82 protein-coding genes and 1 tRNA gene (1 of these 83 cut by a window edge) are annotated in these 83,048 nt (G+C 73.2%); 45 read left to right on the top strand and 38 right to left on the bottom strand.

Features of this window, described 5'->3' with window-relative positions:
- The first annotated feature begins 168 nt into the window (after window positions 1–168).
- Window positions 169–241: transfer RNA gene (locus tag O2W16_RS03835), tRNA-Ala, on the top strand.
- 160 nt (window positions 242–401) lie between these two features.
- Here the strand turns inward: O2W16_RS03835 and O2W16_RS03830 are convergent.
- Window positions 402–1,181 carry a hypothetical protein gene (locus tag O2W16_RS03830; protein WP_269157463.1) on the bottom strand — a complete coding sequence of 260 codons (780 nt, stop codon included), beginning with the start codon at window positions 1,179–1,181 and terminating at the stop codon, window positions 402–404.
- A 536-nt stretch (window positions 1,182–1,717) separates the two neighbouring features.
- Here O2W16_RS03830 and O2W16_RS03825 point away from each other — a divergent pair.
- Window positions 1,718–2,569 (top strand): hypothetical protein, encoded by an 852-nt coding sequence (locus O2W16_RS03825; RefSeq protein WP_269157462.1) that lies wholly within the window; start codon window positions 1,718–1,720, stop codon window positions 2,567–2,569.
- Between the two features lie 2,303 nt (window positions 2,570–4,872).
- Here O2W16_RS03825 and O2W16_RS03820 read toward each other — a convergent pair.
- A complete protein-coding gene (locus tag O2W16_RS03820; protein ID WP_269157461.1) occupies window positions 4,873–5,298 on the bottom strand; it encodes a PIN domain-containing protein in 426 nt (141 codons plus the stop codon).
- 8 nt (window positions 5,299–5,306) lie between these two features.
- Complete coding sequence (locus O2W16_RS03815) at window positions 5,307–6,203, bottom strand: hypothetical protein (RefSeq protein ID WP_269157460.1); 897 nt, start codon at window positions 6,201–6,203, stop codon at window positions 5,307–5,309.
- Between the two features lie 582 nt (window positions 6,204–6,785).
- Here O2W16_RS03815 and O2W16_RS03810 point away from each other — a divergent pair.
- Genes O2W16_RS03810 through O2W16_RS03800 form a run of 3 tightly spaced genes read left to right on the top strand, consistent with a single transcriptional unit; the run spans window position 6,786 to window position 10,794 of the window.
- A complete protein-coding gene (locus O2W16_RS03810; RefSeq protein WP_269157459.1) occupies window positions 6,786–8,975 on the top strand; it encodes an MMPL family transporter in 2,190 nt (729 codons plus the stop codon).
- Entirely contained in the window at window positions 8,972–10,135 is a 1,164-nt protein-coding gene (locus tag O2W16_RS03805; protein ID WP_269157458.1) for a sensor histidine kinase, read from the top strand. The genes O2W16_RS03810 and O2W16_RS03805 overlap by 4 nt, the downstream gene beginning before the upstream one ends.
- Window positions 10,132–10,794 carry a response regulator gene (locus O2W16_RS03800; protein WP_269157457.1) on the top strand — a complete coding sequence of 221 codons (663 nt, stop codon included), beginning with the start codon at window positions 10,132–10,134 and terminating at the stop codon, window positions 10,792–10,794. The genes O2W16_RS03805 and O2W16_RS03800 overlap by 4 nt, the downstream gene beginning before the upstream one ends.
- Here O2W16_RS03800 and O2W16_RS03795 read toward each other — a convergent pair.
- Complete coding sequence (locus O2W16_RS03795) at window positions 10,764–11,657, bottom strand: helix-turn-helix domain-containing protein (protein ID WP_269157456.1); 894 nt, start codon at window positions 11,655–11,657, stop codon at window positions 10,764–10,766. The two genes, O2W16_RS03800 and O2W16_RS03795, sit on opposite strands and share 31 nt — an antisense overlap.
- Before the next feature lie 101 nt (window positions 11,658–11,758).
- Here O2W16_RS03795 and O2W16_RS03790 point away from each other — a divergent pair, with 101 nt between their 5' ends.
- On the top strand, window positions 11,759–13,165 hold the full coding sequence (locus O2W16_RS03790; protein WP_269157455.1) for an MFS transporter: 1,407 nt from the start codon (window positions 11,759–11,761) through the stop codon (window positions 13,163–13,165).
- Between the two features lie 9 nt (window positions 13,166–13,174).
- A complete protein-coding gene (locus O2W16_RS03785; protein ID WP_269157454.1) occupies window positions 13,175–13,957 on the top strand; it encodes an alpha/beta fold hydrolase in 783 nt (260 codons plus the stop codon).
- Here the strand turns inward: O2W16_RS03785 and O2W16_RS03780 are convergent.
- The 3 genes from O2W16_RS03780 to O2W16_RS03770 all read right to left on the bottom strand — a co-directional run bounded on the left by O2W16_RS03780 (window position 13,947) and on the right by O2W16_RS03770 (window position 15,934).
- Window positions 13,947–14,315 (bottom strand): VOC family protein, encoded by a 369-nt coding sequence (locus O2W16_RS03780; protein ID WP_269157453.1) that lies wholly within the window; start codon window positions 14,313–14,315, stop codon window positions 13,947–13,949. The genes O2W16_RS03785 and O2W16_RS03780 overlap by 11 nt on opposite strands.
- Before the next feature lie 66 nt (window positions 14,316–14,381).
- Window positions 14,382–15,530, bottom strand: a complete 1,149-nt coding sequence (locus O2W16_RS03775; RefSeq protein WP_269157452.1) for an RNA polymerase sigma factor — start codon at window positions 15,528–15,530, stop codon at window positions 14,382–14,384.
- Entirely contained in the window at window positions 15,527–15,934 is a 408-nt protein-coding gene (locus tag O2W16_RS03770) for a YciI family protein (RefSeq protein ID WP_269157451.1), read from the bottom strand. The genes O2W16_RS03775 and O2W16_RS03770 overlap by 4 nt, the downstream gene beginning before the upstream one ends.
- A gap of 269 nt (window positions 15,935–16,203) precedes the next feature.
- Here O2W16_RS03770 and O2W16_RS03765 point away from each other — a divergent pair, with 269 nt between their 5' ends.
- The 3 genes from O2W16_RS03765 to ku all read left to right on the top strand — a co-directional run bounded on the left by O2W16_RS03765 (window position 16,204) and on the right by ku (window position 19,789).
- Entirely contained in the window at window positions 16,204–17,406 is a 1,203-nt protein-coding gene (locus tag O2W16_RS03765; protein WP_269157450.1) for an HNH endonuclease signature motif containing protein, read from the top strand.
- Between the two features lie 363 nt (window positions 17,407–17,769).
- Window positions 17,770–18,684 (top strand): hypothetical protein, encoded by a 915-nt coding sequence (locus O2W16_RS03760; RefSeq protein ID WP_269157449.1) that lies wholly within the window; start codon window positions 17,770–17,772, stop codon window positions 18,682–18,684.
- Window positions 18,685–18,769: 85 nt separating this feature from the next.
- Window positions 18,770–19,789 (top strand): non-homologous end joining protein Ku, encoded by a 1,020-nt coding sequence (ku, locus tag O2W16_RS03755; RefSeq protein WP_269157448.1) that lies wholly within the window; start codon window positions 18,770–18,772, stop codon window positions 19,787–19,789.
- A gap of 10 nt (window positions 19,790–19,799) precedes the next feature.
- On the opposite strand, the gene O2W16_RS03750 is transcribed toward ku, so the two are convergent.
- Both O2W16_RS03750 and O2W16_RS03745 read right to left on the bottom strand, forming a co-directional pair.
- Window positions 19,800–20,402 (bottom strand): Rho termination factor N-terminal domain-containing protein, encoded by a 603-nt coding sequence (locus tag O2W16_RS03750; RefSeq protein ID WP_269157447.1) that lies wholly within the window; start codon window positions 20,400–20,402, stop codon window positions 19,800–19,802.
- 127 nt (window positions 20,403–20,529) lie between these two features.
- Window positions 20,530–21,225, bottom strand: a complete 696-nt coding sequence (locus tag O2W16_RS03745) for an SDR family NAD(P)-dependent oxidoreductase (protein WP_269157446.1) — start codon at window positions 21,223–21,225, stop codon at window positions 20,530–20,532.
- Window positions 21,226–21,326: 101 nt separating this feature from the next.
- Between O2W16_RS03745 and O2W16_RS03740 the strand changes: the two genes are divergently transcribed.
- Window positions 21,327–22,163, top strand: a complete 837-nt coding sequence (locus O2W16_RS03740; RefSeq protein ID WP_269157445.1) for a helix-turn-helix transcriptional regulator — start codon at window positions 21,327–21,329, stop codon at window positions 22,161–22,163.
- On the opposite strand, the gene O2W16_RS03735 is transcribed toward O2W16_RS03740, so the two are convergent.
- Window positions 22,141–22,590 carry an ATP-binding protein gene (locus O2W16_RS03735; RefSeq protein WP_269157444.1) on the bottom strand — a complete coding sequence of 150 codons (450 nt, stop codon included), beginning with the start codon at window positions 22,588–22,590 and terminating at the stop codon, window positions 22,141–22,143. The two genes, O2W16_RS03740 and O2W16_RS03735, sit on opposite strands and share 23 nt — an antisense overlap.
- Entirely contained in the window at window positions 22,587–24,770 is a 2,184-nt protein-coding gene (locus O2W16_RS03730) for a SpoIIE family protein phosphatase (protein ID WP_269157443.1), read from the bottom strand. The genes O2W16_RS03735 and O2W16_RS03730 overlap by 4 nt, the downstream gene beginning before the upstream one ends.
- A gap of 113 nt (window positions 24,771–24,883) precedes the next feature.
- On the opposite strand from O2W16_RS03730, the gene O2W16_RS03725 reads away from it, so the two are divergent.
- Window positions 24,884–25,987 carry an NAD(P)/FAD-dependent oxidoreductase gene (locus tag O2W16_RS03725; protein WP_269157442.1) on the top strand — a complete coding sequence of 368 codons (1,104 nt, stop codon included), beginning with the start codon at window positions 24,884–24,886 and terminating at the stop codon, window positions 25,985–25,987.
- Window positions 25,988–25,999: 12 nt separating this feature from the next.
- Here O2W16_RS03725 and O2W16_RS03720 read toward each other — a convergent pair whose 3' ends face one another.
- From O2W16_RS03720 to O2W16_RS03710, 3 genes are all read right to left on the bottom strand, one after another.
- Window positions 26,000–26,749, bottom strand: a complete 750-nt coding sequence (locus O2W16_RS03720) for an aspartate/glutamate racemase family protein (protein ID WP_269157441.1) — start codon at window positions 26,747–26,749, stop codon at window positions 26,000–26,002.
- 87 nt (window positions 26,750–26,836) lie between these two features.
- Window positions 26,837–28,384 carry an NCS1 family nucleobase:cation symporter-1 gene (locus O2W16_RS03715; RefSeq protein ID WP_269157440.1) on the bottom strand — a complete coding sequence of 516 codons (1,548 nt, stop codon included), beginning with the start codon at window positions 28,382–28,384 and terminating at the stop codon, window positions 26,837–26,839.
- A gap of 159 nt (window positions 28,385–28,543) precedes the next feature.
- Complete coding sequence (locus O2W16_RS03710; RefSeq protein ID WP_269157439.1) at window positions 28,544–29,236, bottom strand: GntR family transcriptional regulator; 693 nt, start codon at window positions 29,234–29,236, stop codon at window positions 28,544–28,546.
- A 324-nt stretch (window positions 29,237–29,560) separates the two neighbouring features.
- On the opposite strand from O2W16_RS03710, the gene O2W16_RS03705 reads away from it, so the two are divergent.
- The 3 genes from O2W16_RS03705 (at window position 29,561) to O2W16_RS03695 (ending at window position 32,478) form a co-directional block, all read left to right on the top strand.
- On the top strand, window positions 29,561–31,099 hold the full coding sequence (locus O2W16_RS03705) for a lytic transglycosylase domain-containing protein (protein ID WP_269157438.1): 1,539 nt from the start codon (window positions 29,561–29,563) through the stop codon (window positions 31,097–31,099).
- 104 nt (window positions 31,100–31,203) lie between these two features.
- A complete protein-coding gene (locus O2W16_RS03700; protein ID WP_442928897.1) occupies window positions 31,204–31,695 on the top strand; it encodes a class I SAM-dependent methyltransferase in 492 nt (163 codons plus the stop codon).
- A gap of 84 nt (window positions 31,696–31,779) precedes the next feature.
- Window positions 31,780–32,478, top strand: coding sequence for a prepilin peptidase (locus tag O2W16_RS03695; RefSeq protein ID WP_269157437.1), 699 nt, complete (start codon window positions 31,780–31,782; stop codon window positions 32,476–32,478).
- A 146-nt stretch (window positions 32,479–32,624) separates the two neighbouring features.
- On the opposite strand, the gene O2W16_RS03690 is transcribed toward O2W16_RS03695, so the two are convergent.
- The 3 genes from O2W16_RS03690 to O2W16_RS03680 all read right to left on the bottom strand — a co-directional run bounded on the left by O2W16_RS03690 (window position 32,625) and on the right by O2W16_RS03680 (window position 37,370).
- Window positions 32,625–33,968 (bottom strand): Cache 3/Cache 2 fusion domain-containing protein, encoded by a 1,344-nt coding sequence (locus O2W16_RS03690; protein ID WP_269157436.1) that lies wholly within the window; start codon window positions 33,966–33,968, stop codon window positions 32,625–32,627.
- 218 nt (window positions 33,969–34,186) lie between these two features.
- Window positions 34,187–35,149, bottom strand: coding sequence for a sensor histidine kinase (locus tag O2W16_RS03685; protein WP_269157435.1), 963 nt, complete (start codon window positions 35,147–35,149; stop codon window positions 34,187–34,189).
- A gap of 118 nt (window positions 35,150–35,267) precedes the next feature.
- The gene (locus O2W16_RS03680; RefSeq protein WP_269157434.1) at window positions 35,268–37,370 is read right to left on the bottom strand and encodes a SpoIIE family protein phosphatase; all 2,103 of its coding nucleotides are present in this window, start codon (window positions 37,368–37,370) and stop codon (window positions 35,268–35,270) included.
- Between the two features lie 203 nt (window positions 37,371–37,573).
- On the opposite strand from O2W16_RS03680, the gene O2W16_RS03675 reads away from it, so the two are divergent.
- Window positions 37,574–39,115, top strand: a complete 1,542-nt coding sequence (locus O2W16_RS03675; protein WP_269157433.1) for an APC family permease — start codon at window positions 37,574–37,576, stop codon at window positions 39,113–39,115.
- Between the two features lie 125 nt (window positions 39,116–39,240).
- Window positions 39,241–39,384, top strand: coding sequence for a hypothetical protein (locus tag O2W16_RS03670; protein ID WP_269157432.1), 144 nt, complete (start codon window positions 39,241–39,243; stop codon window positions 39,382–39,384).
- On the opposite strand, the gene O2W16_RS03665 is transcribed toward O2W16_RS03670, so the two are convergent.
- Together O2W16_RS03665 and purT are read right to left on the bottom strand one after the other, a co-directional pair.
- Window positions 39,381–40,613, bottom strand: coding sequence for a DUF2786 domain-containing protein (locus O2W16_RS03665; protein WP_269157431.1), 1,233 nt, complete (start codon window positions 40,611–40,613; stop codon window positions 39,381–39,383). The two genes, O2W16_RS03670 and O2W16_RS03665, sit on opposite strands and share 4 nt — an antisense overlap.
- A gap of 129 nt (window positions 40,614–40,742) precedes the next feature.
- Window positions 40,743–41,933, bottom strand: a complete 1,191-nt coding sequence (gene purT, locus O2W16_RS03660; protein ID WP_269157430.1) for a formate-dependent phosphoribosylglycinamide formyltransferase — start codon at window positions 41,931–41,933, stop codon at window positions 40,743–40,745.
- Window positions 41,934–42,047: 114 nt separating this feature from the next.
- On the opposite strand from purT, the gene O2W16_RS03655 reads away from it, so the two are divergent.
- Window positions 42,048–42,830: an isocitrate lyase/PEP mutase family protein gene (locus tag O2W16_RS03655; protein WP_269157429.1), complete on the top strand. Its 783-nt coding sequence runs from the start codon at window positions 42,048–42,050 to the stop codon at window positions 42,828–42,830.
- Window positions 42,831–42,971: 141 nt separating this feature from the next.
- Window positions 42,972–44,150, top strand: coding sequence for an acyl-CoA dehydrogenase family protein (locus tag O2W16_RS03650; protein WP_269157428.1), 1,179 nt, complete (start codon window positions 42,972–42,974; stop codon window positions 44,148–44,150).
- Window positions 44,151–44,358: 208 nt separating this feature from the next.
- Here O2W16_RS03650 and O2W16_RS03645 read toward each other — a convergent pair whose 3' ends face one another.
- Genes O2W16_RS03645 through O2W16_RS03635 form a run of 3 tightly spaced genes read right to left on the bottom strand, consistent with a single transcriptional unit; the run spans window position 44,359 to window position 46,477 of the window.
- Window positions 44,359–45,006 (bottom strand): DUF3618 domain-containing protein, encoded by a 648-nt coding sequence (locus tag O2W16_RS03645; RefSeq protein ID WP_269157427.1) that lies wholly within the window; start codon window positions 45,004–45,006, stop codon window positions 44,359–44,361.
- A 17-nt stretch (window positions 45,007–45,023) separates the two neighbouring features.
- A complete protein-coding gene (locus tag O2W16_RS03640) occupies window positions 45,024–45,710 on the bottom strand; it encodes a phage holin family protein (protein WP_269157426.1) in 687 nt (228 codons plus the stop codon).
- Window positions 45,707–46,477, bottom strand: a complete 771-nt coding sequence (locus O2W16_RS03635; RefSeq protein WP_269157425.1) for a hypothetical protein — start codon at window positions 46,475–46,477, stop codon at window positions 45,707–45,709. Before O2W16_RS03635 ends, O2W16_RS03640 begins: the two co-directional genes overlap by 4 nt.
- 419 nt (window positions 46,478–46,896) lie before the next feature.
- Between O2W16_RS03635 and O2W16_RS03630 the strand changes: the two genes are divergently transcribed.
- From O2W16_RS03630 to O2W16_RS03620, 3 genes are read left to right on the top strand one after another with little or no spacing between them, the layout of a single operon-like run.
- Window positions 46,897–47,754 (top strand): siderophore-interacting protein, encoded by an 858-nt coding sequence (locus O2W16_RS03630; RefSeq protein ID WP_269157424.1) that lies wholly within the window; start codon window positions 46,897–46,899, stop codon window positions 47,752–47,754.
- Between the two features lie 59 nt (window positions 47,755–47,813).
- On the top strand, window positions 47,814–48,260 hold the full coding sequence (locus O2W16_RS03625; protein WP_269157423.1) for a nitroreductase family deazaflavin-dependent oxidoreductase: 447 nt from the start codon (window positions 47,814–47,816) through the stop codon (window positions 48,258–48,260).
- A gap of 17 nt (window positions 48,261–48,277) precedes the next feature.
- Window positions 48,278–49,084, top strand: coding sequence for an SDR family NAD(P)-dependent oxidoreductase (locus O2W16_RS03620; RefSeq protein WP_269157422.1), 807 nt, complete (start codon window positions 48,278–48,280; stop codon window positions 49,082–49,084).
- A gap of 33 nt (window positions 49,085–49,117) precedes the next feature.
- Here O2W16_RS03620 and O2W16_RS03615 read toward each other — a convergent pair whose 3' ends face one another.
- From O2W16_RS03615 to O2W16_RS03605, 3 genes are all read right to left on the bottom strand, one after another.
- Window positions 49,118–50,089, bottom strand: coding sequence for an aldo/keto reductase (locus tag O2W16_RS03615; protein ID WP_269157421.1), 972 nt, complete (start codon window positions 50,087–50,089; stop codon window positions 49,118–49,120).
- 49 nt (window positions 50,090–50,138) lie between these two features.
- Window positions 50,139–51,191, bottom strand: a complete 1,053-nt coding sequence (locus tag O2W16_RS03610) for a winged helix DNA-binding domain-containing protein (RefSeq protein WP_269157420.1) — start codon at window positions 51,189–51,191, stop codon at window positions 50,139–50,141.
- Window positions 51,192–51,258: 67 nt separating this feature from the next.
- Window positions 51,259–51,822: a GNAT family N-acetyltransferase gene (locus O2W16_RS03605; RefSeq protein WP_269157419.1), complete on the bottom strand. Its 564-nt coding sequence runs from the start codon at window positions 51,820–51,822 to the stop codon at window positions 51,259–51,261.
- 65 nt (window positions 51,823–51,887) lie between these two features.
- Between O2W16_RS03605 and O2W16_RS03600 the strand changes: the two genes are divergently transcribed.
- From O2W16_RS03600 to O2W16_RS03585, 4 genes are all read left to right on the top strand, one after another.
- The gene (locus O2W16_RS03600) at window positions 51,888–52,811 is read left to right on the top strand and encodes an isopenicillin N synthase family dioxygenase (protein WP_269157418.1); all 924 of its coding nucleotides are present in this window, start codon (window positions 51,888–51,890) and stop codon (window positions 52,809–52,811) included.
- A gap of 366 nt (window positions 52,812–53,177) precedes the next feature.
- Window positions 53,178–53,411 (top strand): hypothetical protein, encoded by a 234-nt coding sequence (locus O2W16_RS03595; protein ID WP_269157417.1) that lies wholly within the window; start codon window positions 53,178–53,180, stop codon window positions 53,409–53,411.
- Between the two features lie 40 nt (window positions 53,412–53,451).
- The gene (locus tag O2W16_RS03590; protein ID WP_269157416.1) at window positions 53,452–55,071 is read left to right on the top strand and encodes an ABC-F family ATP-binding cassette domain-containing protein; all 1,620 of its coding nucleotides are present in this window, start codon (window positions 53,452–53,454) and stop codon (window positions 55,069–55,071) included.
- A 42-nt stretch (window positions 55,072–55,113) separates the two neighbouring features.
- Window positions 55,114–55,449 carry a PASTA domain-containing protein gene (locus O2W16_RS03585; protein ID WP_269157415.1) on the top strand — a complete coding sequence of 112 codons (336 nt, stop codon included), beginning with the start codon at window positions 55,114–55,116 and terminating at the stop codon, window positions 55,447–55,449.
- 113 nt (window positions 55,450–55,562) lie between these two features.
- On the opposite strand, the gene O2W16_RS03580 is transcribed toward O2W16_RS03585, so the two are convergent.
- The 3 genes from O2W16_RS03580 to O2W16_RS03570 all read right to left on the bottom strand — a co-directional run bounded on the left by O2W16_RS03580 (window position 55,563) and on the right by O2W16_RS03570 (window position 59,063).
- Entirely contained in the window at window positions 55,563–56,453 is an 891-nt protein-coding gene (locus O2W16_RS03580) for an oxidoreductase (RefSeq protein ID WP_269157414.1), read from the bottom strand.
- A gap of 38 nt (window positions 56,454–56,491) precedes the next feature.
- Window positions 56,492–57,709 (bottom strand): MFS transporter, encoded by a 1,218-nt coding sequence (locus tag O2W16_RS03575; RefSeq protein ID WP_269157413.1) that lies wholly within the window; start codon window positions 57,707–57,709, stop codon window positions 56,492–56,494.
- Between the two features lie 172 nt (window positions 57,710–57,881).
- Window positions 57,882–59,063: a zinc-dependent alcohol dehydrogenase gene (locus O2W16_RS03570; protein ID WP_269157412.1), complete on the bottom strand. Its 1,182-nt coding sequence runs from the start codon at window positions 59,061–59,063 to the stop codon at window positions 57,882–57,884.
- A gap of 294 nt (window positions 59,064–59,357) precedes the next feature.
- Here O2W16_RS03570 and O2W16_RS03565 point away from each other — a divergent pair, with 294 nt between their 5' ends.
- The 4 genes from O2W16_RS03565 to O2W16_RS03550 all read left to right on the top strand — a co-directional run bounded on the left by O2W16_RS03565 (window position 59,358) and on the right by O2W16_RS03550 (window position 62,682).
- Window positions 59,358–60,227, top strand: a complete 870-nt coding sequence (locus O2W16_RS03565) for a M23 family metallopeptidase (RefSeq protein WP_269157411.1) — start codon at window positions 59,358–59,360, stop codon at window positions 60,225–60,227.
- A 123-nt stretch (window positions 60,228–60,350) separates the two neighbouring features.
- Entirely contained in the window at window positions 60,351–61,274 is a 924-nt protein-coding gene (locus O2W16_RS03560; RefSeq protein WP_269157410.1) for a cation diffusion facilitator family transporter, read from the top strand.
- Window positions 61,275–61,318: 44 nt separating this feature from the next.
- The gene (locus O2W16_RS03555; protein ID WP_269157409.1) at window positions 61,319–61,837 is read left to right on the top strand and encodes a metallophosphoesterase family protein; all 519 of its coding nucleotides are present in this window, start codon (window positions 61,319–61,321) and stop codon (window positions 61,835–61,837) included.
- Entirely contained in the window at window positions 61,834–62,682 is an 849-nt protein-coding gene (locus O2W16_RS03550) for a putative RNA methyltransferase (RefSeq protein WP_269157408.1), read from the top strand. Before O2W16_RS03555 ends, O2W16_RS03550 begins: the two co-directional genes overlap by 4 nt.
- An 83-nt stretch (window positions 62,683–62,765) precedes the next feature.
- On the opposite strand, the gene O2W16_RS03545 is transcribed toward O2W16_RS03550, so the two are convergent.
- Window positions 62,766–63,041 carry a GlsB/YeaQ/YmgE family stress response membrane protein gene (locus O2W16_RS03545; RefSeq protein WP_269157407.1) on the bottom strand — a complete coding sequence of 92 codons (276 nt, stop codon included), beginning with the start codon at window positions 63,039–63,041 and terminating at the stop codon, window positions 62,766–62,768.
- Window positions 63,042–63,314: 273 nt separating this feature from the next.
- Here O2W16_RS03545 and ctaD point away from each other — a divergent pair, with 273 nt between their 5' ends.
- A complete protein-coding gene (gene ctaD, locus O2W16_RS03540; RefSeq protein ID WP_269157406.1) occupies window positions 63,315–65,075 on the top strand; it encodes an aa3-type cytochrome oxidase subunit I in 1,761 nt (586 codons plus the stop codon).
- 140 nt (window positions 65,076–65,215) lie between these two features.
- Window positions 65,216–66,466, top strand: a complete 1,251-nt coding sequence (gene serB, locus O2W16_RS03535) for a phosphoserine phosphatase SerB (RefSeq protein WP_269157405.1) — start codon at window positions 65,216–65,218, stop codon at window positions 66,464–66,466.
- An 84-nt stretch (window positions 66,467–66,550) separates the two neighbouring features.
- On the opposite strand, the gene O2W16_RS03530 is transcribed toward serB, so the two are convergent.
- Together O2W16_RS03530 and O2W16_RS03525 are read right to left on the bottom strand one after the other, a co-directional pair.
- Window positions 66,551–67,120: an isochorismatase family protein gene (locus O2W16_RS03530; RefSeq protein WP_269157404.1), complete on the bottom strand. Its 570-nt coding sequence runs from the start codon at window positions 67,118–67,120 to the stop codon at window positions 66,551–66,553.
- Window positions 67,121–67,172: 52 nt separating this feature from the next.
- Window positions 67,173–68,468: a nicotinate phosphoribosyltransferase gene (locus tag O2W16_RS03525; protein ID WP_269157403.1), complete on the bottom strand. Its 1,296-nt coding sequence runs from the start codon at window positions 68,466–68,468 to the stop codon at window positions 67,173–67,175.
- A gap of 62 nt (window positions 68,469–68,530) precedes the next feature.
- Here O2W16_RS03525 and clpS point away from each other — a divergent pair, with 62 nt between their 5' ends.
- Together clpS and O2W16_RS03515 are read left to right on the top strand one after the other, a co-directional pair.
- Entirely contained in the window at window positions 68,531–68,824 is a 294-nt protein-coding gene (clpS, locus tag O2W16_RS03520) for an ATP-dependent Clp protease adapter ClpS (RefSeq protein WP_269157402.1), read from the top strand.
- Complete coding sequence (locus tag O2W16_RS03515; protein WP_269157401.1) at window positions 68,821–69,333, top strand: DUF2017 family protein; 513 nt, start codon at window positions 68,821–68,823, stop codon at window positions 69,331–69,333. The genes clpS and O2W16_RS03515 overlap by 4 nt, the downstream gene beginning before the upstream one ends.
- On the opposite strand, the gene O2W16_RS03510 is transcribed toward O2W16_RS03515, so the two are convergent.
- Entirely contained in the window at window positions 69,272–69,625 is a 354-nt protein-coding gene (locus tag O2W16_RS03510; RefSeq protein WP_269157400.1) for a hypothetical protein, read from the bottom strand. The two genes, O2W16_RS03515 and O2W16_RS03510, sit on opposite strands and share 62 nt — an antisense overlap.
- Window positions 69,626–69,748: 123 nt before the next feature.
- Here O2W16_RS03510 and O2W16_RS03505 point away from each other — a divergent pair, with 123 nt between their 5' ends.
- The 7 genes from O2W16_RS03505 (at window position 69,749) to O2W16_RS03475 (ending at window position 75,028) form a co-directional block, all read left to right on the top strand.
- Window positions 69,749–70,222 (top strand): M67 family metallopeptidase, encoded by a 474-nt coding sequence (locus O2W16_RS03505; protein WP_269157399.1) that lies wholly within the window; start codon window positions 69,749–69,751, stop codon window positions 70,220–70,222.
- A gap of 136 nt (window positions 70,223–70,358) precedes the next feature.
- On the top strand, window positions 70,359–70,637 hold the full coding sequence (locus O2W16_RS03500) for a MoaD/ThiS family protein (protein WP_036333445.1): 279 nt from the start codon (window positions 70,359–70,361) through the stop codon (window positions 70,635–70,637).
- Window positions 70,638–70,681: 44 nt separating this feature from the next.
- Window positions 70,682–71,632 carry a PLP-dependent cysteine synthase family protein gene (locus O2W16_RS03495; RefSeq protein ID WP_269157398.1) on the top strand — a complete coding sequence of 317 codons (951 nt, stop codon included), beginning with the start codon at window positions 70,682–70,684 and terminating at the stop codon, window positions 71,630–71,632.
- Complete coding sequence (locus O2W16_RS03490; RefSeq protein WP_269157397.1) at window positions 71,623–72,285, top strand: HAD-IA family hydrolase; 663 nt, start codon at window positions 71,623–71,625, stop codon at window positions 72,283–72,285. The genes O2W16_RS03495 and O2W16_RS03490 overlap by 10 nt, the downstream gene beginning before the upstream one ends.
- Before the next feature lie 72 nt (window positions 72,286–72,357).
- Entirely contained in the window at window positions 72,358–73,185 is an 828-nt protein-coding gene (gene murI, locus O2W16_RS03485) for a glutamate racemase (protein ID WP_269157396.1), read from the top strand.
- Window positions 73,182–73,922, top strand: a complete 741-nt coding sequence (locus O2W16_RS03480) for an MBL fold metallo-hydrolase (protein ID WP_269157395.1) — start codon at window positions 73,182–73,184, stop codon at window positions 73,920–73,922. The genes murI and O2W16_RS03480 overlap by 4 nt, the downstream gene beginning before the upstream one ends.
- A 149-nt stretch (window positions 73,923–74,071) precedes the next feature.
- Window positions 74,072–75,028, top strand: coding sequence for a DNA polymerase domain-containing protein (locus O2W16_RS03475; protein WP_269157394.1), 957 nt, complete (start codon window positions 74,072–74,074; stop codon window positions 75,026–75,028).
- Window positions 75,029–75,093: 65 nt separating this feature from the next.
- On the opposite strand, the gene gndA is transcribed toward O2W16_RS03475, so the two are convergent.
- The 3 genes from gndA to O2W16_RS03460 all read right to left on the bottom strand — a co-directional run bounded on the left by gndA (window position 75,094) and on the right by O2W16_RS03460 (window position 77,568).
- On the bottom strand, window positions 75,094–76,533 hold the full coding sequence (gene gndA / locus O2W16_RS03470) for an NADP-dependent phosphogluconate dehydrogenase (RefSeq protein WP_269157393.1): 1,440 nt from the start codon (window positions 76,531–76,533) through the stop codon (window positions 75,094–75,096).
- Window positions 76,534–76,614: 81 nt separating this feature from the next.
- The gene (bcp, locus tag O2W16_RS03465; protein ID WP_269157392.1) at window positions 76,615–77,115 is read right to left on the bottom strand and encodes a thioredoxin-dependent thiol peroxidase; all 501 of its coding nucleotides are present in this window, start codon (window positions 77,113–77,115) and stop codon (window positions 76,615–76,617) included.
- Window positions 77,116–77,163: 48 nt separating this feature from the next.
- Window positions 77,164–77,568 carry a YjbQ family protein gene (locus tag O2W16_RS03460; RefSeq protein WP_269157391.1) on the bottom strand — a complete coding sequence of 135 codons (405 nt, stop codon included), beginning with the start codon at window positions 77,566–77,568 and terminating at the stop codon, window positions 77,164–77,166.
- A gap of 103 nt (window positions 77,569–77,671) precedes the next feature.
- On the opposite strand from O2W16_RS03460, the gene rph reads away from it, so the two are divergent.
- Window positions 77,672–78,394 (top strand): ribonuclease PH, encoded by a 723-nt coding sequence (gene rph, locus O2W16_RS03455; RefSeq protein ID WP_269157390.1) that lies wholly within the window; start codon window positions 77,672–77,674, stop codon window positions 78,392–78,394.
- Window positions 78,391–78,999: an RdgB/HAM1 family non-canonical purine NTP pyrophosphatase gene (gene rdgB, locus O2W16_RS03450; RefSeq protein ID WP_269157389.1), complete on the top strand. Its 609-nt coding sequence runs from the start codon at window positions 78,391–78,393 to the stop codon at window positions 78,997–78,999. The genes rph and rdgB overlap by 4 nt, the downstream gene beginning before the upstream one ends.
- Here the strand turns inward: rdgB and O2W16_RS03445 are convergent.
- Both O2W16_RS03445 and O2W16_RS03440 read right to left on the bottom strand, forming a co-directional pair.
- Entirely contained in the window at window positions 78,996–79,541 is a 546-nt protein-coding gene (locus tag O2W16_RS03445) for a hypothetical protein (protein WP_269157388.1), read from the bottom strand. The two genes, rdgB and O2W16_RS03445, sit on opposite strands and share 4 nt — an antisense overlap.
- Window positions 79,538–81,622 carry a glycosyltransferase gene (locus O2W16_RS03440; RefSeq protein WP_269157387.1) on the bottom strand — a complete coding sequence of 695 codons (2,085 nt, stop codon included), beginning with the start codon at window positions 81,620–81,622 and terminating at the stop codon, window positions 79,538–79,540. The genes O2W16_RS03445 and O2W16_RS03440 overlap by 4 nt, the downstream gene beginning before the upstream one ends.
- A 148-nt stretch (window positions 81,623–81,770) precedes the next feature.
- Between O2W16_RS03440 and O2W16_RS03435 the strand changes: the two genes are divergently transcribed.
- Both O2W16_RS03435 and O2W16_RS03430 read left to right on the top strand, forming a co-directional pair.
- Window positions 81,771–82,019: a hypothetical protein gene (locus O2W16_RS03435; protein WP_269157386.1), complete on the top strand. Its 249-nt coding sequence runs from the start codon at window positions 81,771–81,773 to the stop codon at window positions 82,017–82,019.
- A 40-nt stretch (window positions 82,020–82,059) separates the two neighbouring features.
- Entirely contained in the window at window positions 82,060–82,980 is a 921-nt protein-coding gene (locus tag O2W16_RS03430) for a DUF6910 family protein (protein WP_269157385.1), read from the top strand.
- 19 nt (window positions 82,981–82,999) lie between these two features.
- Here the strand turns inward: O2W16_RS03430 and O2W16_RS03425 are convergent, their stop codons facing one another.
- Window positions 83,000–83,048 carry the 3' end of a hypothetical protein gene (locus tag O2W16_RS03425; RefSeq protein ID WP_269157384.1) on the bottom strand. The gene runs 638 nt beyond the window's last position, so the window shows 49 of its 687 coding nt (coding positions 639–687); its start codon lies beyond the right edge, outside the window; it ends in the stop codon at window positions 83,000–83,002.

The raw sequence follows: 83,048 nt of genomic DNA, 5'->3' as shown, positions 1-83,048 counted from the left end.
AGCGCTACATCGCCCGCGAGCTCTACCGCCGCCTCGAAGCCGCCCCCTCACCCGCTTGACGATCCATAGGAGCGTCGACACGGTGCCCGGCGGGGACCCCTCCGCCGGGCACCGTTCACCCTGATGTAGTCTTCTCCACGGCTCGGACACACCAGACCGGGTCGGCAAGGGGCTGTGGCGCAGCTGGTAGCGCACCACACTGGCAGTGTGGGGGTCAGGGGTTCGAGTCCCCTCAGCTCCACCGCAAATGCGCAAAGGGCCCGACGGCGACAGCTGTTGGGCCCTTTGTCGTCTGGGCTACGGATGCTGGAGCAGGCCCTCACGCGGGTCATGCTGACCGACGTACGGCAGGGAGATCGAGCTGCGGGTGACCCAGACTGGGGTCACCTGCCGAAACCCGGTCATCGATCTCGGAGCCGACGCAGGCGCTCCCGGCCGGCCTGAGTAATCCAGCGGCCGCCATCCTCCCCGGAGACCAGCAAGGGTGGCTCCATGGAGTAGTAGCCTGCGGTGCCACGCGGGTCCATGCCCGCTCTTCTGGCGATGTCGCGCGCTTCATCCCGCGTAGCGCCCCGGTTCTCACGGTCGTTCACGTGGGCGAACCCGGAGAGCACCACCCCCATGCTTTCGGCGCTGCCGGCAATCGGCCTGTCAGTGACGCGCGGTATATCAAGTCGGGGTGAGCCGTCCTGTCCCCACTCAACCTTCGTGCCCTCGACGCCGAGTCCGGCCCGGCCGCGGGCGGCGCCCCACTCGGCGGCTCGCTGAACGACGTCCTCGAAGGCTTCACGCTGCGATGCGACCAGTCCTGATCGTCCCGTGGCGCTCCCCTCGTACTGCCGGGCACGTTGTCCGTTTCCCTTGCTCGGCGACGGGTGGTCGGGCCGAGGGTCACCGTGCTGCCCATCGATATGCGTGCGGTCGGAGAGAAGTGGCGGAAGTTGATCGTTGCTACCACGGACGATGAGGACGGGTGCGGACTCCTCGACCTCCGCTAGGAGTTCCCTTTCCTTGTCGGCGATCTCGGCTTGATGCCACTCCAGGCCGCCAGGGAGAGTGAGGCGACCTGTTCGTCCCAGCAGTTCCCTGATCTTTGAACGGAACCCCCACGCGATCCCGCCTACTACTGCTGGCCAGGCGAGTCCTGTCACTAGGTTGACCGTCAGCTCGTACCACTCCACGCGCGCGAGGGTGTCACGCCCTCTGGCGCGTCCGCGAGGCAGTCGCCGTCGAGGACTCAGCGACCGGAGACGCAACGGCAAACCTGTGTAGCAGTCCCCACCAACGCCCAGCGTCGTCGTCGAGGCCAAGAGTTGTTGCCCTGGAAGCCCACGCCAGTGCGTTCGGACAAGACCAGCACCGTCATCACGGCAGCCGAGCGTCAGCGACTAACTGATCAGGCCGACCAGGTCGCGTCGGCTGTTCACGCCGTCAATGGCGCGCTTACCAGGCATGGGAAACCCAGTGGGCGGCAGTTGCCGGACCTGGTCATCACAGCCGAGGATCTCGCCAAGGCAGTCGAGCGGGCGCTGCACTCGGCTAGCCGACGACGGCGGTAGGGCAACACTGCGTCTCGCGGTTGTCCCGGCCAAGGTCACCTTGCGTACTGACTGCCCGTGTCGCGAGTGTGGGAGGCGCGCACTAGCGTCGGTGTGCGACTGAGACCACGCTCTTTGGCATCCAACTCTCAGACCAACATAGCGGGGGGTGCGTTCTAATGACTAGCGCCGAGGTCATACACCAGACGCCGGGGCACGCATTGCATGAAATCTTGCTTCGACTGCGCCAATCGACGGCGGGCACGGTTCGCGATGGCTGGATTGACGTGCTCGACATGGAGGCAGGTTCCGTAGGATGGGCGCGACGCCACGCGGAGATTGTCAGCCTTTTCGGGGACATGATGGAGCAAGTGCTCAGTCTGCCACCTGAAGAACCGGCGCGGTCCCGAGCGTTAAGATATAGTGCGACATGGTATAGGGCAATTGTGTGGCAGGGTCATTGGCAAAACCCAGGCGAACCCGCCCGCTCCCTTATTGACGACATGACGCTTGATCAATTAGAGGCGACGGCTGACTTTCTCGCGTATCGGCTTCCGAGCCAGGCGCCAAAGTCCGATCCAGCCTCTCTGGCGCATCTGCAAGGCCAGGTGGAAGCGTGGCTAACGCTTCTAGATGAGACTCCCGAACTGCCCGAAGAACTTCGCATACAGATCGCGCGGCAGATGCAACACATTCTCTGGCTGCTGAAGAATGTGGACGTGTTCGGGGTGGCGCCGGTTATTCGGGAAACGCAGGTCGCCGTTGGCAAGGTGACTCAAGCGATGTTCTCACTACGATCGAATGCTGGCTGGAAGCGTCGATGGATCATGCGATGCGGAGAACTTGTGGTCGCCCTCGGTCTAGTCACGCAGGGGATCGAGGCAACAAATAACGTTCTTGAAGCCGCAAGAGAGACCGTGGCCACAGTAGGAGAAATTGTTCAGAGTGCGGAAACCCTCTTCCACGGGCCTCAGGCGCTGACGACTGGCGAGACTCCGCCGACTGAACCGAGCACGGGGGAAGTCGACTGATCGCTACCCGGTTACGTCCGGGACCGGGTTGCTGTCGCGACCTGGCTGACACGGGGCTTGTTCAAGGGTGATGTGGACTCGCACTCGTTCGTGCTCCCCAGCGATGACCACGAACTCCTACCCATCGCGCGGGATGAGTAGCGGGCGCGTCAGGGCGTCGTTCATCAGTTACAAGGCGCGGGCTGAGTCCACCGGTGCATGAGTTTCGACCGACTCAACAGCGTCGGCGTCGCACCAAGCGATCCGACCATCGTCCTGCTCGACGGCGAACACGTCGTGTGTTCGGCCGTCCTGCTCGACTTGGGCGACGAAGCCGGTGCCCTCCGCGTGCCAGTCCCCCGTCCGTGCGGACGGTGATCCGACTCTGGAGGCTGATCCACGCGGCTGACCGCTCGCCCTCTCCCGCGACGGGTAGTTGCCAGCACGAGCAACGTCGCCTCGACCCCACCATCCAGTCCCCCTCGGTCATGCGGCTCCCGTCGGAGCCAAGTCATCAGCGGCCGGGACAGTAGCGACATGTCGAGCCGGGCCACTCTCAGTCCCCAAGGACTCGGGGCGGTCTAAGGTCCGTTAGGTCCGCCCTAGGAGTGCCTGGACCTGTCGCAGTCGGCCTGAACGAACACGGCCTACCGGGCCTGCGTCGATGGATTCCCCTGGTCGGCCGCGCGCGGTCGACCAGGGAAATCCGGCGTCGGACCAGGCGAGGCGTTGCCCGCAGGCATCTTCGAGGACTACTGGTTGGTGACCCCGCTGCTAGGGGAGTCGCTACAGTTGGTCACATCGAACCGGAATCGATGATCTCCGTTCGCCCGGCAGACTAGGCGGAAATCTCTAATGGCCCGCTCCTTCTGGACCTGCCGCCCCTGGGCATCGTTTGTCGTGTACGTCTTGTGGTCGACTACGACGCGCTTGACCCTAGTTGGCGCGCCGCAGTGCGGAATGGGGCACTTCCCCACGATCCGCGCGCTGGTGAGGCGGCCATTCCTTCGCTCGTAGATGCGCCCGCGACCACTGGACACCCAGCCGCGCTGCCGTAAGCGCAAGTAGAAGCTGACTGGGAGGCCTATCAGCAGGAGGCAGAATAGTAGACGGATGAGTATGAAGGTGTCGTGTCGTGCAAGGGCGGAAAATATGCCGTCTTCTCCGATTGCACGGAAGATCGGCAGCAGTCCGTCGAGCTGAAGTCTTCCAATGTTCAACCCGGTAATGGTTGCGACACTGGACGCCGCGCCGAGAGTCGCGATAAGGCCGAGACCCCACGTGGTTCCTCGTGCGCCCTTCTCGCGTTCGCGCATCGTCGGAGGCAACTGATCGAGATAGTCCCCGATGTGGACGGTTGGGTTCGTGCCCCACTGGTGCACATTGCGAGAATGTGCACCGGCGGCAACCACGGGGGAGTGGTTGCCGCTGGTCTGGGCTAGCTGGGTTACTCCAGAGGTAGGGCCCGACTGCACACGCTCAACGCTGAACGAATCCCGTGGCTGGTTCAAGGTCCTGCGTTGCCTTCGCGGTGCGGAGCTGGACATCGTCGTCTCCTCGCTTCGGTGTCACCTCAGGTGGGTGAGCAGTGTTGCGTGGACTACTGACAGAACTGAGACGCTGCGAGACGGCGCGCGCCCCCGCGAGGAGATGCCTGGTCAGAGGGCCACAGGCTCCGGCAGCTGGTCGGGCTGCGCGATCTCTGCATCGATCCTCATCACGTCCTGGCGCTCGTCTCGCTGTGCAACGGCGCGCATGTGCCGTGCCACAAGGGTCCGCACGGCTGTCGTCTGGGGGTCGTGCCCGAGGTCACGCAGGATGCCTCAGCGGGTACCGCGAGAAGCTGGAAGGACGGGACGACGACGTCCCCCCGCCGGACCTGCTCGACGCCATTGACCAAGGGTGGCATGTCGGCGTCATGGTCGTGACGATCGTCTCGGACGACCTCAGCGAGACACCCGCCGGCGGCTACCTCAGCGACGCGCTGGCGTTCCTCGGGCAGGCGCGGAAGGAGGCTTAGTCCTTACGGTTGGCCATCCTCCGCCAGGCCCGCTGGTTCGTGTCGTGCCGGAGTAGGTCGGCGGCTCCGGACTCCTCCGCGTGGACGGCGGCCCCTCCCCACGGCTCCGCCCCAGGGAGGCCGTCGGGGTGACGGCCAAAGGATGGCCGATGGCGTCGACTGCGGTGCGGACCTTGATTCGTCGCCGGGCGGCCCGGCGAATCTCCACCCGGACCAGCTCGGCGTCCCCGTCGGCTGATCCGTGCCACTGGCCGAGCTGAGCGAGGGCTTCAGGGGCGGCTTCGACCTCGGTCACGTCGGCCTCCTACGGTGTGCCGGACCCGTCGATGAGCTTGAGGTCCAGTCCCTCAAAATGCTTGATGTTTCCGGTGAGGATCGGGGCGTCGTAGTACACGCCGCAAGCCGCGATCCAGCAGTCGTTGGCTTGGGTTTTGGCGGCCAGAGCGAGGCCTAGACGTTGGGCGCGTGCGCGCAACTCGGCCCAGACGGTGCTGAGTTGGTCATCGAACGGCAGCAGAACGCATCGCCGGATGCTCGCCTCCAGGTCGGCCCGCCTCTTTTCTCCCCAGCTGTTGACCAGTGCTCCGAAGCGAAGTTCGGCGACGGACACGAAGGTGAGCGCAGGCACCCGGCCGGTCAAGACAGTGCCGTAGTTGGCGGCCTGCGGACGCTTGGAGAAGAGGAAGGAGAAGGCGTCGGTGTCGAGGATGACGCGAGATGCTGCAACCACTCGCGCCCTCACTCTCCCCGTGCCGACATGGCCGCGTTAAGGAACCGTTCGAAGTCATCGTCCTCGACCGACTCGTTGGGAAAGAAGTCGGATAGGTCGGTGACGGGGGCGATGCCCTGCTCCGATGCCAACTCCGCAAAGCTCTTCCGGCTGCTCTCCGCCACGACGGTCAACTCGACCAGTACCAACACCCGAATAGTCTCACGGTCAATGCCGTACTCGGCGCGGCCAGTGGCGATGACCATGCTGTCCATCGCCGCTAGGACCTCGTCGCGAAGCGACTCGTCGAAGTCGCAAACGATGCTCGCGTCGAGGGTGTCGATGCGGCATCGAAGGGTGGACGGAGCAAAGTCGCCCATCTGGAGTCGGCCGACGATGGTTGCCTCGTCGTAGTGACGGGAGGTGCGCATCGACCTGACGGCGTCGCGGAAGGCCTGGTCGATGTGAAGAAGCGACTGGCCCTTGACGCGGAAGTCCACCGTTGCCACCGAGCTGTCGGCAATCCCGCCGCACATGCGCAAGAGGCCGTCCAGTACTGGCATGGAGAAGGAAGCCGGCAAGGCGTCTGGGTTTCCGTTGATGATTGCGTCGGTGCCTACATGGAGGTCATCGAGGGATTGGGCGAGCAGTTCGTGCCCAAAAAGGGCGTCGTGTGCCGCCCGCTCCACCGTCAAGATGGCCGAGCCGGGTCGGAAGCCGCGAATCTCTAGGCGCACGGCCTCAACGACGGCCTTTCGGCGACGTCCGCTCTGTGGGCTCTCACCGGTGCGGCCGAGCGCGATGCGCTCCAACGTCGACTGGAACTCACCAGCGATTCGCGCCAGCTCCGACAAGGGCAGGCGGCCACCCGTCGTAGCAGGCCCGGCAGCGGTGATCTCCAAGCCGAGGGTGGTGTCTTCGCTCATGAGAATCACCTCCTGGGTGCTCGTGGGTTTGATCTTTCGGCATCGGGGCCTGGCGTGTGAAGCCCAGAGGCCGCCTCATCTTTGCGGCCACTCAAGCTAGCTCGTAGGTCGGATAGTTCCAGAGTCGATCTTCAGGGTGACGCGCGACTGCCGCCGCCGGGGTCCGTGTAAACGCCGCCAGGCCGCGCCTCCAATGAGGAGACGGGGCTGGTGCAGCGAGCTGAGTCCCTCCCGGGTCAGCGGCCTCCGCTCCGGCGAATGCGTCGGAGCTGGAGGATCACCTTGGAGACCTGCTCGTGGACGTCGGCCCCCGGGGCGACCTAGAGGATCAGGTCGTCGGATCGGCAGACCTTGCGCTTAATCACAGCGTGGTCAGCTCGCGTACGGCGTCGAGCGGCCAGGGAAGACCGTCGGCCTCGTCGCTGCCCTCTTGAGCCCGCCGCCACTCGGCCTTGGTGCAGACCCAGAAAGGTGAGTCGGCTACTGAGAACGCCGTAGTCAGAGCCTGGATCTGCACGACGACAGCCCCCCTCCCCGGACGGGACGCTCCCAGGACGACCACGACATCTGGGGTGTTATGACATGGCAGGTCTGCTCGATCGTCTCGGCCGCTTCTCCTTCCGCCGGCGGTGGTCGGTCGCTGTGCTCTGGCTGATTGTCCTCGCCGGGGCGGTGACGGCCGCCGTCACGTCCGAGGGCCCGGTGAACACCCGGGCGACCATCCCGGGCATCGAGTCGCAGGACGCGTTCGACCTCCTCGCCGAGCGCTTCCCGGACACCCCCACGGACAGCGCATCGGCGACCCTCGTCTTCGTCGCCCCTGACGGCGGCTCGCTGGAGGCGCCGGCGAACCAGGCGGCGGTCGAGGCGGCGCTGGCCACCGCCGCCGGCAGCCCGCAGGTGTCCCGGGTGGTGCCCCCGTCGGCGGGCGCGAGCATCAGCGCCGACGGCACGACCGGCTTCGCGTCGGTGAGCTACGACGTGCCGTCGGCGGAGGTGACCGACGAGTCGCGCGCCCTGCTGGAGGAGGCAGTGGAGCAGGCCCGGGACGACGGGCTGACCGCGGAGATGCGCGGCTCGGCGCTCAACAGCCCCACCAGCATGAGCGCCACCGAGCTGGTCGGGGTCGCGATCGCGGCCGTCGTCCTGCTGCTGACCTTCGGGTCGCTGATCGCCGCGGGCCTGCCGCTGCTCACCGCGATCATCGGGGTGGCCATCTCGTTTCTCGGCGTCTGGGCACTCGCCGGCCCGCTGGGCATGGCGATCACCAGCGGGATGCTCGCGCTGATGCTGGGGCTCGCGGTCGGCATCGACTACGCCATGTTCGTCGTCTCGCGCTACCAGGAGGAACGGCTCAGCCAGGACGACGCCGAGACGGCGGCCGGCCGCGCCGTCGGCACCGCCGGTTCCGCGGTCGTCTTCGCCGGGACGACGGTGGTCATCGCGCTCGCCGGGCTGTTCGTGGTCGGCATCCCGTCGCTGACCAAGATGGGGCTGGCCGCCGCCGGCGCCGTCGTCGTGGCGGTCCTGGTCGCGCTGACCCTGGTCCCGGCGCTGCTGGGCATGTTCCCGAACCGGGTCCGGTCGCGGTCGCAGCGGCGTGGGGCCGGCACGAACCCCCGTGTCCCGGTGGCCCGGACGTGGATGCGGCTGGTGCGGCGGCGTCCGCTGCTGGTGACGGTGGCCGGGGTCGCGGTGCTCGCCGCGGTCGCCGTCCCGGCGCTGTCGTTGCAGCTGGGCACCCCCGGCGACGCCTCGCTGCCGACCACGGCCACCGAGCGCCGGGCCTACGACCTGCGTGCCGAGGCGTTCGGGCCCGGCTCCAACGGTCCGCTGACCGTGGTGGTCGACGCCCGCGGGGCCGGCGACCCCGAGACCGCCGCGGCGGCCGTCGCGCGCAGCGTCGCGGCGACCGACGGCGTGGCCTCGGTGTCGACCCCGACCTTCAACGAGCAGGGGGACACCGCCGTCCTCACCGCCGTCCCCACCACCGGGCCGACCGACGAGCGCACCGAGGCGCTGGTCGAGTCGCTGCGCGACGCCCGCCCGGCCGTGGAGCGCGACCAGGGCGTCAGCTACGAGATCACCGGGACGACGGCGCTCGACATCGACATGGCGCAGAAGACCCAGTCGGCCCTGGTGCCCTACGTCGCGCTCGTCGTGGGTCTCGCGGTGCTGCTCCTGCTGGTGGTCTTCCGCTCGATCTGGGTGCCGGTCAAGGCCGCGGTCGGCTTCCTGCTCTCGCTCTTCGCCTCGATCGGGGTGATCGTCGCGGTCTTCCAGTGGGGCTGGGCAGGTGATCTGCTCGGTGTCGAGCAGACTGGCCCGGTCATGAGCCTGATGCCGATCCTGCTGGTGGGGATCGTGTTCGGGCTGGCCATGGACTACGAGGTGTTCCTGGTGTCGCGGATGCGGGAGGCGCACGTGCACGGTGTGCCGGCCCGCGAGGCGGTCGGCACGGGCTTCGCGCAGAGCTCGAAGGTCGTGGTCGCCGCCGCGGTGATCATGATCGCGGTCTTCGGTGGGTTCGCGGCGGCGTCGGAACCGCTGATCAAGATGGTCGGTCTCGGGCTCGCCGCGGCGGTCTTCTTCGACGCCTTCGTCGTCCGCCTGACGCTGGTGCCCGCCGTCCTGCAGCTCCTCGGGGAGCGGGCGTGGTGGCTGCCGCGCTGGCTCGACCGGCTGCTGCCGCGGGTCGACGTGGAGGGTGCGTCGCTGGCGCCCGCACCGGCGGAGGAGCGACCAGAGCTGGCGCTGAGCAACCGCCGATGAGCACCGGCCGGATCGGGGGGCGGGATGCGGCGGCCGCGCTCGTGGCGTTCCTCTTCGCCGCCCTCGGTGCCAGCATCGGCACCCAGGGCATCGTCGGTCCGGCCGTGCTCGTCCCCGGCGTGCTGCTCAGCCTGGTCGCCAGCATCGCCCTGTTCACCGCGGCCCGGTGGCCGCGCGCCGCGACGGCCGTCGCGATCTGCTGCGAGACCGCCGCGTGCGCGCTCGGCTACCTGCCGACGCCGTTGCTGCTGGCCCCGCTGATCGGCTGCTTGTACTGGCTCGCGGTCGTCGGGTCCGTGCGGGCGGTCGCCTGGTGGACCGGGGCTGCGGTGGCCGCGGTGATCCTGGGCAGCTTGATCGACACCCCCACCGGCGGTTCGCTGGTGCTGCGCACCGTCGGCGTCGCGCTGTGGCTGCTGCCGGCGGTGTTCGCCGGCCGGACGACGCAGGCCCACCGGTCCTACCTCGACGTCGTCCGGGCCCGCGCCGAGGACGCCGAGCGCAGCCGGGACGACGAGGTCCGGCACCGGGTGGGCGAGGAACGGCTGCGCATCGCGCGGGAGCTGCACGACGTCGTCGCCCACCACCTCACGGTGGCCCATGCGCAGGCCGGGACCGCGGAGCACCTCCTGGACAGGCGTCCCGAGCAGGCGCGGGAGCTGCTGGCCGGGCTCAGCACCTCCACGTCGGCGGCGCTCCAGGAGCTCAAGGCCACCGTCGCAGTGCTGCGCACCTTCGACGACGGACCGCCGGTGGACACCGTGCCGGCACCGGGGCTCGACCAGCTCGACGAGCTGGTCGAGCCCTGCCGGGCGGCCGGCATCGAGGTCACGGTGCTCCGCGAGGGGGCGCTGGAGTGCCTGCCCCGGCTGGTCGACGTCACCGCGTACCGCGTCGTGCAGGAGGCGCTGACCAACGTCACCAAGCACGCGGTCCGGCCGTCGGTGACCATCACCGTGCGCCGCACCGAGGACAGCTTCTGCGTCAACGTCGAGAACACCGGCGTCCGGCCCGGGCCGGTCGGATCGGGCTACGGGCTGATCGGGATGCGGGAGCGCGCGCTCGCGGTGGGCGGGACGGTGCACGCCGGCCCGGCGGGGGAGGACCGGTACGCCGTCACCCTCGCCGTGCCGCTGACGCACTGGGAGGGACCCCGATGATCCGGGTGCTGCTGGCCGACGACCAGGCGCTGCTGCGCTCGACGTTCCGCATGCTGATCGACTCCGAGGACGACCTGACGGTCGTCGCCGAGGCTGCGAACGGCGCGGAGGCGGTCGAGCTCGCCCGCCAGCACCGTCCGGACCTGGTGCTGATGGACATCCGGATGCCGGTCCTGGACGGGCTCGCCGCCACCCGGCAGATCTGCTCGGACGCCGACCTGGCGGGCACGCGGGTGCTGATCCTGACCACCTTCGAGTCCGACGAGCACGTGGCGCACGCGCTCCGGGCCGGGGCGAGCGGCTTCCTGGGCAAGGACGTCACGCCTGCCGAGCTGCTCGCCGGGATCCGGACGGTCGTGGACGGAGAGGCCCTGCTCTCGCCGGTCGCCACTCGGGTGCTGGTGAACCGCTTCCTCGCCAGTCCGGACGGCATCGGCGACCTGCCGCGCGGACTGCTCCCGAGGCTGACCGACCGGGAGCGCGAGATCACCGGGCTGGCCGCGCACGGCCTGTCCAACCAGGAGATCGCCGAACGGCTGGTCGTGAGCCCGCTGACCGTGCGCACCCACGTGCACCGGGCCATGGCGAAGCTGGGCGCCCGCGACCGGGCCCAGCTGGTCGTCATCGCCTACCAGGAGGGGCTGGTCCGGGCGCCCTGACCGGCTACCGCATCCGGTACCTCCCGCGGTGCCGGCCAGCTGCGGCGGAGGAGGTCCAGGGGTGCGGCGGACGGCGTCCCGGGCGCAGCGGTGTAGAGCAGCACGCGGTGCCCGGCATCGTCGGGTGGGGTGAGCACCTCGAACGCCACCTCCAGCTCGCCGACCTCCGGGTGCCGCAGCTGCTTGGTGCCGGAGACGCAGTTCGCCACCGGGTGCCGGGCCCACAGCCGGGCGAACTCCGCGCTCTGCACGGTCAGCTCGCCCACCAGCCGGGTCAGCTCGTCGTCGTCCGGCGACCGGCCGGCCAGCACCCGCAGCGACGACACCGCCCGCTGCGCCTCGTCGTCCCACCGGCTGTACAGCTCGCGGGTGTGCGCGTCGAGGAACAGCAGGCGGGTCATGTTCGGGCGCGCGGCCGGGCGGTGCGGTGAGTCGAACGGCAGGTGCCCGGCAACCAGGCGGTGGCCGAGCGCGTTCCAGCCGAGGACCTCACTGCGCCGTCCGAGCACCACCGCCGGGGTGTCCGGCATCGACTCGATCAGCCGCAGCATCCCGGGGCGGATCATGTCCGGGCGCGAACGGGGACGGCGGCGGGTGGGGGTGTGGGCCAGGGTGCGCAGGTGCGTCTGCTCGTCGGCGTCCAGCTCCAACGCCCGGGCCAGCGCGTCGAGGACCGCCTCCGACGCGTTCGCGCTGAGCCCCTGCTCCAGCCGCGCGTAGTACGTGGCGCTCACCCCGGCCAGCATCGCCAGCTCCTCACGCCGCAGCCCGGGCACCCGCCGCGCGCCGTAGCCGCGCAGGCCGACGTCCGCCGGCTGCAACGCCGCCCGGCGCACGCGCAGGAACTCCCCGAGCTCGGTCATGGGCTCATCCTGCCGCCGGCGCCAAAACCCAGCCTGTCCCTGCCAGTGACAGGCAGACGGGGGTGTGGTTGCCCGGCGGCAGTCAGCGCAGCGTCGCCGGGGTGACCACTCTCGCCCCACCGACCCGGCAGCGCGCCGCCCTGGCCGTGCTGCTCACCGCGAGCTTCACCCTCGCCGTCGACTTCTCCATCCTCAACGTCGCCCTGCCCACCATCGGTACGGACGTCGGCTTCGGCATCGCCGACCTGCAGTGGATCGCCACCGCCTTCGCGCTCTGCGCCGCCGGGCTCACCCTCCTCATGGGCCGGGTGGCCGACCTCGCCGGACGGCGCCGGATGTTCCTGCTCGGCATGGCCCTGCTCGGCGCCGGTTCGCTGCTCGGCGGGCTGGCGACGACGCCGGCGGTGCTGCTCACCGCCCGGGTCGCCCAGGGCGTCGCGACCGCGATCGTCGTCCCGGCCGCGCTGGCGCTGCTGCTCGCGACGTTCCCCGAGGGCCCGGCCCGCGACCGGGCGCTCGGGCTCAACGGTGCGCTGATGGCCGCCGGGTTCACCACCGGCGCCGTCCTCGGCGGGCTGCTGACCGACCTGCTCAGCTGGCGGTGGGCGTTCTTCCTCAACGTCCCGGTCGCCGTGCTCGTGCTGATCGTCGCGCCGCGGGTGCTCGCCGAGCGCCCGGCCGAGCAGCGCACCCGGCTCGACGTGCCCGGTGCGGCGACCGTGACGCTCGGGTTGCTCGCGCTCGTCTTCGGGCTCACCCGTGCCGCATCGCGGGGCTGGACCGACGGCCTGACGCTGCTGGCCTTCGCCGTCGCGGTGGCGCTGCTGGTCGCCTTCGTCGCCGTCGAGCGGGGGACGGCGTTCCCGCTCGTGCCGCTGTCGGTCCTCCGCCGGCGCAGCGTCGCCGTCGGCAACGTCGCCGGCGCGCTCGCCTTCGTCACCGAGACGTCGCTGGTCTTCCTGCTCACCCTGTACCTGCAGGAGGTGCTCGGCTACAGCCCGCTCGGCGCCGGGCTGTCCTTCGCCGTCCTCGGGCTCGGCACCGTGGCCGGCGGGCTGCTCGGGCCTCGAGTGATCGGCCGGTTCGGCACCCGGACGGCGATCGTCGGCGGCTTCGTCGTCCAGGCCGTCGCGACGCTGTCGCTGGTGTTCGTCTCCGAGGCCGCGGCATCGATCTGGCTGGTGCTGGCGGCCACCTTCGTCGGGGGAGTCGCGAACCTCGTCGTCATCGTCGGGTTCATGGTCACCGCGACGTCCGGGCTGCCCGAGACCGAGCAGGGCCTGGCCACCGGGCTGACCACGATGAGCCAGCAGATCGGCATCACCCTCGGGACGCCGGTGATGAGCGCCGTCGTCACGGCGGTGGTGCTCGGTGGCTCGGGGGTGCTCGACGGGGTGACGACGGCGATCGCGGTCAACGGCGCGCTGTGCCTGCTCGGCGCGGCGGTCGTGGCGATGTGCCTCGGTGGGCGGTCGGAGCCTCTACCCGGGCGGCGGACGGCTCACTAGCGTGCCGGCATGGACAGCCAGGTCGACGGGGTCTCGGTCCACCACGTCGAGCACGGGACCGGCCCGCCGCTCGTCGCGCTGCACGGCGCCGGCGTCGACCACCGGGAGATCGAGGCAGCGGTCGAGGCCGTCGTCCCGGACGTCGGACTGCGCCGCGTCTACCCGGACCTGCCCGGGATGGGCCGCTCGATGGCCGAGGGCCTGGCCAGCAACGACGACGTCGTCACGCTGCTCGCCGGCTTCGTCGAGCAGCTGGCCGACGAACCGGTGCTGCTGCTCGGGCACTCCTACGGCGCCTACCTGGCCCGGGGCCTGGCTGCCCGACGTCCGGACCTCGTGCGCGGCCTCGCGCTGGTGTGCCCGCTCGGCGAGCGGACCGGCAAGGTGCCCGAGCACCAGGTGGTCCGCCAGGACGTCGACGCCCATGACGAGCTGGCACCGGAGCTGCGGGCGGGGTTCGACGAGTACTTCGTGGTCCGGACCCGAGCGACCGCTCGCCGCTACCGCGACCACGTCGTCCCCGGCACGACGCTGGTCGACGAAGCCGCGCTGGAGCGGGTCTTCGCGGGGTGGTCGATCGACCTGCGCGGCTACGACGGGCCCACCCTGATCGTCGCCGGCCGCCGCGACTCCACCGTCGGGTACGCCGATGCGGTCGGGCTCCTCGGCGACCACCCGTACGCCACCCTGGCGGTCGTGGACGACGCCGGCCATGCGCTCGTGCACGAGCGGCCGGAGGTGTTCGGCGCGCTGCTCCGCGAGTGGATCGACCGCGCCTGCCTCAGTCCCTGATGGGGCACTGGAGGTTGATCGGGTTGCCGTCCGGGTCGCTCACGTGGGCCACGCGCATGCCCCACGCCATGTCCGTCGGCCCTCCGGTGACCGAGCCGCCGTGTGAGCGCACGGAGTCCAGGAGCGCGTCGACGTCGTCGACGCTGATCCCCAGCAGGGTCCGGTTGCTGGCGGGCGGCTCCGCCTCCCGGACGAGCCCCAGCACCGAGTCACCGATGCGCAGGCTGAGGAAGAACGGCGGGTCGCCGTCGTCCTCGGGCGGGGTCCGCTCGACCACCTGAGCGCCCAGGGCGCCGACGTAGAAGTCCCTCAGGCTCTCCGGGTCAGCGGTGAGGATCATGGGCAGGATCGTGGGCACGGGATCTCCTTCGGGTCGTCTCGCAGCACCGACTCCGGGACGACGGGGAAGTCATCGGGCCGGCCGTCAGCGGGAGTTGAGTCGGGCCGCCTGGCGCGTCAGGTGGTTGCGCTCTGCTGCGTTGCCCGCCAGGGCGGCCGCCTCGGCGTAGAGCCGCGCCGCCGTCGTCCGGTCGCCGTCCTTCTCGTGCAAATACGCGGCCACGGCACGGTGGCGGGGGAGTGCGTCGTCCACCTCAGCGAGCGCCGCCAGGCCGGCGCGGGGACCGTCGGCCTCACCGACGGCGACCGCGCGGTTGAGCCGCACCACCGGGCTGCCGGTCAGGCGGACCAGCTCGTCGTACCACTCCACGATCTGCACCCAGTCGGTGTCGGCGGCCGACCGTGCGTCGGCGTGCAGCGCCGCGATCGCAGCCTGGACTTGGTACTCACCCAGCCGGTCCCGGGCCAGGGCGGTCTGCAGGACGTCGACACCCTCGCTGACCAGCGCGGTGTCCCACCGGCTGCGGTCCTGCTCGGCGAGGGGCACCAGGCTGCCGTCGGTCGCGGTCCGGGCGGCCCGCCGCGCGTGGTGGAGCAGCATCAGGGCGAGCAGCCCCGCCACCTCCGGGTGGTCGACGGCGGCGGCTAGCTGCCGGGTGAGCCGGATCGCCTCGGCGGCCAGGTCGACGTCCCCGGAATAGCCCTCGTTGAACACCAGGTACAGCACGCGCAGCACGGTGGCGACGTCGCCGGGGGAGTCGAGCCGGACGCCGGAGACGGTCCGCTTCGCCCGGCTGATCCGCTGCGCCATCGTCGCCTCGGGCACCAGGTAGGCCGCGGCGATCTGGCGGGTGGTCAGCCCGCCGACGGCGCGCAGCGTGAGCGCCACCGCCGACGCGGGCGTCAACGACGGGTGGGCGCACAGGAAGTACAGCTGCAGCGTGTCGTCCGCCGAGGGCACCGGCCCGGACGGCGGCTCGTCGGCGACGGTCTCCTCCCGGCGGCGGCGGGTGGCCTCGGCCCGGGTCGCGTCGAGGAACCGGCGCCAGGCCACGGTGACCAGCCAGCCCCTCGGGTCCCGCGGCGGAGCGGCCGGCCAGCTGTGCACCGCCTCGACCAGCGCCTCCTGGACGGCGTCCTCGGCCGCCGCGAAGTCGGCTCCGCGGCGGACGAGGACGCCGAGCACGCCCGGCACCAGGCTCCGCACCAGGACGTCGTCCACCGGCGGGGTCACTCCGTGATGGTGGGGGGCGCACCCAGGAACGGGCGCAGCTCCAGCCACTCGCGGATCGGCTGACCACCCGGGCCGGGGGCCGCCGAGAGCTCCCCGGCCAGCTGGACGGCGCGCTCGTAGCTGTCGGCGTCGATCACCATCCACCCGGCGATCAGGTCCTTGCTCTCGGCGAACGGCCCGTCGGTGACCGGCGGACGGCCTTCGCCGTCGTAGCGGACCCAGGTGCCCTCGGGGGCGAGCGCCTGGCCGTCGACGAACTCGCCGGACTCGGTCAGCTTCGCGGCGAAGTCGTTCATGTACTGGATGTGGGCCGAGACCTCGTCCGGCGTCCACTGGTCCATCGGCGCGCAGTCGAGCGACTTCGACGTGCTCCGGTAGTGCTTGAGCATCAGGTACTTGGCCATCGTGGCTCTCCTCGGTGCTGGTGCGGCCCATCGTGGCCGCGGACACCCCAGGGACGGAACCGGCTGCGAGTTCTCGACATCGGGCGGTCACTCGACGGTCGTGCGGGTCGTTCTCGGGCTCTCCGCAGCGGTCCGATCAGCGCGCCCTGGCGGTCTGTCAAGGTCCTGGAAAGATCTGTGGACAAGCGTCTGACCTGCGGATACGGGTTGTACCAGTGACCTGGTGTCGATATCATTCGTACACACGTTCGAAACGGTCGGGAGGTGTCATGAGCGAGTTGCAGTCGGCTCTGGACGCCCTTGCGGCCGAGGACCTGCATGAGTTGACGGATGGCGCTGTGTTGGACCGGACGACGTTGCTGGTGCAGCTCGGCAATCGGGTCGCGGCGGAGTTGACCCGCACGGTGCGGCACGCGGAGACCACTCAGGCTGCGGAGTACGACGGGTTGAAGTCGATGCGGTCGTGGTTGATCGGTCATCCCCGGTTGTCGCAGACGGAGGCGTCGCGGGTCGTGCGGTCGGGGCGGGTGTTGGAGCACTTCCCGGCCTTGGCGGCCGGCTTCGCCGACGGGCAGATCACCGCGGCGCAGGTGAACGTGGTGGCGGAGAAGATCGGGGCGGGTGAGGTGGCCCGGGCCGAGGAGCAGGGCATCGACCTCGCGGCGTTCGACCAGGTGTGGGCGCGCGTGGCCACAGAGTCCACGCACGAGTCGCTGGCCGCCGCGGTGCAGGCCTTCGACGACGCACTCGATCCCGATGGCCCGGAGCCGGACCCGACGGAAGGTCGCCGGCTGACGATGGTCAAGCACGCCGACGGGACCGTCACCGGCCACTTCGAGCTGGATGCCGCCGGCGGGGAGAAGGCGCAGGCGGCGATCGAGTCGATCGTGCAGGCCGACCGCCCCAAGGGTGATGAGCGCACCCGCGCCCAGCAGAACGGCGATGCCTTCGTGCAGTTGTGTGACAACCAGTTGGCGTCGGGGAACCTGCCGATCCTGCGCACGGTGAAGCCGCACGTGGTCGTGGGCATCGACCTCGATGACCTGGTCGACCCGGCCACCGGCGCCGGTGCTGCGGAGATGGGCTTCGGAGCCACGATCTCCGCCGCCCGGGCCCGTTACCTGGCCTGCGACGGCAGCATCTCCCGGATCGTGATGGGTCCCGACGGCACCCCGCTCGATCTCGGCAGAGATCACCGGGTGGTCACCCCGGGCCTGCGGAAGGCGGTGGAACGGCGGGACAAGAGCTGCGTGTTCGCCGGCTGCGGCGCGCCATCGTGGTGGTGCGACGTGCACCACCTGGTCCACTGGCTGCACGGCGGGGAGACGTCGCTACAGAACTCAGCACTCCTGTGCGAACGGCACCACACCAAGGTCCACCACGGGTTCCGGGTCGAGCGAGATCCCGGCGGGCGATGGCGCACCTACCGGCCCGACGACACCCAGATCCTCATCGGAGCACTGGCGCATTGATCGGCCCGGTCCCGGCAGCCGGCCACGGTCCCACCGTGGCTGGCTACTGGTGCGTGCGTGAAGCCGTCACGTTGCCCGGCTACCGGAGTTGTCCGGCTACCGGAGTTGCCTGGCTACCGGAGTTGGCCGGCAGCCAGAGTTGCCGGCCAACAGAGGTTCCTGGCAGCCAGGGTTGCCGGCCGCCAGGGTTGCCGGCCGCCAGGGTGGCCCGGCCACCGCAGTCGCCTGGTCCGGCGCGCTCCGGGTCTGGGGCCGGTCGCGACGCCGGCCACGGCGAGGAGACCGGGGTGGTTTCCCGACGCCGCCCCGGGGCAGCGGACCGGGGGACCGAGCACGCGCAGTCGCGAGAGACGGGAGGCCGGCGTGGTGGGGCTCTCCGGCGTCGCGGACGAGCTGTACGGGTTGCCGCCGGACGAGTTCATCGCCGCACGCGACGCGCGGCGCAAGGAGGCGCGGGCCCAGGGCGACCGGGAGCTGGCGGAGGCGATCGGCGGGCTGCGGAAACCGACGACCGCGGCCTGGGTGGTCAACACGCTCGTGCGGCGGCAGCCCGACGAACTCCGCCAGCTCGTCGACCTCGGGGCCGACCTCCGCGAGGCGCAGCGCGACCTCGAGGGCGACCAGCTGAAGGAGCTCACCCGGCAGCGCCGTGCCGTGGTGCTGGCGCTGACCCGGCAGGCCCGCTCGCTGGCGAAGGAGCTGGGCCGGCCGGTGAGCGATTCGGTCGCCGGTCAGGTCCAGGACACCCTGCGCGCAGCGGTCGCCGACGAGGACGCCGGACGCGCGACGCTGTCCGGCCGGCTCACGTCGCCGCTGTCCTACTCCGGCGTCGGGACGGCCGACGTGCAGGGCTCGGTTGCCACCCTCCCGCAGGGGGAGGATGACGCCCCGGCCCCGACCACCCGCGGCGACCGCGCGTCGGGGGAGGACCGGCGGCAACGTGCCGCGGGGCGTCAGCTGGCCAGTGCGCGGGAGGAGTTGGCCGACGCCGAGACCGCCGCCGCCGACGCCGAGGCGGACGCGGAGCGGGAGCGGGAACACCTGGCGGGGCTCAGCACGCGGCAGGAGCAGCTGCGCGCGCGGATCGGCGAGCTCGAGGGGGAGCTGCGCGAGGCCGAGCAGGAGGCCGGTGAGGTGACCGCGGACCTGCGGGGCGGCCAGCGGCGGCGGGATGCCGCCGAGCGCCGGGTGCAGCGTGCGAACACGGTGCGGGACCGTGCCCGGGCGCGTGTGCAGCGACTCGAGCAGACCGCGCCCCCCGACGGTGCAGCGCCCTGAGCTCCCCGCCCGCCACGGTCCGGCGCGGCATGAGCCCGCCCCGCTCGGGTAGGGCGCCTGCAGGCGACGCGAGGAGGCGGTGGCAGTGGCTCGAGCCATCTGGACCGGGGCCCTGGGCTTCGGACTGGTCAACGTGCCGGTCGGGTTGTACTCCGCGACCGAGGACAAGTCGGTGCACTTCAACCAGTTCGAGCGGGGGACCTCCTCCCGGATCCGCTACCGGCGGGTCAACGAGGACACCGGCGATGAGGTCGACTACGACGACATCGTCAAGGGTGAGGAGGTCGGTGACGGTCGCTACGTCATCGTGGCGCCCGAGGAGCTGGAGGAGATCGCGCCGGGGCGCTCCCGGGTCATCGACATCTCCGACTTCGTCGACGTGGCCGAGATCGACCCGATCTACTACCAGAAGACCTACTATCTGGCCCCGCAGGACGACCAGGCGCAGCGGGCGTACGCCCTCCTCCTGCAGGCGATGGAACGCGCCGGCCGGGTGGGGATCGCCACGTTCGTCATGCGGTCCAAGCAGTACCTGGCCGCCATCCGGCCGCAGGGGGAGGTCCTGACCCTGGAGACCATGTTCTTCGCCGACGAGGTGCGGGACCCCGTGGACGAGATCGAGCAGCTGCCGGTACGCCAGTCCTTCAAGTCCCGCGACCTCGACATGGCCGTGTCCCTCATCGACTCGATGACCACCGAGTGGGATCCCGGCAACTACCGGGACACCTATCGCGATCGGGTCAACGAGCTGATCGAGGCCAAGCGCCGCGGCGACGAGGTGGTCACCGAAGGCGAGCCGGAGACCGCCGCGAACGTCGTTGACCTGATGGAGGCGCTGAGCGCCAGCGTCGCGAACGCCAAGGGGCACCGACCGGGCAACGCCCAGGACACCGGTGGGCTGACCACGCGCCGGGCAGGGTCGGACGCCGACGGCGGAGACTCCGACCGGCCGGGTGAGGACCTGGGCGACCTGTCGAAGAAGGAGCTGTACGACCACGCCCAGGAGCTCGACGTCGCCGGCCGGTCGAAGATGACCCGGGACGAGCTGGAGGACGCCGTGCGGGCTGCCCGCCAGGGGGACGGGCGCGCGAGCAAGGCGTCCTGACCAGGCAGGCTCAGGCGTCCTCGCGGTCCGGGCTCTCCAGCCGGAAGAAGTTGCTCTGGTTCCCGTCCTTGCGCTCCTCCTGGTAGAGGAAGTTCAGCTTCCGCGCGTCGAAGGTGTCGAACCACTCGTCCCAGCTGACCTGGCGCAGGTTCTCCGAGTCACCGGTGAAGTCGAACCGCAGGACGCCGAGGTGGTCGCCGTGTTCGGTCCCGTCGACGGTGGCCGGCACCCCACCGCGGTCCTCCGCCCACTTCCGGATCACCTCGTGGCTGGAGGTGGCGAGGCTGCGGCCGGCGCGCTCAGGGTCCTCGTCCAGCGAGGTGACCTCCTGGGAGTACTGCAGGGAGCGCGACGTCTCCTCCCCGATGCGCAGGTGGCCGTCGTCCGGACCGCGGTCCCCTGGCTGGCCGGCCTCGCCGTCGTCGGACCCTCCGCCGCCGGCCGCCTTCCCCCTGCGGTGGGCATCGGAGATCGCGCTGACCAGTTCCTCCTTCTTCATCGAGGAGGTCCCCCCGATGCCGGCGGCCCGGGCCTGCTCGCGCAGGTCGTCCAGCTTGGTCGCGCGCAGTTCGGTCTCGCTGAGGTCAGGCGTGTTCGGGGTCTCGTTGGTCACGGTGTCCTCCTCATCCGGATCGCCTGTCACCCGGCGACCCGTCTCGTCGTCCAGTCCGGCCGTGCGACTGCGCCCTACCCGTGGTGGACGAGCCCACGCACGGTCGGCGCCGGGCCGGCGGCCGCCGTCACCAGGCGACCGGACCGTGCCGGTCGGTGAAGGTGCCGGTCGGGCCGTCGGGCCCGATCGACGCCATCGCGACGATCGCGTCCGTGCCCTCGGTGACGGTCTGCGGGCCGGCGTGGCCGTTGAGGTCGGTGGCCGTGTAGCCGGGGTCCACCATGTTGATCCGCAGCTCCGGGAGGAACTGGGCGTAGACCGAGGTGAGCATGTTGACCGCTGCCTTGCTTGCCGAGTACCCGAGCGAGGGGACCGAGTGCTCGATCCGGGACTCGTCGGCGCGCACGGCGAACGAGCCGAGCCCGCTGGTCACGTTCACGATGACCGGCGCCGCCGACTCGCGCAGCAGCGGCAGGAAGGCGTGCGTCGTCCGGACGATCCCCACGGTGTTGGTGTCGAGCACGGCCGCCAGGTCCGCGCCGGTGTAGTCGTCCACCGCGCCGACCGGACCGGAGATGCCGGCGTTGTTGACCAGCACGTCCAGCCCGCCGAAGCGCTCGCGCACCTCGGCCGCCGCGGCCGCCACCGACTCGTCGGAGCTCACGTCGATGCGCACCCACTCCACACCCAGCTCCTCGGCCGCGCGCTGCCCGCGGTCGGCGTCGCGGGCGCCGATGACCACCCGGTGCCCGTGCTCCGTCAGCCGCCGGGCCGCCTCGAAGCCGAGGCTCTTGTTGCCGCCAGTGATCAATGTCGTCGTCATGCCACCGACGGTGCCCCCGGTCGGGCGACGTCCAGTGGTCGCGTTCGTCCGTATGACCGGCAGTACCACCCAGCGCGTCCGCGGTGGACGACGATGGGCGCATGACCGATCGAGGGGACGTCGCGGTCCTGCTCCGCGCCTGGCGGGAACGCCTGCAGCCGGCCGCCGTCGGGTTCCCCACCGGCCAGCGCCGCACCAAGGGCCTGCGCCGGGAGGAGGTCGCCCTGCTGGCCGGGGTCTCGGTCGACTACCTGGTCCGGCTGGAGCAGGGGCGGGCGGAGCGTCCCTCGGCGCAGGTCGTCGCCTCGCTGGCCCGCGTGCTGCAGCTGTCGAACCCCGAACGCGACCAGCTGCACCTCGCCGCCGGCCTGCCGGCGCCGCTGCCCAGCGCCGTCCCCACGCACATCCCGGCCAGCGTGCAGCGGCTGCTCGCCCGGCTCCCGGACGTCGCCATCGGGGTGTGGACGGCGCACTGGACGCTGCTGACCGCCAACGCCGCCTGGCGGTCGCTCCTCGGCGACATGGACCCCGGGCTCAACCTGCTCGTCGCCGAGTTCACCGGCACCGCACCGCAGGTCGTGTGGAGCGAGGGCGACCACGAACGCCACGAGCGCGCGCTCGTCTCCGACCTGCGCAGCGCCCTGATCCGCTACCCGGACGACCCGTCCGCGCGGGCCGTGCTCGCCGAGCTGCGGGCCAACGAGCGCTTCGCCCGGCTGTGGGCCGAGGGCACCATCGCCGAGCACCGCTTCCAGTCGAAGACCTTCCTGCACCCGCTCGTCGGTGAGGTGACGCTGGACTGCGACGTGTTGACCGTGATCGGCACCGACCTGCGCATCGTCACCTACACCGCCGAGCCCGGTACCGAGGACGCCTCCCGGTTCGACCTGGCCCGCACGCTGGGCGTGGCCGAGGTCAGCCCGGGTCGGCCAGGCTGACGAAGCCCCACACGTGCTTGCGGCCCTCCTCGGGTGCCCACCCGTGGGAGGCGCAGAGCCGGGCGATGAGGTGCAGACCCAGCCCGCCGTGGGCGGGGTCGCGGTCCACCGCCGGCACCGGCTGGTCCTGCGGGTCGGCGTCGGTGACGTCGATCAGCCAGCCGGTCCGCGCGCCGGTGACGGTGGTCCACACCGGCGGGAGGCCGTGCCGGACGCCGTTGGAGGTCAGCTCCTCGAAGGCGAGCAGCAACCGCTCGAGCGCCGACTCGTCCGCATCGTCGTCCCCCCGGCCGGCCGGGAGCGCCTCGTCCCGCAGCCGCCGGCGGTAGCGGGTGAGGTCCGCCGGGCTGCGGAGCTCCCAGTTCCACGACGCCCATACCTGCGTCGGGCGCGGTGGTGCGAGCAACGGCCAGCCGGGGCGGCTCACTGGGCCTCCTTAAGAGATGCGGGCACGACGTTGGGACCCGCCTCGGCCGGGCGGGGACGGTCCTGGCGGTGCAGCCGGACGGCGACCAGGGCGACGTCGTCGTCGGGGCGACCGTGCACCATCTGCTCCAGCACCCCGTCGCAGAGCTCGTCGAGCGTGCCACCGGACAGGCCGGCGACGGCGTCGACGAGGCGTTCCAACCCGTCGTCGAGCGTCGCGTCCCGGCGCTCGATCAGCCCGTCGGTGTAGAGCAGCACGCTGGAGCCCCGCTCCAGGGTGAGCACCCGTTCCCGCCGCCGCGCTGCGGGGTCGACGCCCAGCAGCAGGTCGGCGCGGCCGTCGTCCAGGACCGTGATCGAGCCGTCCGGGGCGAGGACCAGCGGCGGCGGGTGCCCGGCGTTCGCCCACACCAGCCGGGTCACGCCCTGCGCCACCTCCTCCGGGGTCTGCTCGAACCGGGCGACCGCCGCGGTGGCGATGGTGCGCACCATCAGGGTCTCCATCGACTCGTCGAGGCCGCGCAGCACCTCGACCGGCCCGGCGGCGCTGTACGCGGCGATCCCGCGCAGCAGTCCGCGCAGCTGGCCCATGGCGGCCGCGGCAGCCGTGTCGTGCCCGGCGACGTCCCCGATGACCAGCATGGTCGTGCCCCCGGGCTGCAGGAACGCGTCGTACCAGTCGCCGCCCACCTGCGCTGCCTCGGCGGCGGGCAGGTACCGCACCACGATCTGCGCGTGGTCGGGCTCGGGTGGGTCGGTGAGCAGGCTGCGCTGCAGGCTCTCGGCGATCGTGGCCTGCGCGTTGGCCAGCCGGGCGTTGTCCAGCGCCAGGCCGATCCGGTCGGCGACGTCCTGGGCGGTCGAGCGCCAGTCCCGGGCGAGCGGACGGGACGCCGAGCAGAGCAAGGTCAGCGCACCGAACACCTTGCCGCGACCGCGCAGCGGCAGCTTCACCACCCGGGCATCGCCCAGGAGGTCCAGCTGGCGGCGCGCCTCCCCGGCGGGCAGCAGGTCCGCCAGCTCGGCGGTCGACAGCGTCTCCCGCCGGCCGGTCTCCAGCACCCGGGTCAGCGGTGAGTGCGGCAGCATCTCGGCCCGGGCCGAGACGTAGCGGTCGAGCACCGGGCGCAGCGCCGGGTCGGCGTGCGCCCAGCCGACGTCCCGGGGGCGGCCGTTGGCCTCGACCACGGTGACGATGCAGGCGTCCGCCAGCCCCGGCACCAGCGCGCTCGGCAGCCCGGCGACGGCGGCGGGCACGTCGACGGCCTCGGCCAGGTCGGCGTTGACCCGGGCCAGCAGGGCGAGCCGGGCCGCGGAGCTCTCCGCCTCGGCCTCCGAGCGCTTCCGGTCGGTGACGTCGGAGAAGTAGAGCGACACCCCGTCGGCGGTGGGCCAGCAGAGCACGTCGTACCAGCCGGCCAGCGGAGCCGGGTACCAGGCGGTGAGCGACTGCGGTTCTCGCGTCTCGACGGCCGTGCGGTAGGCGGCCTCGTAGTCGGTGCCCACCGTGGCGGGGAAGACCTCCCAGATCGTGCGGCCCAGCAGTTCGTCCCGGGAGTGGCCGATCAGGGCCTCGGCGGCCGGGTTGAGCAGGGTGAACCGCCACTCGGTGTCCAGGGAGACGAAGCCCGACGGCATCGCCTCGACCGTGCGCGAGGTGCGCCGCTCGACCTCCCGTGCGGCCTCGACCTCCCTGGTGCGTGCGGTCAGCTCCGCCTGCAGCCGCTGGACCTGGGCCAGCAGGTTCTCCTGCTGGTCGGCGTCGGACTGCGCGGACTCCTGCTCGCGCACGTAGTCGGTCAGGTCGTCGACCCGCTGCAGGAACATCGCCAGCTCGCCGTCCTCGTCGAGGACGGGGATCGCGATGAGCGCCCACCAGCGGTCCTCGACCAGCCCGGTGTCCGGGTTGACCACCGGGTAGCGCTCGATCGGCAGGGCGTCCGCCCGGCCGGTGGCGCGGGCGCGCTCGAACGACCGGGCGATGTAGGGGACCCCCTCGGGGTCCAGTGCGTCGGGTCCCGGTGGGAACGCGTCGAACAACCTGCGGCCGATGATCTGCTCCGGCACGACGCCGACCGCCCGCAGGTAGGCCGGGTTCGCGTAGCGCATCACCAGGTCGGGGGAGAGCACCAGATGAGCTGAGGGCAGCGCGGCGAACAGCTGCGCGAAGTCAGGAACCAAGACCTTCTCTCTCGTCCGCCCCGGTGCCCGTGGAGCCCGAGACCGTCGAGTCTCCCAGAGTCCGCCGTCACGGCTCGGTGAACCGGGTGGAGGAGGAGTGGCAACCTGGCGGCATGACGCAGCCCGGTCGGCAGGTCGCCGTCGTCGGCGGGGGCGTGCTCGGCATCTCGACCGCCGCGCAGCTGGCCGCCCGGGGCGCTGGGGTCACGCTCCTGGCCGACGGCGAGCTGGCCGGCGGGGCGTCGGGACGGTCACTGTCCTGGCTGAACTCAGCCGGCGACTTCCCCGCCGAGTACCACGCGCTCCGCGTGCTCGGCCTCCAGCGGTACCGGGCCTTCGCCGCACGCCCCGACTCGACCGCGCGCATCGTCTTCGACGGCGGCCTCCGCTGGGGCGACGGCGTCCGCGCCTCGTTCGAGCACCAGCGCGACATCGGCTACCCGGCCGAGTGGCTGGGGCCCGCCGACGTGGCCGCCCGCCTGCCCGGGGTGGCCGTCGACGCGGTCCCGGACGACGGGGCGCTGTTCAACCCCGACGAGGGCTGGGTCGACCTGCCGTCGCTGATCGGTCAGCTGGTGCGGGACCTGGAGACCGCTGGGGGAGCGGTGCGCACCGCGGTCGGCCGGTGCGAGGTCGTCGTGGCGGGCGGCCGGGTGACCGGCGTCCGGACCGGGACCGGCGACGTCCTCGCCGCCGACGCCGTGGTGCTGGCCACGGGAGCCGACGTCCCGCGCGCCCTCGCCGGTCTCGGCGTGCACGTCCCCGACGCCACCTCCAACGCGCTGCTCCTCCGCACCCCGCCGTTCGCGCACCGGCTGCGCGCCGTGCTGAACACCCCGCGGGTGGCCCTGCGCCCCGCGCCCGGCGGCGGGATCGTCCTGGACGCCGGCTGGTCGGAGGAGCAGGTCGTCCGCCGGGACGACGGGACCTTCGACGTCCGGGACGCCACGGTGCAGGGCCTGCTGCACGAGGCCTCGCAGGTGCTGGCCGGTCACCCGGTGCTGACCTGTGAGTCCCGCGGCGTCGGGCGCAAGCCGATCCCCGGCGACGGGCACCCGGTGCTCGGCGCCGTCCCGGGCGTCGCCGGCCTCACCGTCGCCTTCACCCACAGCGGCGCGACGCTCGGCCTCATCGCCGGGGAACTGCTGGCCGGGGAGGTCCTGGACGGAGCGCCGAGCCCCCTGCTGGCTGCCTTCCGACCCGCCCGGTTCGGCTGATCGCCCCGGGCGTCAGTGGACGACGACGGGATCCGGGACCCCGAACTCCGCCAGCGCGCCGGTGTACCGCTTCGGCAGGGGAGCGGCGTACTCACCGCGCTTGCCGGTGCGCAGCCCCAGTCGCGCCAGCCCCTCCACCGTCGCGACGGCCGCCGCCACCCCGTCGATCACCGGCACCCCCACCCGCCGGGTCAGCTCCGCGGCGAGGTCGGCCATCCCCGCGCAGCCCAGCACGATCGCGTCGACGCCCTCGGTCGCCACGACGTCCGCGCACTCGGCGGCGATCCGCGAGCGCGCCGCCGGGTCGGTCTCCAGCGCCAGGACGGCGATCTCCACCGCCCGGATCGTGCGGCACTGCTCGCGCACCCCGTACCGGCCGGCGAGCTCCCAGGCCCGGCCGGTCGTCCGCTGCAGGGTCGTCACGACGCCGAAGGTCCGCCCCAGGTACGTCGCCGTCCGCATGCCGGCCTCGGCGATGCCCACCACCGGCCCGGTCGCGACCTCCCGCGCGGCGTCCAGCCCCGGGTCACCGAAGCAGGCGATCACGTGCCCGGCGGCGCCGGCCTCCTCGCCGACCGCGACCTGGGCGAGCAGCCCCGGCACGGCGAGCGCCTCGTCGTAGTGGCTCTCGATCGAGGCCGGCCCCATCTCCGGGTGCACGGCGACCACCACGGTGCCCGGGCCGGCGGCGGCCCGGGCGCTGAGCCCGATGAGATCGGTCATCGAGGCGGTGGTGTTCGGGTTGACGACCTGGATCAGCACGATCTTCTCCCGTTCAGCTGGTCGGTCGGCCCCCTCTCAGGGGCCCGCCCCGAGCTTGCGAGGGGTGGGGGGAGAGGGGGTCCTTGGTCAGACCCGGGTGCCGTCGGAGACGCCGGGCTCGGCCGGGTCGATCAGCACGATCATCGGCCGCACCCGCTCCAGCCCGGCGAAGAGCGCGAAGCCGAGGCCGCAGCCGATGAACCAGCCGTAGTCGCCCACCGAGGTGAACAGCGTCAGCAGGATCGTCGGCACGCCGGCCCCCAGCACGGCCAGGACGGCGTTGGGGTTGTAACCGCCGCGGAACCAGTACCGGCCGGTCGGGGACATCGAGTACATGTCGTCGACGGCGACCCGCTGCTTGCTGGCCAGGTAGTAGCCGGCGATCAGGATGCCGAACAGCGGGCCGATCAGGCTGCCCAGGATGCCGAGGCTGAACCGGATGCCCTCGGCGCTGTCGTACCAGTTCCAGGGGGTGAGGAGCACCGAGCCGACGGCGGCGATCATCCCGCCGGCCCGCCAGCTGATCTTCTGCGGAGCCACGTTGGAGAAGTCGAACGCCGGGGCGATGAAGTTGGCGACGATGTTGATGCCGACCGTCGCGATGACGAAGGTCAGCCCGCCCAGCAGGATCGCGAACGTGGAGTCGATCGCCTCCACGGTGGCGATCGGGTCGGTGATCAGCTCACCGAACACCGGCACGGTCGCCGAGGCGCAGACCACGGTCAGCAGGGAGAAGAAGAGGAAGTTCAGCGGCAGGCCGAGCAGGTTGCCGCGCTTCACCGCATCGAAGCTCTTGCCGTACCGGGCGAAGTCGCCGAAGTTGAGCATCGGGCCGGAGAAGTAGGAGACCACCAGCGCGATCGCGCCGAGCATCGTGGAGACCGTCGCCCAGCCGCTCAGCGTCGGGCCGGTGTTCAGGGTCAGGTCGATGTTGGACCAGCCGGCCTCCGAGACCAGGTAGACCGCCAGCGCGATCATGACGACGTAGACGGCCGGGCCGGCGAAGTCGATGAACTTCCGGATCGTCTCCATGCCCCGCCAGAAGAGCGCCGCCTGCGCCACCCAGAGCACCGCGAAGGAGATCCAGCCCAGCGCCTCCAGGCCCAGGAAGGACGGCGTCAGCAGCGCCTCGGCGCCCGGGACGAACTTCAGCCAGATGATGTTCAGGCTGCTCGCGGCCAGGAAGGTCTGCACGCCGTACCAGGCGACCGCGATCAGGCCGCGGATGATCGCCGGGATGTTCGCGCCCTTGACGCCGAACACGGCGCGGTTGATCACCGGGTAGGGCACGCCGGTCTTCTGGCTGGGCTTGGCCACCAGGTTCACGAACACCTGCACGATCACGATCCCGACGACCAGCGCGATGAGCACCTGCCAGGCGGCGATGCCCAGGGCGAAGAGGCTGCCCGCGGTCACGTACCCGCCGACGCTGTGCACGTCGGACATCCAGAACGCGAAGATGTTGTAGGAGCCCCAGCGCTGCTGGCGCAGCGGTGCGAGGTCCTCGTTGGTGAGCCGGGGGTCGTAGTCGGCGCCGATCAGCGCGCCGCCGGGCGCGGCGGCCGAGGGCGCCGTCCCGAGGGTCGTGGGGACGTCGGTCGCGAGCGCCACCGGCTCGGGGGACGTGGTGGTCATGGCGGGCTCCTGCGGATCGTCGGCTGGTGCGGGCAGCGGCGGGTCACGAGCTCGTCGGTGTCCCGGGAGCGGCGGGGGAGCGGCCGTCCGGGAGCGACGCCGCGAACGCTAGGGAGCCGGTGTTGCCCCCGGATGTCCGCGCGGGTATATCCGTCCGGCTCAGTCGTCGGCGGGGATGCCGGCGACGATCTCCTGCAGTCGCGCGTAGTGGGCGCCGGTCACCTGGGTCAGGGCCGCGGCGTCACCGGCGGCGAACGCGTCGAGCATCGCGACGTGGTCGGCGGCCAGCGCCGCGGTCGCGGCAGCGGAGGCGTGCGACATGGGCCGCCCGGGCTCGGTGACGTTCCAGGCCCGCTCGAACATCTGCAGCAGGCGGTGCATCTGGCACGGGGCGATCAGCGCCAGGTGGAAGCGCCGGCTCCAGCGATGGTGGTCGGCGGCGCCACCGGCGGCGGTCGCCGCCTCCAGTTCCCGCAGCGCCGCCGCGGCGACGGCGACGTCCTGCGGCGTCGCGCGCGGCACCGCGGCGGTCTGGGCGGCCGCCTCCAGCGAGGCCCGGACGACGTACAGCTCGGCGAGCTCGGCCCGGCTCAGCCGCGCGACGACGTAGGCGCCCCGCACCTCGTGCTCGACCAGCCCCTCGGCCACCAGGGTCTTGAGCGCCTCGCGCACCGGGATCCGGCTGAGGGAGAACCGGGCGGCGACGTCGTCCACCGGGATCGGCACCCCGGGGCGGACCAGGCCGGCCAGGATGGCCGTGCGCAGCTCCTCCAGCACGAGCGCCTGCGAGGGGGTGTCGCGGGCGCTGGCCAGCGCAGCGACCCACGGGGCGGGCGGGCGCTGTCGCGACATCCCACCGCCTCCCTCCCGCCGACCGGCGGCCGGGACGCTAGCGGAGGCGTGTTTCCGGCACGTTGACCCGCCGTCACCTCGCGGCCGCGTGCCGACCACTGTCGGGTCCCAGGAGTTCACCCAACGGGCATGGCGCCAGCCAGGGGCCCGGTTTACGGTCGTCCTCGTCCGGAGCCGGGCGTCGCTCGATGCCCGACCCGGCGGAGCACGTGGACGGCCACAGGGGGAACTGGTGCCTGACCTCATGCCATGCGAGCACGTCCAGGGCCTCGGCTGATGAGCCGCGCGCGTCCCGGACGGCACACGAGGACCCGGTCGAGCCGGGTGCGCGCCCCGGGCGTCGTCGCCAGCGCGGGCATCACCACGGCCCTGGTCGCCTTCCTCCCGGCGGCCAGTGCCGCACCCGGCGGCGCGCCGGCGCTACCGCAGTTCGCGCGGCTGGTCGCGGTCGAGGCCGATGCGCTCGTGCCCCGGCCCCCGTCCGCGCCGGGGGGCGACGTCGCGCCACCGACCGCACCGCCGGCCGAGCCGCTGCTCGAGACCGTCGCGGTCGGGACGGACGTCGCGACCAGCAGCGCCCCTGCCACCGCCACCCCGACCGGCGGGGCCTCGCCGCTGGCGGCGGGGGGCATCCCGTCCACCGCCCTGACCGCCTACCAGCGCGCCGCCGGGCTCGCTCCCGCCGACTGCGGCATCAGCTGGACCCTGATCGCCGCCATCGGCCGGGTTGAGTCCAACCACGGCCGCTTCGCCGGCGCCGTCCTGCACACCGACGGGCTGTCGAGCCCGCCGATCATCGGCATCCCGCTCGACGGCAGCAACAACACCGCCCGGATCCTCGACTCCGACGGCGGGCGGCTCGACGGCGACACCGTCTACGACCGTGCCGTCGGCCCGATGCAGTTCATCCCGACCACCTGGGCGATGTACGTCAGCGACGGCAACGGCGACGGGCGCAGCGACCCCTTCAACATCAACGACGCAGCCGTCGCCACCGGGGCGTACCTCTGCGCCGCGGGCGGTGACCTGTCGACGCCGGCCGGGCAGTCGCGGGCCGTCTTCGCCTACAACCACTCCGACAGCTACGTCGCCTCGGTGCTCGGGTTGGCCGCCACCTACGCCGGGACGACGCCGGACCCGGTGCCCACCCCGGCCGGACCGGCGCCGACCGTGCCACCGGCCGCCCCGGCCCCGCCGCCGGCCATCGAGCCGCCGCCCGCCGCGCCCCCCGTGGTGGTGCCGGCTCCCGCGCCGGTCGAGCCGCCGCTGCTGGCCGCGCAACCCCCGGTGCTGCCCGAGCCCCCGGCGGAGCCTGAGCCGATCCCCGCCCCGATCCCGGCGCCGGAGCCCGCGCCGACTCCGGAGCCGACCCCGACGCCCGAGCCGACCCCGGAGCCGGAGCCGGAGCCGACGCCCGCACCGGCGCCCGAGCCGGAGCCGACGCCCGAGCCGACGGCCCCTCCGGTCGCCGCCCCGGCACCGGAGCCAGAGCCGAGCGCGGAGCCGGTCCCGTGTGGCTTCGAGTTCGAGCCGGTCGCGCCGGTCGTCGTCGACGTGGTGGACGGCACCGGTGACCCGGCCCTGGTGGAGGCGGTGACCCGGTTCCTGACCGACGTCGGCCTCACCCTCGGCACGGTCAGCACCGCCGTCGTCGCCACCTCGGCGATCGAGCACCTCGACGGTCAGGAGGAGCAGGTGCGGCAGTTGGCCGAGCCACTCGGTGCCGACCGGCTGCTCCGGCCGGCGACGGGGGAGCACCTCACCGTCGTGCTCGGCTCGGCCGACGCGGCCTCGCTCGTCGATGCGATGACCACGCTCGTCGGCACGGCCTGCGACACCGCACCCGCCGAGGAGACCGACTGAGCGGCGGCGACACCCAGACGTTCTTCGGCTCCCGGGCCGCCACCTGGGAGGAGAGGTTCCCCGACGACGGGCCCCGGTTCGAGCGGGCCGTCGCCGAGCTGGGGGTGCAGCCCGACGACGCCGTCCTGGACGCTGCCTGCGGCACCGGCCGGGCCCTTCCGGTGCTGCGGGCCGCCACCGGCCCGGCGGGCCTGCTCGTCGGCCTGGACCTGACCGCGGAGATGCTCGCCGAGGCCCGGCGGCGCGGCCGTGGGGAGCTGGCGTGGCTGGTCGGCGGCGACGTCACCCGGCTGCCGTTCGCGGATCGGTCGTTCGACGTCGTCTTCGCCTCCGGGCTGGTCTCCCACCTGCCCGACCCCGACGCCGGTCTGCGTGAACTGGCCCGGGTCGCCGCGGACGGCGCCCGGCTCGGGCTCTTCCACCCGGTCGGCCGCGCCGCGCTGGCCCGGCGGCACGGCCGGGAGCTGACCCCGGACGACGTGCGCAGCGAGCCCCGGGTCCGGGAGCTGCTCACCCGCACCGGATGGCAGGTGACCCACCTCGACGACGCCGAGGACCGCTGGCTGGTGGTGGCCGCGAGGCGCGAGCGCCCGTAGCCGGCCGCCTCGTGCCTGCCCGGGGGAGCGGCCTGCGCGTGTCACCCTGTGCGGCGTGCTGCACCCGACCCGGCTCCGCCTGACGTGACCGGCGCGCTGCTCGCCGCCGTGGTCGCCGGGGTCGGTGGGCTCCTCGCCGGCCGGGTCGCCGACTCGCTGGCGCTGGTCGCCCCCCGTCGCGCGGGCGCCGGCGAGGGCACGGTCGCGGTCCGCGTCGACTGGCGGGCGCGCGCGGTGGGCGCGCCGTGGCCCGAGCTGGCCGGGGCGCTGTGCGCGGCGGCGGTGACCCTGCGGTTCGGCTGGACGGCGCAGCTCCCCGCGTGGCTGTGGTTCGTCGCGGTCGGGCTGCTGCTGACCGTGGTCGACCTGCGCGAGCAGCTGCTGCCCAACCGGGTGCTGCTGCCCGGGCTGCTCGGCGGCCTCGCGCTGCTGACCGCCGCCGCCGGGGCCACCGGGGACTGGCCGGACCTGGGGCGGGCCCTGCTGGCCGGGGGAGCGGCCTTCGCGGTGCTGCTGGTGATGGCGCTGATCTCCCCGAGCGGCCTGGGGATGGGCGACGTCAAGCTGGCCGCCCTGCTCGGCCTGTACCTGGGCTGGCTCGGCTGGCCCGTCGTCCTGGCCGGCTTCTTCCTCGGGTTCCTGCTCCAGGCCGTGGTGGGGCTCGCGCTGCTCACCACCCGGCGGGTGGGGCGCCGGACCGGGCTGCCGTTCGGGCCCGCGCTGCTCGGCGGCGCCCTGGTGGCGGTGCTGCTGGCCGAGGACTGGGTCCACATCTTCACCTGACCGGGTGTCAGCCACCGCCTGCCGGACGCGGTCGCGTGCGGCCCTGGGCAGGAGGAGCAGGAGTCACCCCTGATCGTCCTCCTCGGCCCAGCGGTCCACGGCCTCCTCGACTCCATGGCTGACCTGCCGGCACGCCGCCCGCTGGATCAGGCGGGTGCGTCGATCGGCAGGCCGACGTAGAGCATGCCGACGAGCGCGCCGGCGGGGGAGTGCACGCCGGCGTAGGCGGTGAAGTACGGCTTGCCCGCGACGGTGGCCGGGCCGGTGTAGACCTGCCCGCCGAGCACCGCCGCCAGCACCGGGTTCCGGCTGCCGTCGGCGCCGGTGGGGGAGAGGGCGGTGCCGATGTTCCGCCGGCCCTGCGGGTTCACCACCGTGGTCGCCACCCGCACCATGCCACCGGCGTCGTCGAGCCGCTGGAACAGCGTGCAGGTGCCGCCGACCTGGGCCACCACGTCGTCGACCAGCGGTGACCGGTGCCGCGGGTCGTCGTCCCACGCCAGCACCTCCCCGCCGAGCAGCAGCTCCGGCAGCCGGACGGTGCGCGTCGCGGAGGTCGCCTGGTCGGTGACGGTCCGCCCCTGGAGCTCCTGGCTCACCTCGAGCCCGCCGGCCTCGTCGAGCAGGTCCTGGGCGAGGGTCAGCGCCCGGCGGACGTAGACCAGCCGCTGGCTGTCGGCCAGCTCGGCGACCGCCTGGGTGATCCGGGCCGACCCGCTGGCCGCCCGGTCGACGTTGTCCACCACCCGGTCGGTGGCGGCCCGCTGCTGCGCGACGGCGGCGGCGATCGCGTCCTGCGCGTCGGCGATCGAGCCGAGCGTGCCGGTGATCCGGGCGATCGCGGTGACCGCCTGCCGGGTCTCGGACTGCACCGCATCGATCTGCGCGCCGATGTCCTCGGCGGCCTGGGCGGTGCGGCTGGCCAGCTGCTTGACCTCGTCGGCCACCACGGCGAAGCCCCGGCCCACGTCGCCGGCGCGCGCCGCCTCCACGTAGGCGTTCAGCGCGAGGAACCGGCTCTGCTGGCTGATCGCCGAGATCAGCCGCACCATCTCGGTGATCGACTCGCTGGCCTCCTGCAGCGCGGCGATCCGTTCGTCGACCGCGCGGGCGTCCCGCACGGCCTCCTCGGCGACCGCCGACGCCCGGGTGGTGCTGGAGGAGATGTCCGTGATCGCCGACCGCAGCTCGGTCAGCGACTCGGCGGCCTGCCGGGAGGTGTCGGACACCTCGCGGCTGGCCGAGGAGAGGACACCGGCCTGCTGTGCGGCGGCCGCCATGCTGGCGTCCCGCTCGGGCGGGCGCCGGGTGCGCGGGGACGCCGCCGGACGGGGGGCAGCGGTCGCGGGCTCGTCGGCCAGGTGCGCCATGCCACCGGACACGAGGCCACCGGACACGAGGCCACCGGACACGAGGCCACCGGACACGAGGCCACCGGACACGACGTCGCCGGGCACCGGTGCGGAGCCCCGCGAGGACGGGAAGCGCACGACTCGACTCCTCTCGGACGCGGGCCCGTGCCCGCCTCGCCTCCCGTGTCGGAACGGGACGGTGCGAGGGCGACGGGGCCGGACGCGGGTCGCCGGCGGGCTCGCGCGGTCAGCCTAGGGCGAGCGGTGACCGAGAACGTGCTGGTGAGAGCGGCGCGCCGGGCCGGTCGCAGCGGGAACGATCCCACGACCCGGGCGACGGCCGCGCCCTCGCGCGGTCAGCGCAGCAGCGTCGTCAACCGCACGGACAGCCCGTTCGGACCGTCGACGACGTCCACGTGGTCGCACAGCTGGCGGGCCAGCCACAGGCCCATCCCGCCGTGGGAGAGGTCGTCCCCGTGCGCGGGGCCGTAGCCGGCGAACGGGTCGTCCATCCCCGCGCCGCCGTCGCTGATCCGGCAGACCACCCGGTCGGCCGACGCCCACAACCGCAGCTGGACCGGCGGCCCGCCGTGCCGCACCGCGTTCGCGCTCATCTCGTCGATCGCCAGGTGGAGGTCCTCCAGCGCGTCCCGGGAGCCGTGCAGCTGCGTCAGCCGGGCGCCGACCGCGTGTCGCAGCCCGGCGAAGTCCTTCGCGTTGTCCACCTGCAGCAGCGGCTCGGTGGCCTCCAGCGGCTCGTCCGGGACCGGGAGGGCGCGCAGGTAGTCGGCCGGCTCGGTGAAGTGCGGGTTGGGTCGGCGGCCGCCGGCGTCGACCAGGTGCGGGTGCGTGCGCAGCCCGGAGTCGATCAGCTCGTCGGGGAGCTGGCGGAGGTCGTAGGCGCACAGTCCCCAGGTCGGCCAGGAGCGCATCGCCTCGTTCAGCACGGCCTCGTAGCGCTGCCACTCCAGCCACTCCCGCGGCGTCCGCCCGAAATATGTCTCGCCGACCACTCGCAGCTGTGTGTGGCCGTGCCCGGTCACCCGCTCGGCGAGCCGGCGGAAGGCCGTGATCGCGGCCGGGGTGCGGTCCCGGTACACCTCGCCGCGCGGCAGCACGTGCACCCGCTCGTCGTCGCCCAGGGCGTCCCGCAGGATCGCGGCCGAGGGGTCGCTGGTCGTGATGACGGCCACGGCGCCGGCCTCCAGGCCCGCCCGCAGGAACGGGACGGCGACGGCGGCCAGCTCCTCGGCGGAGCTGTACAGGACGAGGTCGTGCCGGAACGTGGCCGGACCCAGCTGGTCCGGTGGTGCGTGCACGGGGTGGGTCCTTCCGTCTCGTCGGGGTCGCTCTGGGCCGGGGGGGCTGGGCCCACGGTAGGCCGATGTCAGCCCGGCGGCTCTGCGCAGGCCCCGCGGGAGCACCTGGACGGCACCCTCATCGGCTCGCCGGGTCCTCCGGGACGACGTCGGGCACGCGGCTGGGGCCCGCCTCCACCGGACGCGGACCATCCTGCGGGTGCAGCCGGACGGCGACCAGCGCGACGTCGTCCTCGGGCTCCCCGTCGACCAGCCGCTCGATCAGCTGGTCCAGCAGGTCGGCCAGCGGGAGGTCGGCCAGCTCGGCCAGGTGCGTCCGGAGCCGGGCCAGTCCGGCGTCCAGGTCGGCGTCCCGGCGCTCGATCAGCCCGTCGGTGTAGAGCAGCACCGTCGACCCGCGGTCCAGGGTGACCACCGACTCGGTGCGCTGGAACGTGGCGTCGACGCCGAGCAGCAGGTCGGCCTTCCAGTCGGCGAGCACGGCGACGCTGCCGTCGGGGTGCAGCGCCAGCGGCGGCAGGTGCCCGGCGTTGGCCCAGACCATCCGGGTCACCCCGCGCACCCGCTCGTCGTCGGTCTGCTCGAACCGGGCCACCGCGGCGGTGGCCAGGGTGTCCAGCTGCAGCAGCGTCATCGCCGAGTCCAGCCCGCGGAGCACCTCCACCGGGCCGGCGTCGCTGTAGGCGGCGATGCCGCGCAGCAGGCTGCGCACCTGGCCCATGGCCGCCGCCGCAGCGGTGTCGTGCCCGACGACGTCCCCGATGACGAGCATCGTCGAGCCGTTGGGCTGCAGGAAGGCGTCGTACCAGTCCCCGCCCACCCGCGCCGCTTCGGCTGCGGGCAGGTAGCGCACCGCGATCTCGGCGTGGTCGGGCTCCGGCGGGTCGGTGAGCAGGCTGCGCTGCAGCACCTCGGCCATCTGCTGCTGCTGGGCGAAGAGCCGGGCGTTGTCCAGCGCCAGCCCCGCCCGGTCGGCGACGTCCTGGGCCACCGCGACGTCGGCGTCGGTGGCGGTGTGCCCGTCGGCGTAGGCCAGGGTCAGCAGCCCGAGCGTGCGGCCGCGCGCCCGGAGCGGGATGGCCACCTCGGCCCGGGGCGCCAGCACGGTCAGCAGGTCCCGCGCCTGCCCGGGCGGCAGCAGCTCGAGCACCTCGGCACCGGCGAAGGACACGGCTTCGGCGGCGTGCAGCGCGCGGCCCACCGGCGCGGCGATCGGCATGGCGTCCAGCCGGACCTCGGCGTACCGCTCCAGCACCGACCGGCTCGCGGGGTCGACGTGCCAGCTGCCGACGTCCCGGGGCTGGCCCTGGGCGTCGATGACCGTGACGATGCACCAGTCGGCCAGCGCCGGGACGACCAGCCGGGGCAGCCGGGCGGTCGCCGACTGCACGTCCAGGGTGCCGGCGAGCTCGGCGCTGACCTGGGCCAGCAGTGCCAGCCGGCGGGCGGACCGTTCGGCCTGCTCCTGCGCCTGCCGGCGGGCGGTGACCTCGATGGCGTAGACCGACAGCCCTTCCGGCGTCGGCCAGGCACGCACCTCGTACCAGCCGTTCAGCGGGGCGGGGTAGTACGCGTCGAACGCGATCGGTTCACCGGTGGCGACGGCCCGGCGGTAGCTCTCCTCGAAGAGGCTGCCGACCGCGGCCGGGAAGGCCTCCCAGATGACCCGGCCCAGCAGGTCGTCACGGCTCTGCCCGAGCAACCGCTCGGCCTCGGCGTTGACGTGGACGAAGCGCCAGTCGGCGTCCAGGGAGTAGAAGCCGGCCGGCATCGCCTCCAGGAGGCGCACCACCCGCGCCTCCGCGGCGACCTCGGTCGTCGCGTCGTGGGCCACTCCGATCAACCGGGCCGACGCCCCGTCGGGGCCCCCGAGCGCCCGGCCACGGGCCGAGACCCACCGGGTGTGCCCGCCGGGCAGGACGATCCGGTACTCGGCCTCGAACTCCCCGCACGTGTCGATGGCGCCCTGCAGCGCATCGCCCACCCGGGGCAGGTCATCGGGGTGCACGCGGGCGTTGAACGCCTCGATGCTCTGCTGGAAGGTCGTCCGGTCGTAGCCGAACATCTCGACCAGCCGGTCGTCCCAGACCAGCCGGCCGCTGCGCAGGTCCCAGTCGAACGTCCCGATCCGCGCGGCGTCGATCGCCAGTCGCGCCCGCAGCCGATCGCCTGCGGCGTCGTCGTGGAGGTCGCCGACGTGCGTGGGCTCTGCCACTGCCACCCACTTCACCTGGTCGCCCGACCCCGGGTCGGGGGCTTCGTCGCTCGCTGTTGAGCTGCGGGAGTTATGTCACGCGCGACCTAGTCGAGGCAAGCACGCCGGCGCAGATCACGTCACCGGCCGCCGGCCGAGCGGGCACCGGTGTCCGGGTCGGCGGGTGGCTGTGCGATAACACCTGACATGGACACCCGCACGGCTCCGGCATGAGCAGTTCGTCCCCGGCGCCGTCCGCGCCACCCCGCGTCGAGGGCGCGGCCGTCGACAAGGGCCTCAAGACCGGCGCTCTCGGACTGGTCTCCTCGATCGTCCTGGCCGTCTCCTCGACCGCCCCGGCCTACGCGCTGGCCGCGACGCTGGGCTTCGTCGTCATCGCGGTGGGGGTGCAGGCCCCGGCGATCATGCTGCTGGCCTTCGTGCCGATGTGGTTGGTCGCGGTCGCCTACTCCGAGCTGAACAAGCGCGAGCCCGACTGCGGGACGACGTTCACCTGGGCCGCCCGCGCCTTCGGTCCGCGGACCGGGTGGATGGGCGGCTGGGGCATCATCGCCGCCGACGTCATCGTGATGGCCAACCTCGCGCAGATCGCCGGCTCCTACGGCTACCGGCTGGTCGGGCTCGACGGGCTGGCGGAGAGCGCCTTCTGGACGACGCTCGCCGGCGTCGGGTGGATCGCGGTCATGACCTGGGTCTGCTACCGCGGCATCGAGCCGACCGCGCGGCTGCAGCAGGTGCTGCTGTCCGTCGAGGGCGTCGTGCTGCTCGCCTTCGCGGTGTACGCCCTGGTCAAGGTGTACGCGGGGACGGCGCCGGAGGGCTCGCTGACCCCGTCGCTGTCCTGGCTGTGGCCCGCCGGGATCGGCTGGCCGGCGCTCACCGAGGCGGTGCTGCTGGCGATCTTCATCTACTGGGGCTGGGACTCCGCCGTCGCGGTGAACGAGGAGACCGCCGACCCGACCCGGTCGCCCGGGCGTGCCGCGCTCATCTCCACGGTGCTGCTGGTCGGCATCTACACCGTGGTCTCCGTGGCGACCGTGGCCTTCGCCGGCGTCGGGACCGAGGGGATCGGGCTGGGCAACGAGGCCAACGCCGAGGACGTGTTCGCCGCCCTCGGGGCGACGGTCTTCGGGGACGACGTCCTCGGGCGGGCCTTCGAGGCGCTGCTGATCATCTCGGTGCTCACCTCGGCGGCGGCCTGCACCCAGACCACGATCCTGCCCACCGCCCGCGGCACCCTGGCGATGGCCGCCTACGGCGCGCTGCCCCGGTCCTTCGCCCGGATCCACCCGCGGTACCTCACACCCACGGTGTCCACGCTGTGGATGGGGGTCGTCTCGATCGCCTTCTACGTCGGCCTGACGCTGGTGAGCGAGAACGTGCTGATCGACTCGATCACGGCCACCGGCATGCTGATCGCCTTCTACTACGGGCTCACCGGCTTCGCCTGCGCCTGGCAGTTCCGCCGGGCGCTGCACGGGCCGCGGGACGTCCTCATGCGGGCGGTCCTGCCGCTGCTGGGCGGGGTGTTCATGCTCGCCGTCTTCGTGCTGGCCTGCATCGCGTACGCCGACCCGGGCTACGGCGAGACGGTGATCGGCGGGGTCGGTGGGGTCTTCGTGGTGGGCATCGGGGCGCTGGTGCTGGGGCTGCTGCTGATGGTGGTCTACAGCCGGGTGGCGCCGGCGTTCTTCCGCGGCGAGACGATGCTCGACGACACCGAGGACCTGCTGCACCGACCACCCCCCTGAGGGTGAGCCGACGCGCCGTTCGCCACGACGACGCTCCAGCGCCCCGCCGTTCCTGCCGACACCAGCAGAGACGAAAGGGGCCGGTCATGATGACTCTGGCGTGCAGTGCAGTGGCTCAGGCGGGGATGGCAGCGGCGACGGCGTCGCTGGACGACACCCCGGCGGACTCGCTGATGTTCGTGGCGGGCTGGCTCACCACGGCCACCGACCTGACCGCGCAGGCGATGCTGCTCCGCGACCTCGGCGCGAGCTTCGACGTCCTGATCTAGGGAGACCCCGCCGCACTCGGCAGGGACCGGCGGTCCGACCCGAGGTCCGCCTGGTCGGCGGCACGTCGCCCGGCGTGCCAGCCGGCCGGGTCGACCGTGCTCCCGCCGCGGCGGCGCAGCGACGGGAAGAGCTCCTCGACCGCGCGGTCGACCTCGGCCGACCGCGCGGCCAGCACCGGCGCCAGCTCGGCGCCGTAGTCGGCCCGGGCCTCGGCGGTCGCCTGTTCGCGCGCCTGGGTGAGCCGCTCCTCGAGCCGCTGGGCGAAGGAGTAGAGGAAGCCGCGGCGGAACGGTGTCGACCGCGCGCGGGCCCCGCCGCTGTGCGCCGCGTCGGCCAGCGCCCGGGCCGCTTGCAGCAGCAGTGAGGTGACCAGCAGCTCCACCAGGTCGACGTCGTCCCGGAAGCCCACCAGGGTGGCGATGCCGAAGGTGGGCAGCAGCACCACGCGGACCCCGTTCGCGGTGCCGACAGCCTGCACCACGGCCGCCTTCGCCTCGGTGTGCGGGTCGTCCAGGTGCAGCCGCCGGGCGACCACGCCGGCTGGGGAGCCGTTCCCCCGCTGCGCGAGCACCGCCGTGTCGATGGCGTGCCGGGCCATCAGCGACTGCGCCTTGGCGGTGAGCGCCTCGGCCTCCTCGGCGAACTCGGTGGACTCGGCCTTGGCCAGCAACGACCGGATCCGGTGCAGCACCTTGCCGTCCGTCTCGCTGCCCGACGCCTCGACCGGCCACAGCGCAGCCGACCAGCCGCTGGGCGGGGGGAGCAACTGCTCCAGCCGCGGCAGTGCACGGAACAGCCCGATCACCCGCAGCACGTCGCGCCAGGCGGCGGCCGGCTCGATCCGCTCGCCCTGCCACCACTCGGTGACCGACCGGTGCCCGCTGGGCAGCGCCGCCAACTGGGCGGCCCACGCTTCCGGCGGCGCCCCAGCCGCTGCCCCGGCCGCTGCGCCGGCCTCAGCGGCGACCACCGCGGCCACCAGCCGGGCGCCGCGCTGGCTGACCCGCCGGCGCGCGACGTGGACGACGTCGGCCGGCTGCCAGCCGCCCTCCCACAGCCGGGGCAGCGCCTCGGTGAGCACCTGCTGCGCCCGGCCGTCGCTGTCGACGCCGGTGTCCCGGCGGACCAGCCGCGCCACGACCGGGTCGAGCTCGGCGGCCTGCACCCCGGGCTCGGCGGCCAGCCGGCCGCCGGCCTGCAGCAGCATCAGCACCTCGTCGGCGGTCATCGGCGGTCCTCTCCTCGTGCGTGCGGGGGCCTGCGTGCCGTGGACCAGGGTGCGGCCCACCCCAGCCGCGCCGGCCGGTGCCCGGACAGCTGTGGACCCGGCGTCCCGTTGTGGACGCCGGCGGGCGGCTCAGGCGCGGGGGTGCACCCGCGAGGCGGCCTCCCGGGCGGTGGCCCGGGCGGTGTCGACGTCCTCGGCGCGGGCCAGCGCCACGCCCATCCGCCGCCGGGTGAAGCTCTCCGGCTTGCCGAACAGCCGCAGCTCCACCCCGGGGAGGGCCAGTGCCTCGTCGACCCCGTCGAAGGTGATCCCGGTGGCCTCCACCCCGCCGTAGACGACCGCCGAGGCGCCCGGGTTGCGCAGCGCGGTGTCCACCGGCAGGCCGAGCAGGGCGCGGGCGTGCAGCTCGAACTCGTTCTGCCACTGCGTCGTCATCGTCACCATGCCGGTGTCGTGCGGCCGCGGGCTCACCTCGGAGAACCACACGTCGTCCCCACGGACGAACAGCTCGACGCCGAACACGCCCAGCCCGCCCAGCTCGGCGGTCACCGCCGCCGAGATCGCCTGCGCGCGGTCCAGCGCCACGGCCGACATCGGCTGCGGCTGCCAGCTCTCCACGTAGTCGCCGGCCTCCTGGCGGTGGCCGATCGGCGCACAGAAGGCGGTGACCGTCTCCCCGTCCCGAAGCGAGCGCACCGTCAGCAGGGTGATCTCGTAGTCGAAGTCGACGAAGCCCTCGACGATCACCCGGGTGCCGGCGACCCGGCCACCGGCCATCGCGTGGTCCCACGCGGGCTCGACGTCGTCCGGCCCGTCGAGCTTGCTCTGCCCCTTGCCGGAGCTGGACATCACCGGCTTCACCACACACGGGAAGCCGACCTCCGCGGTGGCGGCCCGCAGTTCCTCCAGCGAGTCGCAGAACCGGTAGGCACTGGTGGGCAGGGCGAGGTCCTCGGCGGCCAGCCGACGGATGCCCTCGCGGTCCATGGTCAGCCGGGCGGCCCGCGCGGTCGGGACGACGCGCACCCCCTCGGCCTCCAGCTCGACCAGCGTCTGGGTGGCGATCGCCTCGATCTCCGGGACGACGACGTCGGGCCGCTCTGCCTCGATCAGCGCCCGCAGCTGCGCCGGGTCGCTCATCGTCAGCGTCCGGGCGTGGTGGGCGACCTGGTGGCCGGGGGCGTCGTCGTACCGGTCGGCGGCGATGGTCTCCACCCCGAGGCGCTGCAGGGCGATCAGCACCTCCTTGGCCAGTTCGCCGCTGCCCAGCAGCAGCACGCGGGTGGCCGATGGAGACAGCGGAGTGCCCAGGGAGACCATGCCGACAGGCTAGAGAGGCGCGCGGGCGCGGTCCCGCAGGACTGCCCCGCACCAGGTGACCGTGACGGCCGGAACCCGCCGGTCGACGGGCTGTCGGCTGGCTACGTTCCACCCGTGACCGATCCCGCCTCCCGCGCCCGCGCCCTCCTCGACCTGCACCGGGCACCCGAGCTCCTGGTGCTCGCCAACGTCTGGGACGTCGCCTCCGCGCGGGTCGTGGCGAGCACCCCGGGCGTGCGCGCCCTGGCCACCGCGAGCCATGCGATCGCGGCCACGTTCGGCCACGCGGACGGCGAGCAGATCCCGCTGGACCTGCACCTGGACATGGTCGGCCGGATCGTCGCCGCCGTGGACCTGCCGGTGTCGATGGACCTGGAGGCCGGCTACGGCGACCCGGGGGAGACCGCCCGCCGGGCGATCGAGGTGGGCGTCGTCGGCGGCAACCTGGAGGACCAGGTCCGCCCGCTGGACGACGCGGTCGCCGCGGTCGAGGCGGTGCTGCACGCCGGCCGGGACGCCGGGGTCGACTTCGTGCTCAACGCCCGCACCGACGTCCTCCTGCTGGCCGAGCCCGGCGCCGACCGCGACCTGCTGCTCGCCGACGCCGTGCGCCGCGGGCGCGCCTACCTGACGGCCGGCGCGCAGGTGGTCTTCGTGCCCGGCGTGGTGGCCCGGGCGGAGATCGAGGCGCTGGTCGCCGGCCTCGGCCGCGGGCGGGTCTCGCTGATGAGCGTGCCGGGGGTCTCCCCGTCGGGACGGGAGCTGGCCGAGCTCGGCGTCGCCCGGGTGTCCACCGGACCGTTCACCCAGCGGGTGGCGTTGACCGCGCTGCAGGACGCCGTCGTCGAGCTCGTCGCCGGCGGCACCCTCCCGCCCACCACCCGCCCCCTCACTTGACCCGCCGCGCGCTGCGGCAGCGCCCTCGGCGGGCACGACCAGGGGTGAGCTGGGACACCCTCGGTGGCTGGGTGGGGAGTTCGGGCGGAGCATCGGGGGCAGGACGTCGAGGACGACGACGAGAGAGAAGGCACTGCCGCCATGACCGATCTGCTCCTGCCCGCCGACTTCTTCGGTTTCCAGACCCTGCTGTCCGATGACGAGCAGAAGGAACTGCTGGCGCTCCGCGAGTTCCTCGAGTCGGAGATCAAGCCGCGGGTCAACGCCGCCTGGGCCTCCGCGGAGTTCCCGCACGACCTGATCCCGAAGTTCGCCGAGGCCGACATCGTCGGCCGCTCCTACGACTGGGAGGGCCGGCCCCGCGCCTCTCGGCTCTACACCGGCTTCCAGGCGATGGAGCTGTCCCGGGTCGACCCGTCGATGGCCACCTTCCTGGGCGTGCACAACGGCCTGGCGATGGGCTCGATCATGATCCTCGGTTCGGAGGAGCAGCGGCAGCGCTGGATCCCGTCGATGATGCAGATGCAGACGATCGGCGCCTTCGGGCTGACCGAGCCGGAAGGCGGTTCCGACGTCGCCCGTGGCATGCGCACGACCGCCCGGCGGGACGGCGAGGAGTGGGTGCTCAACGGCGCCAAGCGCTGGATCGGCAACGGCACCTTCGCCGACGTCGTGGTGGTCTTCGCCCGCGACGAGGCCGACGACCAGGTGAAGACCTTCGTCGTGGAGAAGGGCACCCCCGGCTTCACGGCGACGAAGATCGAGGACAAGTTCGCGCTGCGCACGGTGCAGAACGCCGACCTCACCTTCACCGACTGCCGCATCCCGGCGGACAACAAGCTCGAGGACGGCAACTCCTTCAAGGACGTCAACAAGGTGCTCAAGGTGACCCGGGGCGGGGTGGCCTGGAGCGGCGTCGGCTGCCAGCTGGGCGCCTACGAGGTGGCCGTCGCCTACGCCAAGGAGCGTCACCAGTTCGGCAAGGCGATCGGCTCGTTCCAGCTGATCCAGGACCTCCTCGCCCGGATGCTGGGCAACGTCACCGCCAGCCTGGGGATGACCGTCCGGCTGTCCCAGCTACAGGAGACCGACGACCTGCGCGACGACCAGGCCGCGCTGGCCAAGAGCTACGTCACCAGCCGTGGCCGGGAGACCGTCGCCTGGGCCCGTGAGCTGTTCGGCGGGAACGGGATCGTCCTGGAGAACGACGTCATCCGGTACTTCGCCGACGCCGAGGCCCTCTACTCCTACGAGGGCACGCGGGAGATGAACACCCTCATCGTCGGCCGCTCGATCACCGGGATGAGCGCCTTCGTGTGAGCCCCGCGGCTCACCCCTCCGGGGCGGTGGGCCCGATCAAGGGTCCAGGACCGACCACCTGACGACGATCATCGGCAGGGGCGCCCCCGTGGCGTTCCTGCTGGAAGGGCCAGGGCCGAGCAGGTCCTGGGGAAGACAGCTGCATCCGACGACGAGGCCCGGCCCCCCATGGGGGACCGGGCCTCGTTGTGTCGTGCTGTGCCGTGGGTCAGGAGGAGGAAGCCTGCCCCTGGACCTTCTGCTTGGAGCCCTGGGCCTCGCCCTTGACGTCCTGCGCAGCGTTCTTGCTCTCGTCCTTGACGTTCTTCGCGCCTTCCATGGCCGTCGACATGACCGACCCCGCAGCACTCGTGGCGGCCGGCTTCAGGTTCTCGCCGATCTCCTGGGCCACGTTCTTCGCCTGCTCCTTGGCCTGCTCCTTGAGCGGCTCGGAGTGCTCCTTGATGGCGGACTCGGCCTGCGAGGCGAGCTGCTTCTCCTTCTCGCTGGTGGGCAGCAGGGAGGAGACGAGCCAGCCCACGCCGAAGGCGATCAGGCCGGCGGCCAGGGGGTTGCCCTGGGCCTGACGCTGGAGCTGCTCCGGGGCGTGCTGGAGGGAGTCCTTCGCGCCCGAGGCGGCGTGCTGAGCACTGCCGGCCGCGTCAGAGGCCTTCGAGCTCATCTGCCCGCCCTTGTCGTGGGCGGTGCCGAAGACCTTCTCCTTCATCCCGCCCACGCTGCTCTTCGCCTTGCTGACGCGACGGTCGACCACCCGAGAGGGGTTCACCCTGTCGTTCAGGGCGTCGACGTCGTAGCTGAGGTTGGCGCGGGTGTCCTCGATCTCGCGTCGGATCACGTCCGGGTCACTGCTGGTCATGTCTGTCTCCTGTCCGGTCAGTGGGGCTTGACGGCGTCGGGGACCTGCTTGAGGGTCTCCACCGTCTGCTCGGGCTTGGGGTTGATCGACTTGAACCGGCTGAGGTCCACCTGCGTGACCCGCTTCGGGTCGACCTGCTTGAGCCGCTTGGGGTCGACCTGCTTGAGCTTCTTGCGGCCCATCGCGGCCAGTACGGCGGCGATGAGGCCCCAGATGACGGCCACGACCAGCGCTGCCCACGCGATGTTGTCGAACAGGTAGGCGAGGCCCCACATGGCGGCCAGGCTCAGGAACACCACGAGCAGGGCGCCGGCGAAGGCCGCGCCACCGAGCATCCCGGCGCCCTTGCCGGCCTTGGTCGCCTCCTCCTTCGCGATGGTGGTGGCCTTGTTGGCCTCTTCCTTCGCGATGGCGGTGGCCTTGCCGACCTCTTCCTTCGCGATGGTGGTGGCCTCGTTCGCCTCCTGCTTGAGCTCGGCCTTGGCCAGCTCGAGTTCCTGGCGCATCAGCGTGGACATGTCCCGGCTGACCTGACCGATCAGGTCACCGACCGAAGTCTTCTGCTCATGGCCGGCGGAGTCCCCGCCGACCGGGGAAGCACCACTGAGCGGCTGGGTCGTGTTGCCGTAGGCGTCCGGGGTGTAGCCGACGCCGGCGTCCGGGGCATAGCCGGTACCGGGCTGGCCGGCGGTGGGAGAGGTCACAGCCGTCCCTCCCGGGTGGTCGTGTCGTCCCAGCCGGTGGTGGTCGGCTCGGCGGTGCCCGCGGTGCCGTACGGCGGGGGCGGCACGGTGCCGGTGGTCGCAGGAGCCGCGTAGCCCTCGGTGGCGTACCCGGTGGCCGGCGGGGTGGCGACGTAGTTCGTGTCGGTGGACTCGCGCCGAGCGGTGGCCTCGACGCCGGGGGAGGTGCGGCCGGACCGGTCGTTGCTGCCGGAGCTGCCGTTGTCCTTGTGGGCAGCCGCCACGCCGGTGGTCAGCCGGCCGGCGACGACGCCCGCGAGAGCCGCACCGAGCATGAAGACGCCGGGACGACGGCGGGCGAAGCTGCGCACGTCGTCGACCAGCTCGGCCGGCTCGCGGTTCTGCAGCCAGCTGGCCACCTCGTCGACCTTCTCACCGGCCTGGCGGACCAGGTCGGCGGCCGGGCCGGACGGAGCCTCGCCGCTGCCCTCGGCCATGCCCCGCAGCTGCTGGGCGACCTGGCCGAGCCCCTCGCCGGCCTTGGTCGTGCTGGTGCGGGCCTGCTCCTGCAGCTGCTGGCGGCCCTGGCCCAGGAGGTCCTGCGCCTGGCGCATGGTCTCCTGGGTGACCTCCTTGGCCTGGTCGGTCGCCGTGGCTGCGACCTGGCCACCGGACTGCTTCGCGCTCTGGCCGACGTTCTTGGCCTGGTCCTTGGCGACGTCCTTGGTGGAGGCGTCCTGCCCGCTGTCGGGGGGTGACTGCGTCGGGGTGTCGATGGAGTGGGTCATCGTTCCTCCTCGTCGTGCGTCGGGTCTGTGGTGGTGCTGTGGGTCTGGGTTCTGCTGGGCCTCCGTGCCCGGTCGACCCCGTCCGCACGAGAGCACTGCCGAGGCCATCGCGAGATGGCCGACACGGCAGCACCAGGCTGCGGGACGGCGTGCAGGCACCTCAGGTGCCCATGAGCGTGGCGTTTCGGAGGTCCCACCGACGTCTCGGTGGGGCGCCGTTCCGTCGGAGCACCTGGTACCCGTGTGATCGGTCAGGTCAAACGATGGTCGGTGAATTGCTCATGTCGAAGACGACTCTCTGCGATGAGCTGCAGGAACGGCCCTTCTCGCCGGCAGGGTCCGATCGGCACGCCGCGTAGGCTCGCGCCCGATGAGGGAAGGCTGCCCTTCCTTCGGCAGCGATGAGGTCAGGAGGCGTGATGAGCAGCGCGACAGAGAGCCGGCCGCGGCGGCCGCGGGTGGCACGGGTGGGGGAGGTGCTGCGCACCCACCGGGTGACGCCGCACATGATCCGCGTCGTGCTGGGTGGTGAAGGGCTGGCCGGGATGCCGGTCGGGGAGTTCAGCGACCACTACGTGAAGCTCCTCTTCCCGCCCCCGGGCGCGCCCTACGCCGCGCCGTTCGACGCCGAGCAGGTGCGTGCCGAGCTGCCGTCCGAGCTCTGGCCGGTCACCCGCACCTACACCGTGCGCAGCTGGGACCCCGAGACCGGCGAGCTGACCATCGACTTCGTGCACCACGGGGACGTGGGCCTCGCCGGGCCGTGGGCGGCGCAGGCCGCCCCTGGCGACCGGATCCAGATGTTCGGCCCCGGGGGCGCCTACCTGCCCAGCCCGGACGCCGACTGGCACCTGCTGGTGGGCGACGAGAGCGCACTGCCGGCGATCGGGGCGTCGCTGACCCGGCTGCCCGCCGGCGCGCGGGCGCTGGTCTTCGTGGAGGTCGCCGGACCCGAGGAGGAGCAGTCCGACCTGGTGCTCGGCGAGGGCGTGCAGCTCACCTGGGTCCATCGTGGCGCGCAGCTGCCGGGGGAGGCACTGGTCGCCGTCGTCCGGGCGCAGCCCCTCCCGGAGGGCGCCGGGCACCTCTTCGTCCACGGCGAGGCCGGGCTGGTCCGGGAGCTGCGGCTGCACCTGCGTGCGCAGTGCGGGCTGGCGCCGGAGCTCACCTCCATCTCCGGCTACTGGCGGCGGGGGCGGACCGAGGACCGCTGGCAGTCCGAGAAGCCGGCCTGGAACGCCGAGGTCGAGGCCGCGGAGCAGGCCCTCGTCGGGTGACCGCCGCCGCCGCACCCGGCCCGCGGGCGCGGCGCCGGCCGCGGTCCTAGGGTCGGTCCATGCCGCTGGAAGGTGAGTACGAGCCGAGTCCGGAGAAGTGGGTCCGCGACCAGGTGGAGGTGTACGAGCGCACCGGTGGCCGGGAGGGCAACACCCTGCCCGGGCGCACCGAGCCGGTCGTCGTCTTCACCACCCGCGGCGCCACGAGCGGCAAGGTCCGCAAGAACCCGCTGATGAAGGTCGAGCACGACGGCGTCTACGCGATGGTCGCCTCCCAGGGCGGCGCACCGAAGCACCCGACCTGGTACTTCAACCTCACGGCCCACCCCGACCAGGTCACCGTCCAGGACGGTGACCGCGTGTGGGACGGCGTGGCCCGTGAGGTCACCGGCGAGGAGAAGGCCGTGTGGTGGGAGCGGGCGGTCGCGGCGTTCCCCGACTACGCGGAGTACCAGCGCAGGACCGACCGGGAGATCCCGGTCGTGCTCGTCGAGCCGAGGTCCTGACCGCGGGTCCGGCCCCGGTGGTCGTCGTCACCGGGGCCAGCGACGGCATCGGTGCGGCGGCGGCCCGCCGGCTGCACCGCAGCGGCGCCGAGGTGGTGGTGGTCGGTCGGTCGCCGGAGAAGACCGCCGCGGTCGCCGCCGAGCTGGACGGCGCCCGGTCGGCGACCGTCGACCTCGCCCGGCTGGACGACGTCCGGCGGCTGGCCGCCGAGCTGGCCGAACTGCCCCGGATCGACGTCCTCGCGCACAACGCCGGCGCCTCCTTCGCCCGGCGGGAGCTGACCGAGGACGGCCACGAGCGGACCTCCCAGGTCGACCACCTCGGGCCCTACCTGCTCACCCGGCTGCTGGAGGAGCAGCTGCGCGCGTCGAGGGCGCGGGTGGTGACCACCTCGTCGTTCATGCACTGGGCCGGCGGCGCCCGGCGCGGGCACCTGCTCGACCGGGTCGGCCCCCACCTCGCCAGCCGCGCCTACGCCCGGGCGAAGTGGTGCAACGTGCTGTTCACCCGGGAGCTGGCCCGCCGGTGGGCCCCGGAGGTCAGCGCGACGTGCTTCGACCCGGGCGCGGTGGCCTCGTCCTTCGGGACGGCCTCCGGCGGCGTCACCGGCCTGGTGTTCCGGACGCCGCTGACCGCCTTCATGCGGACGCCGGCCCAGGGCGCGGACACCCTGGTGTGGCTGGCCACCGCGGACGGCGGCTGGCGCAACGGCCGCCACCACGCGGACCGCTCGCCGGCCTGGACGGCCCCGTCGGCCCGGGACGACGTCCGGGCCCGCGAGCTGTGGGAGCTGTCGGCGCGGCTGGTGGGCCTGCCGGCCTGAGCCGGCCCGCCGCCGGGCTGGCCCACCCACGGCTCAGGAGAAGCCGACCACCGCGTGCGGGGTGTAGGGCTCCTCGAGCCGGGCGATCTCCTCCTCCGACAGCCGCAGCTCCACCGCCGCGACCGCGTCGTCCAGGTGGCGGTCCTTGGTGACGCCGACGATCGGCGCGGTCACCACCGGCTTGCTGAGCACCCAGGCCAGGGCGACCTGCGCCCGGGGCACCCCGCGGGCCTCGGCGACCTCGGCCACCCGCTCGACGATCACCCGGTCCTCGTCGTTGTAGAGCCTGCTGCCGAACTCGTCGGTCTCCGACCGGTTGGTCTGGGAGTCCCAGTCGCGGGTCAGCCGGCCGCGGGCCAGCGGGCTCCACGGGATCACCCCGATGCCCTCGTCGGCGCAGAGCGGCAGCATCTCCCGCTCCTCCTCGCGGTTGAGCAGGTTGTAGTGGTCCTGCATGGACACGAACCGGTGCCAGCCGTGCTCGCCGGCCCGGTGCAGCGCCTTGCTGAACTGCCAGGCCCACATGCTGGAGGCGCCGAGGTAGCGCACCTTCCCCGAGCGCACCGCCGAGTCCAGGGCCTCCAGCGTCTCCTCGATCGGCGTGGCCGGGTCCCAGCGGTGGATCTGGTACAGGTCGACGTAGTCGGTGCCCAGCCGGGTGAGGCTGGCGTCGAGCTCGGCCAGGACGGCCTTGCGGGAGAGCCCCGCGCCGTTCGGCCCCGGCCGCATCCGGCCGTGCACCTTCGTCGCCAGGACGACGTCCTCCCGGTCGGCGAAGTCGCGGATCGCGCGGCCGGTGATCTCCTCGCTGGAGCCGGCCGAGTAGACGTTCGCGGTGTCGAAGAAGGTGATCCCGGCGGCGAGCGCCTTCTCGATGACGGCCCGGCTCTCCTCCTCGGGCAGGCTCCACGGGTGACCGCCGCGGGCGGGGTCGCCGAAGCTCATCATCCCGAGACAGAGGCGGGACACCTGCAGGCCGGTGCTGCCCAGACGCGTGTACTCCATGGCCTGTCCTTCCCCCGGCGTGGCCGCGCGCAACCCCGGCCGGACCAGCTCAGGGCAGCTCGGCGTACCGCTCCTGCACCGCGGCCAGCACCGCCGCGGGCAGCTCGGTGAACGGCTCCAGGTCGATCGCCCGCGCCTTGCCCCGGCCCACCCGCCAGACGCCCACGACGCGACCCCGGTGCACCGCGGTGGGCCGGAACACCCCGTTGTTGCCGGGCACGATCCGGTCGGCGAACTCGGCCGGCACGGTGCAGCTGCGGTCGGCGTAGCCGAGCACCAGCTCGTCGAAGCCGGGCAGCAGGTGCACCCCGTCGGCCTCGGCGCGGGCGGCGGCCAGCCGGTCGGGCGTGGCCGGGTCCAGCCAGTGCTCCGTGCCGTCGACGACGAGGCGCTCCAGCTGGGGCGCCGCGACCGCCAGCCCGGTCCGGGCGTCGCGGACCAGCACCCCGGCCCAGCGCACCAGGTCCTGGACGGTCGCCGGGCCGTGCGAGGCGAAGAACCGCCGCGCCAGCTCGCCGAGGGCCTCCTCGCGCTCGAGGCGACGGGGGGACGGCACCCACTCCGCCAGCAGCACGAACTGCTGGTCACCCGCCGCCATGGGGCCCAGCACGAGCGTCCCGGTCTGGGCGAGGTACCAGAGCACGTGGTAGCCGCGCTGGCCTGCGGTGGGCACCCCGCCGGCGGCGATCGCCGCCAGCAGGTCCGGCCGGCTCAGCCGGCCGCCCCCGGTCAGTGCGGTGACCACCAGCTCCCGGGCCCGCTCCAGCTCCGGCTCGGTGATCCCGACGACGGCGCGTCGCTTCTCCACCCCGGCGAGCGCGCGGGGGCCGAGCAGCTCCAGCATCCAGGGCAGGTCCTCGGCGGCGGTGAGGTGGAGTGTGCCGCGCATCGGCCAGGAACGGACCACCTCGCCGGCGTCCAGCGCGGTGTCGACCGCGGCCCGCGTGCCACCGACGGTGCGCAGCGCGACCGAGGTCAGCGCACCGGGCAGGTCCTGCCCCTGGACGGCGGTCGACCAGCGCACCGCCTCGGCCGGGGTCGCGCACCGTGCGCCGATCAGCCGCTGCGCCGCCATCCGCAGCTGGGCCAGCTCCACCGTCATGCCGACACCCTGGCAGCCGGTGCCGACAGTGCGGGCCTGCGCACGGTCCGGTCGGCGCACGGTCCGGTCAGCGCACGAGGTGCAGGTAGACCATGTCCTCGGCGTCGGGCTCGGTGGTCAGCGGGTCGAACCCGACCGCGGTCGCGGTCCGCAGGCTGGCGGTGTTGTCCGGCTCGATCCCGAGCACGAACTGCTCGACGTCGGCCAGCGCGTCGGTCGCGCCCAGGGCCCGCAGCGTCGCCGCCCCGTACCCGCGGCGCCAGCGGGCCGGGTCGACCACGTACGCGGCGCCCATCGTGCGGCGCTCGTCGGTGGCGGTGACCTGACCGGTGGCCGGGTCCCACTGCGTCCAGCGGTCGTAGACGTCGCCGCCGATCAGCGCCACCGGGTCGCCGTCGGCGTCCAGCGCGACGGAGGAGTGCGCGCGCAGCACGGTCCGGCCGCGGAACTCCTCGCCCCGGGCGGCGGTGCGCAACGCCAGCTCGCGCTCGGGCCAGCTGCGGCCGCCCAGGCGCCGTTGCACCACCGGGTGGTCGAACCAGGGCAGCACCCGCGGCAGCAGCTCGGGCTCGAACGGCACCAGCCGGGGCGTCGGACACTCGGACACCTCCTCACCCTGCAGCACTGTCACGGCGACGTCATCCGGAGGCAACGACGAGCCCCTAACGTCGCAGGCTCCCCGGGGAGAGGAAGCCGATGACCGCCGTCCCGCTGGTCGACCTGACCCCGTGGACCGCCGGTGACCCGGACGCCCGGCGGCGGGTGGCCACCGACGTCGACCGGGCCCTGTGCGAGGTCGGCGTGCTGATGCTCACCGGCCACCCGATCAGCTCCGCCCTCACCTGCTGCGTGCGGGAGGAGGCGCGGTCCTTCTTCGCTCAGCCGCCGGCCGTCAAGGCGGCGCTGGCCTGCTTCCCGGGTGGGCGCGGTTGGGTGCCCCCCGGTCCGGCCCGCAGGTCCGCGCCGCCGCCGGACCTCAAGGAGCAGTTCGGCTTCGGCCCGGAGCCCCAGCCGCGGGGCTATCCCGGTGCCTGGCCGGCGGGCACCCCGAGCCTGCGGCCGGCCGCAACTGCCTTCGCACTCCGCTGCGCAGCGCTCGCCGCGGAGCTGCTGCGGGTGCTCGCCCTGGCGCTGGACCTGGACGACGACTTCTTCGTGTCGCGCTGCCCCGCGGACGCCTGGTGCGCCGACCTCACCTGGCACCCGGGACGCGCGGCCGTCGGATCGGTGGCGCCGGGGCAGCTGCGGGTCGGGCCGCACACCGATGACGGCGTCCTGACGCTGACCGACCGCGAGGCCGGGCTGGGCGGACTGCAGATCCGCACGCCGGACGGCGCATGGGTCGACGCACCCCACGTGCCCAGTGCGCTCACCGTCAACGCCGGGGACCTGCTGGCCCGCTGGACCGGCGACCGCTGGCGCTCCGCGGAGCACCGGGTGCTGCCGCCGCCGGTCGAGGCCCCCGCCGAGGAGCTGCTCTCCCTCGCACTGCGCCAGGACGCCGATCCGCTCGCCGTCGTCGAGCGGCTGCCCACCGCGGCGGCCGGGCCCACCCGCTACCCGCCGGTGACCGCCGGGGAGTTCCTCCGGGAACGGCGGGAGTCCGTCCCCGTCGGCTGACGTCGTACCGTGCTCGCATGATGGGGATGGGCAACCTGGGCCCGGAGGGACGACGTCGGCAGCGGCTGGTCGCCGGGATCATCGTGGCGGCGATGCTGCTGGCCGCCGGGGCGGTGCTGTTCAGCGGCGTGCTGTGAGGGACGGCGACCCGGACGTCGACGCCGTGGCCAGCACCGCGCGCGGGGAGAACGACTTCTCCGGCTGACCTGCCCCTCGCGGCAGGGCGAGCGCCTCGGTGGTCCTCCGTGGCCGGGCCCTAGGTCCCTGGTGGGTGTGCCGGGGGCGGGGCAGCCTGGTGCCGGAACAGCACCCCGGGGGGACGGGCCGGTCGGCGGCGCGCGGGGCACGAGCACCGGAGGGCCCACGATGACGTCGGCCGTGCTGCACACCGTCACACCGGACCCGTCGGTCGACCGCTCCGTCGACCGCTCCGTCGAGCTGGCCGTCGGCCGGCTGGCCGAGGAGCTCGGGCAGCGACCGCAGGTGGTCCGGCCCGTGGTGCAGGAGTGCCGGCGGCAGCTCAGCGGCGCGCCCGCCGGAGCGCTGCCCGAGCTGGTCGAGCGGCTCGCCCGGCACCGCCTCGCGGGGTCGGTGGGCTGACCGGCCGGAACCGGGTGGCGCCGTCGGCGATGATGTCGGCATGGGCTACGTCGACGTCACCGGCATCCGGTTCACCCTGCCGGACGGGCGGGTGCTCCTCGACGACGTCGCCTTCCGCATCGGGGAGGGCGCCTGCGCCGCGCTGGTCGGGGAGAACGGCGCCGGCAAGACCACGATGCTCCGGATCATCAGCGGTGACCTGACGCCGGACGCCGGTTCGGTCGCCCTGATCGGCGGGCTGGGCGTCATGCGTCAGTTCATCGGCTCGGTGCGCGACGACACCACCGTCCAGCGCTTCCTCGTCGACCTCGCGCCGCCCGCCGTCCGGCAGGCCTGGCACGCCGTCGAGGACGCCGAGCTGCGGATGATGGAGGCCGACGACGAGCCGACCCAGATGGCCTACGCCACCGCGCTGGCGCACTGGGGCGACGTCGGCGGCTACGACGTCGAGGTCACCTGGGACACCGTCACGGTCGCCGCGCTCGGCGTGCCCTACGACGGCTGCAAGTACCGCGAGCTGAACACCCTCTCCGGCGGTGAGCAGAAGCGGCTGGCCCTGGAGTGCCTGCTTCGCGGGCCCGACCAGGTGCTGCTGCTCGACGAGCCGGACAACTACCTCGACGTCCCCGGCAAGCGGTGGCTGGAGGAGCGGCTGATCGAGACCCGCAAGACGGTGCTGTTCGTCAGCCACGACCGGGAGCTGCTGGCCCGGGTCGCCGACCGGGTGGTCACCGTCGAGGGCGGGACGGCGTGGGTGCACGGCGGCGACTGGGCCGGCTACCCGGCGGCGCGCACCGCCCGGCACGAGCGGATGGCCGAGCTGCGCAAGCGCTGGGACGAGGAGCACGAGCGGCTCATCGACCTGGTCCGCACCCTGCAGCAGCAGGCCAAGAACTCCCCGGCCATGACCTCGACCTACCACGCGATGCAGACCCGGCTGGCCAAGTTCGAGGCGGCCGGCGCACCGCCGGAGCCGCCGAAGGAGCAGCACGTGGCGATGCGGCTGCGGGGTGGTCGCACCGGGGTGCGGGTGGTGGTCGCCGAGCAGCTGGAGCTGTCCGGGCTGATGGGCGCCTTCGACCTGGAGGTCGAGTACGGCGACCGGGTCGCCGTCCTGGGGTCCAACGGGGCCGGCAAGTCGCACTTCCTGCGCCTGCTGGCCGGCCAGGAGGTCGCGCACACCGGGAACTGGCGGCTCGGGGCGCGCGTCGTCCCCGGGTTCTTCGCCCAGACCCACGCCCACCCCGAGTGGCTGGACCGCACGCTGGTCGACCTGCTCTGGCACGGCGAGGACGGGCGACCGGGCGTCGACCGCGGCCGGGCGATGGCCGCGCTGCGCCGGTACGGGCTCGCCCCCTCTGGCGACCAGGTGTTCCGCTCGCTGTCCGGTGGCCAGCAGGCCCGGTTCCAGGTGCTGCTGCTCGAGCTCTCCGGCGCCACCCTGCTGCTCTTGGACGAGCCGACCGACAACCTCGACGTGCTGTCGGCGGAGTCGCTGGAGGAGGCGCTGGACGCCTTCGACGGCACGGTGGTCGCGGTGACCCACGACCGCTGGTTCGCCCGCAGGTTCGACCGGTTCCTGCTGTTCGGCGCGGACGGGCACGTGCGCGAGGTGCCCGAGCCGGTGTTCGACGAGGGCCGGGTCCAGCGCGCCCGCTGAACGCCCTTGCCGACAGGCGGGCCCACGCGGGACCGTGACGGCATGGACGGCGAGGGACGCGACGGCACGGAGCGCGCCGCTGAGCTGGTGCTCGTGCCGTCGATCGTGGGGCTGGAGGTCCAGGTGGCCCGCCGGGTGGCGAACACCGCCGGCGTGGAGCTGGCCCAGCCGGATCCGGACGGTCCACCGCTGGGCGCGCTGACCTGGCCGGGGCGGTACCGGGTGGTGGGGCAGGAACCCGCCGCCGGCTCGGTGCTGCACCGGTGGGACAGCCTGGTGGTGCGCACGGAACCCGTGGACGACGGCGCCGCCGGGGTCCGCGAGCCGCGCCGTCCGCACCCCGACCCTCACGCCGGGCGGGCCACGCCGACCGAGTGAGCAGTTCCGGTCGTCGACACGGGCGGACGCGCCGAGCCGGACGACCAGAACCGCTCACTCACGCAGCGGGCGGCCGAGGCCGACCTCGCGAGCTGCCCGCGAGGACCGGTGGGTCAGAGGTCGGGGTCGAGGGTGCCGTCACCGCCGATCCGGTCCAGCTCGGTCAGCTCCTCGGGGCCGAGCACCCGGGCCGCCGCCTCCAGGTTCTGCTCCAGGTGGGCGACCGAGGAGGTGCCCGGGATGAGCAGCAGGTTGGGGGAGCGGGCCAGCAGCCAGGTCAACGCCACCTGCATGGGGGTGGTCTCCAGCCGGCGGGCCACCGTCTCCAGCGCCGCCGACTGGATCGGGCTGAAGCCGCCCAGGGGGAAGAACGGGACGTAGGCGACGCCGTCCCGGGCCAGGGCGTCGACCAGCGGGTCGTCGGCCCGGTGCACCAGGTTGTAGTGGTTCTGCACGCAGACCACCGGGGCGATGCCGCGGGCCTCGGCCAGCATCTGCGGCGTCACGTTGCTGACCCCGATGTGCCGGACCAACCCGTCCTGCTGGAGCTGGGCGAGGACCTCCATCGGCTCGGCCAGCGAGCGCTGCACCGGCTCGGCGAACCCGGGCATCCGCAGGTTCACCACGTCCAGGACGTCGAGCCCCAGGTGGTCGAGGTTGTCGCGCACCGCCTGGCGCAGCTCGTCGGCGCCCAGCGCCTCGGGCCAGTCGCCCTCCGGCGTCCGCCGGGCACCGACCTTGGTGACGATCGTGAGCTGCTCCGGATAGGGGTGCAGCGCCTCGCGGATGATCTCGTTGGTCACGTGTGGGCCGTAGTAGTCACTGGTGTCGATGTGGTCGACGCCCAGCTCCACCGCGCGGCGCAGCACCGCCACGGCGGCGTCCCGGTCGGCGGGTGGGCCCATGACGTGCGGGCCGGCGAGCTGCATGGCGCCGTAGCCGATGCGGTGCACCGTGCGGTCACCGAGGGCGAACTGACCGGACTTCTCGGCTGTCGTCGTCATGGGCGGTGCCTACCCGCGGGCGGCGGGCGTGCACACCGTCAGGCGGCGCGGACCGGGAGAGGGGTCTCCATCGTGGGTGTGGCCGTCGTCCCGGCTGCGGCGTCGCGGGCCGTCTCGGCCCGCTGGCTGCGCAGTGCGATCACCGACAGACCCGCGCCCAGCAGCGCCAGCACCGCCCCCACCCACATCGGCGCGCGGTAGCCCCAGCCGGCGGTGAGGGTGGCCGCGCCCAGGGCTGCGCCCAGGGCGTTGGCCGCGTTGAACGCGCCCTGGTTGGCTGCCGACACCATGCTGCCGCCCTGGACCCGGGCCGCCTCGATCGCCCGGTTCTGCACCACCGGCCCGCCGGAGAAGGTGATCGCGCCGAACAGCACGAGCAGGACGACGGCGGCGACCTGGTTCACCACCACGACGGTGAACACGACGAGGAGCGCGGCGGTGGCCAGCAGCCCGACGGTGACGAAGGCGAAGCCGTACCGGTCGCCCAGCCGGCCACCGAGCAGGGTGCCCACGGTGGTGCCCAGCCCGAAGAGCGCGAGCACGATGGTGACCCGGCTCTCGGGCATCCCGGCGAGGTCGGTGAGGATCGGGCTCACGTAGCTGTAGACCGAGAACAGCGCGGCGAAGCCGATGGTGGTCACACCGAGGGTCAGCCAGACCTGGCGCCGGCGGAAGGCGCCCAGCTCCTGCCGGAGGTCGGTGGGTGCGGCGGCCACCCGTGGCATCCAGGCGAGCAGCCCGGCGATGGTGAGCAGCCCGATCGCCGCAGTACCGCCGAACACCAGCCGCCAGCTGAGCTGCTGGGCGACGAACGTCCCGATGGGGACGCCGATGACGTTGGCCAGGGTCAGCCCGACGAACATCAGCGAGATCGCCTGGGTGCCCTTCTCCTTGGCCACCAGCCCCCGGGCCGCGACGGCCCCGACCCCGAAGAACGAGCCGTGCGCCAGCGCGGTGACCACCCGGGCGGCCATCAGCGTCTCGTAGGTCGGGGCGACCGCGGAGAGGGTGTTGCCGACGGTGAAGACCACCATCAGCCCGATGAGCGTCTGCCGCGGGGTGAACCGCACGCCCAGCGCGGTCAGCGTCGGTGCCCCGATGACGACCCCGAGGGCGTAGGCGCTGATCAGGATCCCGACCGCGGCGACCGAGACGGAGAAGTCGTCGGCCACCTGGGGGAGCATGCCCATGATCACGAACTCGGAGGTGCCGATGCCGAAGGCACCGATGGACAGGGCGAGCAGCGCGCGGGGCACGGCGGGGCTCCTCAGGGGCGGTGCGGGGACGGCGGGGACGGCGCCCCGGTCCAGCCAAGAGCAGTGGCACCGGTTGCGCTGCCCCGGACGCGCATGAGGCTGGTCACGTCGCCACGCGCGCCACGGGCCGCGCCAGGACACCAGTCCCGTGCGCGGCCCGTGGACGTGCAGGTCAGGGCTGCAGCAGCACCTTGACCGCGCCGTCCTGCTTCTGCCGGAAGGTCTCGTACGCCTGGGGCGCCTGCTCCAGCGGCACGCGGTGCGTGGCGAAGGAGTCGACGCCGAGCGGGTCGGCGTCGGTGAGCAGCGGCAGGATGTCGGGCACCCAGCGCCACACGTTGGCCTGGCCCATCCGCATCTCGATCTGCTTGTCGAACATCCGCATGAGCGGCATCGGGTCGGTGGCCCCGCCGTAGACCCCGGACAGGGAGATGGTGCCGCCGCGGCGCACGGCCTCGATCGCGGTGTTGAGCGCGGCCATCCGGTCGGCGCCGGCCACCGTCATGACCTTCTCCATGATGGCGTCGGGCACCAGGGCGCTGGCCTTCTGGGCGAACTTCGCGCCGGGGGAGCCGTGCGCCTCCATGCCGACCGCGTCGATCACGGCGTCCGGACCGCGGCCGTCGGTCTTGTCGCGCACCCAGGCGACGACGTCGGCCTGCTCGGTGGAGTCCAGGACGTCGATCCCGTTGGCGCGGGCCCGGGCCAGCCGCTCGGGCACGGTGTCCGCGGCGAGCACCTGGGAGGCGCCGAGGTGCTTGGCGATCCGGGTGGCCATGTCACCGATCGGGCCGAGGCCGAGCACCAGCACCGACCCGCCGGGGACGACGCCGGCGTACTGCACGGCCTGCCAGGCGGTGGGCAGCACGTCGGAGAGGTAGACGAAGCGGTCGTCGGCCGGGCCCTCGGGCACCTTGATCGGCAGCGTGTTGCCGAAGGGCACCCGCAGGTACTCGGCCTGCCCACCGGGCACCTGCCCGTAGAGCTTGGTGTAGCCGAACAGCGAGGCGCCGAAGCCCTGCTCCCGGTTCTGCGTCGTCTCGCACTGGCTCTGCAGCCCCTGGTCGCACATCCAGCAGGTGCCGCAGGAGATGTTGAAGGGGACGACGACCCGGTCGCCGACCTTGAGCTCGGTGACCCCCGGCCCGACCTCGCGGACGACGCCCATCGGCTCGTGGCCCAGGACGTCACCGATGGTCATGAACGGGGCCATGACCTCGATCAGGTGGAGGTCCGAGCCGCAGACCCCGCTGGAGGTGATCTGCACGATCACGTCGGTGGGGTCCTTGATCTCGGGGTCCGGGACGGTGTCGACCCGGACGTCGTCGCGGCCGTGCCAGGTGACTGCGCGCATGGGAGGAACTCCTCGGATCGGGGTGCTCCGGGCGGCCGCGACGTCGGTCAGCAGGCCGTTCTCCGGGGCGTGACGTTCCTCGCTCCTACCCATCACGGCGCGTTCGATTCCTCGGCGGCATGCAGTGATGACGTGACAGAGGGTGTGCATTTGGCACTAAGTGTTGTGACCTCGATCACTTGACCGGTCGTGCTTACCCCCGGGCTCACATCTCGAACCCATCACGGCGTGTTTACATGGGCCCCGCTTTTGCACTGCCCCCACTCGAATCGCCCCCGACGGAAAGACAGGTGCATGGACCCGCAACACCTCGACCGGCTGGACGACGAGGGGACGGTGCGCCCGACCGGCACCGGCACCGAGGGTGGCCCCGTCGCCACCCCGTCGTCCGACCGCACCGGGGTGCCGGCTCCCGTGCTGTCCCTCTGTCGGGCCGTCCGTCGCCGCCATGCCGGCCGTCCGGTGCTCGTCGTCGCCGCCGCGATCATCGGGGTGGCCGGCCTGGGGCTCACCGCCGCCGGCGCACCGTCCCCGGTCGCCCGGGCGGCGGGCGAGGAGTCGGTCAGCGTCGCCGAGGAGCTGGGCATGATCGCCGAGGAGCAGCCCGCGCTCACCGGTGAGGAGGCTGCCGCCCGACTGCAGGAGCTGGCCGCCACCCGGGCTCAGCGCGAGGACGCCGAGGCCGCCGCAGCCCAGGTGCAGGCCGAGGCGGACCGGGTCGCGTCCGAGGCGGCTGCGGCAGCCGCTGCGGCCGCGGCGGAGGCGGCTCGCCCCAAGGCCGTGCTCCCCGTGCAGGGCCGCCTGACGAGCCAGTTCGGCTCCCGCTGGGGCACGCTGCACGCCGGCATCGACTTCGCCGCACCGCTGGGCACCCCGGAGTACGCGGTGATGGACGGCGTCGTGCTCCGTGCCGGCGCGGCCAGCGGCTTCGGGCTAGCGGTCTACATCCAGCACGCCGACGGCGACGTCTCCGTCTACGGCCACATGCGGGAGATCCTGGTCGAGGAGGGGCAGACCGTGCGGGCGGGCGACACCATCGCCCTGCTGGGCAACGAGGGGCAGTCGACCGGGCCGCACCTGCACTTCGAGGTGCACGACGGCGCCCTGGACGGCCCTCGGATCGACCCGCTCCCGTGGCTGCGCGAGCGCGGCGTCGCGATCTGAGGCGCTGACCTCGCGCACCCGCTCGCGGCCGACACCGGAGAGGGGTGGCGTGCGGTGCCTGGCGTTCTGCTCTCACATGCGGCACCCTGCATGTGAGGACGCGGATCGGCTGAGGGGACGGCGATGGGGCACGACCACGGTGCGGGGCACGGTGCCGGCACCACGGCCGCTGGGCACCGCGGGCGGCTGGCGATCGTCCTGGCCCTCACCGGCTCGGTGTTCGTGCTCGAGCTGGTCGGGGCGCTGATCTCCGGTTCGCTGGCCCTGCTCGCCGACGCCGCGCACATGGCCACCGACGCGCTGGGCATCGGGATGGCGCTGGGGGCGGTCACCCTGGCCCAGCGCCCAGCTCGCGGCCGGCGGACCTTCGGCTGGCAGCGGATGGAGGTCCTCGCCGCCGTCGGCAACGGCCTGCTGCTGCTGGCGGTCGGCGGGTACGTCGTCGTGGAGGCGATCCGCCGGATCGGCGACCCGCCGGACATCGACTCGGGCTGGATGCTGGGCGTCGCCCTCGTCGGCCTGGCGGTCAACCTCGGTTCGCTGGCCCTGCTCCGGTCCGGCCAGCGCGAGTCGCTGAACACCCGCGGCGCCTACCTGGAGGTGGTCGGCGACGCGCTGGGGTCGGTCGCCGTGATCGTCGCCGCCGTCGTCATCGCCACGACCGGCTGGACCGGCGCGGACGTCGTCGCCTCGCTGGCGGTCGGCGCACTGGTGCTGCCCCGCGCCTGGTCGCTGCTGCGCGAGGCGCTGGACGTGCTGTTGGAGGCGGCGCCCAAGGGCGTCGACCTGGAGCAGGTCCGCGACCACGTGCTCGGCGTCCCCGGCGTCCTGGACGTGCACGACCTGCACGCCTGGACGATCACCTCCGGCCTGCCGGTGCTCTCCGCCCACGTGGTCGTCAGCGACGAGGCGCTGGCCGACGGGCACGGCGGCCGGGTGCTCGACGCGCTCTGCCACTGCCTGGGTGACCACTTCGACCTGGAGCACTGCACCTTCCAGCTCGAGTCACCCGGCCACAGCAGCCACGAGTCGCCCGTCCACGACTGACGGCGCTCCCCTCCGAGGTGGTGGGCGGCTGCGACGATGGCGTCGTGCCCGTCTCCGTGGTGTTCATCTCCGACACCCACGTCCCCAAGCGCGCCCGTGACCTGCCCGATCCGCTGTGGGACCGGATCGAGGCGGCCGACGTCGTGGTGCACGCCGGCGACTGGGTGGACGTGACGCTGCTGGACGAGCTGACGCAGCGGTCGCGGAAGCTGGTCGGGGTGCACGGCAACAACGACCACGGGGTCCTGCGGGACCGGCTCCCGGAGGTCGCCCGGGTGGAGCTCGACGGCGTCCGGCTCGCGGTGGTGCACGAGACCGGGGACGCCAAGGGCCGCGAGCAGCGGTGCGCGGCGCGGTTCCCGGACGTCGACGTCCTGGTGTTCGGGCACAGCCACATCCCCTGGGACACCACCGCGTCCACCGGGCTCCGGCTGCTCAACCCCGGGTCGCCCACGGACCGGCGTCGCCAGCCGTTCGCCACCTACCTCACCGCCACCGCCGAGGCCGGGCAGCTGCGGGACGTCGCCCTGCACCGGCTGCCCGTGCGCCCGCCGCGCCGGTGAGCCCGCCTCCGCTCCCACCGGCCGCGGTGGCCCTGCTCGCCTGCCCGGTCTGCGGCGGGCAGCTCGCCGTCGACCCGGCCGGCCTCCGCTGCGCCGTCGGGCACGCCTTCGACCGGGCGCGGCAGGGCCACGTCACGCTGCTGCCGCCGGGCGGCAGCCCGCACGAGGGCGACTCCGCGAGCATGGTGGCCGACCGGGCGGACTTCCTGGCCGCCGGCCACTACGCCGGCATCACCGCGGCCCTGGCCGACGCCGCCCTCGCCGGGTCGGCCCCGCACACCCTGCTCGACCTCGGCGGTGGCACCGGCACCCACCTCGCCGGGGTGCTGGACCGTGCGCCCGAGGCCGTCGGGGTGGTGGTGGACGCCTCCCGCTACGCCGCCCGCCGTGCCGCCCGCGCGCATCCCCGGGCGATGGCGGTGGTGGCCGACTCCTGGGGGCGCTGGCCGGTGCAGGACGCCTCCGTCGACCGGGTGCTCGTCGTGTTCGCCCCGCGCAACGGCGCGGAGACCGCCCGGGTGCTGGCCCCGGCCGGCCGGCTCGTGGTGGTCACCCCCGCCGCGGACCACCTGGCCGAGCTCGTCGGTCCGCTGGGTCTGCTGCACGTCGACCCGGCCAAGGCCGACCGGTTGGCCGCCACGCTCGAGCCGCACCTGCACCCTGCCGGGACGGCGGGCCACCGGTCGGTGCTGGAGCTGGACCACGCCGCGGTGCGGACGCTGGTCGGGATGGGGCCGCACGCCCGGCACCTCGCCGCAGGGGAGCTGGCCGCCCGGGTGGCCACGCTGCCCGAGCCGGTCCGGGTCACCGTGGCGGTCGACGTCGGCAGCTGGACCCGCGGCTGAGCCCACCGCAGGACGCACGGAGGGCCCGGCCTCGTGGCCGGGCCCTCGGGGGAGCTGCGGGTGCCCGCCTGCGGGCGGCGGGGTCAGCGGGTGACGCGGCGCTGCTTGCCGGTGGCTGCGACGTAGACCGCCAGCACCAGGACGGCGCCCACGATCGACGCCCACCAGCCGCCGAGGTCGAACTGCAGCCCGTCGCCCTGGACGAGGCTGAAGACGAGGTTGCCCACCACCGAGCCGATGAGGCCGAGCAGGAGGGTGGCGACGAGGCCGAGGTCCTGCTTGCCGGGGACGACGGCGCGGGCGACCAGACCGGCGACGAAGCCGATCAGGACAGCGAGGAGAACTCCACCGATGCTCATGGGTGACCTCCGGTGCACGACGGTCAGGCCGTCTTGCGCTGGTCCGTCCAGCGCAAGATCATCAGTAGCCGCGCACGGGCGTGACCAAACTCCCCGAGGCGTGGCGTGGCGCTCCCTGCCGCGCCCGTCCGGCCGGCCCCACTGGCCCCGTAGCGCGCCGACCTGCACTTCTCCCCGACGCCGGACCGGGGCCGGTCGGACCTCCCGGGGGCGCGCCGCACCGACTCCTGCTCCCGCCGCGTCGGCCGTGACGTGACGGTCTAAGCTCCGACCGTGACGATCGCACCTGCCCCGATCGTGAGCCGGCCGAGCCCGGCCCACGAGGCCGAGAAGGGATCGCGGCTCCTCGGTCTGCTGCGCACCACCGACCACAAGACCATCGGCCTGATGTACACCACGGTGGCGTTCATCTGGTTCTTCCTCGGTGGCTTCATGGCGCTCCTGATGCGTGGTGAGCTGGCCCGCCCGGAGCTGCAGTACCTCTCGCCCGAGCAGTACAACCAGCTGGTCACGATGCACGGCACGATCATGCTGCTGTTCTTCGCGACGCCGATGTTCTTCGCGTTCGCGAACCTGATCATGCCGCTGCAGCTGGGTGCGCCCGACGTCGCCTTCCCGCGGTTGAACGCCTTCTCCTTCTGGCTGTTCTTCTTCGGCGCCTCGATCGCCGTCTCCGGCTTCCTGACCCCGGGTGGCGCAGCCGACTTCGGCTGGTACGCCTACACCCCGCTGTCGACCGGGGTGCACAGCCCGGGCGCCGGTGGTGACCTGTGGATCGCCGGTCTGGCGGTCAGTGGTCTGGGCACGATCCTCGGTGGCGTCAACTTCATCGCCACGATCGTCTGCCTGCGGGCGCCGGGTCTGACGATGTTCCGGATGTCCATCTTCACCTGGGCGTCCCTGGTCACCAGCATCCTGATCCTGCTGGCCTTCCCGATCCTGACCGCCGCGCTGATGGCGCTGCTGGCCGACCGGCACCTCGATGCGCAGATCTACACGCCGGAGAACGGCGGGCCGCTGCTGTGGCAGCACCTGTTCTGGTTCTTCGGGCACCCCGAGGTCTACATCATCGCGTTGCCGTTCTTCGGCATCATCAGCGAGGTCATCCCGGTCTTCAGCCGCAAGCCGCTCTTCGGCTACAAGGGCATGGTCTTCGCGCTCATCGCCATCACCGCGCTCTCGCTGGCGGTGTGGGCGCACCACATGTTCGCCACCGGTGCGGTGCTGCTGCCGTTCTTCGCCTTCCTGACGTACCTGATCGCGGTGCCGACCGGGATCAAGTTCTTCAACTGGATCGGCACCATGTGGCGGGGCCAGATCACCTTCGAGACGCCGATGCTGTTCTCGATCGGCTTCCTGATCACCTTCCTGCTCGGTGGTCTGACCGGTGTCCTGCTGGCCAGCCCGCCGCTGGACTGGCACGTCAACGACAGCTACTTCGTCGTGGCCCACTTCCACTACGTCGTCTTCGGCACCGTGGTGTTCGCGGCCTACGCCGGGCTCTACTTCTGGTTCCCGAAGATGTGCGGCCGGATGATGGACGAGAAGATCGGGAAGCTGCACTTCTGGCTGACCTTCATCGGCTTCCACGCCACGTTCCTCATCCAGCACTGGCTGGGCAACGAGGGCATGCCGCGCCGGTACGTCGACTACCTGGCGACCGATGGCGACGGCTCCTTCACCACGATGCACACGATCTCCACGATCGGGTCGTTCATCCTGGGCGCCTCGGTGATCCCCTTCGTCTACAACGTCGTGAAGTCGTGGAAGCACGGCCGGCTGGCGCTGCGCGACGACCCCTGGGGGCACGGCAACTCGCTGGAGTGGGCGACCTCGTCCCCGCCGCCGCGGCACAACTTCGTCGAGATCCCCCGGATCCGGTCGGAGCGGCCCGCGTTCGAGCTGCACTACCCGCACCTGCGGGACCGCCTGGAGATGGAGGCCCACGCCGGCAAGGGCCACCAGCCCTACGCCAGCGAGGCCGGTCTCACCGGCGGTGCCCGCCAGGGCGCCGACGACAAGGACCCGACCTGACCTGAGGTCGGCACCCCGCACCGGATCGACCCGGACGCCCCGTCAGCCGTTGGCTGACGGGGCGTCCGTGCGTCCGGGCCCGGGGGAGCGGCGGACGGGGTGCGGTCGGGACGCGATCCCCGGTCCGGCACGATGACCGGGTGACCGACCGCGCCGCCGCCCCAGCGCCGATCGACCCGACCGCTGTGCCACCGGCGTCCGACGGTGCACTGCTGACCGTGACCGGCAGTGACCGGCCGGGGGTGACCGCGGCGCTGTTCGCCGCGCTGGACGAGCTCGGCCCGCACCCGGTCGAGGTCCTCGACGTCGAACAGGTCGTGGTGCACGGCCAGTTGGTGCTCGGCGTGGTCGTCGGCAGCCCGGCGAGCGCCGCCGAGGGGCCGCTGGCCGATCGGCTGCGTGCCACCGCGGCCGAGGTGGCGGCCCAGACCGGGGTCCGGGTGAGCGTGCAGCCCACCGCGGCCGACAGCGCCCGGCAGGAGCGCACCGCCCGCCACCACGTCATCGTGCTCGGCCGCCCGGTCCCGCCGGCTGCGGTCGCCGGCGCCGCGCGCGCCATCGCCGGGGTGGGTGGCAACATCGAGGCGATCCGCCGGTTGTCCGACTACCCGGTCACCAGCTTCGAGCTGACCGTCTCCGGCGCCGCCTCCACCGAGCTGCGCACGGCGCTGGCCACGGTCGCCGCCGAGACGGGCACCGACATCGCCGTGGAGCAGGTCGGGCTGGCCCGGCGCGGCAAGCGGCTGATCGTGCTGGACGTCGACTCGACCCTGGTGCGGGGAGAGGTGATCGACGAGCTCGCCGCCCGCGCCGGCCGGGCCGCCGAGGTCGCCCGGATCACCGCGGCGGCGATGAACGGCGAGCTGGACTTCGAGGAGTCCCTCCGCGCACGGGTGGCGGTGCTGGCCGGGCTGCCGGTGGAGGTGCTGGAGGAGGTCCGGGCTCACCTGGTGCTGACCCCGGGCGCCCGGACCCTGATCCGCACGCTGCAGCGGCTGGGCTTCCGCTGCGGGATCGTCAGCGGCGGGTTCACCCAGATCACCGATCCGCTCGCCGCCGAGCTCGGCCTGGACTTCGCCGCCGCGAACACCCTCGAGGTGGCCGACGGACGGCTCACCGGCGGGCTCGTCGGGGAGGTCGTCGACCGGGCGGGCAAGGCCCGGGCGCTGGCCCGCTTCGCCGCCGAGCACGGCGTCCCGATGGACCAGACCGTCGCGGTCGGCGATGGCGCCAACGACCTCGACATGCTCAACGCGGCGGGGCTGGGCATCGCCTTCAACGCCAAGCCGTTCGTCCGCGACCAGGCACATGCGGCGCTGAACCAGCCCTACCTGGACGCCGTCCTCCAGGTGCTCGGCTTCACCCGGGACGAGGTGCTGGACGCGGTGTGACCCGCGGGGTCACACCGCCGTCAGCTCCGGTCACGCAGTCCCGTGGACTCACGCAGTCCCGTGGACTCACGCAGTCCCGTGGACTCACGCAGTCCCGTGGACGTTGCCCTCCAGCTCCACCCCGGCGGTGCGGAGCTGCTCCAGGGCGGCGTCGGTCGTGGCGGGGGAGACCCCGGCGGTGAGGTGCAGCAGCACCCGGGTGGCGAACCCGGCGCCGACCGCGTCCAGCGCGGTCGCCCGGACGCAGTGGTCGGTGGCGATGCCGACCACGTCGACGGCGTCGACCTCGTGGGCCCGCAGCCAGTCGGCCAGGGCCTGCCCGTCGAAGGAGCCCTCGAAGCCGGAGTAGGCGGCCTCGTACTCGCCCTTGTCGAAGACCGCCTCGATCGGCCGCCGGTCCAGGTCCGAGTGCAGCTCGACCCCGGACGTCCCGACGACGCAGTGCGCCGGCCAGGTCTCCAGGTAGTCGGGCTGCGCGGCGAAGTGGCCACCCGGGTCGACGTGGTGGTCCCGGGTCGCGACGACGTGCGCGTAGTCGGTCGCGGCGGCGTGGGCGCTGATCGCCCGGGCGACGGCGGTGCCGCCGTCGACGGCGAGGCTCCCGCCCTCACAGAAGTCGTTCTGCACGTCCACGATCACCAGTGCCCGGGTCATGGCCTCATCCTGCCCCGGCGACGTCCCTCCTGGCGGGTGGGGCCTGCGGCCGCTACTCGGTGACGGTGTCGATCGCCGGTTCGCCCCGGGACAGCGACCACGCCTCCGTGGGCAGGGCGTCGCGCGCCCGGGCGTGCAGTTCCTGCGCTGCGGCCAGCGAGTCGGCGGGGGACCGGGGCTCCACCAGCTCCCCGCCCCGGACCAGTGGCCGGATCAGCTCGCGGTCGTGTTCCCGGGTGGTGACCGGTGCCGCGCTGACCACCTCTGCGGTCGCCGTCCCGTCGGCGTCGTGCCGGCGCACGGCGTGCTTGCGGCCACCCACCGAGCGTTTGCCCACGGAGTTCTTGGCCACCGGTACGCCGTCCCGCGCCACCAGCTTGTAGACCATCCCGACCGTGGGCGAGCCGGAGCCGGTCACCAGGGAGGTGCCCACCCCGTAGCCGTCGACCGGGGCGGCCGCCAGGGCGGCGATCGCGTACTCGTCCAGGTCGCTGGTGACGATCACCCGGGTGCCCGTCGCGCCGAGGGAGTCGAGCAGCTCGCGGGCGCGGGTCGCCTCGATGGCGAGGTCGCCGGAGTCCAGCCGGACGGCGCCCAGTTCCGGGCCGGCCACCTCGATCGCCGTCCGGATGCCCTGCTCGGTGTCGTAGGTGTCGACCAGCAGCGTCGTCCCCACGCCCAGGGTGTCCAGCTGCGCGCGGAACGCCGCCGCCTCGTCGTCGTGCAGCAGGGTGAACGCGTGCGCGCTGGTGCCGGTCGTGGGGATGCCGTAGCGGGCGCCGGCGGCGAGGTTCGACGTCGCCGAGAACCCGACCAGGGCGGCGGCCCGGGCGGCGGCGACGGCGGCCTCCTCGTGGGTGCGCCGGGAGCCCATCTCGATGCACGGCCGGCCACAGGCGGCGCCGACCATCCGTGCTCCGGCCGCGGCGATGGCGCTGTCGTGGTTGAGGATCGACAGCACCAGGGTCTCCAGCAGCACCGCCTGGCCGAACGGGGCGCGCACGGTCAGCACCGGGGAGCCGGGGAAGTAGAGGTCGCCCTCGGCGTAGCCGTCGACGTCCCCGGTGAAGCGGAAGCCGGCCAGGTGCTCCAGCAGCCGCGGGTCCTCGACGCCCTGCTGCCTCAGCGCGTCGAGCTCGGCCTCGCCGAACCGGAAGCCGGCCAGCGCCTCCAGGAACCGGCCGGTGCCGGCGAGCACCCCGTACCGCCGGCCGTGCGGCAGCCGGCGGGCAAACACCTCGAAGACGCAGTCCCGGTCGGCGGTGCCGTCGCGGAGGGCGGCGGCCAGCATCGTCAGCTCGTAGCGGTCGGTGAACATCGCGGGGCTGAGCGGTGGGCTCTGCGGCATGGAGCAGCACGATAGGTGCCCACCGACTGCGTTCCGGGAGGCGGCCGTCCTAGAGTGCTCACGTGGCCGGACCGCTTGCGCCCGAGAGGGTGTCGGAGACGACGACGGAGGAGTTCGCCCTCGACCGTCCCTGGGTCACCGTCGTCTGGGACGACCCGGTCAACCTGATGACCTACGTGACCTTCGTGCTCCAGGAGCTGTTCGGGTACGACGAGGCGACCGCGACGGAGCTCATGCTGCAGGTGCACAACGAGGGCAAGGCGATCGTGAGCTCCGGTCCGCGGGAGCGGATGGAGCACGACACCAGCCGGCTGCACGCCTACGGGCTGTGGGCCACCTACCAGCGGGACGCATGAAGCCGTTCCGCCGCAAGGGCGACCAGTTCGTGGCCCGGCTGGTCGACGCCGAGGCCGACATCGTGAACCTGCTGCTCGACCAGCTCGAGCAGCTGCTCGTCGCCGATGCGGCCGACTCCGGCGGCGACCCGGTCCTGGCCCGGCTGCTGCCCAGCGGGCACGCCAGCGACCCGCAGCTGGCCGCCGAGTACCGCGACCTCACCGAGGCCGGGCTGCGCAGCGGCAAGGCCGACGACCTGGCGATGGTCCGGGCCACCGTGCCCCGCGAGGGCGGCGAGGTGCGGCTGGACGCCGAGCAGGCGCGGGCCTGGCTGCGCACCACCAACGACCTCCGGCTCGCGATGGGCACCCGGCTGGGCATCACCGCGGAGACCGAGCCCCCGGACATCGACCCCTCCGGGGAGGGGGCGGACGACGAGAACTCGCAGCTGGCCGTCTACTACTGGCTCACCGCGGTGCAGGGCTCGCTGATCGACGCCTTGGCCGCCGGTCGAGGCGACCGGCGGTGAGCAGCACCAGGATGGCGACGAGCAGGTCGGCGACGAAGAACACGTAGACCAGGCTGTGCACCGTCACGTCCTGCACGATCGCCCCGATGCAGGACACCAGGGTGATGCCGGACAGGGCGGCCAGCAGCACCAGCCCGATGAGCCGGCCGACCACCACCAGCACCAGCTCGACCCGGTCGGTGCGCTGGTCCGTGGCGCGGCCACTGCGGTGGCGCAGCCGGGCCGACCCGAGGGCCAGGGCCGGCAGCGCGACCAGGACGACGCCGAGCACCATGAGAACCTCGATCACCACGGTCGGCGACGTTATCGTCCGGACACCCCTGGGACGCAATCCGTTCCCCTGGCGGTCACCCGTTCCGGCGCTCGTCCCGGGCCGGGGAGGACGTCGGGCGGTGACGCTGCCTAGACTGGGCCCGTGCTGCGCATCGACCGCGCGACCTACGACGCCATCGTGGCCCACGCCCGGGAAGACCACCCGGACGAGGCCTGTGGTGTCGTCGCCGGCCCCGAGGGCAGCGACCGGCCCGAGCGCTTCATCCCGATGCTCAACGCGGCCCGCTCACCGACGTTCTACGAGTTCGACAGCGGCGACCTGCTGAAGCTGTACCGCGAGATGGACGACCGGGACGAGGTCCCCGTGGTCATCTACCACTCGCACACCGCCACCGAGGCCCGTCCCTCGCGCACCGACATCAGCTACGCCTCCGAGCCCGAGGCGCACTACGTGCTGGTCTCCACCCGCGAGCACGGCGCCCAGACCGGCCTGGCCGGGGACACCGTGGAGTTCCGCAGCTTCCGGATCGTCGACGGCGAGGTGCGCGAGGAGGACGTCGAGGTCGTGGAGTCCTATCTGTTCGGCCACTCGCCGACCACCGTCGTCTACGACTGAGCGCCAGCTCACCCTGCGGCCGGCGGAATCGCCGGCCGCCCACCGGCGTTCCTCCGAGCAGCCGGTCCTGCGCGCTCTGCGCGCGACCCCTGTCCCAGCCCGATCCGCACACCCCCACCCGAGGAGTTCTCACGCCATGGCCATCGAGGTCCGCATCCCGACCATCCTGCGCACCCACACCGGCGGCAACAAGACCGTCCAGGGGAACGGCGACACGCTCGGCGCGCTGGTCGACGACATCGACAGCCAGCACCCCGGGATCAAGGGCCGCCTGGTCACCGACGAGGGCAAGCTGCACCGCTTCGTGAACGTCTACGTCAACGACGAGGACGTGCGCTTCACCGGTGCCCTGGACACCTCCGTCAAGGACGGCGACTCCGTCACGATCCTGCCCGCCGTCGCCGGCGGCTGCTGACCCGGAGCCTCCCCGCCCGGCACCGCGACCCCAGGAGACCCGTCATGGCCCGCTTCGCCTCCCTCGTCGACTCGCTCGGCAACACCCCGCTGGTGGGGCTGCCGGCGCTGTCGCCCACGCCCGACGTCCGGCTGTGGGCCAAGCTCGAGGACCACAACCCCACCGGTTCGATCAAGGACCGGGCCGCCATCGCGATGATCGAGGCGGCTGAGAAGGAGGGGCGGCTCCAGCCGGGCAGCACCATCCTGGAGCCCACCAGCGGGAACACCGGCATCTCGCTGGCGATGGTCGCCCGGCAGCGCGGCTACGAGCTGATCTGCGTGATGCCGGAGAACACCTCGATCGAGCGGCGTCAGCTGCTGGAGATGTACGGCGCGCGGATCATCAGCTCCCCGGCCGCCGGCGGCAGCAACCAGGCCGTCGCCGTCGCCAAGGGCCTGGCCGCCGAGCACGAGGACTGGGTGATGCTGTACCAGTACGGCAACCCGGCCAACGCCGAGGCGCACTACACCGGCACCGGTCCGGAGATCCTGGCCGACATGCCCTCGATCACCCACTTCGTGGCCGGGCTGGGCACCACCGGCACGCTGATGGGCGTCTCCCGGTACCTGCGGGAGAAGAAGCCCGACGTCCAGGTGATCGCGGCCGAGCCGCGCTACGGCGAGCTGGTCTACGGCCTGCGCAACATCGACGAGGGGTTCATCCCCGAGCTGTACGACGCCGACCTGCTGGACTCGCGGTTCTCCGTCGGCCCCGACGACGCGATCCACCGCACCCGCCAGCTGGTCGAGCGCGAGGGCATCTTCGCCGGCATCTCGACCGGGGCGATCCTGCACGCCGCCCTCGGGATCGCCGACAAGGAGGTCGCGGCCGGCCGCAAGGCCGACATCGTCTTCATCGTCTGCGACGGCGGGTGGAAGTACCTCTCCACCGGGGCCTACGCCGGCACGCTGGAGCAGGCCAGCGCCGCGCTAGAAGGGCAGTTGTGGGCCTGAGGGAGCTCCTGCTCCCGGCGCGAGGGCTGCTGTTCGACAACGACGGGGTGCTGGTCGACTCCGAGCCCAGCGTGGTGCGCTCCTGGTCCCGCTGGGCGATCGACTCGGGGTTCGACCCGGACGAGGTCATGGCGGCGGTGCCGGGCCGGCGGGCCGCCGACACGGTGGCGTTGTTCGTCAAGCCCGAGGACGTCGAGCCGTCGACCGCCCTGATCACCCGCTACGAGCTGGAGGACGTCGCCGGCACGCTCGCCGTGCCCGGCGTCCTGGACCTCCTCGCCCAGCTGTCCGACGTGCCCTGGGCGGTCGTCACCTCCGGGGTCCGTGAACTGGCGACCGCACGGCTGCTGGCCGCCGGGGTGGCGGCGCCGGACGTCGTGGTGACCGCCGAGGACGTGGTCCTGGGCAAGCCCCACCCCGAGCCGTACCTGACCGGGGCGAGCCGGCTGGGTCTCCCACCGGGCGAGGTGATCGTCCTGGAGGACAGCCCGAGCGGAGTCCGCGCGGGGCTCGCCGCGGGGGCGACCGTGCTGGGCATCGGTGAGACCGCACTGTCCAGCGAGGCGCCCGCCGTCGTCCGCGACCTGACCGGGGCCCGCTGGACCTCCGGCGGGCTGCTGCTCCCGGCCGCGGCGCTGCTGCGTCGCCCCTGACCTGAGCTGAGACGGCCATCTCAGCCCGGACGCGCGGCGATGTCCGACCGGGCCGTTAGCCTGGCTGCCGACATGAGCACTGCGACAGCGGGGGCGGACGCGCCCATCGGGATCTTCGACTCCGGGGTCGGTGGGCTCACCGTGGCCCGCGCCGTCCTCGACCAGCTCCCGCACGAGGCCATCCGCTACCTCGGCGACACCGCGCACAGCCCGTACGGGCCGCGGCCGATCGCGGACGTGCGCCGGCACTCGCTGGCGGCGATGGACCAGCTGGTCGCCGACGGGGTCAAGATGCTCGTCATCGCCTGCAACTCCGCCAGCGCCGCCTGCCTGGGCGACGCGCGGGAGCGCTACGACGTCCCGGTGGTCGAGGTCGTGCTCCCCGCCGTCCGCCGGGCAACCGCGGCGACGCGCAACGGCCGGGTGGGCGTCATCGCCACCCAGGCCACCGTCACCAGCGGGGCCTACGAGGACGCGTTCGCCGCGGCGCCGCAGCTCAGCGTCACCAGCGCCGCCTGCCCCAGCTTCGTCGACTTCGTCGAGCGCGGGATCACCAGCGGCCGGCAGCTCGTCGGGCTCGCGCAGTCCTACCTGGACCCGCTGCTGGGAGCCGGTGTCGACACCGTCGTGCTCGGCTGCACGCACTATCCGCTGCTCACCGGCGTGCTGTCGCTGGTGCTGGGTGAGGAGGTTACGCTGGTGTCCAGCGCGGAGGAGACGGCCAAGGACGTGTACCGGGTGCTGACCCGGACCGACCTGTTGCGCGACCCGGATGGCCCACCGCCGGTGCACCGGTTCCTCGCCACCGGCGACCCCGAGCCCTTCGCCCGGCTCGGCCGGCGGTTCCTCGGCCCGGAGGTCGACGCGGTGCTGCGCGCGGGTGCGGAGGCCGGGGCGTGAGGCTCACCGTCGTCGGCTGCTCCGGCAGCGCACCCGGCCCGTCCTCCCCGGCGTCCTGCTACCTGGTGGAGCACGGGGAGTTCGCGCTGCTGCTGGACCTGGGCAACGGGTCCTTCGGCGCCCTGCAGGGGCTCACCGACCCCGGCCGGGTCGACGCCGTCTACCTCAGCCACCTGCACGCCGACCACTGCCTGGACGCGGCGCCGTTCATCGTGTGGCACCGCTACTCGGGTCGCTCCGACGGTCGCGCGGTGCCGCTGTACGCACCGGTCGGTGCCGACCGCCGGTTGGCGGCCGCCTACGACGCCGACGGCGGGCCGATCGACGACGTCTTCGACGTCACCCCGATCGGCCCGGGCGCCTGGTCCATCGGGCCGTTCGAGGTCAGGACGGTCCGCACCGCCCACCCGGTCGAGTGCTACGCCGTGCGGTTGACCGCCGGTGGCCGGTCGCTGGTCTACACCGGCGACACCGGCCCGTCGGACGCCGTGGTGGAGCTGGCCCGGGGCGCCGACGTGCTCCTGGCCGAGGCCGCCCACCCCGACGTCCCCGACCTGCCCCCGGGGCTGCACCTGACCGGCCGACAGGCCGGTGAGCTCGCGGCCGCCGCCGGGGTCGGCCGGATGCTCGTCACGCACGTGCCCGCCTGGGTGGACGCCGAGGCGCAGCTGGCCGCGGCCCGGTCGGTCTTCCCGGCCGCCGAGCTGGCCCGGCACGCCGCGGTCCACGACATCTGAGCCCCCCGCCGCCCCTGCAGCAGTGATCAGGTGACCTGATCACTGGCTGTCCTCCCGCACCAGCGTTGGTGCAGGGGGCCAGTCGTTGGTGCGGGAGGACGGCGTCGGGCCCGGTTGCCCTGGGCGGCCCAGCGCGGCACGGTGACCGGGTGGCCACCAGTGAGGAACGGGACGGCGTCCGGCTGAGCAGCCTGGACTCCCCGCTGGGCGACGGGCTCGAGGTGACCAAGCGGGAGCTCGTCGACCACCTGGACGCCTTCGCCGACCGGCTCGTGCCGCTGCTCGCCGGGCGGCCGCTGACGATCAAGCGGGTCCGGCCCGGCGCGGCGCCGTTCGTCCAGCGCGACGTGCCGAAGGGCGCGCCCGAGTGGGTCCGGACGGTGGCCACCTGGTCCGAGCGGGCCCACCGCGAGGTGCACCAGGTGCTGGTGGAGGACCGCCGCACCCTGCTGTGGCTGGCCAACCAGCGGGCCGTGGAGTACCACGTGCCGTTCAGCCGGGTGGGGGAGGAGCAGCCCACCGGCCTGGTGCTCGACCTCGACCCGCCCGACGGTGCGCCGTTCGACATGGTCGTGCGCACGGCGCTGCTGTGCCGCCGCGCGCTCGCCGAGGCCGGGCTGACGGCGGCGGTGAAGACCAGCGGGTCGACGGGGCTGCACGTCGTCGTCCCGGTGCACGGCTCACCGGCCGAGGACGTCGCCGCCGCCACCCGGGCCCTGGCCGCCCGGACCGAGCGGCTCGATCCGGACCTGGCGACCACCGCCTACGTGGTGGCCGAGCGGGGTGCCCGGGTGTTCGTCGACTCGACCCGTTCCGGCCGGGGCACGGTCGCGGCGGCCTACAGCCCTCGGGTGCGGCCCGGGCTGCCCGTGTCCGCGCCGGTGGGCTGGGACGCGCTGGACGACGTCCGGCCCGGCGACGTCACCGTGGGCACCGTGCGGGAGCGGATCGGGGACGGCGACCCCTGGGCTGCGGCGCTGCCGGAGCCCCAGCAGCTGCCCGCCGACCTGGTCGCCGAGGGCCACACCATCCCGGTCGCCCGGGTGGCCGCGATGCACGAGGGCAAGCGCCGCGCCCGCGCGAAGGCAGCCGAGAGCGGGTCGTGACCCACGGCAGGACGGGGCCCCCCGGTGGGGACGGGCCCCGCCACCGCACGGTCATGCGGGGTCGATCAGCCGGTCTTGACCTCGCGGCCGTCCTCGCCCCACATGGTGTGGAAGGAGCCCTCGCGGTCGGTCCGCCGGTAGGTGTGCGCGCCGAACAGGTCGCGCAGGCCCTGGATCAGCGCGGCCGGCAGCCGCTCGGCCCGCAGCCCGTCGTAGTAGGCCAGCGCACTGGCGAAGCCGGGAACCGGGACCCCGTGCCGGGCCGCGCCGGCCACGACCTGCCGCCAGCTCTCCTGGCCCTCGCTGACCGCGTTCCGGAAGTACTCGTTGGTCAGCAGGGTGGTGACGTCGGGCTCGTCGGTGAACACCTGGCTGATCCGGTCCAGGAAGCGCGCCCGGATGATGCAGCCGCCGCGCCAGATCTTGGCCAGCGCCGCCCGGTCGATGTCCCAGCCGTGCTGGTCGGCGCCCTGGGTGATCTGGTCGAACCCCTGCGCGTAGGCGACCACCTTCGAGGCGTACAGCGCCTGGCGCACCGACTCGATGAAGGCGTCCTTGTCGGTCACCTGCTCGTCCCACTCGCGGTCGGGCCCCGGCAGCACCTGCTGCGCCGCCTGCCGCTGCTCGCGGTGCCCGGACAGCGCTCGGGCGAACACGGCCTCCGCGATGCCGCTGACCGGCACGCCCAGGTCGAGAGCGGACTGCACGGTCCAGCGGCCGGTGCCCTTCTGCTCGGCCTCGTCCAGCACGATGTCGACGAACGGCCCGCCGGTCTCGGCGTCGGTGTGCCGCAGCACCTGCGCGGTGATCTCGATCAGGTAGCTCTCGAGGTCGCCCTCGTTCCAGCTGGCGAAGACGTCACCGATCTCGGCCGGCGTCAGCTCCAGCCCCTGGCGCAGCAGGTCGTAGGCCTCGGCGATGAGCTGCATGTCGGCGTACTCGATGCCGTTGTGCACCATCTTCACGAAGTGGCCGGCGCCGCTGGCCCCGATGTGGGTGCAGCACGGCTCGCCGTCGACGACGGCGGCGATCGACTCCAGCAGCGGGCCGACCAGCGCGTAGGCCTCCTTCGAGCCGCCGGGCATGATGCTCGGCCCGTTGAGCGCGCCCTCCTCGCCGCCGCTGATGCCGGTGCCCATGAAGTGCAGGCCCCGGGCGGTGAGCGCCTCGGTGCGGCGGATCGTGTCGGTGAACAGGGCGTTGCCGCCGTCCATCAGCACGTCGCCCTCGTCCAGCAGCGGGGCGATCTCCTCGATCACGCCGTCGGTGGCCGCACCCGCCTGCACCATGACGATGATCTTGCGTGGGCGCTGCAGGGCGCCGACGAACTCCTCCATCGACCCGGTCGGCACGAAGTCGCCCTCGCTGCCGTGCTGCTCGACGAGGGCGTCGGTGCGCCCCCGGCTGCGGTTGTGCAGCACCACCTGGTGGCCGTGCCGGGCGAGGTTGCGGGCGAGGTTGGCGCCCATGACCGCGAGCCCGGTGACGCCGATCTGATCACTCATGGCACGACCCTGCCCGAGCCGGGCCCGGCTGACCAGCGCCGTCCCAGCCCCTGGACAGGAACCGCTGGGGGACGGGGTCCGTCAGTCGATGCCGAGGTCGCGCATCAGCTTCGCCACGTGCCCGGTGGCCTTGACGTTGTAGGCCGCCTTCTCGATCTTGCCGTCGGCCCCGACGACGAAGGTCGACCGGATGACCCCGACGACCTCCTTGCCGTACAGCTTCTTCGGGCCGTAGGCGCCGTAGGCCGTCAGCACCTGCTTCTCCGGGTCGGAGACCAGGGTGATCGACAGCTCCTCCTGCTCCCGGAACCGGCTCAGCTTCTCGGGGACGTCGGGAGAGACGCCGATGATGTCGAGGCCGGCCTCGGCCAGGTCCCCGGCCGCCGCGGTGAAGTCGACGGCCTGGGTGGTGCAGCCCGGGGTGAGCGCGGCCGGGTAGCAGTACACGATGACCCGCCGACCCCGGTAGGACGACAGCGAGACGGGCGTGCCGTCGGCGTCCGGGAGGGTGAACTCGGGCGCCGGGTCACCGGGGGCGAGGCGGACGGGGGCCGTGTCGATGCCGGGGTCGGTCTCGGTCATGGGGGGATCGTGCCGCACCCGACCGGCAGCGCCCAACCCGGCTGGCCCTCAGCCGGCCAGGAAGCTGAATCGCACGTGCCGCGACGGGTTGTCGACGTTGGTGTCGACGAAGCAGATGCGCTGCCACGTGCCCAGGGTCAGCCGCCCCTCGAGCACCGGCACCGTGGCGTGCGGCGGGACGAACGCCGGCAGCACGTGGTCGCGCCCGTGCCCGGGGGCGCCGTGCCGGTGCCGCCAGCGGTCGTCGCGGGGGAGCAGCTCGTCGAGCTGGGCGAGCAGGTCGTCGTCGCTGCCGGCACCGGTCTCCAGGATCGCGATCCCGGCGGTCGCGTGTGGGACGAACACCTGGAGCAGGCCGTCGCCCTCGCCGCGGACGAACTCCGCGCACTCGTCGGTCAGGTCGACGACGGAGGGCACGCCCCCGGTCCGGACGGATCGCAGCTCGGAGCGCATGGGGGAGAGGGTGACACGGCCGGCCGTCGGTCGCTGGACGCTGCCTCCCCGTCTCCGAGGCAGCGGTCGGTGACCAGCGGCGGCGGCACTACCCTCGGACCACGTGACCCGCCCCGACGGCCGCGCGGCCGACCAGCTCCGCCCGGTGACCATCACCCGCAACTGGCTCGACCACGCCGAGGGCTCGGTGCTCGTCGAGTTCGGCCGCACCCGCGTGCTCTGCGCGGCCAGCGTCACCGAGGGCGTGCCCCGCTGGCGCCGCGGCTCGGGCCTGGGCTGGGTCACCGCCGAGTACTCGATGCTCCCGCGGGCCACCCACACGCGAAGCGACCGCGAGTCGGTCAAGGGCAAGATCGGCGGCCGCACCCACGAGATCAGCCGGCTCATCGGCCGGTCGTTGCGGGCCAGCATCGACCTGGCCGCGCTGGGGGAGAACAGCATCGCGCTGGACTGCGACGTCCTGCAGGCCGACGGCGGGACCCGCACCGCCGCGATCACCGGCGCCTACGTGGCCCTCGCCGATGCGGTGAGCTGGCTCGGCGAGCGGGGCAAGCTGGCCAGCGCGACCCCGCTGCCGAACTCGGTCGCCGCGGTCAGCGTGGGCGTCATCGACGGCGAGCCGCGACTGGACCTGGCCTACGAGGAGGACGTCACCGCCGGCACCGACATGAACGTCGTGTGCACCGGCACCGGCGGCTTCGTCGAGGTCCAGGGGACGGCGGAGGGCGCCGTCTTCGACCGGGCCACCCTCGACCAGCTGCTCGACCTGGCCGTCGCCGGCTGCGCGCAGCTGACCCTGGCCCAGCAGGTGGCGTTGTCGGCGTGACCCGGTTGCTGCTCGCCACCCGCAACGCCGGCAAGCTCGCCGAGCTGCAGCGGCTGCTGGCCACCGCCGTCCCCGGGGTCGAGGTGCTCGGCCTGCGCGACGTCCCGGAGTACCCCGAGGCGCCCGAGACCGGGGCGACGTTCGAGGAGAACGCGCTGCTCAAGGCGCGCGAGGCGGTCCGGTACACCGGCCTGCCGGCGGTCGCCGACGACTCCGGGATCACCGTCGACGCGCTGAACGGGATGCCGGGGATCCTGTCTGCCCGCTGGTCCGGGCGGCACGGGGACGACCCGGCCAACACCGCACTGCTGCTCGGCCAGCTTGCCGACGTGCCCGACGAACGGCGCGGTGCGGCGTTCGTCTGCGCGGCCGCGCTGGTCACGCCGGACGGCGGCGAGCACGTGCTCGAGCGGCGCTGGCCGGGCACGGTCGTCCGGGAGCCCCGGGGCAGCAACGGCTTCGGCTACGACCCGGTGTTCGTGCCCACCGGCCTGACCGTGACGTCGGCGGAACTCGACCCGGCGGAGAAGGACGCGATCAGCCATCGGGGGCGGGCGTTCGCCGCACTGCTGCCGGTCATCGGCGAGGTGCTCGGCGGCCGTTAGCGGCGCTGCGTCCAGTCGGTGAACCAGAGCGCGAACGCCGCCAGCAGCGGGTGGAACGCGAGCACGAGGAAGGCTGCGAGCACCCGGTCGGACCGCCACTGGTCCCGTAGCCGTCGGCCGCAGCTGCGGTCGGCGGGCGGGGTGGCCGCGGCCTCCTCCTCCGTGCTGAGCGGGCCGGATTGCGCCGCCTGCCAGGCCTCCACCCGGGTCCAGCCGGGGGCGAGCCCGCACCCCAGGGCCAGCAGCGCGGCGCCGCCGAGCAGCGGCAGCAGGGTGTCCGGCTGCAGCACGACCAGGCCGGCGGCGGCCGCGCCCGCGGCGAAGCCGGCCACGGTGACGGCGCCGAGGCAGAAGACCAGCCCGAAGGCGGCGATCAGGAGCAGGAAGCCGGGCAGCAGCACGTCGTGCACCGACCGGTCGGTGGCGAGCAGGACGACGCCCTGGACCCCGAGCACGAGGGCGCCGGCCAGCAGCGCCCAGCGGATCGGCATCCGAGGAGGGGCGGCCACGGTGGCCGGCCGCACCGGGGACACGGCGGTCATGCCCGGTGCTCCGCAGCGCGCCGGAGGACCGGCGCAGGGGGTGGCGCAGGGATGGTGCGCGGGTCGATCAGTTGGACGACGTCGTGCGTGCCCTGCGTCGTCGCGAGTGCCGGGGCCGCCGCGGGACGCACCGGGGCCGGGCCGGCGTCCATGCTCGGCACGTCCTCTGCCTGGACGTGGCTGGACAGCCCGTGGTTCGTCTTCTCCCAGTAGAACGGGTTGACCAGCAGCTGCCACAGCGCCTTGTACGAGGCCACCGAGTGCAGCAGCCAGTAGAGCGGCGAGAGCAGGGCGAACGGCACCAGGCCGTAGGTGCGCCGCTTGAAGCCGGCCAGCAGCGAGAGGTAGATGATCACGCCGTTGCCCAGCAGCAGGTTGGCCAGGCTGACGTGGACCAGCCACTCGGGCAGTGCAGCGGTGAGAGCCCCGGGCAGGAGCAGTTCCACCGCGAGCATCGCGTAGAGCCACGGGGCGGCCAGGAACATCAGCGGGGTGCCGCCGATGAGCAGCGCGAAGCCGGCCGTCTGCCGCGGGCCGACGCTGCGCAGCAGTCGCCACGGGTGCCGGGTGTGGACCAGGACCGTCTGCATGTAGCCCTTGATCCAGCGGCTGCGCTGCCGGATCCAGTTGCCGACGGCCATGTTGGCCTCCTCGTACGTCGTGGAGTTGACGACGGCGACGCGGTGGCCGCGGGCGGAGGCGCGGATGCCGAGGTCGGCGTCCTCGGTGACGTTGTAGGGGTCCCAGCCACCGAGGTCACGCAGCATGTCGGTGCGGAAGTGGTTGCTCGTGCCGCCCAGCGGGATGGGCAGGCGCAGCTTGTCCAGCCCGGCCAGGGTGTAGTCGAACCAGGAGGAGTACTCCAGGGTGAACATCCGGGTCAGCAGGTTCTCCCGGGCGTTGAAGTAGTTCAGCGCCGCCTGCACGCAGACCAGGTCCTCCCCGCCCTTGCGGAAGGCGATCAGCGACTTCTTCAGCTGGTCGGCGTCGGGGCGGTCCTCGGCGTCGTAGATGACCACGTACTCGCCGCGGGCGAAGGCCAGCCCGACGTTGCAGGCGCGCGGCTTGGTCTTGGGCAGCGAGTGCGGGACGACGACGATGCGGACGATGTCCGGCGGTGCGGCGGCCAGTGCGGCGGCCAGCGTCTCCGGGTCGTCCTCCTCCAGCAGGAGCAGGATCTCCAGCTTCTCCCGGGGCCAGTCCAGGTCGGCCAGGTTGCGCATCAGCAACCCGACGATGCCGGCCTCCTTGTAGACCGGGACGAGGATCGTGTAGACGGGCAGCTCGACGTCGTCCAAGGCGGCGACCTCGGCCGCGGTGACCTGCTCGACCGTCTCCCAGGCGGTGCCGACGGTGCTGATCACCGCCTTGGCGCCGACGGCGAGGGCGACCGCCACGTTCACCGTGCCGACCAGGACCAGCATGGTCAGCGAGGGGTCGAGCACCAGCCCGGTCACGGTGGCGACCAGCAGGGCGATCAGGCCGGCGATCTGCGCACGGACGAACACCGTCGACGCCGACTCGTCCGGCCGCCGCTCGGCCAGCGCGCTCACCGCGTCGTGCACCAGCTCGTCGCGCCACACGGTGCGCAGCGCCCGCTGCACGTCCCAGTCGGTGGTGACCACCTGGCGCACCCGCGGGATGCCGGTGCGCTGCACGACGACCTCGGCGATGTGCGCCGACGGGCGGCCGGCGGTGGCGACGACGACCTGGGGGAGGCCGTCGCCGTCCTCCTCGACGCGCAGTGGCACCCAGGTCTCCCGGGCCAGCATCGCGGCGGGGAAGCGCCGGGCCAGTTCCTCGTCGACGTCCACCGGGTCGACGAACGCGAGGTCTGCGCCCCACACCGCGGCCAGGCCGACGTAGAGCTCCCGCCGGGTCACCCAGCCCTTCGCCAGGACGACGGAGCCCAGCGGTGCGCCCACCCGTTCGTGCTGGTCCAGGGCCTCGGCCAGCTGTTGCTCGGTGAGCACCCCCTGCTCGACCAGGACGGCGCCGAGCCGCTGGGGCGCGGCGTGTTTCCCGTGGTCAGGGCGCAGCGCCGGGCCGGGGATGGCGCCGCGGGGCGCGAAGACCGTCACCCCGGTGTGGTCGGCAGCTGCGCCGTCCGACTGTGGCCGGACGGTGGGTGGGTCACCCGGTCGGGTGAGCCGGCGCTCCTGGCGGGTGGCGCCGCTACCGTCGGGCTCCAGCGGCCGCAGCGGGCGACCGGGGACGGGGGAGTGGCCGATGGCTGACCTGGAGCAGCTGCGTCGGTTCGGGCTGGTGCTGGAGATGGCCGAGGCGGCCGGAGACGGCGACTGGCGGGCCTGGACCAAGGTGCTGGGCGGCCTGGACGAGGACACCCGCGCTGACGTCGTCCGGCAGTCGTCGCTGGTGATCGCGATGCTCTGCGAGCGGGAGGCCGAGCGGCGGGGGATCACCCGCGACCAGTTCCTGGCCCAGTTCCGGGCCGAGGCGATGGACTCCCTCGGCTGATCGGAGGGTGCCGGACCGTCCCGGCGGGCACGATGGCGGGATGCGGATCACGGTGGAGGACGTCCGGACGCTGACCTTCGACGACGGCACGCTGGTGACGGCCGCGTCCGCGATCGCGCCGCTGGGCGACGGCTGGCTGGTGGCCCCGGACGACTCGACGATCGCCGCGTGGGTGCGGCCGGGCGGCGTCACGCCGGTGCGCGTGCTGCCGTCGGTCGAGGGGCTGGACCGCTTCAGCGAGCCGGCGGGGACCAAGCACCTCAAGCCGGACCTGGAGGTGGCCTGCCCGGCCGAGGTGGACGGCGAGCCGGCCGTCCTGCTGCTCGGGTCGGGGTCGACGCCGCGGCGGATGCGCGGGGTGCTCGTCCGGCTGGAGGGCGGCGAGCCGGTCGTGCAGGCCGGCGAGCTGGGCCCGCTCTACGCCCGGGTGGCGCAGCTGCTGGAGGTCCCGGCCGACCAGCTGAACCTGGAAGGGGGCAGCCGGCACGGGGACACCGTCCGCTGGTTCCACCGGGGCAACCTCACCGCCGGGGCGGGGCCGGCCAGCGTCGACCTCCCGCTGGCCGACCTGGTCGCCGCCGTGCTGGGCCGGACCGGCGCCGACGCGGTGCCGCTCTCCTGGCCCCGGTCCTACGACCTCGGCCGGGTGGCCGGGGTGGGGCTGGCGGTCACCGATGCGGTCTCGCTGCCCGACGGGCGGGTGCTGCTGTCCGCAGCCGCCGAGGACACCCCGAACGCGGTCGACGACGGGCCGGTGGTCGCCGCCGCCCTCGCGCTGGTCGACGGCGGGACCGTGCTCGACATCGCGGCGGTGCCCGAGGTCGACGGCCGCGTGCACAAGGTGGAGGGGCTGGCGCTGCGGGGGGTCGAGGACGCCCGGGTGTACCTGCTGGGCGTCGTGGACGACGACGACCCGACGGCGCCGTCGGTGCAGCTGGAGCTGCTGGTCGAGTTCACCTGATCGCGCTGCCCGGTGGCGGTCAGGGCGGCGTGACGGCCTGCTCGGCTCCCGCCTCGCGGCGTCCCTCG

The organism is Modestobacter sp. VKM Ac-2984, assembly GCF_026967985.1.
Taxonomy (GTDB): domain Bacteria; phylum Actinomycetota; class Actinomycetes; order Mycobacteriales; family Geodermatophilaceae; genus Modestobacter.
Note: the sequence above shows the minus strand (reverse complement) of the source record. Positions and strands in the feature narration are given on the sequence as shown.

Bases quoted from the DNA above. Each gene is read 5' to 3' on its own strand.
- O2W16_RS03590 (WP_269157416.1), top strand. From the start codon at position 53,452: ATGGGCTACGTCGACGTCACCGGCATCCGGTTCACCCTGCCGGACGGG.
- O2W16_RS03710 (WP_269157439.1), bottom strand. From the start codon at position 29,236: ATGTCGCGACAGCGCCCGCCCGCCCCGTGGGTCGCTGCGCTGGCCAGC.
- O2W16_RS03595 (WP_269157417.1), top strand. From the start codon at position 53,178: ATGACGTCGGCCGTGCTGCACACCGTCACACCGGACCCGTCGGTCGAC.
- O2W16_RS03560 (WP_269157410.1), top strand. From the start codon at position 60,351: ATGGGGCACGACCACGGTGCGGGGCACGGTGCCGGCACCACGGCCGCT.
- O2W16_RS03610 (WP_269157420.1), bottom strand. From the start codon at position 51,191: ATGACGGTGGAGCTGGCCCAGCTGCGGATGGCGGCGCAGCGGCTGATC.
- O2W16_RS03770 (WP_269157451.1), bottom strand. From the start codon at position 15,934: ATGGCCAAGTACCTGATGCTCAAGCACTACCGGAGCACGTCGAAGTCG.
- O2W16_RS03600 (WP_269157418.1), top strand. From the start codon at position 51,888: ATGACCGCCGTCCCGCTGGTCGACCTGACCCCGTGGACCGCCGGTGAC.
- O2W16_RS03645 (WP_269157427.1), bottom strand. From the start codon at position 45,006: ATGACCAGCAGTGACCCGGACGTGATCCGACGCGAGATCGAGGACACC.
- O2W16_RS03630 (WP_269157424.1), top strand. From the start codon at position 46,897: ATGAGCAGCGCGACAGAGAGCCGGCCGCGGCGGCCGCGGGTGGCACGG.
- O2W16_RS03805 (WP_269157458.1), top strand. From the start codon at position 8,972: ATGAGCACCGGCCGGATCGGGGGGCGGGATGCGGCGGCCGCGCTCGTG.
- O2W16_RS03635 (WP_269157425.1), bottom strand. From the start codon at position 46,477: ATGACCCACTCCATCGACACCCCGACGCAGTCACCCCCCGACAGCGGG.
- O2W16_RS03435 (WP_269157386.1), top strand. From the start codon at position 81,771: ATGGCTGACCTGGAGCAGCTGCGTCGGTTCGGGCTGGTGCTGGAGATG.
- O2W16_RS03565 (WP_269157411.1), top strand. From the start codon at position 59,358: ATGGACCCGCAACACCTCGACCGGCTGGACGACGAGGGGACGGTGCGC.
- O2W16_RS03625 (WP_269157423.1), top strand. From the start codon at position 47,814: ATGCCGCTGGAAGGTGAGTACGAGCCGAGTCCGGAGAAGTGGGTCCGC.
- O2W16_RS03785 (WP_269157454.1), top strand. From the start codon at position 13,175: ATGGACAGCCAGGTCGACGGGGTCTCGGTCCACCACGTCGAGCACGGG.
- O2W16_RS03500 (WP_036333445.1), top strand. From the start codon at position 70,359: ATGGCCATCGAGGTCCGCATCCCGACCATCCTGCGCACCCACACCGGC.
- O2W16_RS03525 (WP_269157403.1), bottom strand. From the start codon at position 68,468: ATGCCGCAGAGCCCACCGCTCAGCCCCGCGATGTTCACCGACCGCTAC.
- O2W16_RS03515 (WP_269157401.1), top strand. From the start codon at position 68,821: ATGAAGCCGTTCCGCCGCAAGGGCGACCAGTTCGTGGCCCGGCTGGTC.
- O2W16_RS03615 (WP_269157421.1), bottom strand. From the start codon at position 50,089: ATGGAGTACACGCGTCTGGGCAGCACCGGCCTGCAGGTGTCCCGCCTC.
- O2W16_RS03765 (WP_269157450.1), top strand. From the start codon at position 16,204: ATGAGCGAGTTGCAGTCGGCTCTGGACGCCCTTGCGGCCGAGGACCTG.
- O2W16_RS03585 (WP_269157415.1), top strand. From the start codon at position 55,114: ATGGACGGCGAGGGACGCGACGGCACGGAGCGCGCCGCTGAGCTGGTG.
- O2W16_RS03825 (WP_269157462.1), top strand. From the start codon at position 1,718: ATGACTAGCGCCGAGGTCATACACCAGACGCCGGGGCACGCATTGCAT.
- O2W16_RS03495 (WP_269157398.1), top strand. From the start codon at position 70,682: ATGGCCCGCTTCGCCTCCCTCGTCGACTCGCTCGGCAACACCCCGCTG.
- O2W16_RS03545 (WP_269157407.1), bottom strand. From the start codon at position 63,041: ATGAGCATCGGTGGAGTTCTCCTCGCTGTCCTGATCGGCTTCGTCGCC.
- O2W16_RS03670 (WP_269157432.1), top strand. From the start codon at position 39,241: ATGGCAGCGGCGACGGCGTCGCTGGACGACACCCCGGCGGACTCGCTG.
- O2W16_RS03445 (WP_269157388.1), bottom strand. From the start codon at position 79,541: ATGACCGCCGTGTCCCCGGTGCGGCCGGCCACCGTGGCCGCCCCTCCT.
- murI (WP_269157396.1), top strand. From the start codon at position 72,358: ATGAGCACTGCGACAGCGGGGGCGGACGCGCCCATCGGGATCTTCGAC.
- O2W16_RS03725 (WP_269157442.1), top strand. From the start codon at position 24,884: ATGACGCAGCCCGGTCGGCAGGTCGCCGTCGTCGGCGGGGGCGTGCTC.
- O2W16_RS03665 (WP_269157431.1), bottom strand. From the start codon at position 40,613: ATGACCGCCGACGAGGTGCTGATGCTGCTGCAGGCCGGCGGCCGGCTG.
- O2W16_RS03650 (WP_269157428.1), top strand. From the start codon at position 42,972: ATGACCGATCTGCTCCTGCCCGCCGACTTCTTCGGTTTCCAGACCCTG.
- purT (WP_269157430.1), bottom strand. From the start codon at position 41,933: ATGGTCTCCCTGGGCACTCCGCTGTCTCCATCGGCCACCCGCGTGCTG.
- O2W16_RS03795 (WP_269157456.1), bottom strand. From the start codon at position 11,657: ATGACCGAGCTCGGGGAGTTCCTGCGCGTGCGCCGGGCGGCGTTGCAG.
- gndA (WP_269157393.1), bottom strand. From the start codon at position 76,533: ATGAGTGATCAGATCGGCGTCACCGGGCTCGCGGTCATGGGCGCCAAC.
- O2W16_RS03570 (WP_269157412.1), bottom strand. From the start codon at position 59,063: ATGCGCGCAGTCACCTGGCACGGCCGCGACGACGTCCGGGTCGACACC.
- O2W16_RS03810 (WP_269157459.1), top strand. From the start codon at position 6,786: ATGGCAGGTCTGCTCGATCGTCTCGGCCGCTTCTCCTTCCGCCGGCGG.
- O2W16_RS03675 (WP_269157433.1), top strand. From the start codon at position 37,574: ATGAGCAGTTCGTCCCCGGCGCCGTCCGCGCCACCCCGCGTCGAGGGC.
- O2W16_RS03815 (WP_269157460.1), bottom strand. From the start codon at position 6,203: ATGAGCGAAGACACCACCCTCGGCTTGGAGATCACCGCTGCCGGGCCT.
- O2W16_RS03745 (WP_269157446.1), bottom strand. From the start codon at position 21,225: ATGACGACGACATTGATCACTGGCGGCAACAAGAGCCTCGGCTTCGAG.
- O2W16_RS03530 (WP_269157404.1), bottom strand. From the start codon at position 67,120: ATGACCCGGGCACTGGTGATCGTGGACGTGCAGAACGACTTCTGTGAG.
- O2W16_RS03740 (WP_269157445.1), top strand. From the start codon at position 21,327: ATGACCGATCGAGGGGACGTCGCGGTCCTGCTCCGCGCCTGGCGGGAA.
- bcp (WP_269157392.1), bottom strand. From the start codon at position 77,115: ATGACCGAGACCGACCCCGGCATCGACACGGCCCCCGTCCGCCTCGCC.
- O2W16_RS03460 (WP_269157391.1), bottom strand. From the start codon at position 77,568: ATGCGCTCCGAGCTGCGATCCGTCCGGACCGGGGGCGTGCCCTCCGTC.
- O2W16_RS03580 (WP_269157414.1), bottom strand. From the start codon at position 56,453: ATGACGACGACAGCCGAGAAGTCCGGTCAGTTCGCCCTCGGTGACCGC.
- O2W16_RS03430 (WP_269157385.1), top strand. From the start codon at position 82,060: ATGCGGATCACGGTGGAGGACGTCCGGACGCTGACCTTCGACGACGGC.
- O2W16_RS03715 (WP_269157440.1), bottom strand. From the start codon at position 28,384: ATGACCACCACGTCCCCCGAGCCGGTGGCGCTCGCGACCGACGTCCCC.
- O2W16_RS03800 (WP_269157457.1), top strand. From the start codon at position 10,132: ATGATCCGGGTGCTGCTGGCCGACGACCAGGCGCTGCTGCGCTCGACG.